This window comes from Tessaracoccus caeni (assembly GCF_029211185.1).
Classification (GTDB): Bacteria; Actinomycetota; Actinomycetes; order Propionibacteriales; family Propionibacteriaceae; genus Arachnia; species Arachnia caeni.
Genome location: NZ_JARGDO010000010.1, coordinates 55,873 through 158,214 on the forward strand (window position 1 = coordinate 55,873; position 102,342 = coordinate 158,214).

104 protein-coding genes, 1 tRNA gene and 1 pseudogene (1 of these 106 only partly in view) are annotated in these 102,342 nt (G+C 67.8%); 45 read left to right on the forward strand and 61 right to left on the reverse strand.

Annotated features, from left to right (window positions below; translation table 11 throughout):
* The 6 genes from P0D62_RS10420 to P0D62_RS10445 form a co-directional block, all read right to left on the reverse strand.
* Positions 1 to 97, reverse strand: the 5' portion of a protein-coding gene (locus tag P0D62_RS10420; protein ID WP_024356177.1) for a hypothetical protein. 497 nt of this gene lie to the left of the window's left edge; the window shows 97 of its 594 coding nt (coding positions 1–97); its start codon is at positions 95 to 97; the stop codon falls past the left edge of the window.
* A 20-nt stretch (positions 98 to 117) separates the two neighbouring features.
* Positions 118 to 561, reverse strand: coding sequence for a single-stranded DNA-binding protein (locus P0D62_RS10425; RefSeq protein WP_024356176.1), 444 nt, complete (start codon positions 559 to 561; stop codon positions 118 to 120).
* Between the two features lie 39 nt (positions 562 to 600).
* On the reverse strand, positions 601 to 2,433 hold the full coding sequence (locus P0D62_RS10430; RefSeq protein ID WP_017883930.1) for a TraM recognition domain-containing protein: 1,833 nt from the start codon (positions 2,431 to 2,433) through the stop codon (positions 601 to 603).
* A complete protein-coding gene (locus P0D62_RS10435; protein WP_017883929.1) occupies positions 2,430 to 2,963 on the reverse strand; it encodes a hypothetical protein in 534 nt (177 codons plus the stop codon). Before P0D62_RS10435 ends, P0D62_RS10430 begins: the two co-directional genes overlap by 4 nt.
* A 119-nt stretch (positions 2,964 to 3,082) precedes the next feature.
* Entirely contained in the window at positions 3,083 to 4,090 is a 1,008-nt protein-coding gene (locus P0D62_RS10440) for a DNA-processing protein DprA (RefSeq protein WP_017883928.1), read from the reverse strand.
* Positions 4,091 to 4,210: 120 nt separating this feature from the next.
* Complete coding sequence (locus tag P0D62_RS10445) at positions 4,211 to 6,763, reverse strand: hypothetical protein (protein WP_233615403.1); 2,553 nt, start codon at positions 6,761 to 6,763, stop codon at positions 4,211 to 4,213.
* An 871-nt stretch (positions 6,764 to 7,634) separates the two neighbouring features.
* Between P0D62_RS10445 and P0D62_RS10450 the strand changes: the two genes are divergently transcribed.
* Positions 7,635 to 7,790, forward strand: coding sequence for a hypothetical protein (locus tag P0D62_RS10450; protein WP_017883926.1), 156 nt, complete (start codon positions 7,635 to 7,637; stop codon positions 7,788 to 7,790).
* An 86-nt stretch (positions 7,791 to 7,876) separates the two neighbouring features.
* Here P0D62_RS10450 and P0D62_RS10455 read toward each other — a convergent pair whose 3' ends face one another.
* Positions 7,877 to 8,278 carry a hypothetical protein gene (locus P0D62_RS10455; RefSeq protein ID WP_152424243.1) on the reverse strand — a complete coding sequence of 134 codons (402 nt, stop codon included), beginning with the start codon at positions 8,276 to 8,278 and terminating at the stop codon, positions 7,877 to 7,879.
* A 574-nt stretch (positions 8,279 to 8,852) separates the two neighbouring features.
* On the opposite strand from P0D62_RS10455, the gene P0D62_RS10460 reads away from it, so the two are divergent.
* The 17 genes from P0D62_RS10460 to P0D62_RS10540 all read left to right on the forward strand — a co-directional run bounded on the left by P0D62_RS10460 (position 8,853) and on the right by P0D62_RS10540 (position 23,698).
* Positions 8,853 to 9,281: a hypothetical protein gene (locus tag P0D62_RS10460; protein WP_017883925.1), complete on the forward strand. Its 429-nt coding sequence runs from the start codon at positions 8,853 to 8,855 to the stop codon at positions 9,279 to 9,281.
* A gap of 439 nt (positions 9,282 to 9,720) precedes the next feature.
* Positions 9,721 to 10,494, forward strand: coding sequence for a M23 family metallopeptidase (locus P0D62_RS10465; RefSeq protein ID WP_017883923.1), 774 nt, complete (start codon positions 9,721 to 9,723; stop codon positions 10,492 to 10,494).
* A gap of 62 nt (positions 10,495 to 10,556) precedes the next feature.
* Positions 10,557 to 11,465: a cytochrome c oxidase assembly protein gene (locus P0D62_RS10470; RefSeq protein ID WP_233615402.1), complete on the forward strand. Its 909-nt coding sequence runs from the start codon at positions 10,557 to 10,559 to the stop codon at positions 11,463 to 11,465.
* Complete coding sequence (locus tag P0D62_RS10475; protein WP_024356173.1) at positions 11,465 to 11,842, forward strand: hypothetical protein; 378 nt, start codon at positions 11,465 to 11,467, stop codon at positions 11,840 to 11,842. Before P0D62_RS10470 ends, P0D62_RS10475 begins: the two co-directional genes overlap by 1 nt.
* A gap of 68 nt (positions 11,843 to 11,910) precedes the next feature.
* Positions 11,911 to 12,348 carry a hypothetical protein gene (locus P0D62_RS10480; RefSeq protein ID WP_238560329.1) on the forward strand — a complete coding sequence of 146 codons (438 nt, stop codon included), beginning with the start codon at positions 11,911 to 11,913 and terminating at the stop codon, positions 12,346 to 12,348.
* Positions 12,349 to 12,439: 91 nt separating this feature from the next.
* Positions 12,440 to 13,051, forward strand: coding sequence for a TlpA family protein disulfide reductase (locus P0D62_RS10485; protein ID WP_275702566.1), 612 nt, complete (start codon positions 12,440 to 12,442; stop codon positions 13,049 to 13,051).
* Complete coding sequence (locus P0D62_RS10490; RefSeq protein WP_017883918.1) at positions 13,048 to 13,812, forward strand: cytochrome c biogenesis CcdA family protein; 765 nt, start codon at positions 13,048 to 13,050, stop codon at positions 13,810 to 13,812. The genes P0D62_RS10485 and P0D62_RS10490 overlap by 4 nt, the downstream gene beginning before the upstream one ends.
* Positions 13,793 to 15,514 (forward strand): cytochrome c biogenesis protein ResB, encoded by a 1,722-nt coding sequence (gene resB / locus P0D62_RS10495; protein ID WP_017883917.1) that lies wholly within the window; start codon positions 13,793 to 13,795, stop codon positions 15,512 to 15,514. The genes P0D62_RS10490 and resB overlap by 20 nt, the downstream gene beginning before the upstream one ends.
* Positions 15,511 to 16,251 (forward strand): DsbA family protein, encoded by a 741-nt coding sequence (locus P0D62_RS10500; RefSeq protein WP_017883916.1) that lies wholly within the window; start codon positions 15,511 to 15,513, stop codon positions 16,249 to 16,251. The genes resB and P0D62_RS10500 overlap by 4 nt, the downstream gene beginning before the upstream one ends.
* Before the next feature lie 2 nt (positions 16,252 to 16,253).
* The gene (gene ccsB, locus P0D62_RS10505) at positions 16,254 to 17,261 is read left to right on the forward strand and encodes a c-type cytochrome biogenesis protein CcsB (protein WP_017883915.1); all 1,008 of its coding nucleotides are present in this window, start codon (positions 16,254 to 16,256) and stop codon (positions 17,259 to 17,261) included.
* Between the two features lie 48 nt (positions 17,262 to 17,309).
* On the forward strand, positions 17,310 to 18,971 hold the full coding sequence (gene lnt, locus P0D62_RS10510; RefSeq protein WP_017883914.1) for an apolipoprotein N-acyltransferase: 1,662 nt from the start codon (positions 17,310 to 17,312) through the stop codon (positions 18,969 to 18,971).
* A complete protein-coding gene (locus P0D62_RS10515) occupies positions 18,968 to 19,609 on the forward strand; it encodes a signal peptidase II (protein WP_017883913.1) in 642 nt (213 codons plus the stop codon). The genes lnt and P0D62_RS10515 overlap by 4 nt, the downstream gene beginning before the upstream one ends.
* Positions 19,606 to 19,938: a DUF6804 family protein gene (locus P0D62_RS10520; RefSeq protein ID WP_017883912.1), complete on the forward strand. Its 333-nt coding sequence runs from the start codon at positions 19,606 to 19,608 to the stop codon at positions 19,936 to 19,938. The genes P0D62_RS10515 and P0D62_RS10520 overlap by 4 nt, the downstream gene beginning before the upstream one ends.
* A gap of 49 nt (positions 19,939 to 19,987) precedes the next feature.
* Entirely contained in the window at positions 19,988 to 21,190 is a 1,203-nt protein-coding gene (locus tag P0D62_RS10525; RefSeq protein WP_024356171.1) for a M23 family metallopeptidase, read from the forward strand.
* A 150-nt stretch (positions 21,191 to 21,340) separates the two neighbouring features.
* Positions 21,341 to 22,381 (forward strand): zinc-binding alcohol dehydrogenase family protein, encoded by a 1,041-nt coding sequence (locus P0D62_RS10530; protein ID WP_024356170.1) that lies wholly within the window; start codon positions 21,341 to 21,343, stop codon positions 22,379 to 22,381.
* 108 nt (positions 22,382 to 22,489) lie between these two features.
* Positions 22,490 to 23,419: an SURF1 family cytochrome oxidase biogenesis protein gene (locus tag P0D62_RS10535; RefSeq protein ID WP_017883908.1), complete on the forward strand. Its 930-nt coding sequence runs from the start codon at positions 22,490 to 22,492 to the stop codon at positions 23,417 to 23,419.
* Between the two features lie 63 nt (positions 23,420 to 23,482).
* The gene (locus P0D62_RS10540; RefSeq protein ID WP_017883907.1) at positions 23,483 to 23,698 is read left to right on the forward strand and encodes a hypothetical protein; all 216 of its coding nucleotides are present in this window, start codon (positions 23,483 to 23,485) and stop codon (positions 23,696 to 23,698) included.
* Between the two features lie 118 nt (positions 23,699 to 23,816).
* On the opposite strand, the gene P0D62_RS10545 is transcribed toward P0D62_RS10540, so the two are convergent.
* The 4 genes from P0D62_RS10545 to P0D62_RS10560 form a co-directional block, all read right to left on the reverse strand.
* Positions 23,817 to 24,509, reverse strand: a complete 693-nt coding sequence (locus tag P0D62_RS10545; RefSeq protein WP_152485643.1) for a hypothetical protein — start codon at positions 24,507 to 24,509, stop codon at positions 23,817 to 23,819.
* A gap of 78 nt (positions 24,510 to 24,587) precedes the next feature.
* On the reverse strand, positions 24,588 to 24,944 hold the full coding sequence (locus P0D62_RS10550; protein WP_017883905.1) for a hypothetical protein: 357 nt from the start codon (positions 24,942 to 24,944) through the stop codon (positions 24,588 to 24,590).
* Positions 24,945 to 24,966: 22 nt separating this feature from the next.
* The gene (locus tag P0D62_RS10555; RefSeq protein WP_024356168.1) at positions 24,967 to 26,124 is read right to left on the reverse strand and encodes a heparan-alpha-glucosaminide N-acetyltransferase domain-containing protein; all 1,158 of its coding nucleotides are present in this window, start codon (positions 26,122 to 26,124) and stop codon (positions 24,967 to 24,969) included.
* Positions 26,125 to 26,152: 28 nt separating this feature from the next.
* Positions 26,153 to 27,094 carry a cation diffusion facilitator family transporter gene (locus tag P0D62_RS10560; protein WP_024356167.1) on the reverse strand — a complete coding sequence of 314 codons (942 nt, stop codon included), beginning with the start codon at positions 27,092 to 27,094 and terminating at the stop codon, positions 26,153 to 26,155.
* Between the two features lie 149 nt (positions 27,095 to 27,243).
* On the opposite strand from P0D62_RS10560, the pseudogene P0D62_RS10565 reads away from it, so the two are divergent.
* Positions 27,244 to 27,507: pseudogene (locus P0D62_RS10565) on the forward strand (ArsR/SmtB family transcription factor); the annotation flags it as partial.
* A gap of 135 nt (positions 27,508 to 27,642) precedes the next feature.
* On the opposite strand, the gene P0D62_RS10570 reads toward P0D62_RS10565, so the two are convergent.
* Positions 27,643 to 27,876, reverse strand: coding sequence for a hypothetical protein (locus P0D62_RS10570; protein ID WP_017883901.1), 234 nt, complete (start codon positions 27,874 to 27,876; stop codon positions 27,643 to 27,645).
* 87 nt (positions 27,877 to 27,963) lie between these two features.
* Between P0D62_RS10570 and P0D62_RS10575 the strand changes: the two genes are divergently transcribed.
* The 6 genes from P0D62_RS10575 (at position 27,964) to P0D62_RS10600 (ending at position 34,608) form a co-directional block, all read left to right on the forward strand.
* On the forward strand, positions 27,964 to 28,341 hold the full coding sequence (locus P0D62_RS10575) for a BlaI/MecI/CopY family transcriptional regulator (protein ID WP_017883900.1): 378 nt from the start codon (positions 27,964 to 27,966) through the stop codon (positions 28,339 to 28,341).
* A gap of 6 nt (positions 28,342 to 28,347) precedes the next feature.
* Positions 28,348 to 29,163 (forward strand): M56 family metallopeptidase, encoded by an 816-nt coding sequence (locus P0D62_RS10580; protein ID WP_017883899.1) that lies wholly within the window; start codon positions 28,348 to 28,350, stop codon positions 29,161 to 29,163.
* An 87-nt stretch (positions 29,164 to 29,250) separates the two neighbouring features.
* Positions 29,251 to 29,484, forward strand: coding sequence for a heavy-metal-associated domain-containing protein (locus tag P0D62_RS10585; protein ID WP_017883898.1), 234 nt, complete (start codon positions 29,251 to 29,253; stop codon positions 29,482 to 29,484).
* The gene (locus P0D62_RS10590; protein ID WP_017883897.1) at positions 29,481 to 31,541 is read left to right on the forward strand and encodes a cytochrome c oxidase assembly protein; all 2,061 of its coding nucleotides are present in this window, start codon (positions 29,481 to 29,483) and stop codon (positions 31,539 to 31,541) included. Before P0D62_RS10585 ends, P0D62_RS10590 begins: the two co-directional genes overlap by 4 nt.
* On the forward strand, positions 31,538 to 33,778 hold the full coding sequence (locus P0D62_RS10595) for a heavy metal translocating P-type ATPase (protein ID WP_200114760.1): 2,241 nt from the start codon (positions 31,538 to 31,540) through the stop codon (positions 33,776 to 33,778). The genes P0D62_RS10590 and P0D62_RS10595 overlap by 4 nt, the downstream gene beginning before the upstream one ends.
* A 14-nt stretch (positions 33,779 to 33,792) precedes the next feature.
* The gene (locus P0D62_RS10600) at positions 33,793 to 34,608 is read left to right on the forward strand and encodes a CPBP family intramembrane glutamic endopeptidase (RefSeq protein WP_017883895.1); all 816 of its coding nucleotides are present in this window, start codon (positions 33,793 to 33,795) and stop codon (positions 34,606 to 34,608) included.
* 8 nt (positions 34,609 to 34,616) lie between these two features.
* Here the strand turns inward: P0D62_RS10600 and P0D62_RS10605 are convergent, their stop codons facing one another.
* The gene (locus P0D62_RS10605) at positions 34,617 to 35,225 is read right to left on the reverse strand and encodes a DUF5134 domain-containing protein (RefSeq protein ID WP_017883894.1); all 609 of its coding nucleotides are present in this window, start codon (positions 35,223 to 35,225) and stop codon (positions 34,617 to 34,619) included.
* Between the two features lie 147 nt (positions 35,226 to 35,372).
* Here P0D62_RS10605 and P0D62_RS10610 point away from each other — a divergent pair, with 147 nt between their 5' ends.
* The 5 genes from P0D62_RS10610 to P0D62_RS10630 all read left to right on the forward strand — a co-directional run bounded on the left by P0D62_RS10610 (position 35,373) and on the right by P0D62_RS10630 (position 38,463).
* Positions 35,373 to 35,762: a hypothetical protein gene (locus P0D62_RS10610; RefSeq protein ID WP_024356163.1), complete on the forward strand. Its 390-nt coding sequence runs from the start codon at positions 35,373 to 35,375 to the stop codon at positions 35,760 to 35,762.
* 21 nt (positions 35,763 to 35,783) lie between these two features.
* A complete protein-coding gene (locus P0D62_RS10615) occupies positions 35,784 to 36,842 on the forward strand; it encodes a CPBP family intramembrane glutamic endopeptidase (RefSeq protein WP_024356162.1) in 1,059 nt (352 codons plus the stop codon).
* An 82-nt stretch (positions 36,843 to 36,924) separates the two neighbouring features.
* Complete coding sequence (locus tag P0D62_RS10620) at positions 36,925 to 37,305, forward strand: cupredoxin domain-containing protein (RefSeq protein WP_017883892.1); 381 nt, start codon at positions 36,925 to 36,927, stop codon at positions 37,303 to 37,305.
* Positions 37,306 to 37,406: 101 nt separating this feature from the next.
* Positions 37,407 to 38,021, forward strand: coding sequence for a vitamin K epoxide reductase family protein (locus P0D62_RS10625; RefSeq protein WP_017883891.1), 615 nt, complete (start codon positions 37,407 to 37,409; stop codon positions 38,019 to 38,021).
* 82 nt (positions 38,022 to 38,103) lie between these two features.
* Positions 38,104 to 38,463, forward strand: coding sequence for a TFIIB-type zinc ribbon-containing protein (locus P0D62_RS10630; protein ID WP_024356160.1), 360 nt, complete (start codon positions 38,104 to 38,106; stop codon positions 38,461 to 38,463).
* A gap of 39 nt (positions 38,464 to 38,502) precedes the next feature.
* Here the strand turns inward: P0D62_RS10630 and P0D62_RS10635 are convergent, their stop codons facing one another.
* Positions 38,503 to 39,519, reverse strand: a complete 1,017-nt coding sequence (locus P0D62_RS10635) for a DinB/UmuC family translesion DNA polymerase (RefSeq protein WP_275702567.1) — start codon at positions 39,517 to 39,519, stop codon at positions 38,503 to 38,505.
* Positions 39,520 to 39,693: 174 nt separating this feature from the next.
* Here P0D62_RS10635 and trxB point away from each other — a divergent pair, with 174 nt between their 5' ends.
* The 5 genes from trxB to P0D62_RS10660 are packed head-to-tail and all read left to right on the forward strand — an operon-like array spanning position 39,694 to position 43,498.
* Positions 39,694 to 40,668 carry a thioredoxin-disulfide reductase gene (gene trxB / locus P0D62_RS10640; protein ID WP_024356159.1) on the forward strand — a complete coding sequence of 325 codons (975 nt, stop codon included), beginning with the start codon at positions 39,694 to 39,696 and terminating at the stop codon, positions 40,666 to 40,668.
* On the forward strand, positions 40,665 to 40,991 hold the full coding sequence (gene trxA / locus P0D62_RS10645; RefSeq protein WP_275702568.1) for a thioredoxin: 327 nt from the start codon (positions 40,665 to 40,667) through the stop codon (positions 40,989 to 40,991). The genes trxB and trxA overlap by 4 nt, the downstream gene beginning before the upstream one ends.
* Positions 40,988 to 42,076: an ACR3 family arsenite efflux transporter gene (gene arsB, locus P0D62_RS10650; protein WP_275702569.1), complete on the forward strand. Its 1,089-nt coding sequence runs from the start codon at positions 40,988 to 40,990 to the stop codon at positions 42,074 to 42,076. The genes trxA and arsB overlap by 4 nt, the downstream gene beginning before the upstream one ends.
* Positions 42,073 to 43,077 carry a metalloregulator ArsR/SmtB family transcription factor gene (locus P0D62_RS10655; protein WP_010157041.1) on the forward strand — a complete coding sequence of 335 codons (1,005 nt, stop codon included), beginning with the start codon at positions 42,073 to 42,075 and terminating at the stop codon, positions 43,075 to 43,077. Before arsB ends, P0D62_RS10655 begins: the two co-directional genes overlap by 4 nt.
* 16 nt (positions 43,078 to 43,093) lie before the next feature.
* Positions 43,094 to 43,498: an arsenate reductase ArsC gene (locus P0D62_RS10660; protein WP_010157043.1), complete on the forward strand. Its 405-nt coding sequence runs from the start codon at positions 43,094 to 43,096 to the stop codon at positions 43,496 to 43,498.
* Between the two features lie 146 nt (positions 43,499 to 43,644).
* On the opposite strand, the gene P0D62_RS10665 is transcribed toward P0D62_RS10660, so the two are convergent.
* From P0D62_RS10665 to P0D62_RS10760, 20 genes are all read right to left on the reverse strand, one after another.
* Complete coding sequence (locus tag P0D62_RS10665; RefSeq protein ID WP_010157044.1) at positions 43,645 to 43,953, reverse strand: hypothetical protein; 309 nt, start codon at positions 43,951 to 43,953, stop codon at positions 43,645 to 43,647.
* Entirely contained in the window at positions 43,950 to 44,504 is a 555-nt protein-coding gene (gene lspA, locus P0D62_RS10670) for a signal peptidase II (protein WP_275702570.1), read from the reverse strand. Before lspA ends, P0D62_RS10665 begins: the two co-directional genes overlap by 4 nt.
* Positions 44,501 to 46,408: a heavy metal translocating P-type ATPase gene (locus tag P0D62_RS10675; protein WP_275702585.1), complete on the reverse strand. Its 1,908-nt coding sequence runs from the start codon at positions 46,406 to 46,408 to the stop codon at positions 44,501 to 44,503. The genes lspA and P0D62_RS10675 overlap by 4 nt, the downstream gene beginning before the upstream one ends.
* Entirely contained in the window at positions 46,405 to 46,764 is a 360-nt protein-coding gene (gene cmtR / locus P0D62_RS10680; RefSeq protein WP_017883886.1) for a Cd(II)/Pb(II)-sensing metalloregulatory transcriptional regulator CmtR, read from the reverse strand. The genes P0D62_RS10675 and cmtR overlap by 4 nt, the downstream gene beginning before the upstream one ends.
* Positions 46,765 to 46,999: 235 nt before the next feature.
* Positions 47,000 to 48,484: an ATP-binding protein gene (locus P0D62_RS10685; protein WP_031289979.1), complete on the reverse strand. Its 1,485-nt coding sequence runs from the start codon at positions 48,482 to 48,484 to the stop codon at positions 47,000 to 47,002.
* Positions 48,481 to 49,332 (reverse strand): hypothetical protein, encoded by an 852-nt coding sequence (locus P0D62_RS10690; RefSeq protein WP_017883884.1) that lies wholly within the window; start codon positions 49,330 to 49,332, stop codon positions 48,481 to 48,483. Before P0D62_RS10690 ends, P0D62_RS10685 begins: the two co-directional genes overlap by 4 nt.
* A gap of 61 nt (positions 49,333 to 49,393) precedes the next feature.
* Entirely contained in the window at positions 49,394 to 50,857 is a 1,464-nt protein-coding gene (locus tag P0D62_RS10695; RefSeq protein ID WP_017883883.1) for an SCO6880 family protein, read from the reverse strand.
* Positions 50,858 to 50,860: 3 nt separating this feature from the next.
* Positions 50,861 to 52,183: a hypothetical protein gene (locus P0D62_RS10700; protein ID WP_017883882.1), complete on the reverse strand. Its 1,323-nt coding sequence runs from the start codon at positions 52,181 to 52,183 to the stop codon at positions 50,861 to 50,863.
* Between the two features lie 17 nt (positions 52,184 to 52,200).
* Positions 52,201 to 52,473 carry a DUF6112 family protein gene (locus tag P0D62_RS10705; RefSeq protein WP_017883881.1) on the reverse strand — a complete coding sequence of 91 codons (273 nt, stop codon included), beginning with the start codon at positions 52,471 to 52,473 and terminating at the stop codon, positions 52,201 to 52,203.
* A gap of 83 nt (positions 52,474 to 52,556) precedes the next feature.
* Positions 52,557 to 52,823 carry a DUF6112 family protein gene (locus P0D62_RS10710; protein ID WP_017883880.1) on the reverse strand — a complete coding sequence of 89 codons (267 nt, stop codon included), beginning with the start codon at positions 52,821 to 52,823 and terminating at the stop codon, positions 52,557 to 52,559.
* The gene (locus P0D62_RS10715; RefSeq protein WP_017883879.1) at positions 52,820 to 53,989 is read right to left on the reverse strand and encodes a M23 family metallopeptidase; all 1,170 of its coding nucleotides are present in this window, start codon (positions 53,987 to 53,989) and stop codon (positions 52,820 to 52,822) included. The genes P0D62_RS10710 and P0D62_RS10715 overlap by 4 nt, the downstream gene beginning before the upstream one ends.
* A 16-nt stretch (positions 53,990 to 54,005) precedes the next feature.
* On the reverse strand, positions 54,006 to 54,668 hold the full coding sequence (locus P0D62_RS10720; protein ID WP_017883878.1) for a hypothetical protein: 663 nt from the start codon (positions 54,666 to 54,668) through the stop codon (positions 54,006 to 54,008).
* Between the two features lie 87 nt (positions 54,669 to 54,755).
* Entirely contained in the window at positions 54,756 to 55,859 is a 1,104-nt protein-coding gene (locus tag P0D62_RS10725; RefSeq protein ID WP_017883877.1) for a ParB N-terminal domain-containing protein, read from the reverse strand.
* The gene (locus P0D62_RS10730; protein ID WP_024356147.1) at positions 55,846 to 56,724 is read right to left on the reverse strand and encodes a hypothetical protein; all 879 of its coding nucleotides are present in this window, start codon (positions 56,722 to 56,724) and stop codon (positions 55,846 to 55,848) included. The genes P0D62_RS10725 and P0D62_RS10730 overlap by 14 nt, the downstream gene beginning before the upstream one ends.
* 93 nt (positions 56,725 to 56,817) lie before the next feature.
* Positions 56,818 to 57,294, reverse strand: coding sequence for a hypothetical protein (locus P0D62_RS10735; protein ID WP_024356146.1), 477 nt, complete (start codon positions 57,292 to 57,294; stop codon positions 56,818 to 56,820).
* The gene (locus P0D62_RS10740; RefSeq protein ID WP_017883874.1) at positions 57,267 to 58,133 is read right to left on the reverse strand and encodes a DUF2637 domain-containing protein; all 867 of its coding nucleotides are present in this window, start codon (positions 58,131 to 58,133) and stop codon (positions 57,267 to 57,269) included. Before P0D62_RS10740 ends, P0D62_RS10735 begins: the two co-directional genes overlap by 28 nt.
* On the reverse strand, positions 58,130 to 59,035 hold the full coding sequence (locus P0D62_RS10745; protein WP_029746569.1) for a bifunctional DNA primase/polymerase: 906 nt from the start codon (positions 59,033 to 59,035) through the stop codon (positions 58,130 to 58,132). Before P0D62_RS10745 ends, P0D62_RS10740 begins: the two co-directional genes overlap by 4 nt.
* The gene (locus P0D62_RS10750; RefSeq protein ID WP_017883872.1) at positions 59,035 to 60,141 is read right to left on the reverse strand and encodes an ArdC-like ssDNA-binding domain-containing protein; all 1,107 of its coding nucleotides are present in this window, start codon (positions 60,139 to 60,141) and stop codon (positions 59,035 to 59,037) included. Before P0D62_RS10750 ends, P0D62_RS10745 begins: the two co-directional genes overlap by 1 nt.
* 232 nt (positions 60,142 to 60,373) lie before the next feature.
* Complete coding sequence (locus P0D62_RS10755) at positions 60,374 to 61,321, reverse strand: helix-turn-helix domain-containing protein (protein ID WP_051066184.1); 948 nt, start codon at positions 61,319 to 61,321, stop codon at positions 60,374 to 60,376.
* Positions 61,322 to 61,700: 379 nt separating this feature from the next.
* The gene (locus P0D62_RS10760; protein ID WP_017883870.1) at positions 61,701 to 62,483 is read right to left on the reverse strand and encodes a DNA cytosine methyltransferase; all 783 of its coding nucleotides are present in this window, start codon (positions 62,481 to 62,483) and stop codon (positions 61,701 to 61,703) included.
* A 334-nt stretch (positions 62,484 to 62,817) separates the two neighbouring features.
* On the opposite strand from P0D62_RS10760, the gene P0D62_RS10765 reads away from it, so the two are divergent.
* On the forward strand, positions 62,818 to 63,261 hold the full coding sequence (locus P0D62_RS10765) for a hypothetical protein (protein ID WP_017883869.1): 444 nt from the start codon (positions 62,818 to 62,820) through the stop codon (positions 63,259 to 63,261).
* 342 nt (positions 63,262 to 63,603) lie between these two features.
* Here P0D62_RS10765 and P0D62_RS10770 read toward each other — a convergent pair whose 3' ends face one another.
* From P0D62_RS10770 to P0D62_RS10780, 3 genes are all read right to left on the reverse strand, one after another.
* Complete coding sequence (locus P0D62_RS10770; RefSeq protein ID WP_076623916.1) at positions 63,604 to 65,793, reverse strand: heavy metal translocating P-type ATPase; 2,190 nt, start codon at positions 65,791 to 65,793, stop codon at positions 63,604 to 63,606.
* Between the two features lie 105 nt (positions 65,794 to 65,898).
* Positions 65,899 to 66,168, reverse strand: a complete 270-nt coding sequence (locus P0D62_RS10775; RefSeq protein WP_017883867.1) for a YHS domain-containing protein — start codon at positions 66,166 to 66,168, stop codon at positions 65,899 to 65,901.
* 180 nt (positions 66,169 to 66,348) lie between these two features.
* Entirely contained in the window at positions 66,349 to 67,923 is a 1,575-nt protein-coding gene (locus P0D62_RS10780) for an MFS transporter (RefSeq protein ID WP_024356143.1), read from the reverse strand.
* A gap of 162 nt (positions 67,924 to 68,085) precedes the next feature.
* On the opposite strand from P0D62_RS10780, the gene P0D62_RS10785 reads away from it, so the two are divergent.
* On the forward strand, positions 68,086 to 68,724 hold the full coding sequence (locus P0D62_RS10785; RefSeq protein ID WP_024356142.1) for a TetR/AcrR family transcriptional regulator: 639 nt from the start codon (positions 68,086 to 68,088) through the stop codon (positions 68,722 to 68,724).
* Between the two features lie 27 nt (positions 68,725 to 68,751).
* On the opposite strand, the gene P0D62_RS10790 is transcribed toward P0D62_RS10785, so the two are convergent.
* The 4 genes from P0D62_RS10790 to P0D62_RS10805 form a co-directional block, all read right to left on the reverse strand.
* Positions 68,752 to 69,000, reverse strand: a complete 249-nt coding sequence (locus P0D62_RS10790) for a hypothetical protein (RefSeq protein ID WP_017882575.1) — start codon at positions 68,998 to 69,000, stop codon at positions 68,752 to 68,754.
* Between the two features lie 30 nt (positions 69,001 to 69,030).
* Positions 69,031 to 70,536 (reverse strand): multicopper oxidase family protein, encoded by a 1,506-nt coding sequence (locus P0D62_RS10795; protein ID WP_017882576.1) that lies wholly within the window; start codon positions 70,534 to 70,536, stop codon positions 69,031 to 69,033.
* 44 nt (positions 70,537 to 70,580) lie between these two features.
* Entirely contained in the window at positions 70,581 to 71,345 is a 765-nt protein-coding gene (locus tag P0D62_RS10800; RefSeq protein WP_275702571.1) for a M23 family metallopeptidase, read from the reverse strand.
* 432 nt (positions 71,346 to 71,777) lie between these two features.
* Positions 71,778 to 72,236, reverse strand: coding sequence for a DUF6153 family protein (locus P0D62_RS10805; RefSeq protein ID WP_152424142.1), 459 nt, complete (start codon positions 72,234 to 72,236; stop codon positions 71,778 to 71,780).
* A 788-nt stretch (positions 72,237 to 73,024) separates the two neighbouring features.
* Here P0D62_RS10805 and P0D62_RS10810 point away from each other — a divergent pair.
* The 3 genes from P0D62_RS10810 (at position 73,025) to mobF (ending at position 78,400) form a co-directional block, all read left to right on the forward strand.
* Entirely contained in the window at positions 73,025 to 73,633 is a 609-nt protein-coding gene (locus P0D62_RS10810) for a DUF305 domain-containing protein (RefSeq protein WP_024356141.1), read from the forward strand.
* A 141-nt stretch (positions 73,634 to 73,774) separates the two neighbouring features.
* The gene (locus P0D62_RS10815; RefSeq protein WP_024356140.1) at positions 73,775 to 74,656 is read left to right on the forward strand and encodes a sialidase family protein; all 882 of its coding nucleotides are present in this window, start codon (positions 73,775 to 73,777) and stop codon (positions 74,654 to 74,656) included.
* A gap of 162 nt (positions 74,657 to 74,818) precedes the next feature.
* Entirely contained in the window at positions 74,819 to 78,400 is a 3,582-nt protein-coding gene (gene mobF, locus P0D62_RS10820) for a MobF family relaxase (protein ID WP_275702572.1), read from the forward strand.
* Positions 78,401 to 78,482: 82 nt separating this feature from the next.
* Here mobF and P0D62_RS10825 read toward each other — a convergent pair whose 3' ends face one another.
* Positions 78,483 to 78,680 (reverse strand): hypothetical protein, encoded by a 198-nt coding sequence (locus P0D62_RS10825; protein ID WP_017882583.1) that lies wholly within the window; start codon positions 78,678 to 78,680, stop codon positions 78,483 to 78,485.
* A gap of 262 nt (positions 78,681 to 78,942) precedes the next feature.
* On the opposite strand from P0D62_RS10825, the gene P0D62_RS10830 reads away from it, so the two are divergent.
* Both P0D62_RS10830 and P0D62_RS10835 read left to right on the forward strand, forming a co-directional pair.
* A complete protein-coding gene (locus P0D62_RS10830) occupies positions 78,943 to 79,320 on the forward strand; it encodes a sulfate permease (RefSeq protein WP_275702573.1) in 378 nt (125 codons plus the stop codon).
* 327 nt (positions 79,321 to 79,647) lie between these two features.
* Positions 79,648 to 80,748 carry a hypothetical protein gene (locus tag P0D62_RS10835; RefSeq protein ID WP_275702574.1) on the forward strand — a complete coding sequence of 367 codons (1,101 nt, stop codon included), beginning with the start codon at positions 79,648 to 79,650 and terminating at the stop codon, positions 80,746 to 80,748.
* 192 nt (positions 80,749 to 80,940) lie between these two features.
* Here the strand turns inward: P0D62_RS10835 and P0D62_RS10840 are convergent, their stop codons facing one another.
* The 5 genes from P0D62_RS10840 to P0D62_RS10860 form a co-directional block, all read right to left on the reverse strand.
* Positions 80,941 to 81,798: a nucleotidyl transferase AbiEii/AbiGii toxin family protein gene (locus P0D62_RS10840; protein ID WP_319947003.1), complete on the reverse strand. Its 858-nt coding sequence runs from the start codon at positions 81,796 to 81,798 to the stop codon at positions 80,941 to 80,943.
* 69 nt (positions 81,799 to 81,867) lie between these two features.
* A complete protein-coding gene (locus tag P0D62_RS10845; RefSeq protein WP_275702575.1) occupies positions 81,868 to 82,440 on the reverse strand; it encodes a type IV toxin-antitoxin system AbiEi family antitoxin domain-containing protein in 573 nt (190 codons plus the stop codon).
* Positions 82,441 to 82,496: 56 nt separating this feature from the next.
* Complete coding sequence (locus P0D62_RS10850) at positions 82,497 to 83,078, reverse strand: hypothetical protein (protein WP_275702576.1); 582 nt, start codon at positions 83,076 to 83,078, stop codon at positions 82,497 to 82,499.
* 66 nt (positions 83,079 to 83,144) lie between these two features.
* Positions 83,145 to 83,585 carry a hypothetical protein gene (locus tag P0D62_RS10855; protein WP_275702577.1) on the reverse strand — a complete coding sequence of 147 codons (441 nt, stop codon included), beginning with the start codon at positions 83,583 to 83,585 and terminating at the stop codon, positions 83,145 to 83,147.
* Entirely contained in the window at positions 83,578 to 84,003 is a 426-nt protein-coding gene (locus P0D62_RS10860) for a hypothetical protein (protein WP_275702578.1), read from the reverse strand. The genes P0D62_RS10855 and P0D62_RS10860 overlap by 8 nt, the downstream gene beginning before the upstream one ends.
* A gap of 150 nt (positions 84,004 to 84,153) precedes the next feature.
* Here P0D62_RS10860 and P0D62_RS10865 point away from each other — a divergent pair, with 150 nt between their 5' ends.
* Positions 84,154 to 84,756 (forward strand): hypothetical protein, encoded by a 603-nt coding sequence (locus P0D62_RS10865; RefSeq protein WP_275702579.1) that lies wholly within the window; start codon positions 84,154 to 84,156, stop codon positions 84,754 to 84,756.
* Between the two features lie 233 nt (positions 84,757 to 84,989).
* Positions 84,990 to 87,482 (forward strand): 5'-nucleotidase C-terminal domain-containing protein, encoded by a 2,493-nt coding sequence (locus tag P0D62_RS10870; RefSeq protein ID WP_275702580.1) that lies wholly within the window; start codon positions 84,990 to 84,992, stop codon positions 87,480 to 87,482.
* Positions 87,483 to 87,834: 352 nt separating this feature from the next.
* Here the strand turns inward: P0D62_RS10870 and P0D62_RS10875 are convergent, their stop codons facing one another.
* Together P0D62_RS10875 and P0D62_RS10880 are read right to left on the reverse strand one after the other, a co-directional pair.
* Positions 87,835 to 89,349, reverse strand: coding sequence for a flotillin family protein (locus P0D62_RS10875; protein ID WP_275702581.1), 1,515 nt, complete (start codon positions 89,347 to 89,349; stop codon positions 87,835 to 87,837).
* A 52-nt stretch (positions 89,350 to 89,401) separates the two neighbouring features.
* Positions 89,402 to 89,917 carry an NfeD family protein gene (locus tag P0D62_RS10880; protein ID WP_275702582.1) on the reverse strand — a complete coding sequence of 172 codons (516 nt, stop codon included), beginning with the start codon at positions 89,915 to 89,917 and terminating at the stop codon, positions 89,402 to 89,404.
* A 129-nt stretch (positions 89,918 to 90,046) separates the two neighbouring features.
* Between P0D62_RS10880 and P0D62_RS10885 the strand changes: the two genes are divergently transcribed.
* A tRNA-Leu gene (locus P0D62_RS10885) sits at positions 90,047 to 90,119 on the forward strand.
* Here P0D62_RS10885 and P0D62_RS10890 read toward each other — a convergent pair.
* The 12 genes from P0D62_RS10890 to P0D62_RS10945 form a co-directional block, all read right to left on the reverse strand.
* Positions 90,079 to 91,782 carry a recombinase family protein gene (locus P0D62_RS10890; RefSeq protein WP_275702587.1) on the reverse strand — a complete coding sequence of 568 codons (1,704 nt, stop codon included), beginning with the start codon at positions 91,780 to 91,782 and terminating at the stop codon, positions 90,079 to 90,081. The two genes, P0D62_RS10885 and P0D62_RS10890, sit on opposite strands and share 41 nt — an antisense overlap.
* Before the next feature lie 182 nt (positions 91,783 to 91,964).
* Positions 91,965 to 92,183, reverse strand: coding sequence for a hypothetical protein (locus P0D62_RS10895; protein WP_144317201.1), 219 nt, complete (start codon positions 92,181 to 92,183; stop codon positions 91,965 to 91,967).
* Positions 92,183 to 92,767, reverse strand: coding sequence for a hypothetical protein (locus P0D62_RS10900; RefSeq protein WP_211346259.1), 585 nt, complete (start codon positions 92,765 to 92,767; stop codon positions 92,183 to 92,185). Before P0D62_RS10900 ends, P0D62_RS10895 begins: the two co-directional genes overlap by 1 nt.
* A gap of 12 nt (positions 92,768 to 92,779) precedes the next feature.
* Positions 92,780 to 93,235, reverse strand: coding sequence for a single-stranded DNA-binding protein (locus tag P0D62_RS10905; protein WP_259804123.1), 456 nt, complete (start codon positions 93,233 to 93,235; stop codon positions 92,780 to 92,782).
* 58 nt (positions 93,236 to 93,293) lie between these two features.
* Positions 93,294 to 95,090 (reverse strand): type IV secretory system conjugative DNA transfer family protein, encoded by a 1,797-nt coding sequence (locus P0D62_RS10910; RefSeq protein WP_144317199.1) that lies wholly within the window; start codon positions 95,088 to 95,090, stop codon positions 93,294 to 93,296.
* On the reverse strand, positions 95,087 to 95,614 hold the full coding sequence (locus tag P0D62_RS10915) for a hypothetical protein (protein ID WP_144317198.1): 528 nt from the start codon (positions 95,612 to 95,614) through the stop codon (positions 95,087 to 95,089). Before P0D62_RS10915 ends, P0D62_RS10910 begins: the two co-directional genes overlap by 4 nt.
* 29 nt (positions 95,615 to 95,643) lie before the next feature.
* Entirely contained in the window at positions 95,644 to 97,203 is a 1,560-nt protein-coding gene (locus tag P0D62_RS10920) for an ATP-binding protein (protein ID WP_259804122.1), read from the reverse strand.
* Positions 97,200 to 98,393, reverse strand: a complete 1,194-nt coding sequence (locus P0D62_RS10925) for a hypothetical protein (RefSeq protein ID WP_211346237.1) — start codon at positions 98,391 to 98,393, stop codon at positions 97,200 to 97,202. The genes P0D62_RS10920 and P0D62_RS10925 overlap by 4 nt, the downstream gene beginning before the upstream one ends.
* Positions 98,394 to 98,445: 52 nt before the next feature.
* The gene (locus tag P0D62_RS10930; protein WP_144317196.1) at positions 98,446 to 99,912 is read right to left on the reverse strand and encodes an SCO6880 family protein; all 1,467 of its coding nucleotides are present in this window, start codon (positions 99,910 to 99,912) and stop codon (positions 98,446 to 98,448) included.
* Between the two features lie 6 nt (positions 99,913 to 99,918).
* Positions 99,919 to 101,424: a type IV secretion system protein gene (locus P0D62_RS10935; protein ID WP_144317195.1), complete on the reverse strand. Its 1,506-nt coding sequence runs from the start codon at positions 101,422 to 101,424 to the stop codon at positions 99,919 to 99,921.
* Positions 101,425 to 101,464: 40 nt separating this feature from the next.
* Complete coding sequence (locus tag P0D62_RS10940; protein WP_062764860.1) at positions 101,465 to 101,734, reverse strand: DUF6112 family protein; 270 nt, start codon at positions 101,732 to 101,734, stop codon at positions 101,465 to 101,467.
* 78 nt (positions 101,735 to 101,812) lie between these two features.
* On the reverse strand, positions 101,813 to 102,085 hold the full coding sequence (locus P0D62_RS10945) for a DUF6112 family protein (protein ID WP_275702583.1): 273 nt from the start codon (positions 102,083 to 102,085) through the stop codon (positions 101,813 to 101,815).
* Between the last annotated feature and the right edge of the window lie 257 nt (positions 102,086 to 102,342).

Genomic DNA, 102,342 nt, shown 5'->3' on the forward strand with positions numbered 1-102,342 from the left:
GCAGAGAGACAGTGCTGAGCGGGTCAGTGCCGTCGTCCTCCTCCTCGAGTTCTTCGGGGTCGAAGCCTTCCTCGTCGGCGGGCGCGTCGATGTTCATGGCGGGGTCCCCTTCCCGGTTCACATGGCCCTGGCGAACACCGGCGACGTGCTCCGCTCAGTGCCTCGGGCAGCGGTGCTGGTGCGTTCGACGGTTCGGCTGGCGCGCTGGCTGCGATCCATCGTGAAGGTGGTGCGGGCGGCGTCGGGGCCGATCTTCGAGACGATGAACTGCTCGATCTCGGTCGGCACACCGTCTCGCTCGATGGTTCGGCGATTCACGCGCCCCTCGGCGACGAAGTTGTCGTGCTTCTGCAGCGTCGACAGTGCGCGCACGGCGCTCTCCCCGAACGCGACGAGGTCATGGAACGAGGGTTCGAGCTCCGTGAATGTGCCGTCCTCCTCACGCCGGTAGCGGGGCTTGCCCACGCGGGCGAACATGCGCGGCACCCCGCTCTTCGTGGACGAGGGATGCGGGGTGGTTGCGATGAACCCTGACAACGAGGTCTTGGTCGGGATCGACACGATTTCGCCTCCTGCTTCACGGCCGCGCCCATCACGGCTCTACGAAACAGGTGCACCTTCTCTGCCTGACGGATCGTCCGCGCCCGGCTGGGTGTTGGCCTGCCGGTAATGGAGTTTTGCTTCGACCGCGCGGCGGTCGGCTACGAGTTGTTTCCCGTCGGCGCGCTGGTTCCAGGAGCGCAGGCGTGCCACGATCGGCGGTGCCGCGCGCAGCAGCACGAGGCCGGTGCCGAACGGGAGTCGGCGGATCGCGTCGGGCGGCATGATCGGTACGCGGCGGATCGAGCGTTGCGCGGAGCGGGTGCCGTGGTCGCCGACGGTGGTGGAGTCGGTGATCTCATCGCGTTCCCCAATCAGGGTTGAGAGGTCTTGGAGGTCGCGGCTGTTGGAGGCGCCGCCGAGGACGATCTTCACGATCGCGGCATCCCAGATCGCGGAGGCCGCGTGCTCCGACCACTGCTCCCGCGCCTGCGCAAGCGACTGCAAGACCGGCATGGTCGTGATCCCTGTGCCGCCGCCTTCGGCCATGAGCGTCGGCAACGACGGCAACGGGCTGAGGTTCGCGACCTCGTCCAAGCAGAGCAGCAGGGGCGGATCGAGTCGTGCGCCTGCGGAGCGTGCGGCGAGGCGGCGGGCTGCCTCGACTACGTCTTCGATGAGCGCTGCGACCAGCGGGGCGCTGTTGTTCGCCCCGGCCGCGGTCGCCAGCAGGTACAGGGTGCCCTTCTTCGCGAGGAAGTCTTCGGGGTTGAATACCTCGTCGGGGCCGGGGGTGACGGCATCGAGCACGCGGGGGTCGGCGAGGGCGGCGAGGGCGAGGGAGACGCCCTGCCAGATCGAATCCCTGGTACGCGGGTCCGCGTCGATCATCGCCTGCAACGCCTCCGCCCACCCGCCCGCGGCTTGCGGGTGGGTGGCGAGGATCGATACGGCGTCGCCGGCGGCTGCGGGGTCGAGCGTCCACCGGAACAGGTCGGCGGGCTGCCGCTGGTCGAGGGCGGCGGCGTGGAGCAGACATTGGAGCGCAACACGGGTTTTCGCTTCCCAGAAGTCTCCGCCCTCGACCCCGCCTTTCCCGAGCCCGGTGGCGGAGGCGAGCCCTGCGGCGCGAATCATCGCGGTGAGGGGATCGGTGCAGCCTCTGACGGGCGACCAGCGGAGCCCGGCGGGGATGCCGTCGGCGAGGTGCTGCGGATCGAACACCGCCACCGGCCCCACCTTCTCCCTGGCCCGGATCGTGGCGGTCACGTTGTCCGGACGAGTGGACGTGGTGACGACCGCGCCGGGGGCGGTGAGGATCGAGTTGATGACGATGTGCACGCCCTTCCCGGAGCGGGGCGGCCCGATCAGCAGGATCGAGTCTTCGACCGACGCCCACACCTCGACCCCGCGCGACACCCCGAGCCGGTACCCGACCTCTGAAGGCTCAGGGTTCTCGAGCGACGGGCGCAGGTTCCCCGCCCGAGCCAGGAGCGCGCGCGGAGATCCCGCTTTCGCGACTTCGGCGCGGGTGGCGATCCCGGCGATCCGGTACGGGTCCATCGCCTGCCGGCGGCCGTGCTGCCGGATCGCCGTCCACCCCCGCCAGGCCGCAGCCCCGGCGGTGAAGATCATGGTGCCGGCGATGACCCAGTACACGACCGGGTTCAGGCCCGGCGCGCCGAGTGCGGCGCCAGGGGCGCCGGGGTGCAGGAGCACCCCGGCCCCGGCGCCGAACCCGGTATCGGGTTGCGGGGTGCCGGTGAGGAACGCGGTGACACTGCCCGCAGCCCGGAGGATCACCGCGATGACGGCGAGGGTGGCGAGCCCTACGAGGGCGGCGTTGGTGAGTTCGTCGCCGAGGCTCCCCGTCGGGCGGATCGGGGAGGTCACTGCGGTGCCCCGATGCAGACGGTGGCAGAGATCCGGCCGAGGAGAATCACTTCATTGGTGGGCGCGTGGTCGAGGTAGCGGGAATCGATCAGGGCGCGGGCGATGCCGTCGGGCCCTGTCTCGGTGTGCGCGATGACGATCGCGACCGCGACATCCTCGCCCGGCACCATCCCCGACCCCGCGAACTGCACCAGACGCGGCACCACCGGCACCGGCACCGCGGCCACGGGCGGAACCTGTTGCACCGGCTGCGCCTCTGGTTGTGGGGTGCGGCGCGGGCGCGGGGTGTAGAAGTCGGTCATCGTGCGGCCGTCGGTTTCGATGACGTCGACGCGGATCGTGCAGTCGGTCTGCTCGCGGATCGCGTCCACGATCGCCGGGAACGATCCCCGCCGCCACGGCGGGGAGAACTCCGGCGGCAGAAACGGCGCCCCGTCGACCGTGACGGCCAGGGTGCCGTCCTCGGCGACGACGATGCGCACCATCACCACGGACGGATCAGCAGGGTTCGAGCGATCACGCTTCGACATACAGGGTCTCCTTCATAAGACGGGCAGGCAGAGATCGGCCCGAGGCAAGGGGTGCCATCGGGCCGGAAGACACACACCCAGGACGGCGCGACGTGGATGGCAGTGATGAGCGCCGGGGTTCAGAGCGCTGGCCGGCCCGCGCCGCGGCCTGGGTCTGGGGCGGTGCGGCGGGCGGCCGACTGATATGCCGGCGGGAGCTGGTACGCCGCTGGCGTCGGGTCGAGCATCGCTTCGACATCTCCGACGCTCGTGGTGACTTCTGCGAGGCCTTCGGCGAGGAGCCGGTGGCAGCCGGCTGAGTTCGCGGAGGTGATCGGCCCAGGGATCGCGCCGAGCTGGCGGCCGAGTTCGTAGGCGGCGACCGCGACCCGGAGGCTTCCCGACCGTGCCCCGGCTTCCGGGATCACCGTCGCGGCGGAGAGGGCAGCGAGCAGACGCGAACGTGCCTCGAACCGGCCCTTCGTCGGCGCATATCCTGGCGCGGCCTCGGAAAGGAGGAGGCCACCCTGATCGGTGATGCGGCGGAACAGGTCATCGTGCGCCTGCGGATACGGCCGATCCAGGCCACCCGCGAGCACCGCGATCGTAGATGCCGAACGCGCAGTGAGGGCGGCGCGGTGGGCTTCGGCGTCGATGCCGTAGGCGCCGCCCGAGACGAGGATGCGCGGCGACGCTGCGAGCTGCCACGCGAACTCACGAGTGACCTGCACCCCATAGCCGGTGGCGGCGCGGGCGCCGGTGATCGTCACCCGGGACGAGAGCGAGGCGGTGAGCAGTTCCGGGTTGCCCTTCGCCCACAGCGCCAGCGGTGCGGCGTGGCCGAGGTCTGCGAGGGCTGTGGGCCAGCCGGGGCGGTGCGGGGTGAGGATGCGCAGGCCGTGGCGCTCGGTCAGGCCGATCAGCTCATCGGTGAGCGCGTCCTTCTGCAACGAGGCGGCCTGCTGCCGCCACCTCACCCCGGCCACAGGGTCGACCTGTGACGGGATCGCTGCGCCTGGGTCGCGGATCAACGCGAGCGTCTCCGTGACGCCGATGGCCTGCACGAGCTGCCCGGTGACCGGATCACCGGGCTCGGTGAGCACGGCGAGCGTGATCCGCGCGATCGTGTCTGCCGTGTACTCGCTCATTACCGCCTCCTGCACCGCCGTCACTGTCAGAGGACAGGTGCGCCAGGCGGACACGCGAAAAGGGCGGGGCGCAGACCCTGGGGAATGGTCTGCGCCCCGCCCAGCATGGGGGTGCTGGGGTTACTGGTTCATGAGGTCTTCGATACCGGTGTCCTCCTCTCCGCTGTCTCCGCCTCGCTCCCGGTGGAGCGCGAGCCTGCGCCCGAACCACAGCGTCACTCCGGCCGCGAGGAGCGCGACCAGGCCGCCGGCGGCGATCAGCCACGGGAACCCGCCCCCAGTCGTAGCCAGCTCGGACGGCGTCTCCGGAAGCTCCGGCTGCTCCGGCGTCGGCGGCACCTCTTGCGGCGTCTCGGTCACGACCGTCGTCTCACCCGGTGCACCGCATTTCCCTTCCGCGATGACCTTGCCCGTGGCGTCGTAGAGGGTTTCGACCCAGTAGACGTGCCCGGCACGGTCGACGCTCGTCTTCCCGGAGCGGTAGATGCCAGCCTGGGTGACGGCGATCTTCTCGGAGGTGAAGAACGGCACCTCGCAGACCGGCTCGGCGTCGGGGTCGTGGGGGCCGTAGGCGCGGAACACGAGGTACGCGCCGTCGGGGATCTTCGTCCCCTGCACGAGTGCGGTATCGTCGAACTCCTCACCGACCCCCGCGACGGGGGTGGCCTGCGTGATGACCGACACCGGCTGCTCGTCATCGGGAACGTAGAACCGCTCCCAGATATCCGTCGGCGAGCTCGTGAAGGGCTGCACGCGGTCGTCGCCCGCGAACCGCGTGACGATGACGTAGTAGCCGGCCTCGGTCGGCTGGATGCGGTCCTCATTGGTGTAGCCGATGTCGTAGACCCCGTTCTTCGCGGGCGTCGTGATCCGCGTGAGCACCGGGGCATCCGACAGATCGAGATCGTCGGTGAGCTCCGCATCGGTCTGGAAGGGGCCGTAGACGGTGTGCTCGATCTCCTGCTCGTCGGGCCCCCAGTAGCCGTCACCTGTGAACTCGGGGTGATTCTCCGGGAACCCAGAGACGGTGATCCGGTCGAACGCGCGCCCGTTCTTGTGGACGTTGTATTCGCGGACTTCCGAGGTGATCGTGAGCGGCCACCTGACGGAGTGCGATTCGATGTTGATGCCGTACTCGTCCTGCCAATCGGCGGCGATGTACGGGCGCACCCACTCCGGCTGCGACGCCTTCTTCACCTGCCACACCCAGGCCACGAACCCCGCATCCGGCAACTCCACCTCGGGCGACTCGTACTCACCGGGCCCGGGCGCGGTTACCGTGACGGTGCCGATCGGCACCGCACCCGCCGGCGCCTCCGCACCCTGCACCGGCGGGAGGGTTCCGGGTGCCTGGTAGGCGGTGCCCTCGAAGACGACCGGGATCGGCTCGCCGTTGTGCTTCAGCCAGGCGCCATTGGTCGAGGAGACCGTGATCGTATCCGTCACCCGGTCGCCGGGCTTCACGAGCTTGCCGTTCGCCTTCGATACCGCCTCCGGCTGGAACGGCGTGACCGAGGTCTCGGCCACCCGCCCGAACCGATCCGTGAAGGAATCGGTGAGGTACTTCGCGTTCGCACCCTGCTTGGTCTTGTCGATCCTCCACACCCACGTGTAGAACCCCGACTCCGGGGCCGTGAGCGTGCCCGGCGACACGTAGTTCCCGGGGTGCGTGAGCGTCAGCGACTCGGTCCCGAGCACGGGCGCGCCCTCTGGCGGTGCGTTCGCTTCGACCGGCTGCGCGTCGAACGGCCCGTAGAGGGTGCCTTCGGCGAGCACCGGCACCGGGATACCGTTCACCTTGATCCAGGAGTGCTTCGTCACCGTGACGTTCAGCTTGTCGGAGAATACGTCGCCTGCCTGCACGAACTTCGCATCCACGACCGTCTCGATCACCGGCCGGAAGTCCAACGGAATCACCGCTGACTGCGCAGAGGCGAACAGCGGCTCGAACGAGGCCGCGCCGAGGATGCGTTGCTCGCCCGGAGTGTAGAACAGGTCCACGCCAGCCCCGTACCCAAGCGACGGAGCCTTGAGGCTCGCGGTGATCTGATAGTCCGGTGCGCCCTCGGGTGGGATACCGACGATCTCATGTGTCCCGACACCGAGTGTCGCGGAGGTGCTGCCGTTCGTGAAGTTGGCGTTGGTGAGCGTAACGGTGCCGGTTGCGCTCGTGGGGTTCGCCTGGACTTTGAGCTGCCCCTGGTACTGGTCGGTCATCGTGATCGACATCGACACCGACGGGTTCGCGACGGCGTTCGCCGCCGACTCGCTCCGCATCGTGGTGAGGTGCGACAGGATCGTGGCCTGCATGTTCCCGGGTGCCCGGGTGACGAACTGCCCGTCTCCGCCGCGTGCGGAGTAGTTGCCGCGGTCGGCGATATCCCAGACGTATAGCTGGACGGCGGAGGTGATGTTTGGATCGTTGCTCTCACCCCACCGCCCGAGTACGTAGTTCAGGCGGGCGAGCTCGGTCGCGCTGAGGCTGTCGAGCGTGGTCTTCAGCTCCGGGTGTTGCGTGTTGCCCCACGGGGCGAGCGCGTCGAGATCCATGCAGTACGCCTGACGGCCATGCGACGAGAAGGAACCGAGCCAGAGATCCTGATTGCCATACCCGACGCCCAGGGTCGCGGCCTGCGCCGGGGCTGCCGGGAAGAACAGGCTGCCAAGTAACATCAGCAGGATTGTGAGGGTCGTCGCAACGCTTGAGACAACGCGGCCGGGCAGCGGTGATTTGTCGGGTGGTACGAGAATGTGAGCAGACAAGTGGGATCTCCTTATTGATTGTGTCCGCCGTCGTCAGAACGGCAACAGCTACTAGTCAGGTGCGCACACTGCACCGGTAGGACTTGGACGAGCACTACATAGGTCTCTCCGGTTGCTCAGTGCAGCGCGACGGGGCTGCCGGGAATGCCGCGCCATAGTAGAAGTACCCCGCTTCATGGAATCTCGTGTCAAAGCAGGTCGCTGCCCGGCTCCGGCAGCGGGTGCCGTCGACGATCGCAACGAGGTCGAAGCCCTCGGTTCCGTACTCGGTGGTGATCCGAAGGCTGCCGTTCGGGTCGATCCGCGCGGCTGCGCCATACTGTACGGTGCCAGGACGAAGCAGATTGGTGAGTACTCGGTGCTGGTCGGTGCGGAGGGCGCTGCGCAGCGATGCGACCGAGGATTGGGGTTCGGTGAGTAACCAAATGCCCGAGGGCTTGCGCTACCCGGCGCCTTGACGCGATCTATCCACTCGATTCTGAACTGACCGCATTACCCAGACCAGAGCGTCGAGTGCTTGGAACGTGTTCCCGAAGAGCATCAGCGCTGCAACGTCGGGATCTTCATCATCAAGGCTGGAGAAGGAGACGCCATCGGCGGTACTGCTTTCGACGGCACATTCAGTATCGACGCCTCTGCTATCACGAGGGAGTCCATCCCGGTCTGGGGGAGGGGATGTGGCTACGGCAATCGCTGTCGACAGGTCCTGCGTGCTGTTCATCAAGTCCACCGCCTATGGCCGAGAAGACTCGCTCACGCACATCGGACCCTTATCGACCGAATGCACGCCCACGAGTGGGAACGTGCCAAGCTCACCGACCGAGGCGCCAAGCTGCTCGTGCCGACCGTACTCATCATCGCCGCTTCTCCGTGGGCGCCTGTGAACACCGTCTCCGCCACCGTGAAGGGCGCGATCGGCTCCGCCTCCAAGCACTGAAATGTGCCCAAGCTCCGTCAGGAGTTCGAAGAGCTGGGTACGATCCGCACCGTGGCCCTCAACGGTAAAGGCGCACTTACCCGCAACTAACCCCAAGTCGTCGAAGTCGTGAGCTTCGAATGCGCCGAACGCGAGGTGATCGGCTTCGCCAACGCACTCGAATCATCCAGCATGCACCCGCCGTCGTGACCGTGCCCGATGCGGCGACCAGGCGAGATGCTTAGTAGGATGAGCCGTAGCGCGGAATCACCGGCACCGCCTCCTGCCAGAGGATCCGAATCAGTATTGTCCGCTGGGTTGATCCCGGTAAGGACCGACTCGCCACCGAGTAGCTTGCCGAGCAGGGTATGATCATCGTCGTGATCGAAGCCGATTGGGAACTCCCCAATCTCATCGAGGTTCGCGACGAGTTGCGTGCGCGGGATTGGCTGAGACGATCCAAATGCTGCAGGAGACGGGATCTCTCGATCATGCTCACCGGTGGCCACGATTGCACTGCACAGGCTCTGGCGGCCGACTCCGGCATCTTGAGTATGCACGCCGGGCGGTCCCCGCAGACAAGGCCATGCCATCAGCGCCCTCGTCGCCGCTGATCCCACGGTGATAGTCGGCGATGGTTTTTACGACGTCCCGGTCCCGGCGCTCGCTCCGGTGACCGTCGCGATGAGCGTCAAGGTTCCGCGGCTGCCATTGAGTCTGCTGGCGTTGCCAATAGCCGTCACGATTCAGTCTTCATTCCGCAGAACCTTGTGCCAGCTCAGCGGGGCCGGCGCATCGTTATCCGGAATATAGCCCTAGCCCTCTACATCGTGATTGTCCCCTCGTGCTGTTCTGTGCACTCGGGTAACCCGGAGTCGTGCACGTTCTCAAACTCGCGTAGCGCTCGTGATCCTCAACGGCGTCCCTGCCCCATACCAGTGGGTGCGGCAGGATCAGCCCTGGCATGCGGAGCCGCGCCGACACTGGCAAAAGCGCCGACGTACGCCCACACGCAGTAGCATCCCCTGGCTGACCTCAGGTTCCGATGCTAAATTGTTACATGACAATGGAGGTGATGGAGTGATGAGTGCACGCGTTGCATCGCGACGACCGCTATCGCGGCGTGCGATCCTGACCCTCGTCTGGGTCGGCGCCTTCGTCATCCTCGGTCTCGTCGGACTGCGCGCGCACAGCGCCGAACTCAGCAGCGTGCCGGTAATCGCCGAGGCCTCGGCGAGCACCAGTGCGACCACCCCCTCAACAGCCTCGACCGCCACGCTCGTCGAGGGGGGCGAGCACGCCGCCCACGGCAGCGTGCAGAGCTGGCACCTCGATCTCATCGCGATCTGCATGCTCACCATGCTCGCCACTCTGATGCTGGTCGTGCTCTTCACCCGGCGACCGTGGCTACAGCTGCGGCTCGGCAGGATCCGCGAATGGGCGGTCGCCCTGCCGCGCGCACCCGCCCGCCCGCAGCCATTGCTGCTCCTTCACTCGATCTCGCGAACCTGATCTCCACCGGGAAACCCGTGCACGGGGATAGCCCGCGAAGCTCCGTGTGCCTCCAACCGGCACCACGTTCCCTCTGAGAGCTTCGCCGGCCCCTGCAAAAGCGCTGACATCGGCACGCCTTCCGGCATTGCGCACTCTCGAACATCACTCGGGCGCACGAGCGCCCCCGATCAGGAGCCAGCAGTTTGAACTCCACAGATTCACCGATCAAAGCTAAACACTTCCTCTTCGTCTTCGGCACCGTGCTCCTGAGCATCTGTTTCGCCGTCGTCTCGTTCTTCGTCCTCGGAGTCGTCTTTTGAGGCGGCGTCGGCACGCCGAGGAATCGGCGGGGCCGAGGCGGAGCACCTGGATCGAACCCACTGATACAGACGAACGCTCGACCGACGACTCGGCTCGGCCCCGCCGATCCAAGCATGCAGCCGCAGCACCGTCCACGGTGCCATACACCGATCTCCCGGCGCAGCCCGTCAGCGAGCGGCCTGCCGCCGAGGAGACGCCGACCGGGGGCGGAACGGAACCCGAGACCGGCACGGCACGGCGACGCTCACAACTGCGCAGCTTCGTCGCTGGCAGTACGGCGCTCGCGAGCGTCACCGTACTCGTGGCGGGTACCGTCTTCCCTGCGACCAGCGCCGCGACCGCCGATACCCCCGTCTTCGCGAGCCGACAGCAGGCCTTCGTCACGGGAGGCACAACCGACACTCCGACGCTGCTCGACGAGCTCTCGGTCTCCCCGACTGCGATCGCGCCCGAGATCGGGCTGAGCGGTGGGGCAGTGACCGTCAGCGGCCTCACCGACACCACATTGCAGTACCCCTTCGCCCAAGAGGTGCCGCTCACCGATGGCTTCGGATACCGCTCCGCACCAGTCGCAGGCTTCCACGACGCACAAGACATGGCCGCTGCCGGCGGCACTCCGATCCGCATCGTCGGTGACGGCGTGATCACTGAGGCTGGCTGGGCCTCCGACGGCTGCGGCTTCTCGCTGAAAGTCCAGCACCAGGTTGCCGGTCAAGAGGTCATCAGCCGGTACTGCCATATGCAGGAGAACTCCCACTCCTGGCAGGTTGGCCAAACCGTTCAGGGAGACGACCAAGCCGGACTCGTCGGAACCACCGGGATGTCCTTCGGCAACCACCTGCACCTGGTGGTGCGCGTCGAAGATGAGCCCGTCGACCCGCTGCCGTTCATCGCCGCGAACTCGAAGTAGCCCCCTCCCCGGCGAGCACTCGCCAGCGTCAGTAAGGACAACCCCCGACCGTGTACCCCGCGATGGCCAGCCTCGAGCTCGGCGACCTCTTCCAGTTCGATTTGCGCAGCATGTCGCCGCTCGCCTGGCTCGCCGTCGTCTGCCTCTCCATCTACCTGACCGGGGCGATCTCCCTCTGGGTACGGGGAAAACGATGGGGCGTCGGTTCGACGCTGCTGTTCACCGTCGGCTGCCTCCTCTGGTTCGCGGCCACCGGACTGCGCGCGAACGCCTACGCCGAGGAACTCGTCTCGGTGCTGCTCTTCCAGCAGATCACGCTCATGGTCGTCGCACCCCCGTTCCTGCTCATGGGCTCTCCCGGCCGTCTGCTCCTGCGCGCGACGCCGCGCCGGGGACTCGGGCGGCCGGTGATGCGCGCCGCGCTCAGCGCCTACCGCTCGCGCACCGCCCAGGTGCTCCTGCACCCGGCCACCGTGATCGTCATCGCCGTCGTCGCCTTCCCCACCCTGTACTTCACCGACACCCTGAGCTGGTTCCTCGAGCTCCCGTCCGGGCATCTCATCCTGCTCACCCTGTTCCTCGCCTTCGGCATGATCGGTGGCGCTCCGCTGTGGTCACTCGACCCGTTGCCGCGCGCCCCATCGTTCGTGGTACGCATCGTCGACGTGCTCCTCGAGATCCAGATCCACGCGATCTTCGGGCTCGTGCTGCTGCGCAGCACCGAGCCCATGTTCCGCTGGTACGCCACCGACCCCGAAGCGTGGGGGATCAGCCGCGCTCTCGACCAGGCCATCGCTGGCGGCCTGATCTGGTCATACGGCGAGCTGCCGCTGATCATCGTGCTCATCGTCACCATTTCCAAGTGGCGCACGAGCGATCTGCGGCAAGCGAAACGTCGAGAAGCTCAAGAGGACGCGGAACTCGACGCCTACAACGCCTACCTCGCCGCGAAGTTCGGAAAGGAGCAGTGATGGCGACGATCCTTATCTTCGCGCTCACCGCGATGCTCGGCGTGCTGGCCATCTTCCAGATCGCCCTGGCTGCCGGTGCACCGCTCGGCAAGTACGCGTGGGGCGGGGAACACATCACGCTCCCGCTCAACCTCCGCCTCGGCGCGATCTCCGCTGTGCTCCGCTACGCCTTCATCGCTTTCATCGCCCTCGATCGCAGCGGCACCATCGCTGTGCTGCCCGGGGAGTTCAGCTTCTGGGTGATGTGGCTCATCGTCGCTCACCTCGGGTTCAGTGTGATCCTCAGCCTGCTCTCCAAGAGCAAAGACGAGAAGATGACGCTCGCTCCCTACACCTTCGTGATGGGCCTGCTCAGCCTGCTCATCGCTCTTCAATAGGGTGCAGTATGCCGTGCGCGTCAGTCCACTCCCATGATCGCCTTGAACCCGCTCGGTATAATCGGGGTGTGTCCTCAGTTCCCCGCAGTGCCCGCATCACGCGGCGACGATTCACGATGAGAGCCGCGACGCTGCTCCTCGCCGCAATCGTCACCGTCGTGGGCTTGTGGGGCGTCTCCCACGCCGATGATGTCGGCTTCTCCGCGCCGGCGGCCGCCTCGAACACGGTCGCAGCCACCTCCTTCGACGCCGCAGTGGGACACTTCGCCGACACCGTGGGGGAGACCACCGCCAGCGACGACATCCTGATCGGTGTTGTCACCTGCCTGCTCGGGATACTCTGCGGCTTTGCCTTGGCGATCCTGATCGTCTTCGCGCTCCGCTGCAGGCAGATGCGGTTCCAACGCCAGCGCCCCCAGATCGCTCCGATCGCCGCAACTGCAGCGTTCAATCATCGCGGCAGGCATCGCTTCGGCCTGCACGACCTCAGCCTCCTGCGCATTTAAGCGCCCCTCACGCTGCCCCCTGAGGCAGGAACGGGCCGGCACGTCCGCCATGCCCGCGACCACGCGTTGAGGAATGAGGAGAACCAGGAACTTGAGGACGTCCAAACCGACGTACCTGCTGCTGACCGCACTCGTAGCGACCGCCGCAATCAGCATTGGGCTGATCGGCTGCACAGCCGCCGCGCCGATGTCGGAACAGTACCAGCAGGGCAGTGAACGAAGCGGCACTTCTGATGGCCGCATCGTCGAGATTCCGGTCGACGAGCGTGGCGCCGCCGTGAGCTTCAGCGGCACCACCGAATACGGCGACCCGGTTTCCAGCGACGACTACGCCGGAGAGGTGTACGTCGTGAACTTCTGGTACGCCGCCTGCGGCCCCTGCATCATCGAGGCCCCCATGCTCGAGGAGGTCTGGCTGAACTACCAGGATGAGGGCGTCGGGTTCCTCGGTGTGAACATCTACGACCAGCCCGCAACCGCCGTCGCCTTCGCCGAAGAGAACGGCATCACCTACCCGAGCATCATCGATGTGAACGACGGCCGCGTCAAGCAGGCCTTCGCCGGCGTCACCCCGATCCAGGCCACGCCCACCACGCTCGTGCTCGACCGCGAGGGGCGCGTCGCGGCCCGCATCATCGGGCAACTCGAGTCCGCCTCCATCCTCGACACGCTCGTCGCCGACGCACTCGCGGAGACGCCATGAACCCGAGCGATCTCGTTTTCGACGGCGCACTCTGGGCGGGTGTGCTCATCGCCGCACTCGCCGGCTTCGTCTCCTTCGCCTCCCCCTGCGTGCTTCCGCTCGTACCCGGTTACTTCGGCTACCTTGGCTCCGCCGTCGCCCCCGTCGAGCCGAGCTTTGCACCTGCCCGCGGCACCACCGCACAGCGCCGCCGCCTGCTCCTGGGTGTTCTCCTGTTCATCGCCGGATTCTCCATCGTGTTCGTCACTGTCACCGTGCTCGGAGGTGTCTTCGGCCAGGTCTTCCTCGCCTATGCCGACATCGCCACCCGTATCCTCGGCGTCGTCGTGATCGTCATGGGGCTCGCCTTCGTCGGGGTCTTCCGCAAGATGCAGCGCACTGTCCGACCCCGCTTCCGCTCACGCCTGGGCCTCGCCGGGGCGCCACTGCTCGGTCTCGCCCTCGGTATCGGCTGGACACCGTGCATCGGGCCCACCCTCGCCGCGATCATCTCCGTGTCGTGGAACCTCGGCGACCCCGTCCGTGCGGGGCTGCTCGGCGTCGCCTACTCGCTCGGCCTCGGTATCCCGTTCCTGCTGCTCGCCCTCGGGCTCGGCTGGGCCACCCGCTCGATGTCGTTCCTGCGGCGTCACATCCGCGCCATCAACATCGCCGGCGGAGTTGTCCTCGTCGTGCTCGGCCTGCTCATGGTAAGCGGGCTCTGGACGCGCCTCATGTCCTCCCTGCAGGGGGTGATGGCGAATGTCCAGCTCCCGCTCTGAGAACGATACCCTCCCCGCACGCCCAAGCGATCACGTCGACTCCACCGAACGCGGCAGCGGCGACGTCGGCCTCGGGTGGCAGGGCTGGCTCCGATGGGGGTGGCGGCAGCTCACGAGCATGCGCACCGCGCTCATCCTGCTCCTGCTCATGGCGATTGCCGCGATCCCCGGCTCGCTCTTCCCACAGCGCCAAGCCGACCCCAACGGCGTCGTGAAGTACTTCGACGACAACCCCGAGCTCGCCCCCACCATCGACAAACTGCAGCTGTTCGACGTCTACAGCTCGGCCTGGTTCTCGGCCATCTACCTGCTGCTGTTCGTCTCCCTCATCGGCTGCATCATCCCGCGGATCAAGCATCATGCGAAAGCGCTCCGCGCGCCGGCGCCGAAGACCCCGGCCCGGCTGCAGCGCATGGTCGGCTATTCCTCCAACGATCTGCAACTCGTCGATGATCGCACCTCCGAAGCCGACGTCGCCCAGGCCATCGCGATCGCCGAGAGCGAGCTGCGACGCCGCGGATACCGCACCGCCCGCTACGACAGCGCGACTTCCTGGTCGGTATCCGCCGAACGCGGTTACCTGCGCGAAACCGGCAACCTCGTCTTCCACTCGGCACTCGTCGGGATCCTCGTGACCGTGCTGCTGAGCACCGGCCTCAACTACACCGGCGATCGCGTCATCGTCCAAGGCACCACCTTCGTGAACAGCGAGAGCGCCTACTCCTCGTTCTCGCCAGGACGGTACTTCGACCGAAGCTCACTCACCCCCTACGCACTGAGCCTCGACAGCTTCGACGTCGAGTACGTCGACCCTGGGAAGCCCGGTGCGGGGCAGGCAGGCAACTTCGCTGCCCACCTCTCCATCCGAGAGGCCGGGGACGACGACACCCGTGCCGAGACCGTGCGGGTGAACGCACCGATCGAGGTGAACGGCGACCGCATCTACCTCCTCGGTAACGGCTACGCGCCGATGATCACGATCCGCAACGCCGCCGGAGACGTCGTCTACCAGGAACCCCAGCCCTTCCTCCCGCAGGATTCCGCGATGACCTCGCTCGGCGTGATCAAAGTCCCCGACGGTCTGCCTGAGCAGGTCGGGCTCATCGGCTTCCTGTACCCGACGCAGAGCACCTTGGACACCGGCGCCTACTACTCGGTGTTCCCCGACCTCTACAACCCGATGATGACGTTCAACGTGTTCACAGGAGACCTCGGCATTGACGACGGCACTCCGCGCTCGGTGTACCAGCTCGACACCCAATCGATGACCCAGATCACCGGCGGCGACACCGGTATCGACTCGATCGAGCTCACCCCCGGCGACACCGCCGACCTCCCGAACGGGATGGGAACTATCACCTTCGAGGATCTCACCGTCACCGAGGGCGCCGAAGAGTCGATCAAGCGCTTCGTCTCGCTGCAGATCCAGCGCGACACCGGCGCCACCTGGGTGCTTGTCTTCTCCATCCTCGCCACGGTCGGCCTCATCACCGGCCTCCTCGTGCCGCGCCGTCGGCTCTGGGTGAAAGCCACCCTCACCCGACCAGTCGTCGGCGGCCGCAAGGTCAAGATCGAGTACGCCGGCCTCGCCCGCGGTGAGGATCCAGGCCTCGAGCGCGCCGTCGAACAGTTCCGCACCAGCCACCTCTCGGCCATCGCCGAGCAACTACCGTCACCGCTTTTCAAGAAGGGAACCCCATGAACTGGCCCCCGCACACCGTGCAGAAACCGAACAAGAAGCTGAGCACCTCGCAGAAGGCGGCACTCATCGCCATTCCCGCCGTGCTGCTCATCGCGCTCATCCTGATCCTCATCTCGGTGCTCAACCGGCCCGAAGTCCAGGCGCCCGGCGAGGCGTCGAACAGCGGCGGAACGGGCGGCGGAACCCCCACGCAGAGCGAAGTGCCGCTCGTGCAGGAGAACTCGCACGTCCTCGACGACGCCGGCGAGGGTGCACCCGTGCTCGTCGAGTTCCTCGACTTCGAATGCGAGGCCTGCGGCGCCGTCTACCCGGTGATCGAGGAGATCCGCAAACAGTACGACGGGCAGATCACCTATGTCGCCCGCTACTTCATCACCAACCACACGAACTCCATGAACGCCGCCATCGCGGTCGAGGCCGCGTCGCAGCAGGGCAAGTTCGAGGAGATGTACCAGAAGCTCTTCGAGTCGCAGTCCGAATGGGCGGAGCAGCAAGACTCGCAGGCCGACAAGATCCGCGGCTACGCCGAGGAGCTCGGACTCGACATGGACGCCTTCGATGCGGCCGTCGCCGACCCTGCAACCCAAGCGAGGGTCGAAGAAGACCACAACGCCGGCATGTCGCTCGGCGTGCGCGGCACCCCGACGTTCTTCCTGAACGGTGAGCTGCTGCAACCCCAGACCGTCACCGACATCACCGACGCCCTCGACGCGGCGATCGCGGAGAGCAAGGAGTAGCCATGGATCTGCAACTGCAGGCCGCGCTCGACGAGTTCTCCGTGCTCGCCGTCTGGTCAGCGATCACGATCTACGTCCTTGCGTTCCTCGCCTTCGCCTACGACCTCTCGCAGCGCGCCTCGGCCGCACCCATCAAACAGCGGGAGGCCGCGCTCGTCGGCGCGGCCGGAGGCCCCGCAGCCTCCCCGCAGAACGGGGGAGGGGAGGGGAGCCTCCGCGTGCCCGGTGCCGAACGGTCACGGCGCTACTTCGCGCGCCTCGGTATCGCGTTCACCGCCCTCGGCTTCGCGCTCCATCTCGCCGCCACGGTCACGCGCGGGATCGCGGCCGAACGGGTGCCGTGGGCGAATATGTACGAGTTCGCCCTCATCGGCACCCTGCTGATCGTCGCCGTCTACCTCGCCGCCTTGCGCTGGTACGACCTCCGGTTCCTCGGCGTCTTCATCGTCGGCATGGTGGTGTTCTTCCTCGGTGGATCGACGATCTCCTTCTACGTCGAAGTGACCCCGCTGATGGATCCGCTCAAGAGCATCTGGCTCATCATCCACGTCTTCGTCGCCTCGCTCGCCACCGCGCTGCTCGCGATCGCGGCGGGCCTATCGACGATGCAGCTGCTGCAGGCACGCCGCGAGCGGATCAAGGCCACCGGGGGCGAAGAGGTTGCCCCGGATCGCGGCTACCTGCGCACGCTCCCGAAGGCCGAGGTGCTCGAGACGCTCGCCTACCGCTTCGCGATTCTCGGCTTCATCTTCTGGACGTTCACGCTCATCGCCGGAGCGATCTGGGCGAACGAATCCTGGGGCCGCTATTGGGGCTTCGACGTCAAGGAGGTGTGGACGTTCGTGATCTGGGTGATCTACGCCGGGTACATCCACGCCCGCGCCACCCGCGGCTGGCGCGGCACGAAGTCGGCGTGGCTGTCGCTCATCGGCTTCGCCACGGTGATCTTCAACTTCACCATCGTCAACCTCTACTTCCAGGGCCTGCACGCCTACTCCGGCGTCAGCTGAGCCGCCCCCGACCACACCCGCGATTCGAGCACCAGGAAGGAGGCCGCTGTGACGACCACGGACACGCTCCCGCTGCGCGACGACCCCGACGTGCCCCGCACGGCACTCGGGCGCGGTGCGCGCGAGCAGCGCACCACCACCACGGTGCGTCGCCTGCCGTGGGGCGCGGCGATCCCGATCGCCGCCGTCTCGGGCCTGCTGCTCGACGCCGCGTTCCCGAGCCTCGGCTGGTGGCCGCTCGCCTTCCTCAGCATCGCCGGCGGGCTCTGGACGCTCATGGGCCGCAGCATCGGGGGAGCGTTTCTCGTGGGTCTCGCCTACGGCGCCGCGTTCTACTTCACGCACCTCATGTGGGTCGTGCAGTTCCTCGGCCCGATCCCGTGGGTCGCGCTCGCCGGGGTCGAATCGCTGCTCTTCGCGCTCGGCGCGATCCCGATCGCCCTCGCCTACCGCTGGGGCGCTCTCCTCGAACGCCGCGCCACCCGCCGATTCCTACTCCCGGTGCTCATCGCGGTGCTGTGGGCCGCACGCGAGCTCCTCCTCGGAACCTGGCCCTACAGCGGGTTCCCGTGGGGCAGAATCGGCATGTCCCAGGCTGGTGGCCCCTTCGCCGAAGCCGCTTCCTGGGTCGGCGTCGCCGGCCTCACCCTGCTCATCGTCTGGCTCTGCGCGTGCGTCGTCGACTGGGCCGCCCGGCCCGCACCCCGGAGACGCGCCGAGCTGCTGCCCGCAGCGGTGATCCTCGCCCTGCTGCTCGTGCCGGCGTTCCCCACGACTGCAGCGGGCAGCCTCCGCGTCGGTTGGGTGCAGGGTGATGGGCCTGCCGGCTACTTCGACACGCGCAGCCCCGGCGATGTGCTCGCCGCCCAGCGGCAAGCGAGCGACGCACTCCTCGGTGAACCGATGGATCTGCTCGTGTGGCCCGAGGGTGGGGTCGATTCCGATCCACTGAACACCCCGGCCACCGCCCGCATCCTCGACGAGCTCGTCGCAAACGCCGAGGCCCCGCTCCTCATGAATGCGGCCACCGCGCGAGGCGAGGACACCTACAACACGTCGATGCTCTGGGAGGCCGGCAGCGCCGAGCAGATGCATGACAAGGTGAACCCGGTGCCCTTTGGCGAATATGTGCCCGACCGGTGGTTCTACGAACGCATCGTCCCCGACCTGGTCGGCCTCATCCAGCGCGAGTACACGCCGGGTACGAACCCGCCGCTCGTCTCCGTCGACGGCATCCAAGTCGGGCTCGCAATCTGCTTCGATGTCATCTACGACTCGGTGATCTGGGACGGGGTGCGAGGCGGTGCGCAGTTCTACGCCTTCCAGACCAACAACGCCGACTTCCGGGGCACTGACGAGAACCTGCAGCAGCTCGAGTTCGCGCGTATGCGCGCCATCGAGACCGGACGTGCCGTCGTGAACGTATCGACCGTGGGCACCAGCCAGATCATCGCCCCCGACGGCACCATCATCGACGGCGCACCCGCCGATTCTCCGGCGGCCGCCGTCACCGCCGTACCACTGCGCACCGGGCTCACCCCGGCCGTGCTCGTCGGCCCGACCCTCACCCTCATCATCCCCATCGCCGCGCTCGGCGGGCTCCTCGCACTGGGCCTGCTCGAGCGACGGAGCCGCACGACCTCCCTCCCGCCCGCGCCTGCCTCCGCAAAGGGCGGCGCAGCAGCCGAACTCCCGCCGAAAGCATCATGACCTACGAACTCCCGCACGACCCGCCCGCCGATGAGCGCACCGGCCCGTCGGCGCAGCCCCGAAGCCGCCGTCCCTCCCGCCGACTGCTGTTCGTCTACAGCTGCGCCATCGCCGCCCTCACGATCGCTGTCGACGTGATCAGCAAACAACTCGCCTTGCACTTCCTCGACACGGAGAACCGCATCCCCGTGCTCGGCGACCTCTTCGGGCTGCAGCTCGCCTTCAACACCGGGGCCGCGTTCTCGATCGGTGCCCAGCTCACCCCCTTCATCACGCTGCTCGGCATCGTCGCCTCCGTGCTCCTTATCCGGGCCGCCCTCCGCACGAAGTACCGCATCTACGCCGCCTCGATCGGGCTGATCCTTGGCGGTGCCCTCGGCAACCTCGCCGATCGCATCTTCGCCCCGCCAGGATTCGGCAGCGGTGCGGTCACCGATTTCCTCGCCTACGGTCACCTGTTCATCGGCAACCTCGCCGACGTCGCGATCGGGGCCGGCGTCGTGCTCTATGCCCTCGGTGCTTGGCGCCTCCACGCAGCCTCCCGCGCTCGAGATACCGACGATTCGGTCGAGAGCGCCGAGGCCGAACTGCCGACCAGTAGTCCCGTAACCACCCGAGCAGAAACGACGGACTCATGAGTCAGAAACAGCAGCCCCCGTCCTACCAGCGCAACGCGCTGCTCCCGGGATTCATCGCACTCGCCCTACTCATCGTCGCGGTCGCCTTCATCGGCACCGACTGGTTCACCGTCTTCCGCTTCATCATCGCTATCCTCGCGCTCATCGTCGCCTGGTTCGCGGTGCAAGCCCGCCACTGGTGGTGGGTGCCAGTCTTCGTCGCGATCGCCGTGCTCTGGAACCCCGTCTATCCGTTCAACTTCAGCGGCATCTTCTGGATCCTCGCCCAGCCCATCGCCGGCAGCGTCTTCCTGATCGCCGGAGCACTCATCAAACGGCCTCGCGACTAGAGACCCAGGATCCGACCGTTCACACTCCGCAGACAGGAGGAGCAGACAGATGAATATCACCTCAAGCGTTCGGAGACGCCGGCTCGTCGGCGCTCTCGCGGCCGCCCTGGTCGGCCTCGCCCTCTTCCTCTCGGGAGGGGCGACGCCCGCCCACGGGGTCGAGCTGCCCACCTGGGACGACGTGCAGGCCGCGAAGCGGAACGAGGCGGCCGCCGCCGCGAAAGTCACGGAGATCGAAGGACTGCTCGAGCAGAGCCTGGCGGAGCTCGAGCTGCTCCGGGTCGCGACCGAACAAGCGAACGCGAGCTGGCAGGACGCCGAGACCGCAGCAGCCGACGCCGCGCTCCGCGCTGAGACGCTCCAAGCGAAGGCCGACAAGAGCCGTGAGGAAGCCAACGTCGCCGCAGACCAAGCGGGGGTCGTCGTCGGCCAGATGTATCGCTCCGGCGGTATCGACCGCAGTGCCGACATGTTCTTCGAGGCCGACGCAGCGACCACCGACGCCCTGCTGAACCGCCTCGCGATGATGGAGCAAGCCACCCGGCGCAACACCACCATCGCCGCGAGTGCTGAGCTCGCCCGCAACACGGCTTCCTCGCTGGGCGAGCAAGCCGACGCCGCGAGCACGGAGCGCGATCAGTTGCGAGCCGATGCCGAACAGCTGGCCCAGACCGCCGCTGAGAACCTCGACGCACAGCGCACTACGTTCCTCGCGCAAGAAGCGCAGCAGCGTGAGCTCGAGGCGCAGCTCGCCGCTCTGAAAGACGCGACCACCGACACGGTCGCCGGTTACGAGGAACGCCTCCGCGCCGAAGAGGAGGAGCGCAGAAAGCAACAGAGCGGCGGAGGTGGCGGCGGTGGGGGTGGCGGCGGTACCCCCGGCGGTGCCGGCTGGTACCAGCCGGTGCCGATCTCCTGGATCTCCACCTACTTCCGGCAACCACCGAGTCACACCGGGCTCGATCTCCCAGCCGGCTGCGGCACCCCCATCGTCGCGCCCTCCTCCGGCACCGTCGCCGTCGCCGGTTGGGTCGACAACTTCGGCGGATACATGACCTACCTCAACCAGGACAACGGCTATCAGACCCGTTTCGCGCATCAGATCGGCACACCGCCGGTGGTCTCCGGCCAATGGGTGCCCGCCGGAGCTGTCATCGGCTACGTCGGCAACACCGGGATGAGCTTCGGCTGCCATGTCCACTACGAAGTGCTCTCCGGCGGCAACTTCATCGATCCGACCCCGTTCATCTAGCACGATGTCACCTCTAGACACCGCATCCGCTCAAGACCCGCCTCTGGCACGCCGACGCCCCATGCCGTGCCGCGCGCAGAGGCCGCAACCGGTGACGCCGCACTCGTGCCGGAGCCCACGACTCATCTACATGCAGGAAAGGGGACAAACATGAAGGCCGTTGGATATACCCACCCAGGCCCCCTCGACGAAGACGGGGCTCTCCGCGACGTCGAGCTGCCGATACCCGAAGCCGAGGAACACGATCTGCTGGTGCAGGTGCACGCTGTCTCCGTGAACCCGGTGGACTGTGCGATTCGCGCCACCGAGCAACCCCGCGCCGGGCAGCCTCGCGTTCTCGGCTACGACGCCGTTGGCACAATCGTCGGACTCGGCGCGTCCGTCGAGGACGAACCGCTGCTTGAACACTTCGCCGTTGGCGACCGCGTCTTCTACGCGGGAGCGATCGACCGGCCGGGCAGCAACGCCGAATACCAGATCGTCGATGCCCACCTCGCTGCTCACGCTCCGGCCTCGCTGAGCGACACGCACGCGGCGGCGCTGCCGCTGACAGCGCTCACCGCGTGGGAGCTGCTCTTTGACCGGCTCGAGGTGACGCGGCCCGTCCCGGGAGCCGCATCCGCAGTCGTCATCATCGGCGGGGGCGGGGGAGTCGGGTCGATGGCCATTCAGCTGCTGCGCGCCCTCACCAACGTCACCGTGATCGCCACCGCCAGCCGCCCAGTCACGAAGGCGTGGTGTGCGAACCTTGGCGCCCACCACGTCCTCGACCACCGCCGGCCGCTCACCCCACAGGTGGCCGAGCTCGGCCTCGGGGCGCCCGGCTTCGTGCTCTCCACCGCGGGATCCGAGGAGAGACAGGGCGACATCCTCGAACTGCTCGCCCCGCAGGGGCGCTTCGGGTACACCGATCACCCCGAGCTCGACGTGCAGCCGTTCCAGTCGAAGTGCATCTCACTGCACCCCGAAGACGTGTTCATGCGCTCTCGCTTGCAGACCCTCGACCTGGCCGAGCAGGGCGAGATCCTCCGACAGGTCGGCGAGCTCGTCGACGCCGGGAAGCTCCGCAGCACGCTGACCAGCACGCTCGGCGAGATCGACGCCGCGACCGTCGCCGAAGCCCATCGCCTCATCGAGAGCGGCACGGCGGTCGGGAAGATCACACTCGAAGGCTTCAGCTCCCTGCCGTAGCAGCGAGGCCGCCCAGCTGCGGGCGGCTCAGGAAAGGATGACCGGCATGATGCTTGCCGCCCTCACACTCCGTGTCGACTCCGGCATGCTGCGCACCCCTTGAGCGGCATGACGACACACACCGCCACCTCCGGGCAGGGCCCAGTCCACGGAGGACATGAGCGACCCCAGGAGCCGCCCCAATCGCAACCGGGCTGGTCGTTCCTGCGATCGCGCCGCTGGCTCGGGTACTACGTCCTCCTCGTCATCTTCTGCATCGTCTGCGTCTGGCTCGCTGACTGGCAGTTCGACCGGCGAGCCGATGCCCGAGCGGAGATCGCGCGCATTGAGCAGAACTACGACGCCGCAGCTATCCCGCTCGATGACGCTGTGCCCGACCCTGCTGGCTTCGACGAAGACACACTGAAATGGCAGACCGCCACCGTGCGCGGCGAGTACCTCGGCAACCCCTTCCTCGCCCGCAACCGACCCGGCCCCGAAGGGGTCGGCTCACATCTCCTCCAAGCTCTGCGCACCGATCAGGGGTTGATGTTCATCGTCGACCGCGGCTGGGTGCCGGTCAATGGCAACGAGGCGAATGCGGGCGACGCCTGGCTCGACAGCATTCCTGCAGCCCCAACCGGGCCGGTCGAGGTCGACGTGCGACTTCGGGCGAGTGAACCGCAGATCGCCGGGCGCCTCGCTCAGGGCAGCACGGTCGCCAGTATCAACTTGCCCGAGATCGCCCGGATCGGCGGTTTCGATGAGGCCTACACCGGGGCGTACGGCATGCTCATCGGGGAAACCCCCAAGGCCGAAACCGGGGTGCTCCCCGAGCCACCGGAGCGCGATGAAGGCCCGCACCTCTCTTACGCGCTGCAATGGTATGTGTTCATCCTCATCGCCGCCTTCGGCGTCGTCTACGCCGCCCGGCAGGAGCATCGCGGTCTGAATGCGGGCAGCGAAGCCGTGCTGCGGCAGCAGCGACGAGCCGCAGCGCGCAAGGCCCGGCGCGGCACGACCGACGCCGAAGAGGAAGACGCCTTCCTCGAGCAGTAGCGGTCGCCACCGGCCGCATGCGCCGGAGCGTCTTCCCGACCCGGGCCATCGAAAGGAGCAGGCGTGGAGATCGCCCTCTGGATCACGCAGCTGCTCATCATGTCCGCCCTGATCGCCGTCATCGGTGTCGCCGGCGCACCCCCGCGCGACAGCCGCGAGGATCCGACCGTTCGCGAGGAGCTCGACGACTTCGTCTACCGCTCGCGTCGGCTCGGCTCACGGCTCAAGCGCCGATGGCAGCAGCGCGGCAGGCGGAAGAAACGCCCTCCGCGTCGCTGATCTGTCGTCTTGCCGGGTCTTGCCTACACTGGACGATGCGGCTACACTAGTGAGTGCAAACCGGAGCATTCCAGCCCAGCGCTCGATAGCTCCGGCGGCCCCCGGTCTCTTGCTTCGGCTACCGGGGGTTGCTTTTTTCCACGGGCACGACCCGCAGCAGCGGCGCCAGCGGCACGGCATAGCCCGCGTCGCTCCCACGCTCAAGGTGGCTCTGCGCGAACGCCACGATGTCGGGCACCCACAGCAGCGGCTCCACTGACGGTGAGGTGAAGGTCACCTGCATCTGGCCGATCACCTGCGCCTGTCGCATCGTCTTGATCGTCCGCAGATCACGGGCCCGCTGTCCTTGGTGGCGTCGCTCCTCGGCCACGACGAGCGACGGCCGAGGCGTCAGCTGCCCCTCGTGCAGGTTCCCCAGCAGTGCCGTCAAGCATGCCTCGCGAGCGAGTTCATCGCCGCCAGGAGCATCTTCGATCGGCGACTGCACCGCCAACAGGAACGCTTCGTCCTCCTCGGCTGCGGCGAGGTAGCGGCAGAGCTCGTGGATCGTCTCCGCATCGCCCGCCGCGTGTGCCTCGCTCGTATGCCAGTAGCTTCCGCCGACGATCGACCCGAGATCGTCACGCACCGGCTGATGGAGTCGAACCGGCGACACATACGCGGTCGCGATGTAGAACGTGCGTGCACCGTGTGCGACCTCGGGGACGACGTAGCTCTCATCGACGAACGCCACATGCGCATCCGGTCGGAGACGACGGTAGGACTCGGAGAGCAGCCGACGCCGAGTCTCATCCGTGTGCGAAGCTGCCATTCCGCCATTCTCTCAAACCTCAGCCGGGCGGCGGGCGATGTCACCGCGGCGCGGCGTGCCGGTCAGCGTCGAACTCACTCATCCCCAGATCACCATCATGCGGTAGAGCATGACGGCGACGGCGAAGTTCACGACGACCAGCACGAGGTTCGCCGTGCGGCGACGGTCGACGAGCGCCCAGAACGCCGCACCGAACGGGATGAGTAGCGCGACGATGAGATACATCCAGAACTCGAGCGGATCCCCCACGACGGGATTGCCTGCGACAGGCTGCACGATGCCGACGACTACCTGCGCGATGAGCAGCACCCCGACAAGCAGGGTCGCGCCGAGGGTGTAGTCGTTGGGGCCTCGCTTGCGGGAGAACTCAAGGATGCAGACGAGCGCCGCGAGCAGGGCGAGGACGATCTGGGCAATGCCGAACCAGACGATCATGCGGCGAGAGCGGGGTCGACAGTCACGGCTCAAGGATATGCTGGCGCCGCTGCGCATTGCCCCCGGAGGAGCCAGGCGGCCCGCCGAACGACGAGAGCCGACCGATCAGAGCTTCCAGCGGCCCTTGCCCGACCAGCAGACTCCACACCACGGAGAGCACAATCGTGGCGAGCGTCATCGGGAGAAACGGGTCGAGATCGCGGAACGCATGCTCATGCGCGGAGCCGAGCAGGATCGTCGAGGCGAGGGCCCAGCCCACGATCTGCAGCACATAGGCCGTCAACGGCATCGACCCTACCGCCCGGAGCGGGAAGGTGAGCCACGGCAGCCGTCCGGCAGAGCACAGCAGCAGGCACACGCCGATCACCGCGATCGCGAAGCCGCCGCTCCCGATCGCCTCGAGCACGCCGCTCGAGTGCGGATCCGCCGTCCACCAGGCCTCAAGGAACGGTCGATCAGCCGACTCCTCCGACGACTCCGCGCCGGGGGAGAGACTGTATCCGGCTACCGCCAGCAACATGCCAAGGCCGAGTGCCGCCCACTGCACCCGCCGCGACCACATCCCCGCGCGCGCCAGACCGAGGCCCGCGAGGGTGAACGCGACCCACAGCGGAAACGGATAGTTCCATCCGATGTAGAGCCCGGTGAGCCAGCCTTCGTAGCTCTCCCACCACGGCGAGGCATTCGCCCACACCACCACGGGCGAAGCCACGAGCACGACGATCGCGGCTGCGAGGAACAGCCGTGAGGCGCGCTGCGCGAGCAGGGGGAGCGCCAGGACGAAGATGACCGCATAAGTCGGCAAGATGATCGCCGCCGGTACGTCGAGGCTGATGAGCAGCACGCCGATAAGCCAGATCAACAGCGCCCGGATCACCACCCGCAGCCTCGCCCGGCCGAGCCCGGCACCGCTCGGAGGCCTCGGGCCGCCCGTGGAGAGGCCGAGCGAGACGCCAGCGAGCGTGGCGAAGAGGATCGAGGAGCGACCGTTCACGATCGCCCCCCATGTCGACGGCTCCGTCCACGACAGCGAGCCGAGCCAGAGCAGATGCGCCGCCAACATGCCCAGCACCGCGAGCCCGCGAGCGAGGTCGACCCCCGCGACCCGGGCGGGGCCGTTCAGCCGCCGCCAGTTTCGTTCGATGCGGCGGCGCAGCGGAGTCGTGGGGGCGCTCGTCATGCTCCGCCGCCGATCCCGCGCCACTCGCTCATGGGTGCTTGACGCCCACCGGCTCGTCGTCGCTGATGTGCGCCGTCTCGATCTGGAAGGTCGAGTGGTTGACCGACACCTCGAAGTGCTCCGCTACGCACTCCTTCACCGCATGGAGCACTTCGGCAGCATGCCCGTCGGTGAAGCATTCATCCTCGACGACGACATGCGCGGTGATCGTCGGCAGACCGGTCGCGACCGTCGAAGCGTGCAGGTCGTGCACATCCTTGACGTGCTCGAGCTCGAGGATGTGCGCACGCACCTCGTCGAGATTGAGGCCCTTGGGGGTGAACTCCATGAGCACGCTCGTCGTCTCGCGCATCAGCTTGAAGGCGCGGGGCACGATGAGCGCGGCGATGAAGAGGCCGGCGAGGGCGTCGGCGCGCTGGAAGCCCGTGGTGGCGATCACGATGGCGGCGACGATCACGCCCAGGGAGCCGAGCGCGTCGTTGAGCACCTCGAGGAATGCGGCGCGCATATTGAAGTTTGCGCCTCGGCTCGAGGAGAGAATGAGGATGGCGGTGATGTTCGCGGCGAGGCCGACGATACCGAAGACCAGCAGCTCGGTCGCAGGCACCTCCGGCGGTTCGAATAGGCGCCGGATGCCCTCGATGGCGGTGTAAAAGCCGACCACGAGCAGTAGCGTCGCCTGCCCGAGCGCGGCGATCACCTCGATCCGGCGGAACCCCCAGGTGCGCGTCGACGTCGCCGGCCGCAGCATCAGTGTCGCCGCGATCAGCGCGACCAGCAGCCCCGAGGCGTCGGTGATGGCATGCGCGGTGTCAGTGAGCAGTGCGAGGCTTCCGGTGACGACGGAACCCACGGCCTGCGCGACGACGATCGTTGCGGTGATGCCGAAGGCGATCCAGAGCTTACGGCGATAGTCGCCGGGCTGTCCCGCCTCGGCCACGCCCGGGCCGTGATCATGTCCTGCGCCCATTCGAGATCTCCGTTCTCATTCGGTACTGGTCAATACACTTCACTATATAGATAACATCGTCGTTTGGCGATGTTATCTTTCGCCAATAAGTCGCGGCTGCCTCCGACCTAGAGTGATTGCCGATTCGGAGATAACATCGTGATATGACGATGCAAGCCGAACGTTCTCATGAGCTGCCGACGATTGCCGAAGCCGAGGCGCTGACCTCTGCGGCAGCCCTCTTCCATAGCCTCGGCGATCCTTCCCGACTGGTGATCCTGCAGCATCTGCAACTCGGGGAGCACCGCGTGGTCGACCTGGTGAAGCACCTCGGTCTCTCCCAGAGCACCGTCTCCAAGCATCTCGCCTGCTTGAAAGACACCGGCATGGTCGTCTCGCGAGCCGAGGGGCGGGCCTCGATGTACTCGCTCGCGCATCCCGACGCCGTCGTTGCGATCCTCGCAGCAGCCGAGAAGATGCTAGCTCTCACCGGGGACGCCGTCCGCTTGTGCCCCATGCATCATGAGGGCATCATGAGGGCATCACCGCTGACTGACCGGCCAGCGTGCTCACTCCGGCGTCTCTTCGACAGGCGCGGGCTCGGCAGCCGCCGGCGACTGCGCGGGAGGCTGCTGTTTCGGCGGGAGACCAGCTTTCGCGCGCTCCTCGGCCTCGATCTGCTTATAGACCCGGCGCTCCGTGCGATCGGCCCGAGAGATCGCGCGGATCACGAACCAGAAGAAGGCGCCGATGATCACCGACGGGGTGAGCGACCAGAGCGCGTTCGCCCACCAGTTCTCCATGCGCAGAGGCTACTGTTGCATGCTGTGAGAACAATGCAATAACTCGACGAGATGTAGAGTAAAAATCATCGACGAGGAGGGTACGACATGGCCGGGGTGCGCAAACGCGAATGGGGCGGTCTCGAAGACGAGGTCATGCAACGACTCCACGAACAGGAGCGCGCCGTGAGCGCGCGCGAACTGCAGACCATGTTCAGCGAACCCGTGCCGGCCTACACGACGCTCATGACGGCACTTACCCGCTTGGAAGGGAAAGGCCGCGTCGAACGGATCGGCGACTCGCCCCGGAAGATCAGCTTCCGACCGCTGCGATCAAGTGAGAAGGAGGCGAGCGAGACGATGACCTCCGCGCTCGAGCAGGCCGCCGACCGGCGGGCCGCCCTGCTCGCCTTCGCCGGGAATCTCGCCGAAGACGACGTCGCCGCGCTCATGGACGCCTTCGGCGAGGCGAAGCCCGAAGGATAACCGACCGTGCTGCTCCTTGCCCTAGTTCTCCTGGGCACGGCCCTCGCGCTCGCCGTGCTCTGCCCGCGCGTGCTCACCGCAGGACGCTGGCACCTCTTCCACCCGAGAGCCGCGCTGACGGTCTGGTTCGGGTCGTTCGGCGTGGGCATCGCGACCGCCCTCGCCGGCATCGCCCTCGGCATCGTCGCGGTCGAGTCGCTGCGGCACACCATCCCGCACACCACCAGCGTGACCGTATCAGCGGTGATCTGGGTCGCCGCCGGGATCTCCGGCGTCTTCCTCGTCTTCGCCTTCACCTTCGCCGGCTCGCTGCAGTCCCTGCGCCCGGCCTCCCACTCCCACGCTGTCGCCTATGCGAGAGACGAGCACATCGGATTCACCCTCGTCCGCTTCCACTCGGAGACGCCCGAAGCCTATGCTGTCCCCGGCAGACGTCCCGAGATCTTCGTCTCCTCAGCCATGGAGCAGCTCCTCACCCCGCCGCAGTTGCAAGCCGTGCTCGCCCACGAGTTCGCCCATCTGCGCCACCAGCACGGACTCGCCATCCGCATTGCCCAGCTCAACACGCTCGTCCTGCCGGGTACCCGAGCCAGCCGAGCGCTCGAACGCGCCACCCGCCTGCAGATTGAGCTCGCTGCCGACGATGCCGCCGCCCGTCAAGTCGGGGCCGCACACCTCGCGAATGCACTCATCGTCCTCGCAGCCGCGACGCACGATGTCGGCATGACCCTCCGAGCCGAGCGCCTCACCCGGAAACGCTGGCCTACCCCGCAGCGACGCCGCATCCCGCAGGGCCTGCACGCCGCCGCACAGTTGCGCTGACCTCGTCGCGCCGGCTGCCCGCGCCAAGCTCGCGTACGTCTACATCTTGTAGTCTTAAGCGAGTATCCCGAGGAGAGGACGACGGCGATGGACGTGACCAGCAAGCAGGAGCTCACCGTCAACGGCATGACCTGCAGCCACTGCGCTCAGACGTTGACCACGGTGCTCAGCGCGCTCAGCGGCGTCGAGAACGTCGACGTCGACGTGACCTCCGGCCGGGTGATCCTCGACGTCGCCCACCCCCTCAGCACCAACGCCCTCACGCAGGCCGTCAGCGAGGCCGGCTTCGAACTCACCGCCATCCGCGAGCGGGCACGATGAGCAGCAGCGCGGCCACGACCACGCCCGCTCAGGCCTCACGGGAGCGCTCGCCACGTCGCACCGCCGTCGCTCTGGCGATCGCGGCATTCGGTCTCCTTGCGATCATCGTCCCCCCGATCGTCGCCACGCTCCGCATCGGGCCGGCCGCCTATGAACAGATCTACCTCACCTTCCCTGGCTTCGACGTCGCCGTGCCGACCGCGCTCGGGCAGGGACTCGGCGATCTCGCCGCCATGCTCACCCTCGGCGCCCTGCTGTACCTCCTGTTCTTCCGTGACGCTCGCGGCAAACAGGCCAAACGGATCGAGCCATGCCTCGAACTCGCCCTGCTGCGTATCGCCTCGGTCGCCTGGGCGATGGTGTCGGCAGGCATGGTGGTCTTCGAATCGCTCGACAGCAGCGGCATGCCCCTCGCGCGTCTCACGGAGCCGGGCGCATTCGCCTTCCTCTACGAGACGAGCGCCTTCCCGCGAGCCTGGACGGTGTCGCTGGTCGCCGCCGTCATCACCTCACTCGTCTGCCAGTTCGTCACCCGGTGGACAGGACTCCTCATCCCGCTCTGGGTGACCTGCTTCGGCATCCTCGCCCCCGTGGTCGTCGGGCAGATCCTCGTCGGCCCGAATCACGACCTCGGCAGCGACGCCGGCACCTATCAAACCCTCGCCACCGGAGCAGTCTTCGGCGTCATCCTCATCGCCGCCATCCGCGCCGCGAGCGGCCGCACCCTCGACCCGGTCATCGTCACCCGCCTCACCAGCTTCGTGCTCGCGGGCATTGCGCTCATCATCGCCACCGACCTCGTTCTGACCTGGTTCAAGCTTGCCGGATCGAGCCTCCTCGAGTCCGAGACGGGCTGGCAGATCCTCGCACGCTGGGCATGCCTGGCACTCCTCACCGTCGCCCTGCTCGGCTGGCGCGCGGCCCAGCGCGCAAACCCGGCACAGCCCGCTGCCCTGCCGCCCGCCATCGCGACCCTAGCGATCACCGGATGGATCGGGATCACCGCGGCGATGACGAGGATCCCGCCACCCCACTACTTCCAGCCCACCAGCATCTCCCAGGTGTTCCTCGGCTTCGACGTCGACGAGGCACCCTCGATGCTCGTGTGGTTGACGCACTGGCGGCCCAATCTCCTCTTCATCGTGCTCGCGATCGCCGCCATCGCCGCCTACCTCTGGGCGGTGCGCGTGCTACGCACGCGCGGCGACCGGTGGCCGATCGGCCGCACGGTCTCCTGGATCGGCGGGTGGTGCGTCATCGTCTTCGCCACGAGCTCGGGCTTCGGCAAGTACTCCGCCCCCGACTTCGGCACGCACATGATCGTGCACATGAGCCTGAACATGCTCGCCCCGATCCTCCTGGTGATGGGCGGCATCATCACCCTGCTGCTGCGGGCGACCCGCGCAGACCCCACCAGACCAGCAGGCCTGCACCTCTGGATCACCTGGATGCTGCACTGGAAGGCGCTCCGCCTCGTCTACAACCCGCTGTTCGTGTTCGTGCTCTTCGTCGGCTCCTACTACGGGCTGTACTTCACCGGGATCTTCGAAGAGGGCATGCGGTTCCACTGGGCGCACCAGCTCATGAACGTCCACTTCATCATCGCCGGGTACCTCTTCTACGGGCTCGTAATCGGGGTCGACCGACCGCCGCGCCCCCTCCCGCACATCGGCAAGCTCGGCTTCGTGCTCGCCGCGATGCCGTTCCACGCGTTCTTCGGCGTGATCCTGATGATGGCTGATGGCGAGTGGATCGCGGAGAACTTCTACCTCTACTTCGGGCTGCCCTGGACAAACCTCCAAGCCTCCCAATACCTCGGCGGCGGCGTCGCCTGGGCTGGCGGCGAGCTGCCGCTGCTGCTCGTCATCATCGCGCTCGGCATCCAATGGTCGCGGCAGGACGCGAAAGAGGCCCGCCGCAAGGATCGACACCTGGACTCCGGCCGCGATGAGGAGTTCGACGACTACAACAAGATGCTCGAAACTCTCGCCAATCGACGGCAAGCCGCAGGCCCTGGACGACCCGCGCCCCGGAGCGAAGAGGAGCCCCAGTCGTGACCCTCGCCCCCGACGTCGTCGAGCCGTTGCAGCTCGACGTCTCAGGCATGACCTGCGCCGCCTGCGCGGGACGCGTCGAGCGCGCCCTGAACAAGATCGAGGGTGTCACCGCGAGCGTGAACTACGCGACCGAGCGCGCCATCGTCTCTGGCCTCGGCGCCGCTCGCGCGAGCGAAGCACTCGAGCGCGTCGAGAAAGCCGGCTACGGGGCGCGCATCCACGACGACGCCGACGACGCCTGGTCAAAGCGCGCTACCGAAGTGCGCATCACCTCGCTGCGCAGACGGCTCATCCTCGCCGCCGTGCTCACCGTGCCGCTCATGGATCTCACGATCGTGCTCGCCCTCGTCCCCGAGTGGCGCTTCCCCGGCTGGGAATGGCTCTGCGTCGCCCTCGCCGTGCCGATCGTCACCTGGGCGGCCTGGCCGTTCCACAAGGCCACCCTCAGAAACCTCCGCCACGGCGACGTCAGCATGGATACCCTCGTCTCCCTCGGCATCGCCGCGTCCTTCGGCTGGTCGGTTGTGACGCTGCTACTCGGTATCGAGGGGAGCGGGGCCGGATACTGGCTTGGCATCGGCGCCACTCCCGAGGGGGCAAACGCCATCTATCTGGACGTCGCCGCCGGCATGACCACCTTTCAGCTCGCCGGCCGCTACTTCGAAACCCGCTCACGCCGCAAAGCCGGCGACGTGCTCGGCGCTCTCAGCGAGCTTGCCGCCACGCACGTCCGCATCCAGCGCGACGGCACCGAGGAGATCAGGCCCGCCACGGAACTCCGCGTCGACGACGTGTTCGTCGTGCTCCCCGGCGAAACTCTCCCCGCCGACGGCACCATCATCGTCGGTAGCGCCGACATCGACGCCAGCATGCTCACCGGCGAACCGCTCCCCGTCACTGCCTCGAGCGGCGATGCGGTGATCGGCGGCACGATCAGCACCAACGGCCGCCTCGAAGTGCGCACGAGCTCGGTCGGCGCACACACCCAGCTCGCGCAGATGACCGCCCTCGCCGAACAAGCCCAGGCCCGCAAAGCCCGCGTGCAGACCCTCGTCGACCGCGTCACCCGCTACTTCGTACCCGGAGTGATCGTTCTCGCCATCCTCGTCACCACTGGGTGGATGCTCGCCGGCCGCTCCTTTGAAGAGGCCTTCGGGATCGGGATCTCCACCCTCATCATTGCCTGCCCATGCGCCCTCGGGCTCGCCACTCCGACCGCGCTCATGGTCGGCATCGGCCGGGGCGCCAGCCTCGGCATCCTCGTGAAGGGGCAGGACGCGCTCGAGGCGAGCGGCACGATCACCACCGTGGTGCTCGACAAGACCGGTACCCTCACCACCGGCGAGATGACCGTGCGCAGCATCGCCACCGTTCCCGGCGTCGCCGAGCACGAGCTGCTACGCGTCGCCGCCTCCGTGGAGCAGGGATCGGAGCACCTCATCGCCCGTGCCATCGTCGCGGCCGCGAAGCAGCAGATCGCCGACCTCGACCCCGTCAGAGACTTCATCGCCGTGCCCGGCCGGGGCGCCTCCGGCACCGTCGCCGGCGACACCGTCCACATCGGCAGCCTCGCCTACCTGGACGAGCAGGGCGTCTCGACCGGTGCCGCCCGCGTCTACCTCACCGAGGCCGACGCCACGGAATCGACCGTGTTCGTCTCCCAGGCAGGACGCCTGATCGGGCGCTTCGGACTCGCCGACACCATCAAGCCGAACGCCCGTGCTGCAATCCAAGCGCTGCAGCAACAGGGCCTCACCACCGTGCTGCTCACCGGCGACTCCCGAACGGCCGCAGAGGAGATCGCCGACACCCTCGGCATCGACCGCGTCTCCGCAGAAGTGCTGCCCGCCGAGAAAGGCGATGCGATTCGCGAGCTGCAAGCGGCGGGAGAGCGGGTCGCGATGGTCGGCGACGGCATCAACGACGCCGTCGCCCTCGCCGCCGCCGACCTCGGCCTCGCCGTCGTCTCCGGCACCGACATCGCCCTCAAATCGGCCGACGTCATCCTCGTTCGGGAAGACCTCGCCGTGATCCCCGAGGCGATCGAGCTCTCCCGTCGCACCCTTCGCACCATCCGCGTGAACCTCGGCTGGGCGTTCGGCTACAACCTCGCCGCGATCCCGATCGCCGCTGCCGGCTTACTGAATCCCCTCATCGCCGCCGGCGCCATGGCACTCTCCTCGGTGCTCGTCGTCTTCAACAGCCTTCGGCTGCAGAACTACCGCCGCCGGATATAGACGGGCTCTCAAAGGTGCGACCACCCCAATACGCGCGCTTCGACGTTGCCCCGATCTCGAAGCGTCGACTGCGCTGGGAGCTCGCGATCGTGCTCGCACTGTCTTTCGGCTACGCGGGCGTGCAGTCGATCATCACGATCCTGCGCCGCCTCAGCCAGGAGACCGCGCTCGCCTCCCAGACCGCCACCATCAACCGGCCGCTGGCCGAGCAGCCCCTCTTCGACCTCGCCTACCAGCTGCTCGGCTTCGTGGGGGAACTCGCACCCGTCGCGCTCGTGGCGTATCTGCTCTGGCGCACAGCGGCCCCGCACCTGGGAAACCTCGGCCTCGGACGGCTCCCCGGCAGGGGCGGCCGGTGGTGGCTGGCAGACACCGGCTGGGGTGTCGTGCTCGCGGCTGCGATCGGGATCCCGGGGCTCGCGTTCTACCTCTTCTCGCGCATCATCGGGATCAACGCGAACGTCGTACCGACCGCCCTCGACGCCTACTGGTGGACGGTGCCCGTGCTGATCCTCTCCGCCCTGCGTGCAGCTCTCGGCGAGGAACTCATCGTCGTCGCCTACTTCTTCGACCGTATGCGACGCCTCGGGGTCGGCCCGATCTCCACCATCGTCTCAAGCGCACTGCTGCGCGGCAGCTACCACCTCTACCAGGGCATCGGCGCATTCATCGGCAACGTGGTCATGGGGCTCCTCTTCGGCTGGGTCTACCACCGCTGGGGGAGGTCGTTGCCGCTCATCGTCGCGCACTGGCTGCTCAACATCGTCAGCTTCGTCGGCTACCCGCTCGCGCTGCTGCTCTGGCCCACTCTCTTCCAAGTCGCGCCATAGCAGGCCGACTACCCGTTCATGAGCAGCAGCATCGCCGTCATCCCCGCCGCCATCAGGCAGTGGCAGAGCGCGTGCAACCGATCCCCGCGAACCGTCGCCGCGCGGAAGGCCCACCACAGTGCGATCGCTGCGCTTCCAGCCACAAACACCACGTTGACGACGTCCACCCACACCGGGGTGGTCATCGCCAACATCATCGCCTCATCAGCGGCCTCTCCGTGGCCGCCACCGTGCTCCCCGCCGCCCATGTCCGCCATGAGCAGCGGCATCGCCGCGATCATCCACACCATCGCGCCAGCGAGCCAGATATGCCCGGCGAGATCGACGCGGCGGGCCGGCAACGGCGCCTTCCAGAGCCCCGGCACTAGGGCGAGCGCAAGTACGGTGAAGACCACGATCTGCGCCCAGTTCGACGCCGCCGGAATCGACATCATCCAGCACATCGCGATCATCCCGGCGCTCATCACCAGGTGCATGAGATGGATCGCCATCGACTCGAGCACCGGGCCGCGCCGCGCGCCGGGAGGGGGCCGGTGCGCGATGAGGCGCACGAGGCAGTACACCCCGGTGAACGCGAAGACGACGGTGAGAATCAGATTCCACGGGGAAGCCAGCATACCCACGAGCTTACATCTACATCATGTAGAGTACGGGCCAAGGCCCGCATCCCTCGAGGTTCCCCGAACCCGGGGGAGGGGAGGAGACATCCCGGGCGCCCGGCGCGGCCCAGAACCCCTGCGGCGTCTGCGAAAGGAATACTGACCATGACCGGACTCACCTTCGCCGTCGGCGGCATCCTCACCGCCACCGGCGTCGTCGCCTACTTCGCGTCCGACGCGAGCAGCATGACCGCACTCATCCCCTCCGCACTCGGCGTGCTCATCCTCGTCGCAGCCGTCATCTCACGCGCGCCGAAAGCCCGCCGCCACGCGATCCACGCCGCCCTCGCGATCGCCCTCCTCGGCATCGCCGGCACCGCGATGAACGTGATGAAGATCGGGGAACTCTTCGCCGGCACCGCCGAGCGACCGAACGCCGTGATCGCGAGCACCGTCACCTTCGTCGTGCTCCTCGTATTCCTCGCCGTCGGCATCGCCTCCTTCGTCCGCGCCCGCCGCTACCGCGCGCAGCAGCCGACGAACGCCCCCGCCTGAGCCGCAACCGCAGTTCCCCGCATGTCCAGCCCCGAGTCCGAGCCCCACGCGCCGTCTGCAGTGTCGCCGTCCTGGGGCTGGGCACGGGGCACGCCGCCGCAGCTGCGCATCATGGAGACCGAACCGCTCGACTACCACAGCCTGCTGCGCGGCACCTCCGCCTACCGATGGTGGAAACCGCTCGCCCTGCTCCTGCTGTCAGGGGCCTTCTTCGGCATCCTCACCGTGGTAGTCACCGTGGCCGTCATCCCAGTGCTCCTGCTCACGGATCCCGACTATCCGGCGCAGGTCGCCGCCGGCACTGCCGCGGCGCTCGACACCCAACGGCCCGTCTCGGTACTCGTGAGCATGGTGTCGATCATCATCATGCTCCCGGCGGTGCTGCTCGCGATGCTCGTCCTCGGCATGCGGCCCATCGGCCTGATCTGGTCAGTCGCGGCCCGCATGCGCTGGGGGCTGCTCGGGCGACTGTTCGTCATCTCCGTGCTCGCGATCGCCGTGATGAACCTCGTCGGTATCGCCGCAGGCGTGCTCCTCGAGCCCGCCACCGACCCTGCAGCGGCTGCGAACGAGACTGCCTTCGATGCACGCGCCGCGCTGCTATCGATGCTGCTCGTGCTGCTCCTGGTGCCGCTGCAATCCACTGCCGAAGAGATCGTCTTCCGGGGACTCTTCATGCAGGTGCTGGGAGCCTGGCTCAGAAACCCCTGGTTCGCGATCCTGATCCCCTCGATCGGCTTCGCGTCCCTCCACATCTACGACATCTGGGGACTCCTCGCCGTCGGGTTGCTTGGCGCAGTATCCGCCTGGCTCACCTGGCGCACCGGCGGCCTCGAGGCAGCGATCGCGATCCACGTCGTCAACAACTACGTCGCTTTCGGCATCATGGCGTCGGGCCTCACCGGGGAAACCGCGCAGACCACAGGCGACGGCAGCGCCGCCGGACTGATCGGCCAGATCGCCGGTCTTGCGCTCTTCGCCTGGCTCACGCTGCGCGTCTTCACACGGGGCGGGTACGGCCGGCAGCGCATCGACCTCATCCAGCACACCTCCGCGCCGAAGGAGCGGGGAACCCGGTAGAGCGCCGCCGAGTCGACACCGGGAGAGCAGTCCCGCGTCGCACGCCCACACTAACCCAGAAATCGAGAGTAAGAGAGACACCATGGACGCCGACACTCGCCGCATCCTCGTGCACGCCCTCGGAGCCGTCCTAACAGTCGGCCTGCTCGGAGGACTCGCCGCCTGTGCCGCCACGAAGCCCGAGGTCACCCCCTCTGCCGAGGACGCCGCCCCCGCCGTCACGGTACGGGCCTACGACAACGCCTACGACATAGCCGAGGTCGAGGTTGCCGAGGGCGAAGCGGTGCGCTGGGTGTTCGAGGGACAGAACGAGCACGATGTCGTCGCCCAGGATGCGAGCTTCGTGAGCGATCTCATGCGACAGGGCAGCTTCACCCATGTCTTCGACCAGGCCGGCAGCTACGAATACGACTGTTCCATTCACGCGGAGATGAAAGGCGTCGTCAACGTGACGGCCGACTGACCCGTGCCCAGGATCCCGCATGCAGAGCGCCTCTGCCCGGCCGCTGCATTCGTATCGAGCAGCCGTCATCCGTTCAGCCTCCCCTGGTGTAGATTCGAACCATGACCACGAGCGCTGAGACACCGCTACGCCGACGACGCATCGGCTTCGCCTGGTTCTCGATCGTGGCCGGCATCGTCGGCTGGTTCGCCTCCTTCGAACTGCTCACCGAGTACATCAAGACCCTGCAGGAACCCACCCACGCGCCCAACTGCAACATCTCGAAGCTCGTCACCTGCGGGCCGAACATGGACTCCTGGCAGGGTTCCCTCTTCGGGTTCTCCAACACCATCATCGGCGTCACCGCCTTCACCGCGCCGATCCTCGTCGGGGCCGCGATCCTCGCCGGAGCACACTTCGCCCAATGGTTCTGGCGGCTCTACTGCCTCGGCCTCCTCGGAGGCATCGTCTTCATCACCTGGCTGCAGTACCAGAGCTTCTACTCTCTCGGCACCCTCTGCCCCTGGTGCATGGTCGTCTGGACGGCCATGATCCCGCTCTGGTGGGTCACCGTCGCGAAAGCCGGCGCCGACGGCCTCCTCCTCCCGGGCGACTCCGCCATGCGCGCGCTCAAAGGATTCGCGTCCTGGGCATGGGTCGCGATCCTCCTCCACTTCGTCATTGTCGCCACCGTCGCGCAGCTCGCCGTCGACTGGCTCTTGGAGTTCCGACTCTGACTCGGCAACGCGCGACGAACTCCCAGGCTGCGGCAGTCAACTTCACAGCCAGGGAGCGACCCGGCTGCTTTACGCTGACATCATGAACTGCCCCAGCGATGGAACCACCCTGTTGATGAGCGAGCGACAGGGAGTCGAAGTCGACTACTGCCCGCAGTGCCGGGGCATCTGGCTCGACCGGGGCGAGCTAGACAAGATCCTCGAGCGTATGCAGGCCGAAAGCGACGCGGCGCCAGGCTCGCAGTATGCAGAACCCCGCTATGACGACTACGAGGCACCCCGGTACGACGATCGACGTCGCGACAGTCATCACGACGACCGCCGACGAGAAGGCCACCACGGTGACCGACGCGGCGGCTACTCCGACGATCGCCAACGCGATCCCCGCTACCGCAAAAAGAAGAGTCCCTTCGAGTTCCTCGGAGACATCTTCGACTCCTGAGAGCTTCAGCACAGTCGTAGCTGCAGACGGTAGTCGGCCCTACGCCCGGACGATCATGAGCTCGTCCCAATGCGTTGTCGCCCTGGGCGTCAGCAGTCCACGCTTCATCTGCCAGGCCGGGCCGGGCCGGAGACCGCCATAGCCGAGCCCGAGCACCTCTCGGCCGGCCTTCTTCTGCACCGCGTCCACGAGCGGCGCGATACTCGCATCCTCGTGGATGTGCCTGAACAGCTCGAGGGCCTGGTGCGCCTCAGCCGCGTGCAGATCCGTAAGCAGCAGCCCGGCCCGCGCATACCGCGTTCCCTCCTGAATCTGCGGGAGCAGCAGATGTGCCGCTCGCGTCAGCATGACCGGATCTGCCGTCGGATAGGGGAGCGGCACCCGGACAGCCGGATAGTGCTGCTGCTCGTGCCAGTGACTCGTGCCGGCGAACGCCTGCACCGACTTCGCCACCTGGCAGTGCTTCACCAGGCGCGCCGCGGCCTGCTGCGCATAGATCGAGAGTGCCTGCCGCATCCCCTCGATCGTGGTCACCTTCTCTGAGAAGGAACGCGACACGATCACCTCGTCTTTCTTCCCCGTGCGATCCTCCTCCGGGCCGATGCACGCGACCCCGCGCAGCTCGAGCGCGGTGCGCATGACGACCACGGAAAAGCAGCGTCGGATCTGCGCAGGATCCGCGGTGGCGAGATCCCACACGGAGGTGATGCCGTACCCTGCGAGCCGCCGCTCGAGGCGCCGCGCGATCCCCCAGACCTCCGAGACCGGCAGTCGGCGCATCAGCTGCTCGCGCCACGCCTCCCGCGTCGCCGGCCACACGCACACCCCTTCGAAGACCGGGATCTTCTTGGCCGCGCGGTTCGCGAGCTTCGCGAGGGTGCGGGTCGGCGCGATCCCGACGCAGACGGGCACGCCGACGAGCCGGCGCACCTCGTCTCTGATTGTGCGCCCGAGCACCGACATGGCCTCGGGATCGGCCGAAGTCCGACGATCCACCGCGGCGAACGCCTCGTCGATCGAATACACGTCGAGCTCGTGCGTGAAGCGCTCGAGCACCTCTACTGGTAGGTCCGATTGTTGAAGAGTGCACTTTTCATGCACTGTTCGTCGATGATGCGGAGGTCACGCGCGAAGGGCGTTGGCAGCCCTGCCTGAGCACGGTAGGTGAACATCCGGTGACAAAGCCGGCATGGGCTCGCGAACTGATTCGATAGATGTCAATATAGAAGTATGTCGAATCAAGAAGTCGAACTGGTCATCGTCGGGTCCGGTCCCGCCGGATACACCGCGGCGGTCTACGCGGCCCGCGCGGGTCTTGCGCCGAACGTGATCGCGGGCTCGGTCACCGCGGGCGGTGCGCTGATGACGACGACCGAGGTGGAGAACTTCCCCGGCTTCGTCGATGGCGTGCAGGGGCCGGAGCTGATGGAGTCGATGCGGGCGCAGGCTGAGCGGTTCGGCGCTCGGATCGTCTACGACGACGCGATTCGCCTCGAGCTCGACGGCGACGTGAAGACCCTCGAGACGGGTGCCGGGATGACGTACCGGGCGCGGGCGGTGATCCTGACGATGGGTTCCGCGTACCGCAAGCTCGGCCTCCCCGAGGAAGAGCGCCTGTCGGGGCACGGAGTGTCCTGGTGCGCGACCTGCGACGGGTTCTTCTTCCGCGACAAGGAGATCGCCGTGATCGGTGGCGGGGATTCCGCGATGGAGGAGGCGCTGTTCCTCACCCGGTTCGCATCGAAAGTCACCGTCGTGCACCGCCGGGACGAGTTCCGAGCGTCGAGAATCATGGCACAGCGCGTGCTGGACGATCCGAAGATCGAGGTCGCCTGGAACAGCGAGGTCGCCGCGATCCTCGGCGACGAGCAGGTCACCGGGCTCACGCTGCGCGACACGATCACCGGGGCCGAGCGGAGGCTCGACGCGACGGGGGTGTTCGTCGCGATCGGGCACGACCCGCGCTCCGAGCTCGTGACTGGGCAGGTCGACACCGACGCGGACGGGTACGTGCGGGTCGCGCACCCGTCGACGCGGACGAATCTGGCCGGGGTGTTCGCGGCCGGGGATCTCGTCGACCACACGTATCGGCAGGCGATCACCGCCGCGGGCACCGGCTGCGCGGCCGCGCAGGACGCCCAGCACTACCTGTCGCACCTCGCACCCGCCACCGTTTCCGAGCCTGTTCTGGAGGTCTCCGTATGAGCACCGTCACCCCCGTCACCGACGCCACCTTCCAGGCCGAGGTGCTCGAGTCCGAGCTGCCCGTCGTGGTCGACATCTGGGCGACCTGGTGCGGCCCGTGCAGGGCGATCGCCCCGATCCTGGACCAGCTCGCCGGCGAGTACGAGGGCCGGGTGAAGATCGTGAAGATCGACGCCGACCAGAACCCCGAGACCGTGACCGCGGCCGGCGTGACCTCGATCCCGACCCTCGGCTTCTACCGGAACGGGGAACGTGTCGACGTGCTGATCGGCGCGCACCCGAAACCCGTCTACATCGCGAAGATCGAGGAGCTGCTCGCATGACCAACACCCTGACCCGCACCACCCCGAAACGGCTCTCCACCCTCGACAAGTGGCTGCCGCTGTGGATCGGCCTCGCGATGGTCGCAGGGCTCCTGCTCGGCCGGTTCGTGCCGGCGCTCTCCGACGCGCTCTCGGCGATGGAGATCGGCGGGATCTCGATACCGATCGGGCTGGGCCTGCTGGTGATGATGTACCCGGTGCTCGCGAAGGTTCGCTACGACAAGGTCGCCGCCGTCACCGGAGACAAGAAGCTCCTGGTCTCCTCGCTCGTGCTGAACTGGCTCGTCGGCCCTGCGGTCATGTTCGCTCTCGCGTGGATCTTCCTGCCCGATCTGCCCGAGTACCGCACCGGCCTGATCATCGTGGGTCTCGCCCGCTGCATCGCCATGGTGGTCATCTGGAACGATCTCGCGTGCGGTGACCGTGAGGCGACTGCGGTGCTGGTCGCGATCAACTCGGTGTTCCAAGTCGTCATGTTCTCAGTGCTGGGCTGGTTCTACCTGACCTTGCTGCCGGGCTGGCTGGGGCTGGATACACAAGGGCTGGAGATTTCGGTCTGGCAGATCGCATTGAACGTGCTCGTGTTCCTCGGCATCCCGCTCATCGCGGGCTTCGCCTCCCGCTTCATCGGCGAGAAGCGCAAGGGGCGCGACTGGTACGAAGAGAAGTTCCTCCCGAAGATCGGCCCATGGGCGCTCTACGGGCTGCTGTTCACGATCGTGCTGCTGTTCGCACTGCAGGGCAACGCGGTGCTGGCGAAGCCTCTCGACGTGGCGCGCATCGCGCTGCCGCTGCTGGTCTACTTCGGCCTGATGTGGTTCGCGGGGCTGCTGCTCGGCAAGGGCATCGGCCTCGGCTACGCGCGGTCGACGACGCTGGCGTTCACCGCGGCGGGCAACAACTTCGAGCTCGCGATCGCCGTCGCCATCGGGACCTTCGGGGCCGCCTCCGGCCAGGCGCTGGCCGGCGTCGTGGGTCCGCTCATCGAGGTCCCTGTGCTCGTCGGCCTCGTCTACGTCTCCCTCTGGGCCGCCAGAGCCTGGTTCCGCACGGATCCGTATACCGCTGAATCGAGGACGTCATGACCGACGCTGCCACCATCCCCGACGCCGAGGCATGCTCGCCGTCGACGACCCACGCAATCGGCGCGGAGGCGGCGAGCACGGTCGCCAGTGCTCTGAAGGCGCTGGCGGACCCGCTGCGGCTGCGGATGCTCTCCGCGATCGCGGCCGACCCGCGCGGCGAGTCCTGCGTGTGCGACCTCGCCGAGCTGGCAGAGGTCTCCCAGCCGACGGTCTCGCACCACCTGAAGGTGCTCAAGGAGACCGGGATGCTGGCCTCCGAGCGGCGCGGCACCTGGGTCTGGTACCGCATCGCGCCGGGCAAGCAGCGCGCCGTCGCGTCCCTCCTCGACGCGTTCGCTCCCGCCGCGGCCGTCACCGACGAACCCGAAGACGCCGCAGCACGGGCCGAGGCCCTGCAGCAGATGGACGCCCGCGTGACCCGCCTCGCCGAAGAGCTCGCGGACGAGCTCACCGGGCTGAACCGGGACCTCGTGATCGCGATCGTGCGCGAGTCCTACGCCGGCCTGGTGCGTTCAGCGAAGCTGACGGCGCACATGATCCCGCTGACCGAACGGTTCGCCCGGCAGCGCCTCGCCGACCTGGCCAGGGACCGCTCGGCCGGGGTGCCGCAGGTGCTGTTTGTGTGCGTGCAGAACGCGGGCCGCTCCCAGCTCGCCGCCGCGATCGTCAACCAGCTCGCAGGCGGTGCCGTGATCGCCCGCTCAGCAGGCTCCGCCCCTGCCTCGGACATGCACCCGCACGTGCGCTCCCTGCTCACGGAGATCGAGGGCGAGCAGGAAGCCGAGACGGCGTTCCCGAAGCCGCTCACCGACGACGCCGTGCGCGCGGCCGACGTGGTGGTCACCATGGGCTGCGGCGACGTCTGCCCGATCATCCCCGGCGTCCGCTACGAGGACTGGGCCGTGGGCGACCCGGCTCTCGCTTCCCCGGACGGGGTCGACGCGATCCGCCACGATATCGAGGGCCGCGTCCGCGAGCTCCTCGCCACGCTCACCGACTGAACGAAAGCGAACAACAATGACTGACCAGAAGCCTTCCGTCCTCTTCGTCTGCGTCCACAACGCCGGGCGCTCCCAGATGGCCGCCGGCTGGCTCCGCGAGCTCGCAGGCGACCGCGTCGAGGTCCGCTCCGCCGGATCCATACCCGCCGACCAGATCAACTCCGTCGCCGTCGAGGCGATGCGCGAAGTCGGCATCGACATCACCGCCGAACAGCCGAAAGTGCTCACCACCGAAGCGGTGCAGGACTCCGACGTGGTGATCACCATGGGCTGCGGCGACGCGTGCCCGTTCTTCCCCGGCAAGCGCTACGAGGACTGGAAGCTCGACGACCCGGCCGGACAGGGCATCGATGCCGTGCGCCCGATCCGGGACGAGATCAAAGGTCGCGTCGAAACGCTGCTGGCGGAACTGCTCGTCTGAGGGACTGCGAGGGACTGCGAGCACGGGAGGGGCAGCGGCCAATGGCCCTGCCTCTCCGCTGTGTTTCCGGGTTTCCTGGTCCCTGCGGCGAACACCGATGTGCCGTGAGGCGTGCGCCATCGATCGCGCTACAGCCCGTTCTTGCTCTACCGGGACGCGCCTCGCAGCGCTGCTTCGATCTGCTCCTGCGTAGGCGCTCCGGCGAACCCGTTCCTCGTCGCATAGACGCGGCACGCGAGCGAGCGGACCGGTGCTGTCGGGAACAGGTCGACGCCGTCGACGAGGATCGTGGGCGAGCCTCCGAACCGGGTGCTTACCGCCTCGGCCTCGGTCCGGATCGTGACCAGCTCGACAGGCACGGCCCTGAATCCAAGAGCGTCCAGTGCTGCGCGCGCGTTGGCTTCGGCCACGTCCGTGTTCGGGCAACCGACAATGTGCAGCAGCTCGACCTTCATGCGGCATCCTCGAATCGCGCGTCGTTCGACGCCCGGTCCGGGCCTGGCGGGAGAAGGATCAGGCAGAGCAGGCCGACACCGGCGACGACGAAGACATCGGCGACGTTCCCGACGAACAGGTCGCCGTAGGCGAGGAAGTCCGTGACCTGCCCCTGTCCGAAGGAGGGCGGGTTCAGGAGCCGGTCGACGAGGTTGCCGACCGCGCCGCCGAGGACCAGGCCCAACGCGGCACCCCACCGCGCGCCACGCAGCCGCACAGCGAACACAACTACCGCGATGCTGGCGAGGAGGCCGACGAGGGTGAAGATCCAGGTGGACCCGGAGCCGAGCGAGAACGCGGCTCCGGGGTTGTAGACCAGGGACAGGCCGAACAGGTCGCCGACCAGCGGGATCCGCTCGCCCTGCGTCAGCTGCGCTACGGCGAGGGCTTTCGAGCCCTGGTCTACGACGAGGGCGAGCACGGCGACGACGAGCGTGAGGCCGAGCGCCCGCCTGCTCCTCGTGGATGCTCCGCCCGTCGACTCGACGACAACGGCGTCCTGCGGGGTCACGCGGCGCTCTTCCGAGTTCGGGCTGCGCGCAGGCCGTTGAGGATCACGATGACCTCTGCGATCTCGTGCACGAGCACCACCGCGGCGAGACCCAGGACACCGAACAGTGCCAACGGGAGCAGTGCGGTGATGATCAGCAGCGACAGGATGATGTTCTGGTTGATGATGTGCCGTCCCCGACGGGCGTGATCGAACGCACGCGGCAGCAGTCTCAGGTCGTGGCCGGTGAACGCGACGTCGGCCGACTCGATCGCCGCATCCGAACCCGACGCGCCCATCGCGATGCCGATGTCCGCGGCGGCGAGGGCGGGAGCGTCGTTGATGCCGTCGCCGATCATCGCCACAGGCCCCTTCTCGCCGAGTTCTGCGATCGCGGCGGCCTTGTCCTCCGGGCGCAGCTCGGCACGCACGTCGCCGATCCCGGCTTGGGCGGCGAGGGCGCGGGCGGTGCGAGCGTTGTCGCCGGTGAGCATGGTGACCCCGACGCCCTGTGCAGCGAGGGTGCGGACGACCTCGGGGACCTCGGGGCGCAGCTCGTCGCGGACGCCAATCGCGGCGACCGGCGTGCTGTCGCGGTGGACGATGACGACCGTCATGCCCTGCTCCTCCAGGCCCGCGACCCGGTCGTCGAGGGTCCCGGCGTCGAGCCAGCGGGGACTGCCGACCGTGATCCGCGCGCCATCGAGCTCGCCTTCGATGCCGTGCCCGGCCTGCTCGGTCACGCCCTCGGCGGCGGGAGTGCCCGGCGCAGCGGCGGTGATCGCGGCGGCGAGGGGGTGGGTGCTGTGCTGCTCCAGCGCGGCCGCCCACGCCAGCGCCTGTTCCTCGGTGATGCCGTCGGCGGTGAGGACTGCGGTGACGGCGGGCTCGTTGCGGGTCAGGGTGCCGGTCTTGTCGACGGCGACGTGGCGGATCACGCCGAAGCGCTCGAAGGCCGCGCCGGACTTGATGATCACGCCGAACTTGCTCGCCGACCCGATCGCAGCCACCACCGTCAACGGGACCGAGATCGCCAGCGCACACGGCGACGCCGCGACCAGCACGACGAGGGCGCGGGTGATCCACAGCTCCGGGTCGCCGAACAACGACCCGATCACCGCCACCAGGGCGGCGAGGATGAGCACGCCGGGAACGAGGGGGCGGGCGATGCGGTCGGCGAGGCGAGCGCGGTCGCCCTTCTCCGCCTGAGCCTTCTCCACCAGGTCGACGATCGTGGTCAGCGAGTTGTCGGTGCCCGCCGCGGTCGTCTCGACCTCGAGCGCCCCAGCGGTGTTGATCGCGCCCGCGGAGACGGCGTCGCCGGGCTCGACCTCGACCGGAATCGACTCCCCCGTGATCGCGGACGTATCCAGGCTAGAGCATCCCGTGCGGACGATGCCGTCGGTCGCGATCCGCTCACCCGGCCGCACCAGCATCAGCTGACCGACAGCCAGGTCCTTCGCCGGGACCTCGACCGATGCTCCGTCGCGGCGGATGGTCGCGGTCTCCGGGACGAGCTTGAGCAGCGCCCGCAGCCCGCCGCGGGCACGGTCCATGGCCTTGTCCTCCAGCGCCTCAGCGATCGAGTACAGGAACGCCAGGGCGGCGGCCTCCTCGACATACCCGAGGATCACCGCGCCGACCGCGCTGATCGTCATCAGCAGGCCGATGCCGAGCTTGCCCTTGAACAGCTTCCGGATCGCGCCGGGGGTGAACGTCGACGCGCCTAGTAACAGGCCGATCCAGAACGCCACCAGCGCCGGGAACTCGAGCCCGGACCACTCCAGGACGAGGCCGATCAGGAAGGCCACGCCGGAGAAGACCGGGACCATGATCCCGCGGTCCCGCCACCAGGGGCGCTTCGCCTCCTCGGCCTCCTCGCCGACCCGGGTCTCCGGCTCGTCGCAGCCGCACGCCGCGCTCACGCGCCCGCTCCCGTCCCACAGCAGCCCGGCACCGTGCACTCGGCGTCCATGCACGGCGCGTGCTCGTCCACGGCCAGCGTCACGTCCACCAGCGCCGTGAGCGCCGCCGCGAGGTGCGGGTCGGCGATCTCGTAGCGCGTCTGCCGACCCTCGGGCTCGGCGACTACGATCCCGCAGTCGCGAAGACAGGTCAGATGGTTCGACACGTTGGAGCGCGTCAGCTCCAACTCGCGCGAGAGCACGGCCGGGTAGCTCGGGCCGTCCAGCAGGGTCATCAGGATCCGGGAGCGCGTCGGGTCCGCCATGGCCCGGCCCAGCCGGTTCATGACGTCGAGACGCGAAGCAATAGTCAGCATGCACTGAACTATACAGCAAGCACTGAACTATTGTCGATGATGGCGAACCATGCACCCGCGACCCAGCAGCGGCACTCCCGCCCCCGCGGAGCCCTCACGACACCCGCACCGGCGGGCGCGGTACAGTCGCAGAGGAGGCAGTTCCTCGAACATCCACCCGCACCCACACCAAAACGACGGCACGGGCGGAAGTTCCCGCCAAAACCGTCAATATTCACCGGAACATCTAGGTTTTTTAGAGCATTCGGGCGCGGGTGTCGAAGAGTTCCAGTTCGGCGGGGTGTAACTGCGCTTGCACGACGAAGCTGCGGTCTTTGATCTTCCAGAGGCCCTGCCCGATGCCGAGCCCAGGGAGAAGTGAGCGTTCGGTTCCGGTGAGTCCGAGGGTTTGTGCGGTGACGCCGAGCTGATCGCTCTCTTGCCGGTACACGATCCTCGTTTCGGCGTTCGCGAGCAGCGACGATGCGAGGGCGCGCATTCTGGAGCCTTGGTCGCCGACGTTCTCCAAGTCGGTGAGCTTGTGGAAGATGAGCAGGTTGCTGATGCCGTAGTGGCGGGCGAGCCGCCATTGCGCATCCATGCGGGCAAGCAAGCTTGGGTAGGACATGAGGCGCCAGGCTTCGTCGTAGACGACGAAGCGCTGACCGCCGGACGGGTCTTGGAGCGCTGATTCCATCCACGCCGCAGAGCAGGTCATGAGCACGGCGAGCAGGGCGCTGTTCTCCGAGACGCGGGACAGGTCGAGGGAGAGCATCGGCAGCGTCGGGTCGAACTTCTCCGTCGACGGCCCATCGAACAAGCCGCTGAGATCCCCGGCGACCAGCCGTCGGAGCGCGTGCCCGAGCATCCGCCCGTCTTCTGCGAGCCGGCCGTCGGGATCGTCCGCCGATGAGGGCGAGAGGATGCGGTCGACGACCATCGGTAGGATCGGCACCTCCGCTGATCTGACGGCGTCTGCGAGAGCGATATCGATCGCGGTGTGCTCGACCGGAGAGAGCCGCCGGTCGAGCACGGTCTCCGCGAGGGCGCCGATGAGATCCCGGCGGCGGGCTGCGACCTGTGTAGCCCAGTCGGCGTCCGGGATGCCCGCGGCCCGGTATCCCTCATCGAGCGGGTTCAAACGGGTCGGGAGCGAGGGGCCGAGGACGATCGCGCGGCCCCCGACGGCGCGGGCGACGGGGGTGTGCTCGCCTTTCGGGTCGCCGGGAACGTAGACGCGCCGCCCGAACGGGAGCGCCCTCGTGTAGAGCGCTTTCGCAAGCGACGACTTCCCGCTTCCGACGATCCCGGCGAGGATCAGGTTCGGGGCGGTGATGACGCCTTGCCGGTACAGCTCCCACGGGTCGTACACGAAAGATCCGCCGGAGTAGAGGTCTTGTCCGATGAAGGTGCCGGCGGAGCCGAGCCCGCCTTCGGCGAGGAACGGGTAATGCCCCGACAGCGTGGCCGAGGTGTCCTGGTGGCGCGGGAGCCGGAACCGGCCCGGCGTGCACAACGCCGCCGGTCCCTCCTCTCCGGCACGAGGCAGGTAGCGAGTGGCACGGCGGGCTTCGCGTGCTGCTGCCGCCTCCGCCCGCAACTTCGCCACAGTTTCGGCGCGGGCTTCGGCGTGGATGCGGGCGGCGGCCTGGGCGCGGGCTTTCCGGTGCCGGCGGAGCTCTCCTTCGGGCCCGACGAGCACCGAGGTATGCAGACGTCCCGGATCGGTGTCGTCGCTCATCGGCCGAGCCCCCGCCCCGTCTGCCTGCCGGGCTGCTCGCGGCGGATGGCCGGGGTGCCGAGGCGGTCTCGCCGCGACTGCTCCCGCGCGGCCTCGCGCGCGAGGATCGGCCCCGCCCGCACCCCAGACGGGGCGGCGATCGCAGACGACGGCGATTCGGTAGTGGTGGCGGCGTGGCGGGGGTCTTCGAGGCCGAGCAGCACCGGGGACGGGAGGACGTCCATGTGCCGGTAGAGGGCGAGGTGCCGGTGATCCTGGTTGTAGACCAGCGTGTAGGCGTCCAACTGGGCAGTGCAGTCGAGGAGGCCTTGCGGCGGCGTGTCGTAGACGTACCCGTTCTCGAGCGCGGCATCCACGGTCTCGTCACCGTAGTCGTAGCCCGCGAGTTCCTGGATCACGGCATCGGCGCCGCCCTGGTCGATGAGGTCGAGGAGCCGGTCGGCTTCGCCGCCTTGCAGGAAGACCACGTTGATCAGATGCCCGACTTCCGGCATTTCTGCGGCGGGGTGCCAGGCGATCCGGCCCGCCGCCGCGGATGCCGCATCGAGGCGTCGTTCCGCCTCACCGATGAGCGCCGCCGCCTGCCGCAGCTCCCCGGCGGTCGTGAGTGCATCGCGGACGCCCGTGGCGCGGTCTCCGGCGTCGTCGGCGGCGCGGTCGCGCGAGCTCTCGTGGGCGGTGGCGATCTGGGTGAGGACTTGTTCGAGGGATCGGACGCTGCCGAGGAGATCGCCGAGCACCCCGTACATGTCCTCCGGCTGCTCGAAGGTGCGGCTGGCGTGCGCGAGCGCCCGCATCGCCTCATAGGCTTCCTCCGCGTCAGCGACGGGATCGGTGAAGGTCAGCATGTCCGATGCTCCAATCGTGAAGATGATTCGTATGCCAGGTGCGCGAAGGTTCGCCGCTGGTTCAGATGGGGCGGCAGAGCGGGAGCGCGGCCGCGGTGAAGGCCTGCGCCTGCTGGCCGACCAGGCGGCGGGTTTCGCAGGACGCCTGGATCGCGGCCTGCTCGATCTGCGATACCGCGGCATCCAGTTCCCCATTGGTGGGTGCGGAGACGGAGACGAGGCCGACGACGCGGAGCACCCCGTGCCCCGCGGTCAGCTCAGATTCTTGTTGCAGCACGTCGCCGTATTCGGCGGTGGCCTGGGTGTCTTCGACCTGGCCGATCTTCCGGCGCTGGGCGGCGTCGGCGACCATCTCGGTCTTCTTCCGCCGCAAATCCCTGGCGGCCTGATCCGCCCGCACCGGCAGATAGTGCAGCGACAAGGAGCGCAGCACCCCGCCGGTCAGCACGAGCGGGGCGAGGAACCCGGGGAAGGTCTGCGCCCTCGGCCATTCGCTGATCCACAGCACCGCGTGGTGCGCGCTGTCGGAGCGCAGCCGGTCCCAGGCCTCGTTCACCGCAACCGGGCCCGCGGTCGCGAGCTCCCGGCCGAGCGCGCCGTGACGTTCCAAGGCGGGGCCGGCGGCGGGGTCATAGGCGGTGCGGAGGATCAGGGCGACATCACCCGGGGTGAGCCATCCCGTCATCTGCAGCTCGGCGGAGCGCAGCGCGGTCTGGAACGACTGCATCTCCTGCCCGAGCACCACCGCCGCTCCCTTCATGCCGCCGCCCGCGGAACGGATCTGCCGGGTAGCGGCTCGCATGTCAAGGGAGAGCGACACGGTGGTGGCGTGGCGTTCCCCGGCGGGGCCCGCCCGTTCGATGAGCTCCCGGTAGGTGTTCGCCGCCCAGGAGCCGTCGTCGTGGCCGTGTTCGCGCCACCACTCGGTCAGCCCCGACCCGGAATCGGGCAGGGTGCGCTCTTGCACCTGGATGCGGGCGATCCTCCCGGACCGGCACGCGGCCGCAAGGACGCGACCCCAGCCGGTGACACGGCGCTGCTGCTCGCCGGGGTCGAGAAGCACGAACGCGGGATGCGCCACCCCGCACACGACGGTGAGGGTCTGGGCGTGCGGGTCGTGGATCATCGCCGCCCCCGTCTCGGGGTCCACCCATTCCCGGAGCGCGGCGAGGTCGCCGGGGAGCGCGAGCGTGCCCGCCGGGCGCGGCTTCACCACCCTGCGCCGATACTGGGTTTGCTTCGCGCGGGTGCGGAGGAGCCAGCGGGTGACGATCGGCGCCCACTCGATCAGCTTCCGCCCGCCGACGGGCACCCACGCGATCACCACCAGGGATGCCCACGCCGGCGACGACCAGGCAAGGCCCTGTCCGCCGCCCGTGTAGAGGCCGGTGACGATGATGCCGAGCGCGGTCGCGAGGACGAGAAGCTGTGGCAGGGAGAGGCCGAGGAGCAGGCCGCGCTTGGTGAGGCGAGAGAACTGCACCGGACGCAGCTCGAGCGACGCTTCGGAGGTGTTCGCGCTCATGGGTTACTGCTTCCCGGTCGGGGCGGGCGGATCGGTCCTTGGCGGCGAGGGCGGCGGGAGCACCGCGGGCGGCTGCTGCACCGGCGGCCCAGGCGGCGGAGCCGCCGGCTCGGACGCACTACCCGCGTGCCCGTCCGCTGCGTCACCGATGGCCTCGCCGATCTTCGGGCCCGCGGTCGCGGTCTCTTTCACGACGACTCCTGCGGCGACGGCCGCCGCGACCGGCGGCGCAGCAGCCGCAGCCGGGGCGGCCGGTGCGGCCGTGCCTCCGGTGGCAGCCGGGGCTGCGGTGCCGGCCGCGGCAGGCGCCGCCGCTGGTGCTGGGGTGGGTGTGGGCTTCGGCGTTCCGGCGCCCTTGCCGGTGTCTGCGCCGTTGAGCACTTGCTTCGGGGCGGGGCCGTTCGGCTTCGACGGGAGCGGGACGGGCCGGTTGAGGGCGTTCTTCGCCTCCTGCTCCATCGAGGACGCCTGATACATGTCGAAGCCCACGAAGCTCAGGAACTTGTACGCCAGGTACGGGGCGAACGCGGCGACGAACAGCAGCACGATCCCGGCGATGGGTTCGGACAGGGATTTCAGGTCGAGGCTGATGGGTGCGGCGACCTGGGTGGTGGCGATGAGGAAGATCACCACGATCACGAGCTTCGACGCGATCAGCGCGACCACGAACGTCGCCCACTTCCCGAACCAGCCGCGGGACGCTTCCCAGGTGAGGCCGGCGAGCGCGACCGGGCCGAACACGATCGCGACCAGCAGCAAGGCCTTCCGGATGAGGAGGCTGAACCAGAGGATGAAGATCGCGGCGATCATGAGGCCCGCGAGAAAGATCGTCAGCAGCGCCCCCGCACCCCCAGCAACCGAGGTGATGGTGACCGCGGTGATGAGGAGCGCGAGCCGGTCGTCCATGCTCTCGATCGTCTGCCCGGTGGCCTGGATGATGCCGACGCAGAGCTGATCGGTGATTTCGAGCAGCAGGGCGGTGCAGGTGATGAGCACGAACGAGCCGAGCACCGATTTCGCGACCCCGAGCGCGGCGCGGGTGAGTGCGGACGGGTCGCGGCGGGCGAGGCCGGTGATGAGCTGGAAGCAGAAGAACAGGAGCGTCACGAACACGGCGATGCCGAACAGGATGTTGTAGACCTTCACGTATCCGTCGCTGGTGACGTCGACCGAGGTGGTGGTGGAGAACACGTCCCACATGCCCTGGAACAGGGTGGACACGGCGAGCCCCATCGCGGAGGCGATCCACCCGAAGAAGAGGCCGGCGGGGCCCTCGCCGATCGCGGTGCAGACGGTGGAGACGCCGGGGATGTCGCAGATACTCACCCTGAACCACCACCCGGCTAGTTGACGGCCTGGCCGACGGTCCAGAAGAAGTTGATGAGCGTGACGGCCGCACCAGCGAGCACCGCCGCACCGCACGACACGAGCACGCCCGTCTTTCCCCTCGACGCGAGGTGCGGGTTGCTGCTATTCGCGCCGAAGCCCCAGACGATCGCGGACACGATGAGCGCCAGCACGCTGAGGATGAGGCCGACGGTCATCACCGCGCCGACGATGTCGCGCAGTTGCGCGATCCCCGGAAGCCCGTTGCTGTTCGGGTCGATATCGATCATGGTTGGGCACTCCTGCCGGTCGGTGAAGCGGACGCGATCCGTCCGACAAGCAGGTGCACTCAGCAGGCCCGGTGGCCGAACCCTTAGATGCGGTCGCCGATGGTGAGGAGAAAGTTCGCCCAGGCGATGCCGGCGCCGGCGAGGGCTGCGGTGCCGAGGGCGACGAACACGCCGATGCGGGCTTTCTGCGCCGTGTAGGGGTTGCCGGTGTGGGCGGCGATGGCCCAGATGGTTGCGGAGACGAGGAGGGTGAGCACGGCGCCGATGAGGACGTAGGTGAGGAGCGCGCCGATCACCGACGCGAACTCCCCGGATGCGCCGACGGCGCCGAAGTCGGGAAACACGTTCACCGGGCACCTCCAAGGTTCGCGCGACACCCGGGCGCGCCCGTCGTGCCGTCACTCGGGACTGCGCCGTGCTGCGCCAGCCACTCGACTGCGTTCACCGGGGGCTGGCCCTGCCCGCCGGGCCGGATCTCGACGTGCAGGTGCGGGCCGGTGGAGCGGCCGGAGGAGCCGACATCGCCGATGTGCTGCCCGGCCGCGACGGTCTCCCCGCTGGTGACGTAGATGCCGTCCTGCCACATGTGCGCGTAATAGGACGCGACCCGGGCGCCTTGGACGGTGTGTTCGATGACGATGAGGCCGCCCCATCCGGAGCTGAACTCCGCGACGGTCACGCGGCCGTCGGCGACCGCGTAGATCGGGGTGCCGTCGGCGGCGGCGAGGTCGGAGCCGGAGTGAAACTGCCGCTCGCCGGTGAAGGGGTCGGTGCGCCAGCCGAAGCTATCCGTGTTCGTGTACGAGCCCTCGGGAAGCGGGAACACGACGCGGCTGGTCTCCGGCACCGCCCCGCCACGGTTCCCGCCGCCGCTGGGGGCGGGCTTGGTGAGGGCGGTGAGGATCGCTTCGGCGACGGGCTGCCAGTTCCGGTACCGATCCGGGAACGCCGACACTTCGACGGCTTGCGCGGCGGAGCCTGGGTCCATCTGCTGCCAGCCGGGAATGTCGAGCAGGCCCCGCGGCGAGGGGAAGTTCGGGCCCTGCTCACCACCGTAGAACGCCTTCGCCTGATAGGTCGGGTTCATAAGCTCAGCGACCGTACCCCAGCCCGCGGCCGGCCGCATCTGGAACAACCCCAGGCTGTCGTGATCGGAGGCGTCGCCGTCGTTCGGGTAGTTCCCGGATTCGGGGTAGGCGCCGGTGTTGGCGAGCATCCGCAGCCGGGACTCGGTGAGCGCCGCCATGAGCGCGATGCGCACACCCGCCTGGCCGACGCCGGGGATGCTCGCCCCGGTGGTGATGATCGTCGCCGCGTGGGTGAGCTGCCGCTTCTCGAGCGTAACCGAGGTGCCATCGGCAGTGGTCGCGGCGAGCTTGTCCGGGATCGGGCCGACCGTCAGGGAATCCGTGAGGCAGAACCCTAACGGGCCCATGAACGCTCCCATGCCGACCAGCGCGGTCGACGGTCCGACGCAGAACAGCACCAAGAACAGGACGAGCAGCTTCTTCACCATCACCGAGCCGTCCTCGCTATCGGAGCGGGGTGTCGAGAGCGGAGAGCCGCAGCAGCCGGCAGTCCTCGTCGTCCGGGCAGGCGGCGAAGATCGTGAACGACACCGGGCGCGCATCGGTAACGCCCTGCCCTTCCCAGACGCCGGTCCGGTGCCGGGTGCCGGTGACTGTGTACGCGGTCGCACCCGGCAGGAGCGTGCCGGGGCGGGCGTCGGCGGCGATGCCCGCCCAGCTCTCGGGAAAGGTGATCGTGTCGATGGTGAGCCATTGCCGGGTCGAGTAGTTCCGCAGTTCGGCCCAGGCGGCATCGTCTGGGAGGTAGGCGCGGAGGTCTGCGGCGAGGCCTGGTGCTTCGTCCGGGTCCGCGACATCGATGATCGCCTGCATGTACTCGTGCGGGCTGTAGCCGAGGCCGGTATCCCACGCGAACAGCCCCTCGGCTACGTCCCGCGCAAACCGTTCCGCGTCTGAGACGGCCGAGAGCTCGCGCGGCGAGAGATCCCGGTCAGCACCAGGCGTCTCGGACGCCGAGACGCGGGGGCCGGGTGATGATTCGGGGGCGGGGCCGCGCAGCAGGCCATAGATGCCGGCGCCGACGAGCAGGGCGAGGACGATGCCGCCGCCGATGAGGGCGATGCGCAGGCGCCGCGACGCCTGCTCCGGCTCGGTGGTCTGACGCATACGGGCTTCCTTCCGGCGAACGGGCGAGTTCGGTACCCGGAAGGTGCACACGCACAGCCGGCGGCTCGTAGCCGCCGGCAGGCAGGTTTAGACGGCCTGCACCTCCGTGCTGCCCGCCGCAGCGTTTTCGCGGGCGGCGCGGATGAGGGCGAAGAACGCGATGGTCTCGGCGAGCACGGCTTCGGCGCGCTCCCACTCCGCCCCGGTCAGTTCCGCGGCGAGGGTGCCCGGGTCGTATTTCTGGGTCCAGCCGTCCATGTCGGCCCAGAGCGCGACGAACGCGCGCGGCGGCAGCACCACGAGCGTCAGCTTCGGACGCTCCACCGGCCGTACCGGCTTCTTGCCCTTCTTGCGACCCGTGGAGGTGATGCGGGCGATCGCCGCAGCGGCGAGCTGCGCGAGCTCCGCCGTCCGTGCCTCCCTGGCGGCTGCGGCACGCACTTGCTCGGCAGAGGCGGCGGCCTGCATGCGCACGGGGTCCGGCTGGGCGGGGTTGACGGCGATCCGGTCGAGCTCGTGCAGGGAGAGGGCGGTGTTCATGCGCAGGTGCGCGCCGTGCACTTTCCCGCCGGCCTCGATCCGCGCCAGCTCCTCGACGGCCTGGGCGCGGATGTGCTCGGGTCGGGTGTCGTCGTTTGCGAGATCCTTCAATCTGCCGATTTGTTCGAGCATCGTCTGCGATCCGTGCCCGGTGACCATGCGGGCGGCCTGCACCCGGGCTTCCCCGGCGGAGCGCGGTGCCGTCGATTCGACGGCACCGTGGACTTCCGCAGAATCCTGCGGATTCTCGCCGTCGGCTCCGAACCGTGTTGCGGCCTGCCGGCGGGCGGCGTCTTCGGCGAGCACGACCTTCAGCTCCCGGTAGAGGGATTCGGCTTCGATCAGGGAGAGGGGTTTGTGCAGCGAGTTGTCGTTCTGTTCCGCGAGGAGCTGGGAGAGGCGGCCGGAGAGGTTCGACCGCACCCACACGTTCGTGGAGCGCTGCCCGAGCAGGCGCAGCGCTTCGAGGCGGCGGCGCCCGCAGACGAGCACCCCGTCCGGGGTGACGGTGATCGGCTGCAACAGGCCCTCTGCACGGATGGACTCGGCGAGCGCCGGAATGTCGCCGAGGTCGGTGCGGTGGCGCTTCCCGACGGTGATGGAGTCGAGGGAGCGTTCCAGCTCGATATGCCCCGGGCTACTGGCAGCCATGGCAGCCACCTCCGTCTGGGGTGGACAGCACCACCTCCGACAGCACCCGGTCGTCGGCGAGGAGCGCGCGGAGGGGTTCGCCGGTGACCAGGCGGTGCAGGATGCCGCGTGCGGCGCTGGTGTGCGCCTGGTTCGGGTCCGGCGTCCCCAGCGCCACCCGCAGCATCGCAAGCCACGAGGCGGCGGGGATGTCGAGGAGGGCGCGGGCGTGGTAGTCGCGGCGCAGCGACTCGAACGCGGAAGCCCGCGACGCTGATTCTGCGAGCCGGGTGATGATGTACTCGATCCCGCCCCGTGCAGCCTCGACCGGCCAGCCGAGCAGATGGAACAGCGCGACCGCGTCTTCGACGGCCTGCCCCACCCGGGCGGGGGTCTCGTCGTGCTCGGGTTCCTCGATGAGGTCGGGGGCGGGGATTGTGAGGCTGTGGTGGTAGTCGGTCAGCGGGTTCTCCCGGTCCGAGAAGCGCTCTGCGTCGTGGTGGGTGGAGAACTTCGGTCGCCGCGCCTGATGCACGGAGCACAGCAGCCCGTTCGCGCGTTCCTCGGCGATGCAGGTCACTTTCACTGCGCGGGTGATGACGGCCCAGGGGTCGTCGGCGCGCCTCACGGCGCCGGTGCGCATCGCGTCGAACGCCGCGGCGGCCGCTTCCCACGGGTCGAGGCCGTGCCGGCGCGCGAGCGCGGCGTACTTGTCGGCCGCGTGCCGCATGAGGGCTGCGACTTCGGGGTCGTGCCGCCACGCCCATCGGCCTTCCTCGTGCAGGCGGATCAGCAGGGCGCGGAGCCCTTCGGAATGCTCGAACCCCCACCGCGCATCCCGTTCGGGACGTGCGGCAGGGGTGCTCTTCGTGCGGGTCTGGTTCATGATGACGGCACCTCCTACATGGCAGGTGCGCCCCGCGTGCCTGGGGCCGGGAAGGTCCTGCGCGAACCGGGCTGCTGACTCGTGCATGGCGGATCACCTCAGCCCCATCCCCGAACGCGCGGGCTCCGGTCGTGTCTGGCGTCTGCGGCCCCGGATCGACAGATCGGGCAATCGCGATGCCCGCTCACTCCGGACCGCACGCTGTTCGGCGCGGTCCTGCTTGCGGTCGGCGCGGGCGTCGCGGAGGCGCTGGGCGAGCTCGGCCCGCAGATCGAGCCCCCACCCGGTCGCGCGGGCGCCGCCCTGCATCGCCAGCTCGGTCGGCCGCACCCACCGAATCTGCGTCCGCCGCTTCGCCTCAGCATCCGGCTCGGCTTCTACCGTGTCGCGCTCGGCGCGGTCGCTCCCGGTCAGGGAGGGGTCGCGGTGTACGGCGAGCATCGACCGCTCCGCCTCCACCTGCTCAGGCCCGCCCGGCGAGGTTCGTTCGGCGTTCATCGCCGCAGCGAGCGCGGGATGCAGACGCGACCGCGCCGCCTCCGCTACTTCGGGGCCGTGTTCGTGGTACATGACGGGTCCTCCTCGTCTCTGGGGTCATCTGCAGCCGTCGCGGCTGCTGCATCGGTCGTTGGCATAGCGATGACTGGCTGTTCGGTGCCGGGCTCGGCTTCCGGCGTGGGGCTGGGTTGCGGGAGCCAGCGGCCGACGGTCGAGGGGTGCACGTCGAGGTAGCGGGCGATCTTCTTGTTCGACCAGCCGCCCGCCCGCAGCACCTCCGCCACCTCACGCCGCGACCACCCATCCCGCCCCTGCTCTGGCATCGGCGGATCACCCGCTTCGGCGCCGGGCTCCGCATCGGGCGCCAGCACCGCAGCGAGCACCGGCGCTCGGAGCGCCGGTTCCAGCGACGCCACCGGCACCGGCCCGCCCGGCCGCTCCGCGGCCTCGACGTGCAGTTCCGCGGCTTCCTCAGCAGCCGTCTCAGGGGCCGGTTTGGGTTGGTGGCGGGTGAGGATCACGGTGAGGTGCGTGATCGCGAGCAGCACCAGCGGTGGCACTGCCGCAACCGACGCCGCGAGCACCGCAGGCACATCCGCATCGGCGGCGACGATCGCGTGGATCGAGTTCGCCGTCACCGACAACCCAGCTCCAGCGATGAGCAGCATCCAGGGGTACCAGGCGGTGCGGGTGCCGGCGAGCGCGACGACGGCGACGGTCGCAACGACGATGACGCCGTCCACGATCAGCGGCCACGCCCACGCCTGCCCCTCCTCGATCCCGGAGCGGCGGGCGAGATCGGCCAGCGCAATGAAGGAAAGCCAGAACGCCCCGCACGCGATCAACACCGTCCCCGCCACCGCCGTCACCACGGCGAGCCAGCCACCCCGGCGCTCCCTCCTCATGTTCATGCGAGCACCCGCCCTCGATCAACTGGGGCACGCTGCGCAACCGGGCGCGCCGTGGCAGGTGCGGGTGCTGCCGGGGTGGTGTTCGGAGTGCGGTAGGCGGAGCGGATCGTGCGCTCGATCTCCCGCGGCGGCAAGCCAATCCCTTCCGCAACCGGCCCGAGCGCCTGAAACGCTTCCGCCAATGTGGCGCCGTTCTCCGCGAGGCGGCACGACGCCCAGAACAGGCCCTGGTTCCGTTCGCCTTCGCCTTGCCCTTCCAGCCATGCCGCGATCCGCTTCGCCCGCTCCTCCACAGTGCCGCGGAACGGGCGCGCCTCCCACGACGACCGCACGGGCCTCGGGTCCAGAAACTCCCGCAGCGCGCCCGCGTCGACGGGATGCACGTCGCCAGTGGCGAGGTCGAGGAGCTGATACGCGACCGTCTCGCCGTCGATGATCGTTCTCGACGGCGGGGCGACGATGTAACCAGCGGTGCCTCGGAAATCGAGCTGCGCCGCCCCCGACGCCCACGACCGCTGCTCGATGGCGGCTGCCGGATAATAGGCGTGCAACCCGCCCGACGGGGTGACGACCTGCACCGCCCACCCATCGAGCAGGCCCGCCTCGGTGGCCTGCTGCCAAGAGGCGGGACCGCGCGGCGGGTCGCCCTTCACATCGACATCGACAACCTCGATCCCCGAGATGGGGCCGGTCGGGATGCCGATGTTCGCATCCGGCCACCGCCGCCACCACGCCTCAACCTGCGCGGGATCGGTGCTGGCATCCTTGAAACCATGCGCGACGAGCGGCCGCTTCTCACCCGGCACACAAGGAAACACCGGCACCCCCAGCGAAACATAGTGGCGGGCGGCGTCCGCGAGACTCATGCGGGCGACCGGCGCGAGGAGCTGTTCGACGTCCATCACAGCCCCCGCACCAGCGACGAGGAACGCGCCGACCGTGCCGCAGCTGGCTTCCGCGCGGACGAGCGGGCCGACGGCTTACGCTCGACCTGCTTCGCCGCCGAGACTTCGGGACCCTCGCGGGTGAGGCCCGGCGGGGTGCCGTCGCCAAGCTGTTCGGTGTCGAGCCGATCCAGGATCTCGACGGCGACCTTCCGCACCCGCTCCGCGGTCGCCTGCACCACCTGGATCGGGTTCTTCCCGTCGGCGGCCATCGCCCACCCCGACACATACGGGATCGTGAAGGCGGTCGTGTCCATCCCGTGCGCGGCCCCGACCATGAGCGCGACGGACTCGGCTTCGACTTCGCCGATCCCGCGATGCTGGCGGGCTTCCTCCTGGTCGGGGCCGTGCATCTTCACGTGCGCGAGCTCGTGCACGAGGGTCTTCACCTGGGCGGCATCGTCCATATTCGTCCGCACCGCCACCTGCCGAGTGTCGAAGTTCGTGCTGCCGTTCGCGCCGTGGATCATGCCCTCGTGCGGCACCGGCAAGAACTGGAACCCAGCCTCGGCAACCTGCCGGATCAGCCCATCACGAAGCCCCGCCGGGGCCTCGCCTTCGAGAAGCTGCGGCGAAGGCGGGAGCGGCACATCCGGGCCGCTGGTTTGAGAGATGTCGAAGACGTAGGCGACTTTCGCGCCGATCATCCGCGACCTGACGACCTCGCCCGGCTTCGGCTGCTCTTTCGGGGCGAGCTTGCGCCACGACATCGGACCAGCAGGAGTCTTCGACGCGAACTTCCCGGTCACCGGCGCGAGAATCGCGTACCCCTTCTGCCCCTTCTGAACCTGGCGGCCGAGCTGCTCCCACTGCCGGAACCCGGCCACGTACGTCGGCATCGGCTCGGGCACCCGGCCGGCTTCCCAGGCGGCCTGATGCTGGGCGAAGATCAGCCACGAGTTGTTCACGCTGCGGGACCGGAACTTCGCCGCAAACGTCAGCGCCTGCTTCCAGTCTTCACCGGTGACCAGCTTCTCGACCTGCGCGTTCAGCTGCTCGCGCACCTCGTCGAGCTTCGCCTCCCGCGCGGCGCGCGCCTCTTCGGGGGTTCTCCTCGCAGCCATGACCGCCTCCTCTCGTCATCGGGGCGGCCCGAGAACGGGGTGCCCGTGCAAGCGAGGTACGCCGGGGATGCCGGCGGCGGGTCGAGACGGTCAGCGAACAGTAAGAGGTAGGTTGGCCGTCAGGACCCAACGGCACCTGACGTAGGACTACCGATAGCAGCCCATGAGAGATTCGTTCCCGCGGTCGGGCGAACTGCGTCCATTCCCTGCGCAGAGAATGTCTAAATGCTGGTCACAACGATTTTTCTTGCATCGCCCGGTACCGGCCCGGAGTGAGACCAGTGCATTCCCGAAAAGCCGTCGCAGCACGATTCCGACTCACCCACCCAACCAGGTTGCCGGCCTCGGCAATCGACACTCCAGACTCACGAAGGAGCCGCGCCATCTCCTCAACACGGAGCATCGTGAGATATGCCAGCGGCGTCTTCCCGTAAGCGTTCGTGAACACTCGGACGAGTTGCTTTTCGGAAAGGTGTACCGCTCCTGATAGTTCCGAGAGCAACCATGCACGGCGCACATCAGAGGCCAGGAGCTCTCGCACAGCACGGGCCTCGGCCCGCAGCGGTGCGAACCGCCGCCCACGCGGGACCGACGGGCGCGTGCGCGCCCGCTGAGCCGGAAGAGTGCGAGTCGGCGAGACGTGGATGAACGGGGACACCTGGTCGATCACCGCGTGCCAGAGCGCCTGCATCCGGTGGAATCGTTCCCGGTACTGCCCGTCGACGCTGAGCGCGACCAACTCATCAAGCCACGGCATCAGCATCCCGATCCGATCCTCACCAAGCCCCATCAACTGTGCGGGCTCGGTGTAGATCGTGTCCGCGACACTCTGCGACGCGAAGCGATCCTTGACGATATCGATGTACTGCCAGAAGAACTGATCCAGGATGAAATCGAGATCGAGATAGATCACCGTGACGGTGACGTGGCCCTCGGGTTGCGCGCCGCAGAGCACGTTCGCGCCGAGCAGCAGCACGTCACCGACCTTCGCGTGCTTCTCCCCAAACTCGCTGTAAACGATTGCCGATCCGTCGCGCACGGTGGCGAGCTTTACGCAGTCATAGGTCTCGGGGCCGACTGGTCGGTGAAAGGTGCGGGTGCGGGCGAGCAGTGGCTGGTAGCCACCAGTAGCCACCAGGTCCTGATTCGCCAGCGAAAGCCGATCGTTCCCGCTACTCATCGCTGACGCGCTCATGGTGAGCCCGGCCAGATCAGAGAGCGGGCTCCCCATGAGCGCGTCAGAGGACTTGAGCGGGACACCTGGCTTCCTTCCGTCGAATTACTCCCATTGTCGCAGGAGGGCTTCGAGAGCCGCGGCCGCTTGGAGCGGGAGCACGCCGTTGCCGAGCGCGGTTATCTGTTGGTTCGCGGTCAGTACGTAAGCCGGGCCCGTAACCCAGCCCCGTTCAAGTCCCATCAGCCATTCGAGGAACGCCGGGGCCGGTCTCGGTCCGCCGGACTCATGAAGGAGTGCCGGGCTCGGAGCCGCACTCCCTGTGATGTACTCCCATCGGGCTATGGCGTCGGCGTATCGTCCCCAGCGGTGAAGATGCCATCTATCAGCGACCACAGACTCTCCGACTCGTTCCGACATTCGGTCGAGCCATTCGGCCCGTGCAAGGCGAGGTCGATGACCTGATGAGAGAGCGCGATTGTTCCCGCTCTCCCCGCCGCGGGAAGCGTCCGAGGCGAGCGGCGTGCGAAAGAGAATCGGCGCGATGCGCGAGAACGAAGACGCGGAACCGGGGATGCGGTGCGCCGATGAGGGAAGCGGGTAGGCCGATCCAGCGCGCGTCGTACCGGAGGTCGGCCAGGTCTCCGAGTACGGCGCCGAGCGCCCGGAGAGGTCGAGCTGGCTCGTCTCCCACACCCCAGAGGCCGGGTTCCAGATCGCGAAGGGTTGCGGGGTCAGGGGTTGCATCGGAGACTCCTTCGGGGGTTGCACGAACGGCGGATGCGGAGAGCAGACCGCGCACGTTCTCGATCACGACGTACTCGGGGCGCAACCGGTCGATCGCGTCGGCCATGTGCGACCAGAGCCCGGAGCGGGTGCCAGGTGTGAGGCCGGCCATCTTCCCGACAGTCGAGACATCCTGACAGGGGAACCCGCCGCAGAGGATATCCACCGGCGGCACGTCCGCCCAGTTGATCGTGGTGATGTCGCCGAGGTTCGGCGCGTCCGGCCAGTGGTGCGCGAAGACGCGCTGCACGGGACTGATCTCGGAGAACCAGACCGTCTGCGCGTGGAGGGCATGTTCGACGGCGAGGTCGAGACCGCCGTAGCCGGAGAACAACGACCCGACGCGGAGAAGCGCGGCGCTTGGGGCGGGGTCTTCTCGCATCGGGGCTCCCGGTGATCGGTGCTCCCGGCCCGCACGCCCAGTGCTGCCGGATGGTCACCTCTAAGGTGCACCCCGCGCCCACCTCGAACGCTCGGAACTCTCACTCGCAAGTTCCGTCGCCGACGCACGCCAGCCTGACCTCGCCGAGGCGCAGGCGATCAGCTCGTCGTACGTCTCGTTCCTGACCTTCCACGCGTCTTGCATCTGCGGTTTGACGCGTGCATCACTCGCCTCAGAAGTCACACGCTGCTCGCGCCGATCTGCTCGTTGCGCCGTAGCTGTCTACGCGCACCTTCTTCCTGACCGAGACTCCACGGAGGAAGGGACGCGCGCCATGAGCACGGGAGCACCGAGGTACCAGCCAGCCCAGTTCGAGGCGTCGGGGTGGGAGTCGGGCACGCCGGAGCGCAAGGCCCGGTTCGTGAACTCGCTGCTGCGGTTCATCGCTGCTGACTTCCCGCGTGAGCGCTTCACCCGATCCCTGTACGGCGGGTTTTCCACTCACGGCTGCTTCGGGTTCATCGCGCACTACAACCTCGACGGCTTCTACGAAGCCCAGCTCTCCACCCCAGACCGACGCGCCCGCTTCCTCCACGACCTGCGCCAGGAATGCGAACGCGACGCCCGGCATGATCGGCCTGATCTATGGAGCGACGTGAAACGCGTGCTCGCCGAACGTCTGCAACCCCAGGAACTGCAGCCACCAGCCCGACGGCTGCCAGCACCTACGCGGCGGCACTCCTCGCCGAGCAGGCGCGACTGCCGGACGCTCTTCTGACCCGGCACCGGGGTTGCGTGAGGTTGCACAGTGCAACCTCACGCAACCCGATTGCACCTGCTTGTGGGGAGAGCGGAGCCGTTTGAGGCGATGGTTCAGTCGCTAGCGCGAGGGGACTTGAACTGACCTCGACCCCCTCGCGCCGCGAATCTCGGGCGAGCATTCTACTGTATGAAATCAACGATCTACGGCATCTAACCTGTGGATAACTCCACCGCGATACCCCGACCTACAGGCTGCTTAGCACTTTCGTTAGCACTTTTCGCAGCCCGAGCTAGGAGTCGTGCAAATTGCAGAGTAGCTAGCCACCGCATAGGCATGATGGGGAAGTTTCACGGGCTCTCAAGCTGAGCGATCCAGGATCCGGGCGGTGCTGGCCTCTGGGGTGAGGTCGAGCCTGCGGAGTAACTGCGCGTTGAGGGCGACGACGACGGTGGAGACGGACATGAGGATCGCCCCGATGCTCATCGGCAGTACGAAGCCGATCGGCGCGAGGACGCCCGCGGCCAGCGGCACGGAGACGAGGTTGTAGCCGGCCGCCCACCACAGGTTCTGCTTCATCTTCCGGTACGCCGCGCGGGAGAGCTCGATGACGGACAGCACCGACCGGGGATCGGAGGAGGCCAGGATCACACCCGCCGAGCCGATCGCCACGTCGGTGCCCGCCCCGATCGCGATGCCGACGTCGGCCTGGGCGAGTGCGGGAGCGTCGTTCACGCCGTCGCCGACCATGGCGACCCGGCGACCTTCGTGCTGCAGCTCGGCGACCTTGGCGGCCTTGTCCTCGGGGCGCACCCCGGCGAACACGCGGTCGATGCCGAGATCCCGCGCGACCGTCTCGGCGACGGCCCGCGCGTCGCCGGTGATCATCACGACCTGGACCCCGGCGGCGTGCAGCGCGTCGACGGCCTCGCGCGACTCGGGTCTGATCTCGTCGGCCAGCCGCAGGGCGCCGATGACCTTGCCGTCGGCGATCACGTGCAGGATGATCGCGCCCTCTTCGCGCCAGGTGTCGGCGACGGGGAGTTCGTCCGCCCCGTGCTGGTCGAGCAGGTACGGTCCGCCGACCTCGATGACGATTCCATCGACGGTCGCCTTGACGCCGACCGCCGGGGAGGATGAGAAGTCCGAGGCCACGGGCACGTCGAGCTCCCTGGCGCGCGCGGCGCCGACGATCGCGCGGGCGAGCGGGTGCTCGCTGTCGGCCTCCGCGGCGGCGGCCAGGGCCAGCACCTCGGCCTCGGTCCGGGTGTCGGCGGGATCGATGGCGGTCACCGTCGGCTCGCCCTTGGTGAGGGTGCCGGTCTTGTCGAACAGAATCGCATCCACGGTGCGCATAGACTCCAGCGCGAGGCGATCCTTGACGAGCACTCCGCCGCGGGCGGCGCGTTCGGTCGCGATGGACACCACCAGCGGGATCGCCAGGCCGAGCGCGTGCGGGCAGGCGATGACCAGCACGGTGATCGTGCGCACCACGGCGGCGTCGGGCAGCCCGACGAGCGACCAGATAGTGGCGGTGATTGCCGCCGCGCCCAGGGCGAACCAGAACAGCCACGCCGCCGCGGTGTCGGCGATCCGCTGCGCCCGGGACGAGGACGCCTGAGCGTCTGCGACGAGCTTCTGGATACCGGCGAGGGCGGTGTCGTCGCCGGTGGCGGTGACCTCGACGCGCAGGCCGGAGTCGGTGGCGACGGTGCCGGCGACCACCTGATCGCCGGTCTCCCGGCGCACCGTCTTCGACTCGCCGGTGACCATCGACTCGTCCATCGAGGCCGCCCCGTCGACGATCCTGCCATCAGCGGGTACCGAGGAACCCGGGCGCACGATCACCACGTCGCCGACGGCCAGATCAGCAGGAGCGACCTTTGCTACGTCGTTGCCGTCGATTTTCTCGGCCTCGTCGGGCAGCAGCGCGGCGAGCGAGTCGAGGGCGGAGGTGGTCTGCGCGAGCGAGCGCATCTCGATCCAGTGCCCCAGCAGCATGATGACAACCAGCAGCGCCAGCTCCCACCAGAAGTTCAGCTCGTGGTGCAGCATGCCGAGGCTCGCACCCCAGGAGGCGAGGAATGCGACGGTGATCGCCAGTGCGATGAGCAGCATCATGCCCGGCTTGCGGGAGCGGATCTCGCTCAGCCCGCCCGAGAGGAACGGCCTGCCGCCCCAGAGGTAGACGACCGTGCCCAGGATCGGCGACACCCACGGCACCCACGCGGCCTCGGGCAGCTGATAGCCGACGAGGTGGGCGAACATGTCGTTGCAGGCCACCACCGGCACGGCGAGCACGAGCATGATCCAGAACAAGCGCCGGAATTGCCCGACGTGATCCCCGTGTCCGGCATGCCCATGATCATGTCCGCCGTGTCCCTCGTGGTGCGCGTGGGCGTCGTGGTGATGGCTGGAAGGCTCGCCGTGACTCTGGTGGTGGTCGTGCGAGTGGTGACCGGAGTGGGTGTTCGGCTCGTCGTGGTGCGCGTGCTGAACGTCCACGTGCTCAGGATGCGCGTGCGATCGTGTCGAGGGATCGTTGCTCATGGTCTCGTCTCCTTCGTTCGTCACCCCAGCCCAGAGGCGAGACCGGGGCGAAGGTTCCGCGCTCCCGTGCACGTCCGCACGTCGGGAGCGCGGAACCAGATGCCGTCAGGCGGCGTAGGCGTAGCGGTCGGGGTCGGCGTCGAACAGGGGCCCGCAGGCCGCGCAGCAGAACCAGTACCGCTGCCCGTTGTGGTCGCGGTAGAGTCCGGCGGCCTCAGCGTCGGCCTTCACGACCGGGGTGCCGGCCATGACCTGGCACTCGGTCATCGCATCGGCCGGCGTCTGGGCGATGGTCTCCGCACTGGGCGTATGGTCGCAGCAGCTGCCACCCGTGGCGGAGGTGTCGGTGAGGTTGAGGTTCTCGTATGCAGTCATCAGGTAGATCTCTTCCTTTGGTTGATTACGGTTCGATCGGATACGGATCAGATCGCAAGTGAGCGCCCGGCGGCTTGTAGTTGCATGTATCTGCCACTCATTATGGTGACTCGCTCCCGCATTCTCGTGACAATCTTCTCGGGCTTTCGCTAGGACATGGCTCCTCCAACACAATACCCCTTAGGGGTATTCCTGGCTGGTGTGAAATTCCTCAGCGAGGCGCTGCGCTTGCCCGGTGGGGCGGATGTGACGCAGGCGGGTAGCGGCGATGATCGCGGCCACCGCGGCGATGACCGCGGAGACGATCGCCGCCATGTTCAGGCCGCCGGAGAAGGCCGCCTGTGCGGCGGCGATCAGCTGTTCGCCCAGCGCGCCGGGCAGTTCCGCAGCGGCGGCGAGGGCGCCGTCGATGCTGTCCGACGCGGCGGCCGCGGCCTCCGGGGAGAGCCCGTCGGGCAGGGTGCCGTCGATCCGGTTGCGGTAGGCGGCGAGGCCGACGCTGCCGATGACGGCGACACCGAGCGAGATGCCCAGGTCGTTCGCCGTGGTCGCCAGCCCCGAGGCGCCGCCGGTCTTCTCCGGGGGCACCGAGCCCACCACGAGCTCGGTGGTCAGTGCCATCGAGGGGGCGACGCCGGGGTAGGTGATCACGAAGCTCGCGATCACCAGCGCCAGGCCTGTGCCGGCGTCGAGCTGGGTGAACAGGATGTAGCCGACGACCTGGGTGAGCAGGCCGATCCCGATCACGTTCCCGGGCCGGAACTTCCGTGCGAAGACCGGCGAGAGGGTCGAGACGACGATCAGCACCGCCGCCGCAGGCAGGATCGCCAGGCCCGCCTGCAAGGGCGAGAGGCCTTGCACCGTCTGGAGGTACTGGGTGAACAGCGAGTACACCCCACCCAGTGCCGCCGCCGAGAGCAGGAACACCGCCAGCGCACCGGAGACGGTGCGATTGGCGAACAGCCGCACGTCCAGCAGGGGCTGCTTGGCGCGCAGCTGCCGGAGCGTGAACCACAGCCCGATCAGCACGCCTGCGGCGAGCAGCCCGAGTGTGGGCCCGACGGGCTCTTGGGCGGCGAAGCGCTTGATGCTGTAGATGATCGCGAGCAGCCCGCCGACCAGCAGCAGGGCGCTGAACAGGTCGATCTTCGCCGACGGATCGCGGTGCTCGGGCACGAGGATTGGGGCGCCGATGGCGACGAGCGCCATGATTGGCACCGCGACGAGGAACGTCGCCTGCCAGCCAAACCCTTCCAGCAGCAGGCCGGACAGGAGTGGGCCGAGGGCGACGCCGGCGGAGATACCGCCCGCCCAGACCCCGATGGCGACGCCGCGCTGTTTCGCGTCGGCGAAGATCACGAAGATCAGTCCGATCGTTGCGGGCACCATCATCGCTGCGGCCAGTCCGAGGACGGCGCGCCAGACGATCATCAGCTCGGGGATCGTGGTCAGGGACGCCGCGATGGAGACGGCAGCGAACAGGGACGCGCCGATGACCATGAGCAGGCGCTTGCCCACCCGGTCGCCGAGCACGCCCATCGCGACGAGGAACCCGGCCATCACGAAGCCGTAGATGTCGAGAATCCACAGCAGCTGCGTGCTCGTCGGGTTCAGGTCCGCGGCGAGGTTCGGGGCTGCCAGGAACAGGATCGTCAGCATCATGAACAGCAGCGTCGAGGGGATCACCAGCACGGCGAGCCCCCACCACTGCCTCGCCCCGGCCTTCGGGGCCGCGGGGGTGCCGGGCGCGCTCATGTCGCACCCCCTCGGGGTGTGCGTGTCGTGGTCATGGTCGTGTGCTCCTCTCTGCCGGATCGCCGCCCGGGCGGGCGACCTCCCGCACAAGTCGTATATGTGTGTACGAGTTGCAACGAATACAATATCTCATACATTCCAGTACGACTTGTGAGGTAGAGCATGGCGACGAAGAACGCCCAGCCGACCGGCGGCGCTCGACGTGGCCCGGCGACAGTGAGCCGGGCGGCTAACCAGCGCGCCGACGCGCAGCGCAACCGGGTAAAGATTCTGGCCGCGACAGTGACCGCGATCCGCAAGAACCTCGACGCGTCGGTCGCCGACATCGCTGCTGAGGCGGGAGTGGGCCGGATGACCCTTTATGGGCATTTCCAGACTCGCGCAGAGCTCATTGAGGCCGCACTGGTAGACAGTCTGGAACGCGCCGAGGACGTGCTCAGTCAGATCCCGCTGGACGGCGACCCGCGTGCGGCCTTCCAGCGACTCATTGCCTCCAGCTGGATGTTCGTCGACCAATCCCGTGCCCTGCTGGCCGCGGCACAGAAGGAACTCTCCGCCGCCCGCATTCGCGAGCTGCACGAGAAGGCTGAGGCGCGCATGCGCGGACTGCTGCTGCGCGGACAGCGCGAAGGTGCCTTCCGCGCCGACTTGCCGGTGTCCTGGCTGCTGACCACCACGCACGTCGTTCTCAACGGTGCGGCCGAGGAGGTGCGCACGGGCCGGATCGACCCTGACGATGCGCCATGGTTCATCGACGCGATCTTGCTGCCGGCCTTCACCGCCCCGCCGTCGGCGAGATGACCTCGCCCGCGTATTGCAGGGGCGAGGTCAAGGGGCTTTGCGTCCGGCGAGGACGCCACCGCCGAGGAGGAACAGGGCGCCCATCGGGTAGCCGGCGACGAGGTCGACCCAGCCCTCGGGCTGGGCGGGGCCGAAGGTTTCGAGGTGCGCGAGCCAATGCACGATGAGGATCACCGCACCGAGCGCCAGGAGCAGTTGACCTAGGCGCACGAAGCGGCGGTGTCGGCGGTAGGCGGAATCGGGGCCGGGGACGCCGGCTGGCTGCTGAGATTTCATGAGGTTGTGTGCTTTCACGCTGTGGATGGGCTACTGCTGGTAGGCGATAGTCGCCATCATCCCGGCTTCGCCGTGGTAGAGGTTGTGGCAGTGGGTGAGCCACCGGCCAGGATTGTCGGCGTCGAACTCGAGGCGGAAGCTCTGGCCGGGAAGCACGATCGAGGTGTCCTTGCGAGGGCCGCCATCGGGGTGCTGGTAGGTGTGCCCGTGCAGATGCATGGGATGCCACATCGTGGTCGAGTTCGTGATGGTGAGCGCGACCCGCTCCCCTTCACTGATCGCGAGGGCGTCGCGGAGGGGGTCGTCCATGTCCAGGCGGGTGCCGTTGATCGCCCAGTCGTATTTCTCCATGGTGCCCGTGAGTTCCAGGGCGATCGTGCGATCCGCGCGCTTGGGGGCCAGCGCCACCTCCTCCGCGGCCGTCAGGTCGGCCGCGATCGTGGGGGTGCGGGCCTGCGAGAGGGTGGTGCCTGCCGGGGGCGGGGAGCCGGCCCCTGTGGAGAGGATCGCGAGGGCCTGGTCGACTTTGCCGAGCGCCTCGGCGACGACGGCGAACATGCCGTCGCCGGCGGTGAGGATCGCGTCGTAGCGTTCCCCCATCCCAATCACGATGCTCTCCGCCTCGTGCGGCGCGACTGGGTACCCGTCGGTGTGGGTGATCGTAAGCTGATGCCCGGTGACCCCGAAGCGGAAGGCTGTGTCGCCACCGGCATTGATGATCCTGAGCCGGATCCGTTCCCCGGGTTTCGCAGTAAAGGTTTCAGGATCGAGCTGGGGGCGTCCATTGATGAGGTAGAGCGGATAGTAGACGTCGCCCGCATCGCCGCCGAGGAGGTCGGAGGTAGCACCCATGAGGGTATTGCCCATCCGCATCGGCATGCCGCCATGATCCATTCCGCCCATCCCGCCCATGCCGCGGCTGAGCTCAGCGAATACGTCGTCGGGGGTGGCGTTGATGCCGTCGAGCCAGTCGTCGAGCACGATCACCCATTCCCGGTCGTAGTCGCCCCGCTCCCGGGGGTCGTCGATGATGAGCGGCGCGTATAGACCCCGGTCGAGCTGCGTGCCGACATGGGGGTGGAACCAGTAGGTGCCCGCGTGCGGCAACGCGAACTCATAGGTGAACGTGTCGCCAGCCGCGATGGCAGGCTGCGTGAGACCCGGCACCCCGTCCATGTCGTTGCGCAGAGCGAGGCCGTGCCAATGCACGGTCGTCGGATCGGGGAGGTCATTGGTGAGGGTGACACGGAGCAGATCGCCGACGTTGCCGCGGATCGGCTCCGCAGCCGTCACACCCCGGTATCCCCAGGTCTTGACGGTCTTCCCGCCGAGATCCAGGGTGACCGGCTCAGCAGAGAGCGTGCGTGTGACTGTCTGACCCGTGGTCAGTCGGCTCGCCTCGGCCGCATCGACCGCGTCCGCCGTGGGCGAGAGGAACGCAGAGCTCTGCCTCGGGGTGCAGGCGGCCAAGCCCATCGCGGCAAGCGTCAGCGTGCCGGCGGCGAGGAACTGGCGGCGATTCAAAGAGCCGGTCATCAGTGGTCTTCCCGTGGTCGAGGATGGTTTGTGCGGTGCGGGGGTCATTGCGCGTTCGCTTCGATGAAGGGGAGCGGGTCGATCGGCTCACCGTTCAAGCGCAGCGCGAGATGCAAATGCGCACCGAAAGACATACCGGTGTTGCCCACGCGCCCCGCCTCATCGCCGATACTCACCCGATCGCCGACCTGATAGGCATGGGACTCGCCCTCCATGTGGCAGTAGCGACTGGTGAGGTCTTGCCCGTCGACGAGATGCTGCACCTTGAGCGAGAACCCGCAGCCGTCGCTCGCCCAGCCCGCTTCCACGACTACCCCGTCGCCGATAATACGAATCGGGGTGCCGTTGGCGGCAGCGATGTCCTGGGCATCGTGGAACTGCGCCACGGGAGCAGTGCGATATCCGAAACCGTCGGTGAGGGGCATGGTCTGATCGAAGGGGTAGCGCAGCTTCGTATCCGTCAGCTGATCCGGATCGACGAGGCCCTGCTCGGTGTTCACGCGTCGCGGTGCGACGGGGGCGGCCTGAACTTCGACCGCACCGATCGCATTGAACGTCTCGGCGCCGATTGCGGCGGGCGCGCCGACGAGCTGCTGCGCGGGGAGCTCGGCGGCGGCCGCCGCGGACACTGGGGCGAACGGGGCGGGGAAGGCGACGGGGCTCATCATGTCAGCCACGCTCAGCACCGCCGTCGCGGTGGCCATGAGGCTGCGCCGTGCCCGCTGTTGGGGTGGGGTGCCGCCGCCAGTGCCGTCAGTGAGGAAGTCGAACGACGGCATAGGGGTGAGATAGATCTGCTGGCCGTTCACGCGAAGAGCCCTCCGATGACGTAGTAGTTGCCGATCGCGACCGCGATACTCAGGGCGAGGGTGCTGGGAATGAAGACGACGGGGTTCTTGAATGGGTTTCGACGGGTATGCATAACTGTTCCGTGAGTCGGTGGCCAGGGAAGCGAAGGGTTCGAAGCTGCGACAGGGAAGCCGCAGTCACTCGGGCGCATGAGCGACAGGCACACGCACCGGCGGGGTGGGCGTGATCGAACTGCGCGCCTTAGCGAGACGCTTGGAGGACGACGGCCGGGCAGCGACGCGCGCCAGGCACACGCTGCGTGCAGGCCCTCGGCCAGGGTCGGCGTCCGGCCCGGTTGATCCCGGAGAAGGCCGGGCGTCAGTCGATCAGCCGCACCGCTCGTCGCGGCTCAGTGCCGGGGTGCGCGGGCAGGCTCGTGCCGAGATCCTAGTTCAAGTGCGGCTGATCGACAGTGCGAACAACGACGGCGGACGGGCCGCCGGAGGCGCGGGAAGTGCGCGGTTCAGCCAGCCGGCGGACTGTGCGGCGGCGCGGGAGAGACGGAACAGGGCGGGCCTGAGCAGGAAGAGCACTCCGGTCAACAGGGCCAGCATGCACAGCATGAGCATGCTCAGGTGCCCGTGATCAGGAACTGTGCCGTGCGCGCAGCTCGCGTCACAGCCAGCGGACGCTCCGCTCACTGAGCCGTCTAAGGTTAGCGCGTCGGCCGCGCGTACTGTGTCGCTGGCGGTAGCTGTGCCCGCGGGCACGAGCGCGTCGCGCGCTGTAGCGTTGCCGGACAGGGAGTGCATCGCCACCAGGCCAAAGATGAGCATCAGCACGATCGCGAAGACCGTTCCGGCGCTCTGGATAAAGGGGCGCGTGGTCGCACGGTTCACCGCATCTCGCACACCAGCCCCTTTCGTTATGGTTTTGTTACCGTATCATGCTCGCCTGAGCCGTCGCCAGCTGCCCCTCACAGGCATGCCCTGCGATCCTCCTGGGGGTCGCGGCTCCCAGCCTGTGTCTCCCGGAATGCCCTAGCGTAGAACTAGGACGCTCCAGCGATCTGCGGGTGCGGTGCGCGGCAAAGGAGAGGAGGCGGCGATGCTGACCTGTGGTGGAACGCCGCACAGAGACTCGCCTCGCCGACGCCTAGTTTCCTTCAGTCTGCTCGCTCTGGTGCTGGCAGGAATCTTCGGTATGCATGTCCTGAGCAGCTCGGCCGGACACGGCGGCCACGACACGAGATCCCCCGTCGCGCTTATCACGAGCGATCACGAAGCCGCGGATGTCGGCATGGGCGGCAGCTTGGGCACGTTAGCGGGGGCGCACGCATCCGGCACAATGGCCGCACCGGATGTGGCACCGGGAGATGCGCAGTGTCCCAACTCGTGTGAAGATCCGGCGCCTGGTCATGCCGCTCTGATGGTGGGGTGTGTACTCGCTCTGTTGGCGGGCGTCGTGCTGCTACTCATTCCGCTCGTGCTGGAGCACTCCTGGCGCTCCCTCGTCCTCGCGATCCGCTCCCTGCCACTTGCGGGCACTGTGTTGCCGCGACCACGGCCGCCGTCTCTTCTCGTTCTGTCGATCAGTCGCACCTGATTCGCGCCCGCTCCGGCCTCGGCTGGAGCACGGCTGCGCCCTGCCCGGGGCGCGATTCTCTGACTTTGTTGACTGAATGAAAGGACGCATACTGATGCGTATTCGCACGCTTGCGCTGGCTTCGGCCGCGCTGTCCACCGCCCTCCTGCTGGCCGGCTGCTCCCCGAGCGGAACGTCGGACGGGATGGCCGGCATGGATCACGGATCCACCGCTTCTAAGACGCCGACTGAGTCCGCAGCGCAGTTCAATGCAGCCGACCAGATGTTCGTGACGATGATGATCCCGCACCACGAGCAGGCGATCGAGATGGCCGACATGCTGCTCGCCAAGGACGGCATCGACGAACGGGTGGTTGCCCTCGCGCAGCAGATCAAGGACGCCCAGGGGCCCGAGATCAAGACTATGCAGGCCTGGCTCGACAATTGGGGCGTCTCCGCCGATGATTCGTCGACGGGCGGCATGGATCACGGCGGCGGCATGATGTCGGAAGACAGTATGACCGCCTTCGAATCAGCCACCGGAACCGAGGCGACGCGCCTGTTCCTCGAAGGCATGATCGAGCACCACACCGGCGCGATCGAGATGGCCCAGTCCGCCCTCGATGGCGGCAAGAACCCGGACGTGCTCGAGCTTGCGCAGCAGGTCATCGACGACCAGAGCGCAGAGATCACCACGATGCAGGAGCTCCTGAACAGCCTCTGATTCCGGCCTTGACCCGGGTCCCCGCCCACGCAGGAGCGGGGACCCCGCCCGCATCCTCGCAGCTCGCACCGCTCCCCAGTGCCCCCTGCATCCTCTCCGTTGACCGGGCCGCCCGCCCGCGTCCCACAGAAAGATGATCCAATGCCCGCATCTCTCCTCTCCAGCACGCCCCGCCTGCGCGGGCGGCTGCTCGTCACCGCGGCGACGGCTGCCCTCGCCATCGTGCTGACCGGCTGCGCCGCTGTCGCTCCCGCTGCGCCAGCATCCTCGCCACCGCCAACCTTCGGCCATATTCATGCCGTGATCCCAGAAGCCGGGGGAACCCTCCTCGTCGGCACCCATACCGGCCTCTACCGCGTGGACGAGGACGGTGCAGTGGACGGCCCACTCGGCGACTACGACTTCGATCTAATGGGACTCACCGACACCCAAGGCGCGCTGATCGCTTCCGGGCACCCAGGCCTTGAAACCCCGACGGAGCTGGGCTCCCCGAATCTCGGCATTATCCGCAGCGACGACACCGGGAAGAAGTGGCACCCGGTCGCCTTCACCAACGATGAGGACTTCCACGTCCTCACTGCCAGCCCGGACGGTCAGCTCTACGGCATCGGATCAACCAGCCCCGCGCTGCGAGTCAGCAACGACCTGGGGACCACTTGGGAGTCCCGCACCGAGCTCGACGCCGTTGATCTCGCTGTAACCACAGATGGCACGATCTACGCGGCCACCCCTGAGGGCGTGCGCACCAGCACCGACGGCGGGGCATCGTTCACGCCACTCGGAGATGCGCCGCTGCAGTACCTGCTCGAAGCTGCCGGAGACACAGTCGTCGGGGTCGGCACCGACGGACAGATCTGGCAGCGAGTCGGTAAGGGCGAGTGGAAGGCAATCGGATCAGCGACGGGCACCGTCGAAGCATTGGGGCTCTCCCCGGCCGGAGACGTCATCCTCGTCGACGAACGCGGCATCGTTGCACTCGACGACGACGCCACGATCATCCTGCCCGCACTATCGAGCCCCTGACCGATATCGAAGGAGCCCTCACACCCTGAACCTCCAAGCCTCAGCGACTGCTTTCGCACCCCGGTCTCGCCACTCCGACACAGCCTCCTTAGCGCCACATGTGATACCCCTGTTCTGCTGTATACACATAGGCTACGAATCGTAGGCAAAGGCGCGCAGGACTTGGCTTCGCACCTGTCTTCTGTGACGGTCTCGATGCGGGTGATGAGCGCCGGTGACGGCTACAAGTACCTCCTGCGCTCCGTCGTCACCGGCGACTGCGACCGCTCGCTGTCCACACCGCTCACGCGCTACTACGCCGAAGCCGGGACCCCGCCCGGCAGGTGGCTCGGCGCCGGGATCGCGCAGCTCGCCGGCGGTCAGATCACGACCGGCGATGAAGTGTCGGAGGAACAACTGCAGCTCCTCATCGGCATGGGCCGAGATCCCGTGACCGGTGATCCGCTCGGGCAGGCCTACCCGGTCTATTCGACCCCGGTAGAGCGCGTCGACGCACGGGTCGAAGCCCTCGACCCCGAGCTCGGCCCTGCCTCCCGCGCGGAGGCTGTCGCGCAGATCGAGAACGAGGAACGCAAGCGCGGCACCCGGAAGGCGGTCGCAGGCTACGACTACACCTTCTCGTTGCCGAAGTCGGCCTCCGTGCTCTGGGCGGTCGCCGACGCGGGCACGCAAGCGCTGATCGCCGACGCGCATCACGCGGCGATCGCGGAAGTGATCGAGTTCATGGAACGCGAAGTCGCTGCCACGCGTGTCGGCTCGACCGGCGCCGACGGCGGCGCGGTCGCCCAGGTCGATACCTTCGGGCTCGCCGCGACCGCCTACGACCACTACGACTCCCGCGCGAACGACCCGCACCTGCACACGCACGTGGTGGTCTCTAACAAAGTGCGCACGGTGCTTGATGGGAAGTGGCGGTCGCTCGACGGCCGCCCTATGCACGCCGCCACGGTCGCGCTCTCCGAGTTGCACGAGGCGGTCATCGCCGACCATCTCACCCGGCTTCTCGGCGTCGAGTGGGAGGCACGCGAGCGGGGCCGGGGCCGGAACCCGGCATGGGCGATCGCGACGGTCCCGGAAGACCTCGTGCTCGAGTTCTCGACCCGCTCGTATCAGATCGATTCGGAGAAGGATCGCCTGATCGCCGAGTACGTGCAGCGGCATGGGCGGCAGCCGTCGGCGGCGACGGTCATCAAGCTCCGCGCTCAGGCCACGCTCACGACCCGGCCAGAGAAGAAAGTGCGCTCGCTCGCCGACCTCACGACCGAATGGCGCAAGCGCGCCACCAGGAAGCTCGGCCGGGATGCCGGCGAGTGGGCGCGCGAGGCGATCCCGGCGGGGATGATGCGGGTGCTGCGGGCGGATGACGTGCCGCTCGATGAGATCGAAGCGATCGTGCTCTCCGTGGTCGAGGCCGTTGGGGCGAAGCGGTCGACCTGGCACCGCTGGAACCTCACCGCCGAGGCCGCACGGCAGACGATGGGGTATCGGTTCGCGACGACTCGGGATCGGGAAGCCGTCAGCGGCATGGTCGTCGATGCGGCCGAGCGCGCCTCGCTGCGCCTCACCCCACCCGAACTCGCCTCCACCCCGGCACGGTTCCAGCGCCCGGACGGCACCTCGGCGTTCCGGCCCCGCCACTCGACCCTTTACTCCTCGACCGAACTCCTGGAAGCGGAAGCACGGCTCTTGAAACGCTCCCGCACCCTGACTGGGCCGACGCTGCCGCTCGCGGTGATCGAGCGCGTCACGGCCGCCCCGGATCGGGACGGGCGGATGCTTGGCCCAGACCAGGCCGACGCCCTCACCAAGATCGCCATATCGGGGCGAGTGCTCGACATGCTGGTCGGCCCCGCCGGCACCGGGAAAACCACCGCTATGAACGCACTCCGCCGCGCGTGGGAAGCCGAGCACGGGGCGGGGTCGGTGGTGGGGTTGGCGCCGTCGGTGGTCGCGGCGGAAGTCCTCGCCGACGACCTCGGCATCAAGACGGAGAACACCGCACGATGGTGGACGCTCCACAACCTGGGCCGGGTGTCATTCCGGGCAGGGCAGCTCGTCATCATCGATGAAGCCAGCCTCGCAGGCACCCTCTCACTCGACCGCATCACCAAGATCGCCGAAGAAGCCGGCGCGAAAGTCCTGCTCGTCGGCGACTACTCCCAGCTCCAAGCCGTCGAAGCCGCCGGCGCCTTTGGGCTCCTCGCGGGTGACCGCGACGACACCCCGGAGCTGTCCACGATCTACCGGTTCACGAACGAGTGGGAGAAGATCGCATCCCTCGGGCTCCGCCTCGGCCAAACCGATGTGATCGACACCTACCAGGATGCGGGCCGGATCGCCGGCGGCGATACCGAGGATGTGACCGCCCTGGCGTATGAGGCGTGGCGTGCCGACCGGGAGGCGGGGGTCGCGTCGATCCTCGTCACCGATTCCAGCGAATCCATGACCGCGCTGAACCTCCGCGCCCGCACCGAGCTGATCCTCGCGGGGGTCGTGCAGCCGATCCGTGGTGAAGTCGCCCTCGACGGCGGCGCGACCGCCGCGGTCGGGGATGTCGTCATCACGCGGGATAACCGCCGGGATCTCCGCTCACGGTCGGCGTGGGTGCAGAACGGGAACCGGTGGACCATCACCCGTGTGCGGCGCGACGGCTCCGTGACGATCCGGCCCGCCGCCCAGGATCGGGGCGGGTCGATCGTGCTGCCCGCCGGCTACGTCGCCGAGCACCTCGACCTCGGCTACGCCGTCACCGCCTACCGCGCCCAGGGCGTCACCGTTGACACTTCGCATGTGCTGGTCGAGCCGTCGATGACCAGGGAGAACCTGTACGTCGCCATGACTCGCGGCAGGGACGGGAACTACGCCTACGTCGCCGTCGACACCCCAGACGACGCGCACCGGCACCCGCACGAAGCCTCGGATGTGGAGGAGGCCGCACGGCGGGTGCTGTTCGGGGTGCTCAATCATTCCGGTGCGGAGCTGTCGGCGCACGAGACGACCGAGCGGGAGCAGGAGAAGTGGGGGTCGATCCGGCAGCTCGCCGCGGAGTACGAGACCATCGCCACCGAAGCTCAACACGACCGCTGGGCCACCCTCATACGTGCATCTGGCCTCACCACCGCCCAAGTAGGCGCCGTGCTCGACTCCGATACTTTCGACGCCCTCGTCGCTGAACTCCGCCGGGCCGAGGCGAACCATCACGACGTTGACCGGCTTCTCCCACGCCTGGTGAGGGCTCGGGGCTTCGATGACGCCGACGACATCGCCTCCGTCCTGCACTGGCGACTCGCCACCGCCACCGAACACCCTGCCAGCAGCGGGCGCGCGGCGCAGGTGCCGAGGTTGATTGCGGGGCTGATCCCCGTCGCTGGCGGCATCACGGAACCGGATATGCGGCAGGCGCTCGCGGAACGGCATCAGCTCATCGAACAACGCGCCGCGGCCATCGCTGAGCAAGCCGCGGCAGATGGTGCGCCGTGGGTGCGGGCGCTCGGGGCGCGGCCGGATGATCCACGCAAGCAGGAGGCCTGGGTACGGTATGCGCGCACGGTCGCCGCGTACCGTGACCGATACGGCATTACGAGTGACGATGCTCTCGGGCCGGCTCCGGATGGGCTCGCGCAGAAGATCGACCAGGCCCGCGCCACGCAAGCGATCCAACGCGCGCGAGCACTCACGACTCAGCGGGCGCGCCCGAAGGCCGCGTCGAACGCGCTCACCAGACGGGGCGCACGGTCACTCTGATGAAATGCCCGCACATTATCGGCGGGTGCATGACAAAGGCGAGAGCGCCGTTCAGGTGCCCCCGCCTGTATCGGGAGCAGTGCTATTCGGGCAGCTGCGAGGTGGACAGCACAAGTCGGTATGCCTCGGTGTTCTCGTCGCCGTAGTCAACGACATCTTCCAGCGTCATGATGTTGCGCACGTGCTCGATGGCCTCTGCCTGGGTCATCGGCGGTTCGTCGCCCCAGTCGTTCTGGTTCTGATCAGCGGTGACGATCGCTGCCGCTTCTTGGAAGTCCATCGTCGCATCTCCACGCTCGGTCTGTTCGGTGATGTGTCTTCAGCGCAACGTAGCGCCTCCTACTGGGTGCGCTCTCGTCTTCACCATCGCCAGGCGGCGGCCAGTGACGAGGGTTCCGCTTCCGCGCTGGCCGACGTACAGTGGAGGCGTAGGCAGTCTCTACAAAACGTTCGCCGCTATCGGATGTAGTGGCACGGCCACCCGGGAACGGGAAGCCCTTTTCAAATGACTCACTGCCGAGTGATCTGAAAGGGCTGTTCTCATGCTCTCGACCATCTTCTCCGGCGTCGTCCGCTGCTACTACTTCCTCGCGAGGTACGCACCCGGCCCTCGGCTCATCTCTCGCATCCTCCGTCGCGACGGATTGAAGTGGGGCACGCCCGCGATGCTCGTCGCCGCCCCGTACTACTTCCTCGCGAACTTCCTCAAAGGGCTCATCGAGCAAGGCGGTGACGCCTTGCTCAGCTTGCCGATGCTGTGGTGCCTCGTCATGGGAACCGTGTTCCTCGTGCTCGGGCCGGTCAGCCTTCTTAAGCTAGCGAAGGCTCGCATACTAGAAGCTGTGCAGGCACGCCGCGGCGACCGCAAGAAGGGCGTCCCTGCGACAAAGAACCCCGCGCCCGCGAGCAATGACGAGTAAACTTCGTAGTGTGTCACCGGTTCGCTCAGGCGAACGGAACCAGGTTCCGACGCGAGTGGCACGCAGGTGGCATACAGGTAGTGACGGGCTCAGAAAACCGCATGATTCCGCGCCTCTTGTCAAAATTGGGACTTCTGAGTCCCGTGTCTCTGGCGTCGGATGTTCCGGTTTACCCCGGCATCCGGGTGTCCGGTGTTTCCCATCGAGTCGCTTCGGTGTCGCGTTGTGGATATGTGGTGCGGTTATCGGGTTGGGGCCTGTAAAGTTTCCCGCGAAGAGTGACCTGTTTGGCTGCTGATAGGGCGTCGAACTCAAGATTGAGGGCAGATGAGCGGATCGTTCGGGCCGATGAAGCTGGATTTCAGCAGCTTTTATAAGTTTGTGTCCTCTGTGGGGTTGGTGCTTCTTGCGGCATCTGTAGCGCTCCCGTGGTTCGTGCTGCGCGCCGTGGTTCCTGAAGTGCGTCCCGGAACGCCTGCATCGCAGATCGTCGACATCGCTCTCGCTCAGCGTGCGGATCAGTATCTGTTCATCATCCAGTACTATCCCTGGGTATCAGCGGGCCTGTTCGCGGGAGGCTTTCTGCTTACGGTCTACGGGCTCTGGGCATGGCATGACCGTCAGAAGAAGCAGGACGCAGATGAGGATGAGGCGTATCGTCAGCGCAGAGAACTCGGAAATATGACGCAAGCTTCGGCTGATGACCGTGAAGAGAAACTCGAAGCCGAGGCGAAAGAGGGGAGTGTGGGTGTACAGGAAGCTGCCGAGAAGGAGGGGGAAGTCTCCATCGTCCGCGAATCACCTACGCCTCGGCCTGCGGCGTCACGAGCCCAAGGTGATGGCAGATATAGAGCTCGCCGCGATTTTCTTCGTGAGGCTGAGACTCGGGTCGGGAGGCTGCTGAGTGAAGCGTTTTCAGACACGCATAGTGTTGATTCAGGGATGCGTGTCGGTGGCGTGGATGCTCCGATCCTCGACCTCGTTGCTATCGCAGCCGATTCCTCGCGTTGGACGAGTTTTGCGATGGAGATTAAACTTGTAGGGAGATCCCTCATGTGGCATCAGCGGATGCGTGAGTTGATGCTTGCTGTTGCGATCGCGGCACGTGACGTGCCTGAGGGGCAGGTCCAAATCCAGCGAGCGGGTCGTCCTCCAGTAGCAAAGTCAGTGTCGTTATGTCTGGTTATTGTCGAGGATGAAGAAACGCAGAGTGATCAGCGCCTATCAGCCCGGCGTGAGTTGAGCAATGAGGAATTTGCTGAACGAACGGATCGGCTCGTGCGGATTGTGAATACCGTTCTCTCTCGGAAGGTAGGTGTAATTATTGTTCCGCAGGGTGAACTCCCCAATGTTTCGCCCGGCTGGTTCAGGCAGTCAGTGCTCGATGCAATGCTGCACCCTGAGAATGCGGTCAAGAGATTGGCGTGAGCGGAAGGTTATTCGGGAGTGAGTTGCTGCCTTGGTAGAATCCCGAAATCGTGTGTGTACCGGCTCTGAGTGCTCGTCCCTATGGGGTTTGTCAGTGCCGGTTCTTGTAGCGCGCAGTGCCTGCTCAGTGCGGACGCTCCGTGGCTCACTTCGTCGCCCTTGGCGCCTCCCCCCGGGCATGTCTTTGGTGGGCTAGGCGGTTTTTAGCTGGTTAAACCACTCGTTGACCTGGTCAACAGCGTCGGCCAATGTGATCGGAACCGACGCTGATGCGGCGGCCGAGCGGTAGTCGATCTCCCAATGTTGATGAGCGACGAGGCGTGCGGGCCAGGTCCTCGGTGTGGCTCCTGTGGCTTCGGCCTCTTGTGCTCGGGCTCGGAAGATGTCCTCGATGGCGTCGCGTATCTCTGTCAGTTTGGGCTGCCCGGTTGCTTCAGCAAGATCTCGGAGGAGAATCAGGTCGACGACGTCGCGGGCGCGATCATTGACGGAACTTGGAGGGTTGTGCGGATCAGTGGAGGCGTGGACCTTCTGTGCAATCTGGTATCGCAAAGAGAGTCCTGCCAGGTGGTCTGGGGAAGGCAGCCCGAACCCGACCAGTGCGGGCGGAGATATGCGCTCCGCTGAGCTGCCGGCCAGGCCCTCGTCGGGAGAGGTCTCAACTTGAACGCGTCGCCAGGTGACGCCATTCAGTGCGACCGTGATGTCGAAGCGTCTGGGCTTCACGAGCCGGTGGGGGACATTGATCTGTTCGACCGGGCCTCGATGCAAGACGCATGGTCCCCACGGCTGGCGGAGCGTATCGTCGAGCACCTCAAAGAACCGATCAAGATCACCCCGGACAAGGCCGTCGAGGTCCGTCGTTGTACGTGTGAGGCCTGGCAGGCGGTGCTGGAGGAGCGTCCCGCCCTTGAGAAGAAACAGCGGTTCGCCTTGTCCGTCCACTGCTTGCTGTAGCGCCGCTGTGACGATGGTTGACGCGACGAGCCAGCCGAGACGGCCACCGTCGGATTCAAGCTGCCGCTCGGCCTGTGCGATCCAGGCATTCAGGACTCGCGCCGAGTTCGGTGCCTTCTCTTCGGGCGGAGGGTTCCGACGGCAGCGGAGAGGTTGCCCGGGTCAGTGCTGGTCATGGCGCTCCTCAAGTAGCTGGGTTAGCCGTTCGTGATCGTCGCGGGGAAGGAGGCTGGTGCGGCCGCCGCGCTCCAGAGCTTGACGGATCAGGTAGGTGGGGGTGCCTGCTTCGATGCAGTCGGCGATGGTTGTCGGCAGGGTGGTGACCGGGATGCCTTCCCGCCAGGTGCGCTGATCCGGGCGAAGGTTGCGGTGGTGGATGACGTAGCGGTCGCCGCCGGTGCGTCGTAGTCGGTGTCGCCGACCCACGGTGAGGTGGATGCGGTCGGGGTTGATGTCGCTGACATTCCATGCGGCGAGTGCGGTGTCATGCGACAGGCACGCTTCTTCGGCTCCGGCCCAGAGGACGGCCAGCGCCCAGTTGTCGTAGGGGGTCGCGGGAACCTGGGGGATTCGATAGATTCCGTGGGTGATGCGTTCGACACGGTTTCGTGAGGCGAGCTTGGGAAGCTCGGTCTTCGGGATGCCTTCTTCGACGGCCTGAGCAGCAGTGACAAACCCGTGCTGATCGAGCGCGATCTCGCGGAGTCGCTCTAGGTACGTCAATGCCTCAGCCATGTCAAAAGTATACCAAAATGGGTTACTTTTGACATCGTGTCCGCCTGGGTTGGTGATCAGTGGCGCCATTCGTGGGCGTCGAGGCTCGGTTTGGCGAGGAGTTTCTGGGCGAGGGCGTCGTCGCAGCCGATGATGGTCACGGCGGTGTCCGCTGTGGACGAGAGGAACCAGGAGCGGTCTGACGGCCACAGGTAGCTCAACTCCAGGAAGAGGTTCCACTGCGCTGCCCAGGGTTCGAGGACGGTCCCGAAGACGCTCTCGCGCAAGGGTGCCGAGTATAGAACGTAGTTGAGTCGTCCGGGGTGCCAGGTGGTCTCGGGGGTGTTGAAGCCTCGCGATGCGGCTTGGGATGGGTCTCCGAGAAAACCGGCGTACAGCGCGAAGTGGCACTCGGTGTCGGGGTCGTAAGTGTCGAGCAGTATCTGGTCCAGCGTCGCCTGTTGCTCGTCGGAGAGCGGGTCGTCCGAGGTGCGATGGACATTGGGAGAGGCGAACGGAAAGCGGTCGTCGGAGACGAGGGCCGTGCCGGGATGCAAGAGCACGACAAAGCGATCGAAGTGGTCGGATGGGAACGCGTCGAAGGTCTCGATCCAGGACTGAAACCAGTCGAGCTGTCCGTTCTCGATGCGAGAGATCACCTGGTCAATGTACTCCCGGGCGTCTACGCGGCCTGAACCCAACCCGGCCGTTGAGTTTGCTCGCGACTAGGTATCTTGCTGCTCGGCTAGCAGCTTCGCGTGCAGGGATGCGGCGTCTGCTGCACCGAGTGTGAGGATCTCTTGCTCAGGGACGCCGAGGTCGCGGAGGGCTCGTAACAGGTACAGCGGGACGGCCTTCTTCACGGCCGGCGCTGGGGCGCCCCCGCGATCGGGGAGCGTCTTGTGCTTGACGCAGGCCCAGAACTCCGTCGCCGTGACGTCGAGCTGGTTTCGGAGGATATGCGACCACATTGATGCGCCGTACTCGGTGCGATCGACGGGGCGGGAGATTCGCGTGCGCAGAATGCGTCCGTCCCACAGTGCGAGTTCGTAAGTGCGGTGGTGCTGCACGGGTCGTCCGGTTGCGCCGCGAGTCAGAACCCAGCCCTCGATCTCGCAGAACCTGTCGTGGTCTTCCCGGGTGGCAGCGGGGTGCTTCTCACTCACCGCCGCGCTCGAACCAATCCCGCAGTTCGTCGTCGGTGGACAGCTTCACCAGCTGCACCAGCGCCCAGGCATCCGCGTGGTTGGGGGCATCCTTGAGGTGATCTTCCCAATCCTCCGCGTACTCGCGCAGCGACAGCAGCAGATCTGCGAGCGCGCCGTCCACATCGGGGCCTTCCGACACGAAGGGGTGGTCCTCCATGAGCGCGATCACTCGACCATCCTCGGAGAGCACGCGAATCCGGGGGGAGAGTGTTCGGTAGAGGTAGTCGCGGAGACGGTGAACGGGCATGACGGCTGAGAGTTCGCCGTCGCGGGCGAGGGTGACGGTTCGGCCCCGGGCGGTTGCGTCGAGGACGTCCTTCAGATGTGCTCGTGCTCGCGAATAAGTCGGGTAGTCCGCCACCAATGGCATGTTCATCACCCCTTCTGTATACGTACTTGATGTACGTGACGTACGTATTGTATCTCAGATGTGTCAAGACAGGAGTCTTTCTGAGTCGGGCAGAGGCACTCGAATGCCCCGCGGTCGTCAGTAGGGTGTCGTTCGACACCAGCGGAGGGAGCCGACATGGACAAGGACGAGGCCGAGATTGTCGTGCTGCTGAGGGAGAGCGTTCGACAGCAGCGGATGTGGCTGGGTGTGGTTGTGGTCGGCGTGATCATTGGGGCGATCATCATGGTCGCGATGTTCCCTGGCTTGAGGTTGAGCGGGCCGCTCGCGCTGACCGGCGTGGGTACGGCCCTTGGCATTCTCATCACTGCGCCGCAGCGGAAGATGCTGGCGGAACTGGGACTGAGTCGCGAGCAGGCCATCGAGCTGCTGAGTCGAGCCGATCGGGTCGGCCTCACTCTGGAAGAGAGGAAGGCGCGCCAGGGCCGTAGCCGGGAGACGTGGCGCCTGGTCACCACAGTCTCGACGATCATCGCGGTGATCGCCATCGTCTACGTCGCTTCGCAGGCCGGGAACACGGTAGACGACAACGCGCCTGAGTCCGCTACCTCAGCCTTGTTCCCGCTTGCGCTCTTCGGGGGTGCGGTCGCCGGCATCACCGCGATCACCGGGTTCATCCAACTGTCCACCTTCCCGCCCGTCGACCACGCCGCGGCCGTCGAGCGTGCCACGACCACTGAAGACGATCAGGCCGGTCAGGACGATCAGATCGCTCCGTGAATCAGGCAAGCTGTCGCGCCCGTCTGAGACCCAGGTCGACGATGTCGACGCCTCGCGTTCGGGCCGCGGCATAGCGTCGTCGTAGCTGGGCACCGTCACCGGGACGTAACCGAGATTTCCCTCCAAGGGTGGTGCGGTGCGCTGTGAAGTGGGTAAGAATGAGCGGAGCAGTGCCACTGGCTCTATCCCCAATGTCGGGGTCGGGTCGCGGCGTCCTACGACGAAGGAAGCACATGTCTCGTTATCCACTCAGAACCCTGGCCAGCGCCACCGCGCTGGCGATGGGTGCGTCGATGCTGGCTGCGTTGCCGGCCCAAGCTGCCGATCCGATTGAGATCCAACTGCTCGGCATCAATGACTTCCACGGACGGATCTGGTCGGCGCCCGACAATCAACTGGCGGGACGCCTGGCCAGCAAGGTCGAGGAACTGCGGGAGGCGAACCCCAATACAGTCTTCCTCTCCTCCGGTGACAACATCGGCGCCTCGACGTTCGAGTCGTTCATCGCCTATGACAACCCGACGATCGACGTGCTGAACGCCATGGGTCTCGAGGTCAGCGCGGTCGGCAACCACGAGTTCGACCGGGGCTTCGCCGACCTGCTCGATCGTATTCCGACGGAGTTCGGCGGCGTCGAGGATCTGGCGACCGATCGAAGCAAGACCGTCTTCCCTTACCTCGGCGCGAACGTGTACAACAAGGGCACCGACGCACCTGCCCTGCAGGAGTACTACGTGCTCGATGTGGGGGGCGTCAGCCTTGGCTTCGTCGGGTTGGTCACCAGTGAGACCTCGACGCTGGTGGCTCCCGCCGGAATCGCGGGCGTGGACTTCGGCGATCCGCTGCCCGCGCTCAACCGTGTCGCTGCGCAGCTCTCTGACGGCAACGAGGGCAATGGCGAGGCGGACATCGTGGTGGCGCTGGTCCACGACGGTTCCGACAACACGGACTGCTCCGCGATCGCGACAGAGGCCACCAACTTCGGCGGCTTGGTGCGGGATGCGAGCAGCGACGTCGACGTGATCTTCTCCGCGCACACGCACAGGGTCTACCAGTGCGAGATCGGTGGGCGTCAGGTGATCCAGGCCGGCTCGTATGCCACGCATCTTGCTCAGGTCGTGCTGAGCGTCGACCCTGATGACGGATCCGTGCGCTCGGCGACCTCGGGTGTCGTCCTCGTCAACGGGAGTGGTGCTCCGGCGATCGTCCCGACCCCCTCGATCGTCGAGCTGGTCAATGCGGCCGTCACCGCGGCCGAAGGACCGGGCTCGCAGGTGGTGGCGAATATTACTGCCGACATCACTCGGGCATCCGCCGGGGGCGCTGAGGATCGCGGCTCCGAGTCCAGCCTCGGATCCCTGGTGGCCGACATGCAACTGTGGGCGACCAGTGAGAATCCCAACTACGGCGGCACGCCCACCCAGATCGCGTTCATGAATCCCGGTGGCCTGCGGGCCGACCTGTTGTACGGCAGCGACGGCAGCGTCACCTATAAGCAGGCCGCGCTGGTCCAGCCCTTCGCCAACACCCTGGTGACGATGACCCTCACCGGCGCGCAGATTCGCCAGGTGCTCGAGGAGCAGTGGCAACCAGAAGGAGCCTCCCGTCCCAGGCTGGCGCTGGGTATCTCCAAGGGCCTGTCGTACACCTACGTCGCGGATGCCGCTCGCGGGAGCCACGTCGTCGACATCACCTTCAATGGCGCACCGCTGGACGAGTCGGCCAGCTACCGCGTGGTGGTCAACTCCTTCCTGGCCTCCGGTGGCGACAACTTCACCACCCTCTCAGAGGGCGCCGACGTGTCCGATTCGGGCCAGGTCGACCTGCAGGCGGCCGTCGACTACTTCGCCGCGCATTCGTCGGTGTCCCCGCCGGCGCTGGGTCGTTCGTCGGTGGTCGATCCGCCGGCAAAGGAGATCGCCAACCTGACCGCGCCGAAGATCACCGGCAAGGCCGTGGTGGGGCAGACCCTGAAGGCCGACCCGGGCACCTGGTCCGAGACCGGCGTCAGCTTCGCGTACGAATGGAAGCTGAACGGCACGGCGATCAAGGGTGCCAGCTCGTCGAGCTACAAAGTGGCCAAGGGGGACGCCGGCAAGAAGCTGACTGTTACCGTGACGGCGGCCAAGGAGGGGTTCACCTCCGCCTCCGCCACCTCGAAGTCGGTGACGGTGAAGGCCAAGACGGTCAAGAACACCTCGAAGCCGAAGATCACCGGCAAGGCGGCCGTCGGCCACAAGGTGAAGGCCAGCTCCGGCACCTGGTCCGAGAAGGGGCTGACGTACAGCTACCAGTGGAAGCTGAACGGCAAGAAGATCAAGGGCGCCACGAAGTCGGCCTACACGGTGCCGACATCGGCGAAGGGGAAGAAGCTGACGGTGACGGTGACGGCCAGCGCGGTCGGTGTCGTGACGACGTCCGCCACGTCGAAGTCGGTGACGGTGAAGGCCAAGCCGATCAAGAACACCTCGAAACCGAAGATCACCGGCAAGGCGAAGGTGGGCAACGTGGTGAAGGCCAAGCCTGGCACCTGGTCTGAGAAGGGGCTGAAGTACCGCTATCAGTGGAAGCTGAACGGCAAGCCGATCAAGGAAGCGACCGAGTCGAGCTACAAGCTGACGTGGCTGGCCAAGGGCAAGAAGCTGACGGTGACGGTGACGGCCAGCCGCAGCGGTTATGTCTCCGCCAAGGCGACGTCCAAGTCCGTGAAGGTGGGTAAGCGGTAAGAATGACAAATAACGCACACTCGACGCCTCTACCGGCCCCATATCGGGCTGTGAAGGCGTCGAGTGTGCGTTACTCATCGTTTCGTGTGCGCAGTGCTCCGCTCTGCCTTGCTGATAGCTGGCCTGGACCAGGTCCGTGAGCTGTTGGAGGGTCATTCCAGCCGCCGTAGCGGCGGCGGCCACCGTCGTGCCGTGTCGGCGCCGCGAGACGATCAGTCTCTGCGCCTCGAGCTCGCGGTAGGCGCGCTGTACGGCGCTGCTGGCGAAGTAGAGGTTCCCGCTCAGCGCGAGGCAAGCCGAAGACGACGGAGGGGGCGTGCCGATCGGCACGCCCCCTCCGTGGTTCTGGAGATCAGTGGGTCTCGGCCACCTCGCCCTTGACCGTCTCCGGGGTCTGGCCCGCGAAGCGCTCGAGGATCGTGGTGAGGTCGAAGCCCGTGGTGTCCTTGACCAGCTGCACGGTCTGCAGCAGGTTGTCGGTGACCTGACGCGGGATGGCGCCGGCGCCCTCCGTCGAGACGACGGTGAGGGTGTCGATGTTGCTGATCGGTTTGGCGACCTCGCTGGCGATCTGCGGCAGGGCCTCGATCAGCATCTGCAGCACGGCGGCGTCGTTGTAGTGCTTGAACGCCTCGGCGCGCTTGTCCATCGCTTCGGCCTCGGCCTGGCCGACGGCCAGCACGGCCGCTGCCTTCGCCTCGCCCTCGGCTCGGACGGCCTCGGCCTCGGCGACACGACGGGCCTTCTCGGCCTCGCCGCGCTTGGCGCCTTCGATGGCCTCCGCCTCGGCCAGCGCCTGACGACGGGACTTCTCGCCGATACCGGTGAGACGGGCCTGCTCGGCAGCCGCTTCGGCATTGGCGATGTCGGCGGCCTTGCGGGCCTCGGCCTCGAAGATGGCGGCGTTGCGGCGCGCCTCGGCCTCGGTCTCCACGCGGTACCGCTCGGCGTCGGCCGGACGACGAACCTCGGTGTCGAGCTGGCGCTCCTTCAGGGCGGCCTGCGCGACGGCGACCTTCTCCTGCTCCATCAGGATGGCCTGATCGCGGTCGGCCTGGGCCAGCGGACCGGCGGACGCAGCGGTAGCGCGGGCGGCGTCGGTCTCGGACTGGATCTCGGCCTGCTTCAGCACGAGCGCGCGCTGCGCGATCGCGATCTCCTGCTCGGCGGCGATCTGGGCCTGCTCTGCCTCTCGGCGAGCCGCAGCCTCGGCGACGGCGGCCAAGCGGCCGACCTTCGCGGACTCGGGGCGGCCCAGGTCGGACAGGTAGCTGCCGTCGTCGGTGATGTCCTGGATCTGGAAGGTGTCCAGCACCAGGCCCTGGCCGGTGAGCGAGGCCTCCGACTCGTCGGTGACCCGCTGTGCGAAGGCGGCGCGGTCGCGGATGATCTGCTCGACGCTCAGCGAACCGACGATGGAGCGCAACGATCCGGCCAGCGTCTCCTGGGTGAAGGTCTCGATCTCCTCCTGCTGAGACAGGAAGCGCTGCGCGGCGGCGCGGATCGAATCCTCATTGCCGCCCACCTTCACCAGCGCCACGCCTTCGACGGTGAGCTTGATGCCCTGGCCGGAGACCGCGTTGCGGATGGTCACCATGATGCGGCGCGACGACAGGTCGAGCACGTGCAGGCGCTGAATGAACGGGACCACGAAGACGCCGCCGCCCATGATGACCTTCTGGCCGCTGAGGTCGGTGGAGACGACGCCCGTCTCGGGATTGCGCACCTCCTTGCCCTTGCGGCCGGTGATGATGAAGGCTTCGTTAGGCTTGGCCACCTTGTATCGGCTGGCGATGAGCCCGCCGATCAAGATCACGAGGATGATCAGCCCGATCACGGCGACGAGTACGGGGTTCAGGTCAAACATGGCGCCCTTTCTGTTGCGTTGGTTTGCCAGGTATGGGGAGGCGCGTGGCCTCTTAGGTCAGCTCGCGCGGTTCGTGCGCGGGCTGGACGGCGACGGCGGTGGGGGAGATAACTTCGGAGACCCAGACCTCGGTGCCTGCCATCAGCGGGCCCGGTGCCTTGGCGGTGAGCTTGCGCACGTGCCCTCCGACGCTGACCCGGATCTCGCCGTAGCCCTCCTCCGGGATGGCGGTGATCACGATGCCGGGATGGCCGATCATCGACGACGTCTTGAACGACGAGGCCGACTCGTCGCGCCGGAGCAAGCGGGTGAGCCAGATGGCGAGCGCGGTGGCGGCGACGCCGGTTACCGCGCCGACGGCGAGGGCGACGAACATCAGGCTGGTCAGCCCGAGCCCTATAGCGGCACCGAATCCGAACGCCCCCAGGAAAGCTGCGAGGCTGGTCAGGGAGAACAGGTCGCCGTCGAGGAAATCGAGGTCGAACACGCCGTCGATCAGGTCGCCGAAGATCAGCGACGTGAGCACCAGAACCACCCCGACGGCTCCCATGATCAGGAAGACAGTCATGTGTCCCACGTCCTTAGGCGGTTCTGGCTAGGTCATTCCTAGTCTAGCGGCGGGATCCAACGGCCGCCGGGCAACCTCCGGTCTCGTGCCAGTGCTCGGCGCGTCTGGGCACTAGGATCATGGGTCAACGCCCTCGTAGCCCAACGGTAGAGGCAGGCGGCTTAAACCCGCTTCAGTACGGGTTCGAGTCCCGTCGGGGGCACCCAACGCACAAGGCTCGAACCTTGGCCCGAGGAATCAAGGGCTGGGGTTCGGGCCTTGTCGGCGTTCTCTGCCCAGGTGAGCGCGTCGGCGTTGACCTCGGGGTCGAGCAGCATCTCGAAGGGCCGGTTGTTCTCGACGCGCAGTTCGTCGTCCTCCTCGATGTAGACCTTGGTGAAGAAGGCCTGGTTGCACAGGCGCCGGTTGGCGTCGTCGCAGCGGGCGTAGATGTCGGCGCAGTTCTCCAACAGGTTCAGGGCGTCGTCCAGGTGCGCGCGGGCGTCGGTGTACTCGCCGTGGTGGGCGTCGAGGCGGCGGTTCACCTGGTCGAGTTCTCCGGCGATGCGGTCTTGTTCCCGTTTGAGGACGGCGAGCGGGATCGCGTCGGCGTAGTGGGCCTGCATGAGCCGGTCTTGCTCGTGCTCCAGGCGGTCGCGGTTCGCGGTGAGCTGGGCGAGTTCGTCGGCTTCGGCGGACATCAGCCGGTCGAACTCGTGGTGCAGCATCCCGGCCAGAGCTTCGCGTCGGGCGGGGGTGAGTTGCACGCGCTGGTAGTAGTTCTCGATCAAGTGCTCGACGTCCTCGATGAGGATGGCCTGCCTCGTGCAGTCGGTCCGCTTGGAGTGCCGCCCTGAGCAGACGAAGTAGGGGTAGACGTTGCCGTGTCGGTTCTTCGCGTTTGACACGATGAGGCGGGACCCGCAGGCCCCGCAGTAGACGGTGCCTTTCAGGTAGTGGTCGTGCACCTGGGTTGCCTCGGATGCGCTCTTGTGCGCGGTGAGGACGGACTGCACCTGGTACCAGACCTCGGCCGGGACGAGCGGCTGGTGCGCACCCTTGTAGGCGACGCCGCGGTAGATCACGTCGCCCTTGTAGTACGGGTTCGTCAGCATTCGGTGTACCGAGGACACAGCGAGCGGTTTCGAGGGCCGCTTCGGGGTGGGAAGACTGACCAGCCCTCGCGACGTCAGCTCGTCGTGGATCTGGCTGACGGTCCAGTTCCCGGAGGCGTATGCCTTGTATGCCCACTCAATCAGCGGTGCCCGGTCGGGGTCGAGCTGCACCGTGCGAACTTCGCGGCCGAGCTCGTCGCGGGAACGGATGTTGAGGTAGCCGATCGGTGCCTTGCCGACCGTGCCGCCGGTGGCGGCTTTCTGCGTCATGCCCTTGATGACCTCGGTGGCGAGATTGCGGGAGTAGAACTCCGCGATCGTGGACATGATGCCGTGCAGCAGCATCCCGCTGGGGGTCTCGTCAATGTTCTCGGTCGCGGAGACGAGCATGACCCCGGCCTCCTGCAAGGCGAGGTGGATCGTTACGTCGTCGGCGCGGTTGCGGGCGAGCCGGTCGACCTTGTGGACGATGCAGTACGCGACACGGTTGCGCTTGACGTACTGGATCATCCGCATCAGCTCGGGCCGGTCGGCCTTGCGGGCGGACTCGCCCGCGTCGATGAACTCCTTCACGATGACCGCGCCGAGCTGTTCGGCCTTGCGGCGGTTGGCCTCGCGCTGGGCGGGAATGGAGAAGCCTTCATCGGTGCCGCCCTTCTCGGCTTGCTCCTTGGTGGAGACGCGCAGGTAGGACACCGCGAGTGCGGTGCCCTGGGGCGGTTCGATGAGACTGCGCACCGGGTCTGGAGTGCGCGCGGACGTGGTACTCATGGGGGCCTGCTCTCACGAAATCTCGGCCCTCGCGCTCGGGCTGAACGCCCGAGGGGTGCTGATCGTGAGAGGAAGCCCGAAAGCTCTAGGACTAGGCCGGAACGGCCACGTAAACGTTGCCCGCCGGAGCGGGGTTTGGGACCACAACACCACGTCGACGCGAGGCTTGCTTGTGCTCGATTCTACCCGGATGCCTGGTCGGCGACCATTGCCGGACGGTAGGTCTCCGGTATTGCGGCGGCGCGACGCTCGGCGCGCGATCGGCCGGTCTCCTGCAAGGTCAGCCGGATCAGAACCTCGGCGAGCTTGTGCAAGTCGGCGTCCTCGCGATGTACCGCGCGTACGGAGAATGAACGGTCCTCATAGCGGCGCCGGTCGGTCTTCTTGACGTAGGTGCCCATCAGTCGCGCAACTCCCCAGTGGCAGGGTCGAGGCCGGCGTAGAACTCGTCCTCGGCCTGCTTGCGGGCGGCGACGTCATCGAGGACGAACTGCACGAAGTCCTCGTCGCGGTTGGCGATGATCCGGTCCTCGACGGGCTCTGCCGGGTCCTCGCCGGGCCAGACGGTCTGCCGGGTGGGGCGGTCTCGGTCGAGGCGGGTGCCGCAGGCGGCGACCCAATCCCTGAGCCGCTGTCTGGCGTCGGCGAAGTCGCGGTGCCAGCCCAGCGGCGCGGAGGCGTTCTGCTCGCTGTCGTAGGCGGCCAGCCAGTGCAGGTGCAGGGCCGAGAGCTCCCAGACGAGCTCGGGGTGGCGGTGCCAGAACGGCGGCACCACCGATGCGGGCAGACCATATGTCGTGCGGAGCCAGTTGACCCACTTATTCAGCTCCAGCCACTCGGCCTCGGCTTCCTCGCTCGTCAGGAGGTTCCAGTTGATAGGGTGCGGCGGCTCGGGCAGCAACGACCCCTCGAACTCCTCGGGCGCCTCATCGAGGTCGGGCTCGTCACCCAGGTCCGGCGCGTCGCTGTCGTTCTCGTTCATCATGGTCACCGCCGGTCAGAGTCCGAGCGCCGGTGCGGCGTTGCGGGCCTCGCGGCGCGCCTCGGCATCGACGGACTGCCCCGCGGCTTCTCGCGTGACGGCGGGCTGGCGGCGGGTCCGCTTGACCTCGTAGCGGGTGCGGGCGAGGTCGTGGCCGAGCTTCTTCGCCACGAACTCCTCGGCTTTGACGACTTCGCCGTCCGGCGTGGTGTGGTCGTACTCGCGGACGTAGCCCTCTGCGACGAACTTGTCGCCCTTGGCGAGGCGGTCGTGCGCGCGTTCGGCGGTCTTCTTGAACGCGACGAGGTCGTGGAAGGTCGTCTCGGTCTGCGTGAACGACCCGTCCTCCTCACGGCGGTAGTGTTCCTGGCCGATCTTGACGTACAGGCGCGCGTCGCCGCGCTCGGTGTAGGTGAGCTGCGGGTCGGAGGCGATAAACCCGGAGAGGGATTCCTGCGTGTGGAGAGCCATCGGACTGTCCTCATTTCTGACATCGACGGGCGGCCCCACAGCCGGGGCCGCCCTTGTGTCAGGCAGGTGCGCCCGGCTCCTCCAGCGGACGGCGTTGCAGCAGCGCCTCGATGCCGGCCCGGTCGGCCCGCAGTTCCTTCGCATCCGGCCGGTCGAGCCAGGTCCGCATCCTCGTGACTATGGGCGGCGCGGAGCGCAGCAGCACGAGCGCAGTCCCGAACGGCAACGTCCTGATCGTGTCGGGCGGCATGATCGGGACGCGCCGGATGGAGCGTTGCGCGGAGCGGGAGCCGTGGTCTCCGACCGTGGTGGAGTCGGTCACCTCGTCGCGCTCGCCGATGAGCGTGGTCAGGTCGTGCAGGTCGCGGCTGTTGGAAGCGCCGCCGAGGATGATCTTGACGATGGAGGCGTCCCAGATCGCGCCGGCGGCGTTCTCCGACCATTTCTCCCGCGCCTGAGCGAGGCTTTGGAGTACGGGCATGGTCGTGATCCCGGTGCCGCCGCCTTCGGCCATGAGCGTGGGCAGTGACGGTAAGGGGGCGAGGTTGCCGACCTCATCGAGGGCGAGCAGCAAGGGCGGGTCGAGCCTCGCGCCGGGGCTTCCGGCGGCGATGCGGCGGGCGGCTTCCACGACGTCTTCCACGAACGCCGCCACCAACGCCGCGCTGTTGTTGGCGCCGGCGCCGGTCGCCAGCAGGTAGAGCGTTCCGCGGGCACGGAGAAAGGCTTCGGGGTCGAAGTTCTCGCCTTCGCGCGGCGACACGGCGTCGAGCACGCGCGGGTCCGCCAGGGCGGCGAGGGCGAGGGAGACGCCTTGCCAGATGGAGTCGCGGGTTCTCGGGTCGGAGTCGATCATCGCCTGTAGCGACTCCGCCCACCCGACAGCCGCTCGTGGGTTCGCTGTCAGGATCGCGACTGCGTCCGCGGCGGCGGATGGGTCGAGGGTCCACCGGAACAGTTCACCCGGTGGGCGACGGTCGAGGGCAGCGGCGTGGAGCAGGGCTTGGAGGGCGGTGCGGGTCTTGCCTTCCCAGAACCCGCCGCCTTCGACTCCGCCTGCGGACAGGCCGGTGCCGGCGGCGAGTCCGGTGGCGCGGATCATCGCGGTCAGCGGGTCCTCGCACCCGCGGATGGGTGACCATCTGAGGCCTGCGGGGATGCCTTCGGCGAGGTGCTGTGGGTCGAACACGGCGACCGGGCCGATGCGCTCGCGGGCGCGGAGAGTCGCGGTGAGGTTGTCCGGCCGGGTCGAGGTGGTGACGACTGCGCCGGGTGCGTCGAGGATGGTGTTGATGACGATGTGGGCGCCCTTCCCGGACCGGGGCGGGCCGATCAGCAGGATGCTGTCCTCCACCGATGCCCACACGCTCTTGCCGCGCGACTGGCCGATCCGGTAGCCGACGTCCTCCGGTGTCGGCTTGTGGAGCGAGGGTCGCAGGTGCCCGGCCCGGCGCAGCAGCGCGGTCTCGGAGGCGGCCTTGGTGACCTCGGTGCGGGTGGCGATACCGGGGATGCGGTAGGGGTCGTTCTTGACCTGTCGGCCGTGCTCGCGGAAGAACCGCCACCCCCAGCACCCTGCGCCAGCGGCGGCGAGGATGAGGACGGCGGCGGTGATCCAGTACGCCACGACGTTCAGACCGGGTGCGCCGAGCGCGGCCGCCGGGTCGCCGGGGTTGAGCAGCACGCCCAACCCGGCCTCGACTCCGCCGGCGGGTTGCCCGGTCCCGGTGATCCACGCGGCGACCGAGCCGGCGCCGCGGAGGATGGCGGCGAGGATCGCGGCGCCGATGAGGAGGCCGATGCCGAGGTTGCTCAGCTCGTCCCCGAGCGATCCCGTCGGCCTCGGGGTGGTCATTCGGGGTGCCCGATCGTGAGCGTCCCGGAGACGCGGCCGAGCAGGATCACCTCTCGGGTCGGGCTCACGGCGAGCTGGTCGGCGGTGAGCAGGCCGCGCATCGCGCCGTCCGGGGCGGCATCGCCGTGGGCGATGACGACGGCGATCGCCACGTCCTCGCCCGGCACGAACCCCTCGCCGTGGAGCGCCACGAGTTCGGGCGGAGCACTCGCGACCGGTGGCTCAGGTGCGGGGGCGGGTTTTGGTTCGGTGCGGCGGCGTCTGGTCGGAGTGATGATGTCGGTGAACGTGCTTCCGTCCGCTTCGCGCACCTCGACCCGCACCGGCGAGCGGCGCTGTTCGGTGAGCTGGTCGAGGACGGCGGCGAAGTCCTCTCGTCGCCACGGAGGCGCGAACGGCTCCGGCTCGAACGGCACGCCGTCGACGGTGACCGTCATGCGTCCGTCGTCGGTGATCGTGATGACCACGAGCGGGAGAACGACCGGCACAGCCTCGACCTCGTCACGGTGAACAGACGCGGGCATGATCGTGCGCTTATAGCGGGGCCGGGCCATCACGCCGCACCGCCCGCGGCGGGAACCGTCAGCGAGGCCGACGGTTCGTCATTCTCAACGGTGAACTTCCCGGTTTCTGCGATCATGCGGCTCGTGGTGTCGAAGGCGGCGAACTCGGCGGGGTGGAGTTGGTGCTGCACGACGAAGGAGCGGTCCTTGATGCGCCACAGCCCCTGCCCGGTCCCCAGGCCGGGAAGCAGCTTCTGCTCAGTGCCCGTGAGGCCGAGCGCTGTTGCGGTGGAGCCGAGCTGGTCGGCTTCCTGCCGGTAGACGATCCTGGTCTCCGCGTTCGCCAGCAGCGACGATGCGAGGGCGCGCATGGCGGAGCCCTGGTCGCCGACGTTGTCGAGGTCGGAGAGCTTGTGGAAGATCAGCATGTTCGCGATTCCGAAGTGCCGGGCGAGCCGCCACTGGGCGTCCATACGCCGCAGGAGGGACGGGTAGGCCATCAGGCGCCAGGCTTCGTCGTAGATCACCCAGCGTTGCCCGCCTGCCGGGTCGGACAGGGCCGACTCCATCCACGCCGACGAGCACGTCATCAGCACCGAGATCAAGGTGCTGTTCTCCGCGACCCGGGACAGGTCGAGGGACACCATTGGCAGGGACGGGTCGAACCTGACCGTGGACGGGCCGTCGAACAGTCCTTGGAGGTCGCCCGCGACGAGTCGGCGCAGGGCGTGGCCGACGAGCCGACCGTCTTCCGCGAGCCGTCCATCCGCGTCGTCGGCCGAGGTTGGGGTAAGGATGCGGTCGACGACCATCGGCAGGATCGGAACCTCCGCGCTCCGTACCGCGTCTTGGAGGGCGAGGTCGATCGCGGTGTGCTCCAACGGCGTCAGCGCCCGGTCCAGCACGGTCTCTGCGAGGGCGCCGATAAGGTCGCGGCGGCGGGAGGCGACCTGCATCGCCCACTCGCTGTCGGACACCGCGGATGGCCTATGGCCCTCATCGAGAGGGTTGAGGCGGTTGGAGAGGCCGTGGCCGAGGATGATTGCGCGTCCACCGACGGCTTCGGCGACGGCGGTGTGCTCGCCCTTCGGGTCGCCGGGGACGTAGACGCGTCGTCCGAACGGGAGCGAGCGCGTGTAGAGCGACTTTGCCAGGCTCGACTTGCCGGAGCCGACGATGCCGGCCAGGACGACGTTGGGGGCGGTGATGATCCCGCGCCGGTAGAGCACCCACGGGTCGTAGACGAACGACCCGCCGGAGTAGAGGTCCTGCCCGACGAAGATCCCCTCCGATCCGAGGCCGCCTTCGGCCAGGAACGGGTACTGCCCAGCCAACGTCGCACTCGTGTCCTGGTGCTTGGGGAGACGGAACCGGCCCGGCGTGCGCAACGCCGCAGGCCCCGGCTCGCCAGCGGCGGGCAGGTAGGTCGTCGCGCGCCGCTCGGCCTGCTCCGCCTCCCACAGGGCCTTCGCCTCGGCCTTCCGTGCCTTGCGGGCGGTGGTCTCGATTCGGGTCGCAGCCTGCCGGCGGTCCTTACGGGCCCGGCGTCGTTCGCCTTCGGGGCCGACGAGCACGGCCGTGTGCAGGCGGCCCTCGTCCTGCGCGGTCACAGCGCGAGCCCCCGGCCCTGCGCCGTGGCGGCACCGGGGCGTCGAGTGAACCAGTCGCCCGCGCCGCGCTCGCGGTTCGCCGCCTGGGTGTTCGCGCGTGCAGGCTGGTGTGCGACGCGCGCCGACGCCGCGGTCGACGCGGGCGCGGGAATCGGGGTGTCGATGCCGAGGAGTGCCGGGTCGGGCAGGGCGCCGTGCTCGCGCAGTAGCGAGACGTGGCCGAGGAACGGGTTGTAGGTGAGGGTGTAGACGTCTCGGGTCGCTACCTTGTCGAGGGCACCGGTCGGGGGCTCGTCGTAGACGTAGCCGTTCTCGAGCGCTGTCTGTACGGTCTCCTCGCCGTAGTCGAACCCGGCCAGGTGCTCGATCGCCGCGTCCGTGCCCTCCCGGTCGATGAGGTCCAGCACCTCGTAGGCCTCGGAGCCTTGGAGGAACACGACGCTGATCCACCGCACGCCCGCCGCCTCCCCAACGGTGGGCGCAGGGCCCTGCGGGCCGCGGTCGGCCAGCTCGGTCAGGGCGTCGGAGTTCTGCCGGGCGACGTCGGCGGTCCACTCATCGAACGGCCCCTCATACGCCGTGCCGTTGTCGGTGGCGTGTTGGTGCGCATCGCCTGCTGCGGTCAGGTAGGCGGCGAGGTCACGCAGCGCCCGCTCCGGTGAGACAGGCGCGCCGGCCCCGGTAAACAGATCCCGCCCTTGGATGCTCTGCCCGCTGTCCCGGTGCTCGATGAGGTAGGCGTAGCGCTGGTGCTGGCCCAGCGGCTCGTCCGGCCACACCGTCAGCGTGAGCGTCCCGGCCTGCACGCTCGTACGCCCCGCCCCCGCGTCTGCGGGGTCGGGTGCGGGGTGCCAGGCGATACGCCCGGAGTGCTGGGAGGCGGCGTCGAGCCGCCAGGCCACGGAGTCCAGGAGTGTGCCGGCCTGGTGCAGCTCGTCCGCGGCCGCGAGGGCCGAGGTCGCGCCGGTGGCCTGGTTCCCGGCGTCGTCGTGCGCGCGGGCACGGGGAGCGATATGGGCGGCGGCGAGCTGATCCAGTACCTGCCGCAGCGACCGGACTCCGGACAGCAGGTCACCGATCACTGGGTAGGTGTCGGCCGGGTCGGTGAACTGGCGGGTTGCGTGGGCCAGGCCCCGCAACGCGGCGGACGCCTCCGTGGCGTCCGCGACGGGGTTATCGAAGGTAGGCATGAGCGTTGTTCCTCACAGAAGCGTCGGATGGTTGGTGGGCAGGTGCGCCGGGTCAGACCGGCCGGCACAGCGGCAGCGCAGCGGCGGTGAAGGCCTGGGCTTGCTGGCCGACGAGGCGGCGGGTCTCGCAGGAGGCTTGGATCGCGGCCTGCTCGACCGCGGCGACCGCGGCGTCGAGCTCATCGACGGTCGGCGCGGAGACGGACACGAGGCCGGAGACGCGCAGGACGCCGTGCCCGGCGGTCAGGTCCGCCTCTTGCTGGAGGACGTCGTCCAGTTCGGCGCTGGTGGCGGCGTCTTCGATCTGCCCGATCTTGCGCCGCTGCGCCTGGTCGCTGATGAGTTCGGTCTTCTTCTTCCGCAGGTCCCGCGCGGCCTGATCGGCGCGCACCGGCGTGTAGTGCAGGGCGAGGGTGCGGAGGATGCCGTTGGACAGCACGAGCGGGGCAAGGAACCCTGGGTAGACCTGCGAGCGGGGCCACTCACTGATCCACAACACCGCATGGAACGCACTGTCCGACCGCAACCGATCCCACGTCTCGGTCACCGCTACCGGGCCCGCCGTCGCCAGATCCCGCCCGAGGTCGCCATGCCGTTCTAGCGCGGGAGCGGCGGCCGGGTCGTACGCCGAACGCAGGATGACGGCGACCTCGCCGGGCGTGAGCCACCCCGTCGAGGTGAGCTCCGCTGCGCGCAGCGCCGTCGTCAGCGTGGTCATCTCCTGCCGGAGCACCGCGGCGGCACCGCGCATCCCGCCACCGGAAGTCCTGATCTGCCGGCTCGCGGCCTTCATGTCCAGCGCCAGGCTGATCGTCGTGGCGTGGCGTTCCCCGGCGGGGCCGGCGCGCTCGATCAGCTCGGCGTAGGTGGTCGCGGCCCAGGACCCGTCGTCGGTGCCGTGCGTGCGCCACCACTCCGCCAACCCCGTTCCCGAGTCCGGCAGCGTCCGCTCCGACACCTGGATGCGGGCGATGCGCCCCGAACGGCAGGCCGCGGCGAGGACGCGCCCCCACCCGGAGACCCTGCGCTGCTGCTCACCGGGATCGAGGAGCACGAACGCCGGATGCGAGACGCCGAGGATCGCAGTCAGCGTCTGCGCGTGCGGGTCTTGGATCATCGCCGCCCCGGTCTCGGGGTCCTCCCATTCCCGCAACGGTGCCGCATCACCCGGAAGCGCGAGCGTCCCGGCAGGTCTCGGCTTGATGACGCGGCGCCGATAAATGAGCTGCCCCAGATACGTGCGGGCGATCCAGCGGGCCACGATGGGCACCCACTCGATCACCTTCCGCCCACCCGCGGGGATCACCGCGAGCAGTGCTGCGGTGGCCCATACCGGGGCGGTCCAGGCGAAGGCCAGGCCGCCGCCGAGGTAGAGCGAGAAGACGACTGTGAGCACGGCGATGCCGAGGACGATGAGTTGCGGCAGCGACAGGCCCAGCATGATCCCGCGCTTGGTGAGCCGGGAGAACTGCACCGCCGCCAACGGGTAGTCACTGTTCGCGTGCGTGTTCGTAGACATCGCAGGTCACCCCTTCCCGGTCGGCTTGGACGACGGCGGAGGTGGCGGGTCCGACCGGCGCCGAGGCGCGGGCGAGGACTCCGCCGAGCCGGTGGACGGCCCGGACGGCGGCGCCGAGGACGGAGCGGCCGGGGGCGGCGTCGACGGTGCGGGACGCTGCGGCGGGGTGCCTTGCGATGGTGGAACCAGCGGCGGGGATGCCTGCTCCGTGGCCGCGCCTGCCTGACTGTCGGCCGCTCCACCGACCGCATTGCCGGCCTTCGGGCCGGCGGTCGCCGCGCCCTTGACCACCGCACCGCCGACGACGACCGCAGCACCCACAGGGCCGGCGGCTGCACCAGCACCCGCAGCGCCCGCTGTCCCGGCCCCGGCACCAGCGGCGGTGCCAGCTCCCGCTCCTGCCCCTGTCGAGGAAGCGGCGGCTCCTGTGCCCGCTGTGCCGGCTCCCGCACTGGTGGGCGCCGCCGACGAGGAGGTAGGCGGCGGTGTTGGACTACCGCCTCCTCCGCCACCGTTCGAGGGTGCGCTGCCGGAGTCGGTGCTGCCGTCGAGTACCTTCTTGGCCGTGTCAGCCTTCGGCGCAGACGGCACTGGGACAGGCCGGTTCAGCGCCGACTTCGCCTCCTGCTCCGACGACATCGCGTGGTACATGTCGAACCCGACGAAGGACAGGAACTTGTACGTGATGTACGGGGCGAACGCCGCGATGAACATCAGCGCGACGCCGGCGATCGGGTCGGAGATGGATGCCAGGTCCGCCTCGATGGGGGCGGAGACCTGGCCGATGGCGACGAGGAAGATCACGACGAGGACGAGCTTGGAGAAGATGAGGGCGATGACGAAGGTCGCCCATTTGGCGAACCATCCCTTGGTCGCATCCCATGTCGCCCCGGCCAGGGCGACCGGCCCGAACACGATGGCGACCAGCAGCAGGGCTTTGCGGATGAGCAGCGAGAACCACACGATCGCCGCCGCGCTGATAGCGAGTCCGGCGAGGAAGATCGTCAGGATCGCGCCGACACCGGGAGCGGTGATGTTGATGGTGGCCAGGCCTGCGGCGAGGAGCCCGATCTGGGTCCCCATCCCTTCCATCGTGTTGCCGGTGGCCTGGACGATCCCGACCGCGAGCTGGTCGGTCACTTCCAGCAGCAACGCGGTCAGCGTGATGACCAGGAACGATCCGAGCACGCTCTTGGCGAGACCGAGGGCGGCACGGTTGAGGGCGGTCGGGTCGCGGTGGATGAGCCCGGTGATGAGCTGCAAGCAGAAGAACACGAGCATGATGAAGACAGCGACGCCGAACAGGACGTTGTAGACGCCGATGTACTCGGCGCTGGTGACGTCCACGAGGGTCGTGGTGTCGAAGACCCACCAGACCGCCTCGAACAGCCACGCGGCGGCACCGGCCATCGCTTGGGCGAGCCAGTCGAACGGGGCGGCGATCAGGGAGGCGGTGCCTTCGCCCACGGCGTCGCAGACGGAGGAGATGACTGGGACATCGCAGACGCTCACCGCAGCCACCCCCGCGGCCGGGAGTCATGTCGGGTGGTCATCACACGGCCTGCCCGACGCCCCAGAAGAAGTTGATCAGCGTCACCGCGGCACCGCAGATGATCGCCGCCCCGCAGCTCACGAGAACGCCGACCTTGCCCCTGCTCGCGAGGTGCGGGTTGGAGGAGTTGGCGCCGAAGCCCCACACGATCGCGCTGACGATGAGCGCGAGGACGGAGAGGATGAGGCCGACGGTCATGACGGCGCCGACGATGATGCGCAGTTGCTCGATGCCGGGAAGACCGGATGAGTTGGGGTCGATGTCGATCACGGGGTGCTCCTGACTATTGACGAGAAGGGGTTCTCGTCCGTCAGGTGCACCCCGCGATCCCAGCGGCGGCGGAGGTAGTCAGAGTTGGGTGCCGACGTCCAGCAGGAAGTTGAGCCACGCGACGCCGGCCCCGGCGAGAGCGGCGGCGCCGACCGCGACGAACAGACCCGTGCGAGCCTTGGTCGCCGCCTGATAGTTGCCGCTGGATGACGCGATCGCCCAGATGATGGCGCAGACGATGAGCATGAGCACGGCGGTGACGAGCACGAACATGAGCAGCGCGCCAACGATGGCGCGGAGGTCGGCGGCGCCGCCGACGCCGCCGAAGTCGGGGAACACATCCATGGTCATCGTCCAACCGGGGATCGCAAGTATTCGAAGCGTTCGAAATCCATGCTGGGGAGGTGCGCAGGGCGGGACCGCCGTCGTCGGGCTAGCGTTGAAGTGTGGAGGCATGGACTGACGAGCAGGGTGTGGTGGCGTTGCCCGACGGGCGACGCATCCGCGGCGTCGGCGTGCGCCGGCCGCGCGGCGATGTGCCTGCCCCCGATTTCGCGGTCTATCTACTTGGCCGTGACCCAGCGCCTGGTCCTTGGCCTCATCGCTGG

What these genes read in the sequence shown, in the direction of transcription:
- P0D62_RS10460 (WP_017883925.1), top strand. Translation starts at nt 8,853, where the DNA reads ATGAGTGCACGCGTTGCATCGCGACGACCGCTATCGCGGCGTGCGATC.
- P0D62_RS10865 (WP_275702579.1), top strand. Translation starts at nt 84,154, where the DNA reads ATGGACAAGGACGAGGCCGAGATTGTCGTGCTGCTGAGGGAGAGCGTT.
- P0D62_RS10730 (WP_024356147.1), bottom strand. Translation starts at nt 56,724, where the DNA reads ATGAACCAGACCCGCACGAAGAGCACCCCTGCCGCACGTCCCGAACGG.
- P0D62_RS10720 (WP_017883878.1), bottom strand. Translation starts at nt 54,668, where the DNA reads ATGCGTCAGACCACCGAGCCGGAGCAGGCGTCGCGGCGCCTGCGCATC.
- P0D62_RS10525 (WP_024356171.1), top strand. Translation starts at nt 19,988, where the DNA reads ATGAATATCACCTCAAGCGTTCGGAGACGCCGGCTCGTCGGCGCTCTC.
- P0D62_RS10475 (WP_024356173.1), top strand. Translation starts at nt 11,465, where the DNA reads ATGGCGACGATCCTTATCTTCGCGCTCACCGCGATGCTCGGCGTGCTG.
- P0D62_RS10695 (WP_017883883.1), bottom strand. Translation starts at nt 50,857, where the DNA reads ATGAGCGCGAACACCTCCGAAGCGTCGCTCGAGCTGCGTCCGGTGCAG.
- P0D62_RS10530 (WP_024356170.1), top strand. Translation starts at nt 21,341, where the DNA reads ATGAAGGCCGTTGGATATACCCACCCAGGCCCCCTCGACGAAGACGGG.
- P0D62_RS10740 (WP_017883874.1), bottom strand. Translation starts at nt 58,133, where the DNA reads ATGAACATGAGGAGGGAGCGCCGGGGTGGCTGGCTCGCCGTGGTGACG.
- P0D62_RS10630 (WP_024356160.1), top strand. Translation starts at nt 38,104, where the DNA reads ATGAACTGCCCCAGCGATGGAACCACCCTGTTGATGAGCGAGCGACAG.
- cmtR (WP_017883886.1), bottom strand. Translation starts at nt 46,764, where the DNA reads ATGCTGACTATTGCTTCGCGTCTCGACGTCATGAACCGGCTGGGCCGG.
- P0D62_RS10500 (WP_017883916.1), top strand. Translation starts at nt 15,511, where the DNA reads ATGAACTGGCCCCCGCACACCGTGCAGAAACCGAACAAGAAGCTGAGC.
- P0D62_RS10845 (WP_275702575.1), bottom strand. Translation starts at nt 82,440, where the DNA reads ATGGCTGAGGCATTGACGTACCTAGAGCGACTCCGCGAGATCGCGCTC.
- P0D62_RS10585 (WP_017883898.1), top strand. Translation starts at nt 29,251, where the DNA reads ATGGACGTGACCAGCAAGCAGGAGCTCACCGTCAACGGCATGACCTGC.
- P0D62_RS10735 (WP_024356146.1), bottom strand. Translation starts at nt 57,294, where the DNA reads ATGTACCACGAACACGGCCCCGAAGTAGCGGAGGCGGCGCGGTCGCGT.
- P0D62_RS10795 (WP_017882576.1), bottom strand. Translation starts at nt 70,536, where the DNA reads ATGACCGGCTCTTTGAATCGCCGCCAGTTCCTCGCCGCCGGCACGCTG.
- P0D62_RS10550 (WP_017883905.1), bottom strand. Translation starts at nt 24,944, where the DNA reads ATGATCGTCTGGTTCGGCATTGCCCAGATCGTCCTCGCCCTGCTCGCG.
- P0D62_RS10445 (WP_233615403.1), bottom strand. Translation starts at nt 6,763, where the DNA reads ATGTTACTTGGCAGCCTGTTCTTCCCGGCAGCCCCGGCGCAGGCCGCG.
- P0D62_RS10925 (WP_211346237.1), bottom strand. Translation starts at nt 98,393, where the DNA reads ATGCCTACCTTCGATAACCCCGTCGCGGACGCCACGGAGGCGTCCGCC.
- P0D62_RS10685 (WP_031289979.1), bottom strand. Translation starts at nt 48,484, where the DNA reads ATGAGCGACGACACCGATCCGGGACGTCTGCATACCTCGGTGCTCGTC.
- P0D62_RS10590 (WP_017883897.1), top strand. Translation starts at nt 29,481, where the DNA reads ATGAGCAGCAGCGCGGCCACGACCACGCCCGCTCAGGCCTCACGGGAG.
- P0D62_RS10615 (WP_024356162.1), top strand. Translation starts at nt 35,784, where the DNA reads ATGTCCAGCCCCGAGTCCGAGCCCCACGCGCCGTCTGCAGTGTCGCCG.
- P0D62_RS10570 (WP_017883901.1), bottom strand. Translation starts at nt 27,876, where the DNA reads ATGGAGAACTGGTGGGCGAACGCGCTCTGGTCGCTCACCCCGTCGGTG.
- P0D62_RS10760 (WP_017883870.1), bottom strand. Translation starts at nt 62,483, where the DNA reads ATGCGAGAAGACCCCGCCCCAAGCGCCGCGCTTCTCCGCGTCGGGTCG.
- P0D62_RS10715 (WP_017883879.1), bottom strand. Translation starts at nt 53,989, where the DNA reads ATGGTGAAGAAGCTGCTCGTCCTGTTCTTGGTGCTGTTCTGCGTCGGA.
- P0D62_RS10755 (WP_051066184.1), bottom strand. Translation starts at nt 61,321, where the DNA reads ATGAGTAGCGGGAACGATCGGCTTTCGCTGGCGAATCAGGACCTGGTG.
- P0D62_RS10835 (WP_275702574.1), top strand. Translation starts at nt 79,648, where the DNA reads ATGAGCGGATCGTTCGGGCCGATGAAGCTGGATTTCAGCAGCTTTTAT.
- P0D62_RS10515 (WP_017883913.1), top strand. Translation starts at nt 18,968, where the DNA reads ATGACCTACGAACTCCCGCACGACCCGCCCGCCGATGAGCGCACCGGC.
- P0D62_RS10555 (WP_024356168.1), bottom strand. Translation starts at nt 26,124, where the DNA reads ATGACGAGCGCCCCCACGACTCCGCTGCGCCGCCGCATCGAACGAAAC.
- P0D62_RS10895 (WP_144317201.1), bottom strand. Translation starts at nt 92,183, where the DNA reads ATGGGCACCTACGTCAAGAAGACCGACCGGCGCCGCTATGAGGACCGT.
- P0D62_RS10825 (WP_017882583.1), bottom strand. Translation starts at nt 78,680, where the DNA reads ATGGACTTCCAAGAAGCGGCAGCGATCGTCACCGCTGATCAGAACCAG.
- P0D62_RS10875 (WP_275702581.1), bottom strand. Translation starts at nt 89,349, where the DNA reads ATGTTTGACCTGAACCCCGTACTCGTCGCCGTGATCGGGCTGATCATC.
- P0D62_RS10780 (WP_024356143.1), bottom strand. Translation starts at nt 67,923, where the DNA reads ATGAGCGCGCCCGGCACCCCCGCGGCCCCGAAGGCCGGGGCGAGGCAG.
- P0D62_RS10945 (WP_275702583.1), bottom strand. Translation starts at nt 102,085, where the DNA reads ATGACCATGGATGTGTTCCCCGACTTCGGCGGCGTCGGCGGCGCCGCC.
- P0D62_RS10440 (WP_017883928.1), bottom strand. Translation starts at nt 4,090, where the DNA reads ATGAGCGAGTACACGGCAGACACGATCGCGCGGATCACGCTCGCCGTG.
- P0D62_RS10745 (WP_029746569.1), bottom strand. Translation starts at nt 59,035, where the DNA reads ATGGACGTCGAACAGCTCCTCGCGCCGGTCGCCCGCATGAGTCTCGCG.
- P0D62_RS10810 (WP_024356141.1), top strand. Translation starts at nt 73,025, where the DNA reads ATGCGTATTCGCACGCTTGCGCTGGCTTCGGCCGCGCTGTCCACCGCC.
- resB (WP_017883917.1), top strand. Translation starts at nt 13,793, where the DNA reads ATGTCCAGCTCCCGCTCTGAGAACGATACCCTCCCCGCACGCCCAAGC.
- P0D62_RS10660 (WP_010157043.1), top strand. Translation starts at nt 43,094, where the DNA reads ATGACTGACCAGAAGCCTTCCGTCCTCTTCGTCTGCGTCCACAACGCC.
- P0D62_RS10725 (WP_017883877.1), bottom strand. Translation starts at nt 55,859, where the DNA reads ATGGCTGCCAGTAGCCCGGGGCATATCGAGCTGGAACGCTCCCTCGAC.
- P0D62_RS10605 (WP_017883894.1), bottom strand. Translation starts at nt 35,225, where the DNA reads ATGCTGGCTTCCCCGTGGAATCTGATTCTCACCGTCGTCTTCGCGTTC.
- P0D62_RS10930 (WP_144317196.1), bottom strand. Translation starts at nt 99,912, where the DNA reads ATGTCTACGAACACGCACGCGAACAGTGACTACCCGTTGGCGGCGGTG.
- P0D62_RS10620 (WP_017883892.1), top strand. Translation starts at nt 36,925, where the DNA reads ATGGACGCCGACACTCGCCGCATCCTCGTGCACGCCCTCGGAGCCGTC.
- P0D62_RS10450 (WP_017883926.1), top strand. Translation starts at nt 7,635, where the DNA reads ATGCACGCCCACGAGTGGGAACGTGCCAAGCTCACCGACCGAGGCGCC.
- trxB (WP_024356159.1), top strand. Translation starts at nt 39,694, where the DNA reads ATGTCGAATCAAGAAGTCGAACTGGTCATCGTCGGGTCCGGTCCCGCC.
- P0D62_RS10870 (WP_275702580.1), top strand. Translation starts at nt 84,990, where the DNA reads ATGTCTCGTTATCCACTCAGAACCCTGGCCAGCGCCACCGCGCTGGCG.
- P0D62_RS10815 (WP_024356140.1), top strand. Translation starts at nt 73,775, where the DNA reads ATGCCCGCATCTCTCCTCTCCAGCACGCCCCGCCTGCGCGGGCGGCTG.
- P0D62_RS10750 (WP_017883872.1), bottom strand. Translation starts at nt 60,141, where the DNA reads ATGGCTGCGAGGAGAACCCCCGAAGAGGCGCGCGCCGCGCGGGAGGCG.
- P0D62_RS10535 (WP_017883908.1), top strand. Translation starts at nt 22,490, where the DNA reads ATGACGACACACACCGCCACCTCCGGGCAGGGCCCAGTCCACGGAGGA.
- P0D62_RS10545 (WP_152485643.1), bottom strand. Translation starts at nt 24,509, where the DNA reads ATGGCAGCTTCGCACACGGATGAGACTCGGCGTCGGCTGCTCTCCGAG.
- P0D62_RS10435 (WP_017883929.1), bottom strand. Translation starts at nt 2,963, where the DNA reads ATGTCGAAGCGTGATCGCTCGAACCCTGCTGATCCGTCCGTGGTGATG.
- P0D62_RS10690 (WP_017883884.1), bottom strand. Translation starts at nt 49,332, where the DNA reads ATGCTGACCTTCACCGATCCCGTCGCTGACGCGGAGGAAGCCTATGAG.
- P0D62_RS10910 (WP_144317199.1), bottom strand. Translation starts at nt 95,090, where the DNA reads ATGACCACCCCGAGGCCGACGGGATCGCTCGGGGACGAGCTGAGCAAC.
- P0D62_RS10790 (WP_017882575.1), bottom strand. Translation starts at nt 69,000, where the DNA reads ATGAAATCTCAGCAGCCAGCCGGCGTCCCCGGCCCCGATTCCGCCTAC.
- P0D62_RS10470 (WP_233615402.1), top strand. Translation starts at nt 10,557, where the DNA reads ATGGCCAGCCTCGAGCTCGGCGACCTCTTCCAGTTCGATTTGCGCAGC.
- P0D62_RS10610 (WP_024356163.1), top strand. Translation starts at nt 35,373, where the DNA reads ATGACCGGACTCACCTTCGCCGTCGGCGGCATCCTCACCGCCACCGGC.
- P0D62_RS10705 (WP_017883881.1), bottom strand. Translation starts at nt 52,473, where the DNA reads ATGATCGATATCGACCCGAACAGCAACGGGCTTCCGGGGATCGCGCAA.
- P0D62_RS10905 (WP_259804123.1), bottom strand. Translation starts at nt 93,235, where the DNA reads ATGGCTCTCCACACGCAGGAATCCCTCTCCGGGTTTATCGCCTCCGAC.
- P0D62_RS10775 (WP_017883867.1), bottom strand. Translation starts at nt 66,168, where the DNA reads ATGACTGCATACGAGAACCTCAACCTCACCGACACCTCCGCCACGGGT.
- P0D62_RS10575 (WP_017883900.1), top strand. Translation starts at nt 27,964, where the DNA reads ATGGCCGGGGTGCGCAAACGCGAATGGGGCGGTCTCGAAGACGAGGTC.
- ccsB (WP_017883915.1), top strand. Translation starts at nt 16,254, where the DNA reads ATGGATCTGCAACTGCAGGCCGCGCTCGACGAGTTCTCCGTGCTCGCC.
- P0D62_RS10655 (WP_010157041.1), top strand. Translation starts at nt 42,073, where the DNA reads ATGACCGACGCTGCCACCATCCCCGACGCCGAGGCATGCTCGCCGTCG.
- P0D62_RS10915 (WP_144317198.1), bottom strand. Translation starts at nt 95,614, where the DNA reads ATGCCCGCGTCTGTTCACCGTGACGAGGTCGAGGCTGTGCCGGTCGTT.
- P0D62_RS10770 (WP_076623916.1), bottom strand. Translation starts at nt 65,793, where the DNA reads ATGAGCAACGATCCCTCGACACGATCGCACGCGCATCCTGAGCACGTG.
- trxA (WP_275702568.1), top strand. Translation starts at nt 40,665, where the DNA reads ATGAGCACCGTCACCCCCGTCACCGACGCCACCTTCCAGGCCGAGGTG.
- arsB (WP_275702569.1), top strand. Translation starts at nt 40,988, where the DNA reads ATGACCAACACCCTGACCCGCACCACCCCGAAACGGCTCTCCACCCTC.
- P0D62_RS10830 (WP_275702573.1), top strand. Translation starts at nt 78,943, where the DNA reads ATGCTCTCGACCATCTTCTCCGGCGTCGTCCGCTGCTACTACTTCCTC.
- P0D62_RS10625 (WP_017883891.1), top strand. Translation starts at nt 37,407, where the DNA reads ATGACCACGAGCGCTGAGACACCGCTACGCCGACGACGCATCGGCTTC.
- P0D62_RS10560 (WP_024356167.1), bottom strand. Translation starts at nt 27,094, where the DNA reads ATGGGCGCAGGACATGATCACGGCCCGGGCGTGGCCGAGGCGGGACAG.
- P0D62_RS10765 (WP_017883869.1), top strand. Translation starts at nt 62,818, where the DNA reads ATGAGCACGGGAGCACCGAGGTACCAGCCAGCCCAGTTCGAGGCGTCG.
- P0D62_RS10520 (WP_017883912.1), top strand. Translation starts at nt 19,606, where the DNA reads ATGAGTCAGAAACAGCAGCCCCCGTCCTACCAGCGCAACGCGCTGCTC.
- P0D62_RS10890 (WP_275702587.1), bottom strand. Translation starts at nt 91,782, where the DNA reads ATGAGTACCACGTCCGCGCGCACTCCAGACCCGGTGCGCAGTCTCATC.
- P0D62_RS10490 (WP_017883918.1), top strand. Translation starts at nt 13,048, where the DNA reads ATGAACCCGAGCGATCTCGTTTTCGACGGCGCACTCTGGGCGGGTGTG.
- P0D62_RS10785 (WP_024356142.1), top strand. Translation starts at nt 68,086, where the DNA reads ATGGCGACGAAGAACGCCCAGCCGACCGGCGGCGCTCGACGTGGCCCG.
- P0D62_RS10880 (WP_275702582.1), bottom strand. Translation starts at nt 89,917, where the DNA reads ATGACTGTCTTCCTGATCATGGGAGCCGTCGGGGTGGTTCTGGTGCTC.
- P0D62_RS10860 (WP_275702578.1), bottom strand. Translation starts at nt 84,003, where the DNA reads ATGAACATGCCATTGGTGGCGGACTACCCGACTTATTCGCGAGCACGA.
- P0D62_RS10900 (WP_211346259.1), bottom strand. Translation starts at nt 92,767, where the DNA reads ATGATGAACGAGAACGACAGCGACGCGCCGGACCTGGGTGACGAGCCC.
- P0D62_RS10665 (WP_010157044.1), bottom strand. Translation starts at nt 43,953, where the DNA reads ATGAAGGTCGAGCTGCTGCACATTGTCGGTTGCCCGAACACGGACGTG.